The sequence below is a fragment of the Blautia sp. DFI.6.71 genome (assembly GCF_020593585.1).
Lineage (GTDB): Bacteria > Bacillota > Clostridia > Lachnospirales > Lachnospiraceae > Blautia_A > Blautia_A wexlerae.
Genome location: NZ_JAJDMJ010000006.1, coordinates 1 through 108,182, shown reverse-complemented (window position 1 = coordinate 108,182; position 108,182 = coordinate 1). Strand labels below are relative to the sequence as shown.

At 40.3% G+C, this 108,182-nt stretch carries 94 protein-coding genes, 3 tRNA genes and 1 riboswitch; of the genes, 27 read left to right on the top strand and 70 right to left on the bottom strand.

Translation table 11 applies throughout. The annotated features are described in order from the left end of the window. Window positions 1-64: 64 nt before the first annotated feature. Window positions 65-592, top strand: a complete 528-nt coding sequence (locus LJE12_RS04985; RefSeq protein ID WP_172730354.1) for a hypothetical protein — start codon at window positions 65-67, stop codon at window positions 590-592. A 341-nt stretch (window positions 593-933) separates the two neighbouring features. Here the strand turns inward: LJE12_RS04985 and LJE12_RS04980 are convergent, their stop codons facing one another. The 14 genes from LJE12_RS04980 to LJE12_RS04915 form a co-directional block, all read right to left on the bottom strand. Next, a complete protein-coding gene (locus LJE12_RS04980) occupies window positions 934-1,254 on the bottom strand; it encodes a SymE family type I addiction module toxin (RefSeq protein ID WP_025580718.1) in 321 nt (106 codons plus the stop codon). A 155-nt stretch (window positions 1,255-1,409) separates the two neighbouring features. After that, the gene (locus LJE12_RS04975) at window positions 1,410-1,631 is read right to left on the bottom strand and encodes a helix-turn-helix domain-containing protein (RefSeq protein WP_025580720.1); all 222 of its coding nucleotides are present in this window, start codon (window positions 1,629-1,631) and stop codon (window positions 1,410-1,412) included. Continuing rightward, entirely contained in the window at window positions 1,603-2,055 is a 453-nt protein-coding gene (locus tag LJE12_RS04970; RefSeq protein WP_025580721.1) for a sigma factor-like helix-turn-helix DNA-binding protein, read from the bottom strand. Before LJE12_RS04970 ends, LJE12_RS04975 begins: the two co-directional genes overlap by 29 nt. Window positions 2,056-2,226: 171 nt before the next feature. Further along, window positions 2,227-2,799, bottom strand: a complete 573-nt coding sequence (locus LJE12_RS04965) for an accessory gene regulator B family protein (RefSeq protein WP_025580722.1) — start codon at window positions 2,797-2,799, stop codon at window positions 2,227-2,229. Between the two features lie 43 nt (window positions 2,800-2,842). Then, window positions 2,843-3,880: a hypothetical protein gene (locus tag LJE12_RS04960; RefSeq protein WP_156331210.1), complete on the bottom strand. Its 1,038-nt coding sequence runs from the start codon at window positions 3,878-3,880 to the stop codon at window positions 2,843-2,845. 21 nt (window positions 3,881-3,901) lie between these two features. Continuing rightward, complete coding sequence (locus tag LJE12_RS04955) at window positions 3,902-4,282, bottom strand: hypothetical protein (protein ID WP_156331211.1); 381 nt, start codon at window positions 4,280-4,282, stop codon at window positions 3,902-3,904. A 43-nt stretch (window positions 4,283-4,325) separates the two neighbouring features. Beyond that, window positions 4,326-4,988, bottom strand: a complete 663-nt coding sequence (locus tag LJE12_RS04950; RefSeq protein ID WP_025580726.1) for an ABC transporter ATP-binding protein — start codon at window positions 4,986-4,988, stop codon at window positions 4,326-4,328. Window positions 4,989-5,003: 15 nt separating this feature from the next. Continuing rightward, on the bottom strand, window positions 5,004-5,864 hold the full coding sequence (locus LJE12_RS04945; RefSeq protein WP_173681700.1) for a hypothetical protein: 861 nt from the start codon (window positions 5,862-5,864) through the stop codon (window positions 5,004-5,006). Window positions 5,865-5,874: 10 nt separating this feature from the next. After that, window positions 5,875-6,642 (bottom strand): hypothetical protein, encoded by a 768-nt coding sequence (locus LJE12_RS04940; protein ID WP_025580729.1) that lies wholly within the window; start codon window positions 6,640-6,642, stop codon window positions 5,875-5,877. Continuing rightward, window positions 6,635-6,940 (bottom strand): hypothetical protein, encoded by a 306-nt coding sequence (locus LJE12_RS04935; protein ID WP_025580731.1) that lies wholly within the window; start codon window positions 6,938-6,940, stop codon window positions 6,635-6,637. Before LJE12_RS04935 ends, LJE12_RS04940 begins: the two co-directional genes overlap by 8 nt. Before the next feature lie 22 nt (window positions 6,941-6,962). Continuing rightward, window positions 6,963-8,069: a hypothetical protein gene (locus tag LJE12_RS04930; protein WP_025580732.1), complete on the bottom strand. Its 1,107-nt coding sequence runs from the start codon at window positions 8,067-8,069 to the stop codon at window positions 6,963-6,965. Between the two features lie 482 nt (window positions 8,070-8,551). After that, window positions 8,552-8,701 (bottom strand): cyclic lactone autoinducer peptide, encoded by a 150-nt coding sequence (locus LJE12_RS04925; protein ID WP_156331212.1) that lies wholly within the window; start codon window positions 8,699-8,701, stop codon window positions 8,552-8,554. 137 nt (window positions 8,702-8,838) lie between these two features. Beyond that, a complete protein-coding gene (locus LJE12_RS04920; RefSeq protein WP_055152150.1) occupies window positions 8,839-10,116 on the bottom strand; it encodes a sensor histidine kinase in 1,278 nt (425 codons plus the stop codon). Then, the gene (locus LJE12_RS04915) at window positions 10,097-10,864 is read right to left on the bottom strand and encodes a LytR/AlgR family response regulator transcription factor (protein ID WP_055152152.1); all 768 of its coding nucleotides are present in this window, start codon (window positions 10,862-10,864) and stop codon (window positions 10,097-10,099) included. The genes LJE12_RS04920 and LJE12_RS04915 overlap by 20 nt, the downstream gene beginning before the upstream one ends. 145 nt (window positions 10,865-11,009) lie before the next feature. Between LJE12_RS04915 and LJE12_RS04910 the strand changes: the two genes are divergently transcribed. The 6 genes from LJE12_RS04910 (at window position 11,010) to LJE12_RS04885 (ending at window position 14,603) form a co-directional block, all read left to right on the top strand. Continuing rightward, window positions 11,010-11,336, top strand: coding sequence for a helix-turn-helix transcriptional regulator (locus tag LJE12_RS04910; RefSeq protein WP_055152154.1), 327 nt, complete (start codon window positions 11,010-11,012; stop codon window positions 11,334-11,336). Between the two features lie 320 nt (window positions 11,337-11,656). Continuing rightward, entirely contained in the window at window positions 11,657-12,034 is a 378-nt protein-coding gene (locus LJE12_RS04905; RefSeq protein WP_055152157.1) for a plasmid mobilization protein, read from the top strand. After that, the gene (locus LJE12_RS20220) at window positions 12,021-12,680 is read left to right on the top strand and encodes a relaxase/mobilization nuclease domain-containing protein (protein ID WP_227221772.1); all 660 of its coding nucleotides are present in this window, start codon (window positions 12,021-12,023) and stop codon (window positions 12,678-12,680) included. The genes LJE12_RS04905 and LJE12_RS20220 overlap by 14 nt, the downstream gene beginning before the upstream one ends. An 8-nt stretch (window positions 12,681-12,688) precedes the next feature. Next, on the top strand, window positions 12,689-13,348 hold the full coding sequence (locus LJE12_RS20215; protein ID WP_227221773.1) for a hypothetical protein: 660 nt from the start codon (window positions 12,689-12,691) through the stop codon (window positions 13,346-13,348). A 135-nt stretch (window positions 13,349-13,483) separates the two neighbouring features. Beyond that, window positions 13,484-14,281 (top strand): Rpn family recombination-promoting nuclease/putative transposase, encoded by a 798-nt coding sequence (locus LJE12_RS04890; protein ID WP_161280830.1) that lies wholly within the window; start codon window positions 13,484-13,486, stop codon window positions 14,279-14,281. Window positions 14,282-14,384: 103 nt separating this feature from the next. Continuing rightward, on the top strand, window positions 14,385-14,603 hold the full coding sequence (locus LJE12_RS04885; protein WP_118338731.1) for a DUF6219 family protein: 219 nt from the start codon (window positions 14,385-14,387) through the stop codon (window positions 14,601-14,603). A 396-nt stretch (window positions 14,604-14,999) separates the two neighbouring features. Here the strand turns inward: LJE12_RS04885 and LJE12_RS04880 are convergent, their stop codons facing one another. From LJE12_RS04880 to LJE12_RS04860, 5 genes are all read right to left on the bottom strand, one after another. Beyond that, window positions 15,000-15,872 (bottom strand): ATP-binding cassette domain-containing protein, encoded by an 873-nt coding sequence (locus LJE12_RS04880; protein ID WP_118006048.1) that lies wholly within the window; start codon window positions 15,870-15,872, stop codon window positions 15,000-15,002. 3 nt (window positions 15,873-15,875) lie between these two features. Continuing rightward, complete coding sequence (locus tag LJE12_RS04875) at window positions 15,876-16,532, bottom strand: transporter (RefSeq protein WP_227226628.1); 657 nt, start codon at window positions 16,530-16,532, stop codon at window positions 15,876-15,878. Beyond that, on the bottom strand, window positions 16,529-17,599 hold the full coding sequence (locus LJE12_RS04870; RefSeq protein ID WP_227226629.1) for an ABC transporter permease subunit: 1,071 nt from the start codon (window positions 17,597-17,599) through the stop codon (window positions 16,529-16,531). The genes LJE12_RS04875 and LJE12_RS04870 overlap by 4 nt, the downstream gene beginning before the upstream one ends. 116 nt (window positions 17,600-17,715) lie before the next feature. Further along, window positions 17,716-18,894, bottom strand: coding sequence for a sensor histidine kinase (locus LJE12_RS04865; RefSeq protein WP_055157625.1), 1,179 nt, complete (start codon window positions 18,892-18,894; stop codon window positions 17,716-17,718). Continuing rightward, the gene (locus tag LJE12_RS04860; RefSeq protein WP_014080778.1) at window positions 18,882-19,556 is read right to left on the bottom strand and encodes a response regulator transcription factor; all 675 of its coding nucleotides are present in this window, start codon (window positions 19,554-19,556) and stop codon (window positions 18,882-18,884) included. The genes LJE12_RS04865 and LJE12_RS04860 overlap by 13 nt, the downstream gene beginning before the upstream one ends. A 220-nt stretch (window positions 19,557-19,776) precedes the next feature. Between LJE12_RS04860 and LJE12_RS04855 the strand changes: the two genes are divergently transcribed. The 6 genes from LJE12_RS04855 to mobQ all read left to right on the top strand — a co-directional run bounded on the left by LJE12_RS04855 (window position 19,777) and on the right by mobQ (window position 24,909). Beyond that, the gene (locus LJE12_RS04855) at window positions 19,777-20,694 is read left to right on the top strand and encodes a ParM/StbA family protein (RefSeq protein ID WP_227222927.1); all 918 of its coding nucleotides are present in this window, start codon (window positions 19,777-19,779) and stop codon (window positions 20,692-20,694) included. A 3-nt stretch (window positions 20,695-20,697) separates the two neighbouring features. Next, entirely contained in the window at window positions 20,698-21,081 is a 384-nt protein-coding gene (locus LJE12_RS04850; RefSeq protein ID WP_227222928.1) for an adenylate cyclase, read from the top strand. Between the two features lie 18 nt (window positions 21,082-21,099). Beyond that, window positions 21,100-21,816 carry a replication initiator protein A gene (locus LJE12_RS04845; RefSeq protein ID WP_227222929.1) on the top strand — a complete coding sequence of 239 codons (717 nt, stop codon included), beginning with the start codon at window positions 21,100-21,102 and terminating at the stop codon, window positions 21,814-21,816. Continuing rightward, window positions 21,813-22,670, top strand: coding sequence for an ATP-binding protein (locus LJE12_RS04840; RefSeq protein ID WP_227222930.1), 858 nt, complete (start codon window positions 21,813-21,815; stop codon window positions 22,668-22,670). The genes LJE12_RS04845 and LJE12_RS04840 overlap by 4 nt, the downstream gene beginning before the upstream one ends. Before the next feature lie 170 nt (window positions 22,671-22,840). After that, complete coding sequence (locus LJE12_RS04835) at window positions 22,841-23,062, top strand: DUF3847 domain-containing protein (protein ID WP_117767619.1); 222 nt, start codon at window positions 22,841-22,843, stop codon at window positions 23,060-23,062. Between the two features lie 137 nt (window positions 23,063-23,199). Continuing rightward, window positions 23,200-24,909, top strand: a complete 1,710-nt coding sequence (gene mobQ, locus LJE12_RS04830; protein ID WP_227222931.1) for a MobQ family relaxase — start codon at window positions 23,200-23,202, stop codon at window positions 24,907-24,909. Window positions 24,910-25,110: 201 nt separating this feature from the next. Here mobQ and LJE12_RS04825 read toward each other — a convergent pair whose 3' ends face one another. The 6 genes from LJE12_RS04825 to LJE12_RS04800 all read right to left on the bottom strand — a co-directional run bounded on the left by LJE12_RS04825 (window position 25,111) and on the right by LJE12_RS04800 (window position 34,060). Beyond that, a complete protein-coding gene (locus LJE12_RS04825) occupies window positions 25,111-29,058 on the bottom strand; it encodes a P-loop NTPase (protein WP_227222932.1) in 3,948 nt (1,315 codons plus the stop codon). Window positions 29,059-29,319: 261 nt separating this feature from the next. Beyond that, complete coding sequence (locus tag LJE12_RS04820) at window positions 29,320-29,691, bottom strand: TnpV protein (protein ID WP_118614728.1); 372 nt, start codon at window positions 29,689-29,691, stop codon at window positions 29,320-29,322. A 31-nt stretch (window positions 29,692-29,722) separates the two neighbouring features. Then, a complete protein-coding gene (gene rlmD / locus LJE12_RS04815) occupies window positions 29,723-31,360 on the bottom strand; it encodes a 23S rRNA (uracil(1939)-C(5))-methyltransferase RlmD (RefSeq protein WP_227226630.1) in 1,638 nt (545 codons plus the stop codon). A gap of 5 nt (window positions 31,361-31,365) precedes the next feature. Further along, window positions 31,366-32,313 (bottom strand): 3'-5' exoribonuclease YhaM family protein, encoded by a 948-nt coding sequence (locus LJE12_RS04810; RefSeq protein ID WP_227226631.1) that lies wholly within the window; start codon window positions 32,311-32,313, stop codon window positions 31,366-31,368. Window positions 32,314-32,397: 84 nt separating this feature from the next. Further along, a complete protein-coding gene (locus LJE12_RS04805) occupies window positions 32,398-33,663 on the bottom strand; it encodes a S1C family serine protease (protein ID WP_022380961.1) in 1,266 nt (421 codons plus the stop codon). A gap of 312 nt (window positions 33,664-33,975) precedes the next feature. Then, window positions 33,976-34,060, bottom strand: a tRNA-Leu gene (locus LJE12_RS04800). Between the two features lie 446 nt (window positions 34,061-34,506). Here LJE12_RS04800 and LJE12_RS04795 point away from each other — a divergent pair. From LJE12_RS04795 to LJE12_RS04785, 3 genes are read left to right on the top strand one after another with little or no spacing between them, the layout of a single operon-like run. Then, complete coding sequence (locus LJE12_RS04795) at window positions 34,507-36,888, top strand: endonuclease MutS2 (protein WP_227226632.1); 2,382 nt, start codon at window positions 34,507-34,509, stop codon at window positions 36,886-36,888. An 11-nt stretch (window positions 36,889-36,899) separates the two neighbouring features. Next, a complete protein-coding gene (locus tag LJE12_RS04790; RefSeq protein WP_227226633.1) occupies window positions 36,900-37,601 on the top strand; it encodes a response regulator transcription factor in 702 nt (233 codons plus the stop codon). Further along, window positions 37,598-39,010, top strand: coding sequence for a sensor histidine kinase (locus LJE12_RS04785; protein WP_227292104.1), 1,413 nt, complete (start codon window positions 37,598-37,600; stop codon window positions 39,008-39,010). Before LJE12_RS04790 ends, LJE12_RS04785 begins: the two co-directional genes overlap by 4 nt. 184 nt (window positions 39,011-39,194) lie before the next feature. On the opposite strand, the gene ade is transcribed toward LJE12_RS04785, so the two are convergent. The 9 genes from ade to glyA form a co-directional block, all read right to left on the bottom strand. After that, the gene (gene ade / locus LJE12_RS04780) at window positions 39,195-40,919 is read right to left on the bottom strand and encodes an adenine deaminase (RefSeq protein ID WP_227292103.1); all 1,725 of its coding nucleotides are present in this window, start codon (window positions 40,917-40,919) and stop codon (window positions 39,195-39,197) included. Window positions 40,920-41,198: 279 nt separating this feature from the next. Then, window positions 41,199-43,175, bottom strand: coding sequence for an oleate hydratase (locus LJE12_RS04775; protein WP_227292101.1), 1,977 nt, complete (start codon window positions 43,173-43,175; stop codon window positions 41,199-41,201). Window positions 43,176-43,462: 287 nt separating this feature from the next. Next, window positions 43,463-44,044: a TetR/AcrR family transcriptional regulator gene (locus LJE12_RS04770; RefSeq protein WP_227292099.1), complete on the bottom strand. Its 582-nt coding sequence runs from the start codon at window positions 44,042-44,044 to the stop codon at window positions 43,463-43,465. Between the two features lie 27 nt (window positions 44,045-44,071). After that, window positions 44,072-44,572, bottom strand: coding sequence for a tRNA (cytidine(34)-2'-O)-methyltransferase (locus LJE12_RS04765; RefSeq protein ID WP_008705660.1), 501 nt, complete (start codon window positions 44,570-44,572; stop codon window positions 44,072-44,074). A gap of 70 nt (window positions 44,573-44,642) precedes the next feature. Then, window positions 44,643-45,239 (bottom strand): AIR synthase-related protein, encoded by a 597-nt coding sequence (locus tag LJE12_RS04760; RefSeq protein ID WP_022380388.1) that lies wholly within the window; start codon window positions 45,237-45,239, stop codon window positions 44,643-44,645. 139 nt (window positions 45,240-45,378) lie between these two features. Beyond that, on the bottom strand, window positions 45,379-47,055 hold the full coding sequence (locus LJE12_RS04755; RefSeq protein WP_227292098.1) for a B12-binding domain-containing radical SAM protein: 1,677 nt from the start codon (window positions 47,053-47,055) through the stop codon (window positions 45,379-45,381). 6 nt (window positions 47,056-47,061) lie between these two features. Beyond that, entirely contained in the window at window positions 47,062-47,364 is a 303-nt protein-coding gene (gene trxA, locus LJE12_RS04750) for a thioredoxin (RefSeq protein ID WP_008705666.1), read from the bottom strand. Between the two features lie 111 nt (window positions 47,365-47,475). Then, complete coding sequence (locus LJE12_RS04745) at window positions 47,476-48,384, bottom strand: NAD(P)/FAD-dependent oxidoreductase (RefSeq protein WP_055057235.1); 909 nt, start codon at window positions 48,382-48,384, stop codon at window positions 47,476-47,478. Window positions 48,385-48,755: 371 nt separating this feature from the next. Next, a complete protein-coding gene (gene glyA, locus LJE12_RS04740) occupies window positions 48,756-49,994 on the bottom strand; it encodes a serine hydroxymethyltransferase (RefSeq protein ID WP_195277785.1) in 1,239 nt (412 codons plus the stop codon). A gap of 263 nt (window positions 49,995-50,257) precedes the next feature. On the opposite strand from glyA, the gene LJE12_RS04735 reads away from it, so the two are divergent. Then, a tRNA-Phe gene (locus LJE12_RS04735) sits at window positions 50,258-50,330 on the top strand. Window positions 50,331-50,608: 278 nt separating this feature from the next. Further along, window positions 50,609-51,892 carry an O-acetylhomoserine aminocarboxypropyltransferase/cysteine synthase family protein gene (locus tag LJE12_RS04730; protein WP_227292096.1) on the top strand — a complete coding sequence of 428 codons (1,284 nt, stop codon included), beginning with the start codon at window positions 50,609-50,611 and terminating at the stop codon, window positions 51,890-51,892. Between the two features lie 149 nt (window positions 51,893-52,041). On the opposite strand, the gene LJE12_RS04725 is transcribed toward LJE12_RS04730, so the two are convergent. Next, entirely contained in the window at window positions 52,042-53,181 is a 1,140-nt protein-coding gene (locus tag LJE12_RS04725) for a 3D domain-containing protein (protein ID WP_227292094.1), read from the bottom strand. A 170-nt stretch (window positions 53,182-53,351) separates the two neighbouring features. Here LJE12_RS04725 and LJE12_RS04720 point away from each other — a divergent pair, with 170 nt between their 5' ends. Together LJE12_RS04720 and LJE12_RS04715 are read left to right on the top strand one after the other, a co-directional pair. Next, a complete protein-coding gene (locus LJE12_RS04720) occupies window positions 53,352-53,585 on the top strand; it encodes a hypothetical protein (RefSeq protein ID WP_008705688.1) in 234 nt (77 codons plus the stop codon). Between the two features lie 170 nt (window positions 53,586-53,755). Further along, window positions 53,756-53,828 (top strand) — tRNA-Gly (locus LJE12_RS04715). Window positions 53,829-54,219: 391 nt separating this feature from the next. On the opposite strand, the gene LJE12_RS04710 is transcribed toward LJE12_RS04715, so the two are convergent. From LJE12_RS04710 to LJE12_RS04660, 11 genes are all read right to left on the bottom strand, one after another. Further along, window positions 54,220-55,404, bottom strand: coding sequence for a phosphoribosylaminoimidazolecarboxamide formyltransferase (locus tag LJE12_RS04710; protein WP_008705691.1), 1,185 nt, complete (start codon window positions 55,402-55,404; stop codon window positions 54,220-54,222). Between the two features lie 129 nt (window positions 55,405-55,533). Further along, window positions 55,534-56,247: an IMP cyclohydrolase gene (locus tag LJE12_RS04705; protein ID WP_008705693.1), complete on the bottom strand. Its 714-nt coding sequence runs from the start codon at window positions 56,245-56,247 to the stop codon at window positions 55,534-55,536. Window positions 56,248-56,318: 71 nt separating this feature from the next. Then, window positions 56,319-56,399, bottom strand: a riboswitch (ZMP/ZTP riboswitch). Window positions 56,400-56,490: 91 nt separating this feature from the next. Then, a complete protein-coding gene (locus LJE12_RS04700; protein ID WP_081026340.1) occupies window positions 56,491-57,195 on the bottom strand; it encodes a peptidoglycan recognition protein family protein in 705 nt (234 codons plus the stop codon). A 246-nt stretch (window positions 57,196-57,441) separates the two neighbouring features. Further along, window positions 57,442-58,899, bottom strand: a complete 1,458-nt coding sequence (gene guaB, locus LJE12_RS04695; protein ID WP_008705695.1) for an IMP dehydrogenase — start codon at window positions 58,897-58,899, stop codon at window positions 57,442-57,444. Window positions 58,900-59,008: 109 nt separating this feature from the next. Next, window positions 59,009-59,512 carry a DUF6106 family protein gene (locus LJE12_RS04690; RefSeq protein WP_022380754.1) on the bottom strand — a complete coding sequence of 168 codons (504 nt, stop codon included), beginning with the start codon at window positions 59,510-59,512 and terminating at the stop codon, window positions 59,009-59,011. A gap of 369 nt (window positions 59,513-59,881) precedes the next feature. Beyond that, entirely contained in the window at window positions 59,882-61,501 is a 1,620-nt protein-coding gene (gene groL, locus LJE12_RS04685; RefSeq protein WP_055053500.1) for a chaperonin GroEL, read from the bottom strand. Between the two features lie 149 nt (window positions 61,502-61,650). Beyond that, on the bottom strand, window positions 61,651-61,935 hold the full coding sequence (gene groES / locus LJE12_RS04680) for a co-chaperone GroES (protein WP_008705701.1): 285 nt from the start codon (window positions 61,933-61,935) through the stop codon (window positions 61,651-61,653). A gap of 555 nt (window positions 61,936-62,490) precedes the next feature. Then, window positions 62,491-63,276, bottom strand: a complete 786-nt coding sequence (codY, locus tag LJE12_RS04675; protein WP_008705703.1) for a GTP-sensing pleiotropic transcriptional regulator CodY — start codon at window positions 63,274-63,276, stop codon at window positions 62,491-62,493. Window positions 63,277-63,647: 371 nt separating this feature from the next. Continuing rightward, complete coding sequence (gene topA / locus LJE12_RS04670) at window positions 63,648-65,717, bottom strand: type I DNA topoisomerase (RefSeq protein ID WP_008705704.1); 2,070 nt, start codon at window positions 65,715-65,717, stop codon at window positions 63,648-63,650. 131 nt (window positions 65,718-65,848) lie between these two features. Further along, complete coding sequence (gene dprA, locus LJE12_RS04665) at window positions 65,849-66,766, bottom strand: DNA-processing protein DprA (RefSeq protein ID WP_062807261.1); 918 nt, start codon at window positions 66,764-66,766, stop codon at window positions 65,849-65,851. A gap of 20 nt (window positions 66,767-66,786) precedes the next feature. Further along, window positions 66,787-68,343 (bottom strand): YifB family Mg chelatase-like AAA ATPase, encoded by a 1,557-nt coding sequence (locus tag LJE12_RS04660; RefSeq protein WP_227292093.1) that lies wholly within the window; start codon window positions 68,341-68,343, stop codon window positions 66,787-66,789. Window positions 68,344-68,586: 243 nt separating this feature from the next. On the opposite strand from LJE12_RS04660, the gene LJE12_RS04655 reads away from it, so the two are divergent. Then, on the top strand, window positions 68,587-68,802 hold the full coding sequence (locus LJE12_RS04655; RefSeq protein WP_020993399.1) for a helix-turn-helix domain-containing protein: 216 nt from the start codon (window positions 68,587-68,589) through the stop codon (window positions 68,800-68,802). A 78-nt stretch (window positions 68,803-68,880) separates the two neighbouring features. Here LJE12_RS04655 and LJE12_RS04650 read toward each other — a convergent pair whose 3' ends face one another. From LJE12_RS04650 to LJE12_RS04620, 7 genes are all read right to left on the bottom strand, one after another. Then, window positions 68,881-69,483 carry a hypothetical protein gene (locus LJE12_RS04650; RefSeq protein WP_173699930.1) on the bottom strand — a complete coding sequence of 201 codons (603 nt, stop codon included), beginning with the start codon at window positions 69,481-69,483 and terminating at the stop codon, window positions 68,881-68,883. Window positions 69,484-69,536: 53 nt separating this feature from the next. Next, complete coding sequence (locus tag LJE12_RS04645) at window positions 69,537-70,952, bottom strand: amidophosphoribosyltransferase (protein ID WP_008705709.1); 1,416 nt, start codon at window positions 70,950-70,952, stop codon at window positions 69,537-69,539. 359 nt (window positions 70,953-71,311) lie between these two features. Continuing rightward, window positions 71,312-73,267: a fructose-1,6-bisphosphatase gene (locus tag LJE12_RS04640; RefSeq protein WP_227292092.1), complete on the bottom strand. Its 1,956-nt coding sequence runs from the start codon at window positions 73,265-73,267 to the stop codon at window positions 71,312-71,314. A 97-nt stretch (window positions 73,268-73,364) separates the two neighbouring features. Continuing rightward, window positions 73,365-77,855: a PolC-type DNA polymerase III gene (locus tag LJE12_RS04635; protein WP_227292091.1), complete on the bottom strand. Its 4,491-nt coding sequence runs from the start codon at window positions 77,853-77,855 to the stop codon at window positions 73,365-73,367. Window positions 77,856-77,901: 46 nt separating this feature from the next. Next, window positions 77,902-78,954, bottom strand: a complete 1,053-nt coding sequence (ispG, locus tag LJE12_RS04630; protein WP_227292090.1) for a flavodoxin-dependent (E)-4-hydroxy-3-methylbut-2-enyl-diphosphate synthase — start codon at window positions 78,952-78,954, stop codon at window positions 77,902-77,904. 85 nt (window positions 78,955-79,039) lie between these two features. Further along, the gene (locus tag LJE12_RS04625; protein ID WP_008705721.1) at window positions 79,040-80,179 is read right to left on the bottom strand and encodes a toxic anion resistance protein; all 1,140 of its coding nucleotides are present in this window, start codon (window positions 80,177-80,179) and stop codon (window positions 79,040-79,042) included. Between the two features lie 34 nt (window positions 80,180-80,213). Further along, window positions 80,214-81,512: a 5-bromo-4-chloroindolyl phosphate hydrolysis family protein gene (locus LJE12_RS04620; RefSeq protein WP_008705723.1), complete on the bottom strand. Its 1,299-nt coding sequence runs from the start codon at window positions 81,510-81,512 to the stop codon at window positions 80,214-80,216. Window positions 81,513-81,738: 226 nt separating this feature from the next. Between LJE12_RS04620 and LJE12_RS04615 the strand changes: the two genes are divergently transcribed. Then, entirely contained in the window at window positions 81,739-82,764 is a 1,026-nt protein-coding gene (locus LJE12_RS04615; protein ID WP_008705724.1) for a branched-chain amino acid aminotransferase, read from the top strand. A gap of 170 nt (window positions 82,765-82,934) precedes the next feature. Here LJE12_RS04615 and LJE12_RS04610 read toward each other — a convergent pair whose 3' ends face one another. From LJE12_RS04610 to LJE12_RS04575, 8 genes are all read right to left on the bottom strand, one after another. Further along, window positions 82,935-83,426, bottom strand: coding sequence for a dihydrofolate reductase (locus LJE12_RS04610; RefSeq protein WP_008705726.1), 492 nt, complete (start codon window positions 83,424-83,426; stop codon window positions 82,935-82,937). Window positions 83,427-83,530: 104 nt separating this feature from the next. Beyond that, the gene (gene thyA / locus LJE12_RS04605) at window positions 83,531-84,379 is read right to left on the bottom strand and encodes a thymidylate synthase (RefSeq protein ID WP_008705727.1); all 849 of its coding nucleotides are present in this window, start codon (window positions 84,377-84,379) and stop codon (window positions 83,531-83,533) included. Between the two features lie 51 nt (window positions 84,380-84,430). Then, window positions 84,431-85,396: a diacylglycerol/lipid kinase family protein gene (locus LJE12_RS04600; RefSeq protein WP_008705729.1), complete on the bottom strand. Its 966-nt coding sequence runs from the start codon at window positions 85,394-85,396 to the stop codon at window positions 84,431-84,433. Between the two features lie 1,209 nt (window positions 85,397-86,605). Then, window positions 86,606-87,841, bottom strand: a complete 1,236-nt coding sequence (locus LJE12_RS04595; protein ID WP_008705732.1) for an ABC transporter permease — start codon at window positions 87,839-87,841, stop codon at window positions 86,606-86,608. 8 nt (window positions 87,842-87,849) lie between these two features. Continuing rightward, complete coding sequence (locus LJE12_RS04590; RefSeq protein WP_008705734.1) at window positions 87,850-88,725, bottom strand: ABC transporter ATP-binding protein; 876 nt, start codon at window positions 88,723-88,725, stop codon at window positions 87,850-87,852. Further along, complete coding sequence (locus tag LJE12_RS04585) at window positions 88,697-89,467, bottom strand: hypothetical protein (RefSeq protein WP_008705736.1); 771 nt, start codon at window positions 89,465-89,467, stop codon at window positions 88,697-88,699. Before LJE12_RS04585 ends, LJE12_RS04590 begins: the two co-directional genes overlap by 29 nt. Beyond that, a complete protein-coding gene (locus LJE12_RS04580; protein WP_020993401.1) occupies window positions 89,457-89,975 on the bottom strand; it encodes an RNA polymerase sigma factor in 519 nt (172 codons plus the stop codon). Before LJE12_RS04580 ends, LJE12_RS04585 begins: the two co-directional genes overlap by 11 nt. A gap of 194 nt (window positions 89,976-90,169) precedes the next feature. After that, window positions 90,170-90,415 (bottom strand): SpoVG family protein, encoded by a 246-nt coding sequence (locus LJE12_RS04575; protein ID WP_227226638.1) that lies wholly within the window; start codon window positions 90,413-90,415, stop codon window positions 90,170-90,172. Window positions 90,416-90,739: 324 nt separating this feature from the next. On the opposite strand from LJE12_RS04575, the gene LJE12_RS04570 reads away from it, so the two are divergent. Together LJE12_RS04570 and LJE12_RS04565 are read left to right on the top strand one after the other, a co-directional pair. Continuing rightward, entirely contained in the window at window positions 90,740-92,410 is a 1,671-nt protein-coding gene (locus tag LJE12_RS04570; RefSeq protein ID WP_008705739.1) for a glycoside hydrolase family 13 protein, read from the top strand. Window positions 92,411-92,617: 207 nt separating this feature from the next. After that, the gene (locus LJE12_RS04565) at window positions 92,618-93,673 is read left to right on the top strand and encodes a LacI family DNA-binding transcriptional regulator (protein WP_008705740.1); all 1,056 of its coding nucleotides are present in this window, start codon (window positions 92,618-92,620) and stop codon (window positions 93,671-93,673) included. 164 nt (window positions 93,674-93,837) lie between these two features. Here LJE12_RS04565 and LJE12_RS04560 read toward each other — a convergent pair whose 3' ends face one another. The 7 genes from LJE12_RS04560 to LJE12_RS04530 form a co-directional block, all read right to left on the bottom strand. Next, entirely contained in the window at window positions 93,838-95,502 is a 1,665-nt protein-coding gene (locus LJE12_RS04560) for an alpha-glucosidase (RefSeq protein WP_008705741.1), read from the bottom strand. Between the two features lie 195 nt (window positions 95,503-95,697). Further along, on the bottom strand, window positions 95,698-96,633 hold the full coding sequence (locus tag LJE12_RS04555; RefSeq protein ID WP_008705743.1) for an AraC family transcriptional regulator: 936 nt from the start codon (window positions 96,631-96,633) through the stop codon (window positions 95,698-95,700). Between the two features lie 87 nt (window positions 96,634-96,720). Further along, window positions 96,721-97,842, bottom strand: a complete 1,122-nt coding sequence (locus LJE12_RS04550) for an ABC transporter substrate-binding protein (protein ID WP_147612015.1) — start codon at window positions 97,840-97,842, stop codon at window positions 96,721-96,723. Window positions 97,843-97,986: 144 nt separating this feature from the next. Next, entirely contained in the window at window positions 97,987-99,096 is a 1,110-nt protein-coding gene (locus tag LJE12_RS04545; RefSeq protein ID WP_008705745.1) for a glycoside hydrolase family 172 protein, read from the bottom strand. Window positions 99,097-99,131: 35 nt separating this feature from the next. Beyond that, window positions 99,132-99,989 carry a carbohydrate ABC transporter permease gene (locus LJE12_RS04540; protein WP_008705746.1) on the bottom strand — a complete coding sequence of 286 codons (858 nt, stop codon included), beginning with the start codon at window positions 99,987-99,989 and terminating at the stop codon, window positions 99,132-99,134. Window positions 99,990-100,002: 13 nt separating this feature from the next. Next, window positions 100,003-100,899, bottom strand: a complete 897-nt coding sequence (locus LJE12_RS04535; protein ID WP_008705747.1) for a carbohydrate ABC transporter permease — start codon at window positions 100,897-100,899, stop codon at window positions 100,003-100,005. Between the two features lie 105 nt (window positions 100,900-101,004). Further along, window positions 101,005-102,240, bottom strand: a complete 1,236-nt coding sequence (locus tag LJE12_RS04530) for an ABC transporter substrate-binding protein (protein ID WP_020993404.1) — start codon at window positions 102,238-102,240, stop codon at window positions 101,005-101,007. Between the two features lie 273 nt (window positions 102,241-102,513). On the opposite strand from LJE12_RS04530, the gene LJE12_RS04525 reads away from it, so the two are divergent. The 3 genes from LJE12_RS04525 (at window position 102,514) to LJE12_RS04515 (ending at window position 106,924) form a co-directional block, all read left to right on the top strand. Beyond that, the gene (locus tag LJE12_RS04525) at window positions 102,514-104,358 is read left to right on the top strand and encodes a sensor histidine kinase (protein ID WP_020993405.1); all 1,845 of its coding nucleotides are present in this window, start codon (window positions 102,514-102,516) and stop codon (window positions 104,356-104,358) included. Continuing rightward, window positions 104,333-105,937, top strand: coding sequence for an AraC family transcriptional regulator (locus LJE12_RS04520; RefSeq protein ID WP_020993406.1), 1,605 nt, complete (start codon window positions 104,333-104,335; stop codon window positions 105,935-105,937). The genes LJE12_RS04525 and LJE12_RS04520 overlap by 26 nt, the downstream gene beginning before the upstream one ends. A 180-nt stretch (window positions 105,938-106,117) precedes the next feature. Continuing rightward, a complete protein-coding gene (locus LJE12_RS04515) occupies window positions 106,118-106,924 on the top strand; it encodes a sirohydrochlorin cobaltochelatase (protein WP_008705751.1) in 807 nt (268 codons plus the stop codon). A gap of 176 nt (window positions 106,925-107,100) precedes the next feature. Here LJE12_RS04515 and LJE12_RS04510 read toward each other — a convergent pair whose 3' ends face one another. Both LJE12_RS04510 and LJE12_RS04505 read right to left on the bottom strand, forming a co-directional pair. Then, a complete protein-coding gene (locus tag LJE12_RS04510; RefSeq protein ID WP_025581246.1) occupies window positions 107,101-107,610 on the bottom strand; it encodes a VanZ family protein in 510 nt (169 codons plus the stop codon). Next, window positions 107,607-108,089 carry a hypothetical protein gene (locus tag LJE12_RS04505; protein WP_207736965.1) on the bottom strand — a complete coding sequence of 161 codons (483 nt, stop codon included), beginning with the start codon at window positions 108,087-108,089 and terminating at the stop codon, window positions 107,607-107,609. The genes LJE12_RS04510 and LJE12_RS04505 overlap by 4 nt, the downstream gene beginning before the upstream one ends. Window positions 108,090-108,182: the final 93 nt, after the last annotated feature.

Here is a 108,182-nt window from a genome sequence, read left to right as displayed (position 1 = left end):
ATTAAATTGGCCAGGTTGTATCCGGTTATAGTTTAGAAACTAACCGGATGCAGTAGTAGGCTTTATGGCAATTAGTGAAGGTTACTTTGCGTCATACATGCAGGAATTTTGGGACAAGCTTAACAAAGAACTTGAAGCCGGACGTGAGGGTCGCTGCGTCATCGTTAAGAATGCAGATGGTACGGACAAGCTCTGCCCTTACACCCGCAAGTGCAAGGGATGCCAAAATAAGGGACTGCTTGAACGTCGTAACACCCACCGTGTAGAAATCATTTCGTTAGATTATGAATATGAGGGAGACGGTTTTGATATCGAAGACACCAGCACTCCTTCTGTAGAAGACCAGGTTCTTGAAAAGATTGACCCAGAACCCACTGAGGACGAACTCAAACTTCAGATGTTGGCTCACTTCGATAAGACCAACCCTCGCTACGGACAGATTATCCGTCTCAGCTTAAGCGGAATGTCAATTGACGATATCTGCATTACCATCGGCCTTAAGTCAAGTCGTGGCAGACAGGAAATCAATAACGCACATGATGCCGTTTGTGATTACCTCAAGCTTCGTCATCACAAGAAAAACCGTAAGTAGTACCAAGAGAGCGGTAACACTATATCTGTGCTACCGCTCTCGTTTTTAATGTCTATGAACAGGTCTTCTGCCATTTAACTGAAATTGATCGTGCGATTTGATATCCTTTATTGCTTTTTTTAAGGTACCACACCATGAGTGGTTGTGATATGGATGAGAAGCTTTATGCTTATGAAAGACTATACACAATTCCCTATCAGGAAGTTCAACATTATGTATATACCAGACATGATGCGTATTGTTCGAAACAAGAGTAATATCATATTCATTCGCAACTATAACTGTAAAATACTTTCTATCAATTGATTCTATATCTTCTTTCTTGAACAATAAGTGCCTCCTTAATCTGTTACATCAACAGTTGCATATCCGGCACCCTGCTCCGCTACAAACTGAGCATGAAGTTTCGCCTTTTCTACCTCGAACTTTTTCTTTAATGATTCTATTTCTCTTTCCATAAAATCCGCTTCGGCTTCTGCAATAGCAGCTCTCTCCGCATCCGGTGTAATAACAAGCTTACCATTCTCACAAGTGATAGAAACATAATCTCCGATATCAAAACCTAACTTCTTAAGCCACTGCCCCTTCAACATGATTGTCGGCGTTGCCTTATAGTTATGCCCGCTCTGGCTGATAACCTTAATACTTCTTTTCTTTGCCATAATCGAAATCTCCTTTTCATAATTTGTCATTGATTGCTTGTAACTCTGTCTCTAATTCATTCAGCCCAATGGCACCACCTCCCTCCAGCGAAAAAAATAAGCTGCAAATGCTTTCGCATCAGCAGCTTATCGCTTAAGTTCGGTATATTATGAAGTTATTTCTTTTCCGCTTTTTCCTTATCCATGATGTCGTAATACTCGTCCATATCAAGGGAAAGCTTTATATGAGAGTCTGCTTTTCGGTTGCTCAAGAGGCAGATTGTCTCCACATGTTTCAGAATTTTATTTATCGCCTGAATGTCACCCTCCAATGCTCTTTCGATTACCCAAAACGGTATCAATTTTTTATTATTTACACTTTTTTCTTCCGTTTTCATCTGCATTTTCCTCCAGCATAATCTTTAGTATTTCAAGCGATCGTGTACGATGCTCATGTACCGTACTTCTGACAAGGTTCAGTTTTCTTGCTATATCCGCATCATTCATTTCCACAAAGTATGACAAAAGAATAATGTCCCTTTTTCTCTCTGTCAGTGCAGTTAATGCTTCTGCCAATAGAGCATTTTTTACCTCCACATCATAACCGCCTGCCCGAAAATAGCTTTTTTCCAATTCATATTCATCAAATATAGAAAGGCTCTCCATCTCTTGTTCGGATAATTCTGAAAACAAAGTTTCATGTTTTCTAAGATAGGCTAAATGTCTTTCATAATCCACTATTTCGCCCTTTAATGCCAATTTACATTTTCGATCAAACTGGTGCATTACCGTTTTTTCATCATAGGAAGAAGATTGCTCCATAGAGTTCACCTCCTCCCCGACCATGAGATATGAGCAAAGGTCTTTTTCCCTTTCACTCTTATCCCGTTTGAACAATGCGTTTTGTTCGAATCTGAAAGAAAATTTCTTAAAAATGACATAAAAAAACGTCCTCATAGGTCAAACCTACTGGACGTTTTTAATTTATATTTTTCACAAAACGAATACTCGCTTCCTGTACTTCCATTTTCCTGCCAATGCAGATATTCCTACTATCAAAACTGTGTATATAATTGAATCTCTTAAAACCATAATTCGCAGAGCTATACTTATTACAAGCAAGAAGCTGTACCCCAAAATTAATTGCCTCGATCTTTTTGCATAGAACCTACTATCGACTTTTGACAATGGATGTATCGGATTATCTACAGGAGAAAACAGAACAATTACACAAATGAAGCATAAATAAATAACAAACATACAATCCAACGAAATCACGTTGATTTTTCTTACTAGCATTGCAATATTCACGATTCCTACAGAAATCATACAGCATTTTATTTCTGTATCAGCATGATAACCGCCCGCATACGGGCGCAAAAAATATATTTCCAAAAAGACCAAGATACTAAAACAAAATTCGTGCCACAAAACACCTGATATTGCAATTGCAAAAAAATTTAATAGTATCCAAAAAAGCTGATTTAAACCATATTGAATAATTTCCTTTTCGTTCTGATTTTCACATATTTGGTTTGATATTTTCCTGCTCCACTCACCTATCATTCAATTTTCTCCTACAGAATCTCTCTCTTTAATCATATTAACCCTACATTAAATATATCTCTTTACCTGTTTCAGCATTAACCAGCATGACGTATTTTTGAGAATTATTATCATTTATCTCCAAATACCAGATTGGTTCTGCCGTATATTGCTGATCTTCATTTATGTATGCACGCTCATAAAATTTTGCCCGAGTCACTGTATAAGTAGATTCATCTAATAAGTTTTCATACTTTGTTTCTACCGTTGCTGCGATTTCGTCAAAACCTTTTAACGGTACATTTTCCCCATCTTCCTGGAAATCATAAAGACCATACACACGCAGGCTTTCTATCCCCCGTGTAGAACAAACAGCAACCACTGGACTGGACTCTGGCGTATCATATGCAAGCGCCTGTGCCATAACCGATAATTCAGGATACACAGGAATCCCACTTACTGTCTGCCTTGCATATACGATACATACATCATCCTCGTTTGTCCACTCAGGCTTTCGTTTACTCTCTTCCAGCAATCCTTCAGCAACATATTGGTTTTCAATTTCCCGAAGTATATCCGCGCTCAAAGAAGAAGTCTGAAAAACTAAATTTTCTACTGCATATCCGGCATTTTCAAGAGTTTCTTTTACTTTTTGTACAGCATCCTGATCGTTTACAATAGATTCTGTCGCAGAAGTAAACTTCTCCATATTCTCCGTATTAGTCACCCCTATTTGAGCATAATAAGCCGATTTTTCCGTTGATACTCCAAACTCCATTCCAATCCCTACATTTGTACCATCCGCTAAAACATAATAGTTTTCTTCCGGATATAGATCACTAGCAGGAGTATTATAATGCTCGAGAATTTCTTTTCCTTCTACAAAATTTGCATATGTCTTTTCACTATCCACAAAATGCACACTTTCCAAAATAAATTTGGGAATCTCTTTTCCGTTCCAATTCTCCGGAACTTCTAACTCACACTGAAACCTAACTTTACCGGATTCGGATTCCTTTTCATACGTCTGCGCATACGCATTTTGAGTCAGCATAATAAGCGATAACGCACATATACCTGAAATCATTATGTCTTTTCTCATTTTTCTGCTCTCACTTACAAATCACGGTGTATAACGTCCTTCTACATGTAAACTGCCTACACTTGCTGTACAATGCATAAAATATTCGTACCTGGGCAGCGCGTAGCTCGTATAGGAAGCACTTGCACTTGGAGTATTTTTTGAAATCGTTGCAGTATTAGATGTTGTTGTCGCATGCAGTCTACTGGATTTACAATATAATTTTCCTGAACTACTGAACTTAGTACCTGTCACATAAAACTTCTGCTCATCATCAGCTTTCACCGATCTTTTAGAAATAATATCACCCGGTATAGTAATGTTAAATGTAACTGTATCTGCAAATACCGGAACAGTGCTTCCTGTCAAACATAAACATGCTGCTACTCCACATAACCATTTTTTTCTGTTCATCTTCATCATAATCTTCTCCTTTTCTCTGCATTTTTGCTGCCATCTTTAACTTTTAATTTGTTTCATCTTTTACTTTACTGATCACACCTCCCTCCATCTCATATACCTCGTCGCAAAGAACCTCTATATCCTCCCGGTTATGGCTAGCCAGGATAATCAGTTTATTTTCTTCTTTCATTTTTAACAGAAGCTCCCTGATTTCTCTTACCCCGTTTTTGTCCAGACCATTCATAGGTTCATCCAAAATCAAAATTCCCGGATCTTCCATGATGGCCTGTGCAAGAGCAAGTCTCTGACGCATACCCAGTGAATATTTTCCAACCGGACGCTTCAATGCAGGATCCAAACCAACCTTTCTCAGAACAGAGCAGAGATAATCTTTATTCTTTTTGTTTCGCAAAGTATAAAGAAATTCCAGATTATGATAGCCACTCCAGGTCCGCAAAAAACCCGGATCCTCAATAATGATCCCCGCATCGGTCAGCATATCCTTATCTTTCCCCATCACTTTACCATTGACAGTTATCGTTCCCTCATCACAGGAAAGAAAACCGCAAATAGACTTAAACAAAACAGTCTTTCCAGAACCGTTGTGCCCTACAAGACCATAAATTTTGCCACTTTCACATAAAAGTGAAACATCCTTTAAAACTTTGTTATCTTTGAAGCTTTTACTTACATGAGATACTTCAATTACGTAATCCTGCCTGTCCATATATTTCACTCCTCGCTATATATCCTCATTTTCCCAGTTAAATTCTATTTTTTTTACCTTTATTAAAATAATGACCGTCATACACAAAATCCCTGCTATTAAAAATCCAAACATATAAGGTATAGATGGCAGCCAATAGTAACCATAATCCGGGGTTGCAATCCTTGCCAGTTCAGCCCATATCGTCGGGATAAAAAAGGCCAGTTTATGACGTATCATGGGATGTATATTCAGCACGGGAAATAGAGCGATTGCCAGGGCAAGACCACCTGCAACTGCAGCAATCTTATTCAAAAACAAACTTAGCAGGAACATCAGAACCCCAATAAATGTACAGATACAGGCACAAAGAAGAATCTCCAGCCCTATAAGCTGTAATGGCGAAAATTCAGAGAAAATCTCGTAATAAATAAACACAGAACTATCAAACTGCGTAAGAGCCCTTGTCGTTGCTGCCGTTCTCAGCAGCTTTCCCCATTCATTGCTCCATTCAATGTCCGTTAAAAGAGGAAGTATTGTGCAGATGACTGCCACAACAGTAAGAACAATGGAACGGATAAAAATCCCTCCTATTTGCCCTAATGCCCAACACTTTCTTCCTACACGGATTGCATGATACATATTCACATGCTGCATAAAAGGCACATCCGAGTTCGCATAAATTACTCCAAACCAAAACATAATCAGATAAGAAAAACTACACATCGCAAATGGAAATACGCACCAAGAGGACGGGTAGTCCACTGCAACTGAAAACTGTCGGATAGCCCCTACATATGACCGGCTGACTACAATCATCAATATTACAAAAACTGCCATTTTGCTATTGGCGATTTTCATCATGGAATTTTTCCAGGTATACTGTAATAACTTCATACTCCCACCTCTATAATCTGCTTTTTATTTTTTTGTATATTCCCCAGGTAAGCAGTGCCGAAAAACACAAGCTACAGCCAAAGACTGTAAGAAAGTACTGTATATCCGTCGAAAACCGATTCAAGGTCGGATATATCAGCATTACGCTGAACCAGCCCTTTCCACGATATTCCAATAATATTTGCTGTATTAAAATAGGTGTGATCAATATCAGCATTTTATTAGAAACAAACATAGACAGAAATGAAGCCGCCAATGACAAGGTCCCTGCAAACATCCCCATTTGCAATGCGGACAAAAAAACATAAGGCCAGTAGTGTTTTCCGACAATCAGGGAACCGTACATTCCTTCCATAAAAAAAGCATCCTGTAATCCCTCGGAAGTCCAGGGTATCTTTAACCGTATAGACGCAACAAACAGAAGGCTTCCCAAAACCATAGTGATCACAGACGCTCCATAGACAACCACTGCCTTGGATACCACATATTTCCATGTATTTCCTCTGTTGATGCTGTATCTGGCATATTTATACTCCAAATCCTCGCAAAACACCGTTGCATAAGAGAATGCGCAAAAAGCATAGGCAATCATAATCCCGGACATACTAACAGCGAAACCATATGTATCTAGCGCATTTCCATTTACCATTCCCTCAGTAAACGCATAATCTTCAAGGGAAAACCACATGGATACTGCAACACCCACAATGGCCAAATATATTGGGTAATTTTTTATCAGACGACGGATATCCGTTTTTAAATAATGTGCTCTATTCATCCGTTTCTCTCCTTTTGTAAACAGCTCTTTTTCCACAGAAAAAAATAAATACACAAATACCTGCAGCAAAGCCACTTACATTTATCAGGAATAACATCCTTTTTTTTCTTTGTTTCTCTTTCTTTTTAATCAGCTCTTTGCTTGTTTCGAGAATTGTATCCAATTTGTCATAAGGTATCTTCATGTCTCTGATTTTTTTATATATTTCTCTTTCCCACTCATTCGGGGCATTTTCTATACATTTATTAAGCCTTCTTCGTTCTTCTACAATCGAATAAGGAATTGTGGATCTATTCATAAAACATCCCTTTCGCTAATTTTTATTGCAAGAATATTTCCTTTCCTGTTTCCGCATTAATTAATGTTACAGATTTACTTATATTATTTTCGACTACTTCAAAATACCAGATAGGATCTGCCTTATATTTTTGTCCCTCATCCAGATATACCCTCTCATAGAATTTTGCTCTCGTCACTTCATACTCCGCATCGTTTAAAATATTCTCAAATTTTTCCTCAACCACAGCAGCAATATCCTCGAAAGGCTTCAGTAAAACTTGTTGTTCTCCCTTTTCAAATTCATAAACGCCGCCAATATCCAGAATTTCAATTCCCCGGGTAGAATATATCGCCTGGACAGGAGCATTATCCGGAGTATCGTATGCCATGCTTCTGGCAATACTCATCATTTCATGAAAAATAGGAATGTCTTCATATTTTTGATACCCATAAATAAAATACGCATCATCTTCCTGACTCCAGCTTTCCTTTCTTTTTTCTTCTGTTAAACGACCTTCCTGTAAATATTGTTCTTCCAAATTTTTCATTGTCTGAGAATTTAAGGGGTAACAAGCAAATATAAAGTCTTCTGAATGGTATCCCAATTCATCTATTATTTTTTGTAATTCTGTAATACATTCTTCGCCGCTTTTAAAGGAAACATCTGACTCTTCAAACACAACCTGATTATTTGAATTTCGCGCACCGATGGATGAATAATATTTGGAATTGCTGCTTCCGTAAGTAATGCCTTCATTTATATCAAGACATTCATCATTTGCAAATAGATAATAGTCTTCTGGTGCCCTCCCTTCATTTACCGGAATTTCCGATTTTTCAATTATTTCTTTTCCTTCACCGAATATAGTCCATGCTTTTTCCCTGTCACAGCTATATAGTCCCTTTACATCAACTGTGCTTATAGCTTGTCCTTTTATATTTTCCGGCACTTCCAACTCACAATTAAATTTTACCTTCCCCGAATCAGAGGTTTTTTCATACTTTTCCGGGAAACTATATTCTGCTTCTTCCATTGAGACTATTTCTTCCCCTGCTTTTTCTTTGACATCTACAGAACTCTTGTTACATCCAGCCAAAACCGAACATATACATAATGTCAGGCAAAACCATCTTATTTTTTTCAGCATATTTTTCTCCTTAAATTCAGCTAAGGGATACCGTATGTGTATCCCCTAACTGAACTTGTTATTTTAAATGTTATTCGTAAATATTACGGAGTATATCGTCCCTTCACTCGAAGATATGATACACTGGCAGATGTTGTCATGTAATACGTCTGCCCTGATGGTGCATTACTGTAATATAGTGCGCTACTCGACAAATAACTCGGAGAAATTGACGCTATCCTTGACTGTATTGCACTATTCGTACGATTAATAGACCTGCAATCCAATCTTCCCGTCTTATTAAACAAAGTTCCTGTTACATAAAACCTCTGTTCCGAATCAAATTTAGCAGCTCTCGGAGAAAGGATATCTCCTGGTACCGTGACGTCAAAATCAACTGTTTCAGCAAATACCGGAACTGTACTGCCTACCAAACATAAAGAAGCAACTAAACCACACAATGTTCTTTTAATCTTTTTGTTCAACATAATTTGAATCTCCTTTCATTTTGAATTCTTTAATTTTTTTACGGCCGTTGGGAGTTTAGGCTGGTATCCTAAGAAAGGACAGGTTGTATTGGCATCTCTTACAGCTATCCTCTTTGCTATGTACCCCAATACCTTGTTCCCATTTGTAGAAGTTCTCTTATCCATTGGCTTGCACCTCCCTTTGAAGTGATTGAATTGTAGCATATAATTATTGATTATTTATTCAATTGTCAAAATTCGCCCACGATTTTGTCAAAATTAGACTTTTCTTTCAAGTAAAAAAGAGACCCCTAACGAGTCTCTTAGTTTTTAATCCGCGACATATATAAAAGGACCTGAACACAGAATCTATTAGATGTATAATCTATTTTTATTTCTCCTCCATTGGCAATGACCACTTTTTTTACATTTTCTAATCCAATACCATGTATTGCAAGTTCTGGCTGAGTTGTCTGCAGTCCATTTCTCTTTTCAAGGATTTTTCCTGAATAGCTGTTTTCTATAAAGATTAATAACACCTCTTGTTTTATTTGCATTTTTATAGTTAGTAACTTTTCCTTCGATTTACTGGCCTCTCTTACTGCATTATCTACCAGATTCCCCAAAATCACGCAAATATTAAAATTATTAAAATATAGATCTTTCGGAATATTTATTTGAACATCTACTTGATTCAGCGTCTTGTTTGCTTTCTGCAGCATATAATTTAATACTCCGTCTATTTCCTGATTACCTGTAGTTGAATATTCTTTTGGATTTAGCATAAAATCCTTCATGCCGCTTAAATATTTTATCATGTCGTCATTATTATTTTTTTTAGCCATTGCAGACAACTCAATGATATGATGTTTTATATCATGCCTCAATGCTTTCGCCCGTTCTTCCGATTCTCTGGCTATATCTAATTGATAAGAATAAACTTCTAACATCTGTTTAAACACCTGCTCATTCATACGGGCAGAATAAAATTTAAGGAGTGAATGATACAGATAAAAAATGAGAATATTAATAAAAAGAAGTGCCAGTGCTGCAAAAATAACAATTTCTTTTATTTCATGCGCAACAATAATCAGATAATATATATATACAATACTGACAACAGGAACCATTAAAAGTGCAGCCATATTTAATGCCGGTAATGTAATTTCTTTTTCGGGTTCTGTTGTCCTCTGGATAATAATTGCAATAAATAATAAAGCAAAGCTGGTAATACATTCACATACCTGATTCACCGGCTGTCCCATCGTATATTTTGTTAAAGATAAAATGACAATGCTGTCAACCAATGCATTAATCACATATATAACAAATACAGCCAAACATTTCTTTGTTTTCTTTATGCGGTATGGAAAAAAAATCAAAAAAAGACTTGTAATGTTTGACAAAATATTCATAGCCGGAGAGGAAAATAGCAAGCTTATCGCACTTGTCCATGCCCAGCCTATAATATATAAAATAGAGACATGCTTCCATCTACTCTCTTCTTTTTGCACAAAAATACCAACAAAATACTTCAATGCGTAAAAACGTAATGCATTTGCCAGTAACGCTATAATATCATTAAATATTTTTAAACTCATCTGCAGCACTCTCCAAAATCTTTCTTCGTACATCTGCACGATTAATTTTACTTATATTTAGTACATCTCCATTCAGCATTTTTACCCACTCGTATGTAAATTCCTTTACATAATTTTTATTTACTAAATACGATTTATGTATTCTTAAAAAAACATTTTCTGGAATTCGTTTTTCAATCTCATTCAATTTTCCATAAAATGTTCTGATCTCTTTTTTCATTACAATATTAATTTTTCTTCCAGTACTTTGAAAATACAAAATATCTTTATACGAAATGCGATATGTACTATTTTGAGTTTGGAACTCAAATCCCACACTATTTTTTCCCGATATACGATAAATATTATCCAAAACATGATATATCTTCGCCGCTTCTATGGGCTTTACCAAAAAATCAAACGGGCGATTTTGAAAAAGCTGTAATGCATAATTTTCCTTTGAAGATATATATATCAAAAATATATTCTCTTCTTCAAGAACCTCTCTTATATATTTGCCTACCATAACTCCATCTTTCCCTGGCAATTCTATATCCAGAAAAAGAATGTTTATTTTCTCTCTTTTCAAATAATCCAACAAAGTATCTCCAGAATAAAAAACTTCTGTCACAAGTGAAACGCTCTTCTCTTTCGCATATTTCAGTATAATCTCTTCTAGCTCGGAACATGTGCTTTTTTCATCATCGCAAATTATAGTCTTCATGATTTTTCCCTCCGGGAAGTATAATACTCTCTCGGTATTACTCATGCAAGTCATCTCCTTTTAAATCTTCACTCAAAACCGTTTTTAGATATTTATAGTATATTTTTCATCAAAATAATTGTCAAATAGATATTTAAAATCGAATAAAATTATTTTAAAACACTTACAATATGTATAGGAGGTGTCATGAATGAATGAGGAAACTGATTTTTCAGCATTTATCAAAAATAGAATTACTGAATTACGTTGTCAAAAAGGAATCTCCGAATACACTTTGAGCTTAGCAATCGGTCGTTCGCAAGGATATATACAATCAATTAGTTCTGGCAGAATATTACCCTCTATGAATACTTTTTTAGATATTTGTAAGTACTTCGATATTACTCCTACTGAATTTTTTGATCCATCTTTTCAGAACCCTACTTTGTTACATTCTATTATTTCAGATATTAGTAAATTTTCTGAAGAAGATTTATTATTACTTTCATCCGTTTTAAAGCGAATAACAAGGAATTAAATTCTATTATCCAATAGGTGAACAAGAATTAACTTTATTTTAATCTTGCTCACCTATTTTTTCTGGTTTATATATATTTATAAGCAGCAATTTTTCAACACTATAGAGCAAGTGGTCAATAACCCTTTCCGGGCTATTGACCACTTGCAACTTGATGGGGATTTCGTTTCCCCATACCCTCGACCACAATCACAGATATGTGTATTGGTTTCCATTTACATGGTCACAGTGCGATAATTTTTCATTCCTTACTTTCCCAGCAGGCTGCGAAATTTGGATTTTCTTATGAAGCCACTACCACGTAAGAAAGGAAGTTATCAATGACAAGACCTAAGAAAGAGGAAACTCTTGCAAAAACTAAAGATGTGCATTTACGCATGAATGAAACTGAATATGATCTTCTTGCAGAAAGAGCCAAGGCTAACAGCATGACGGTTTCTGATTTTGTCCGAAGTGCCCTGGACAACCAGAAAGTCATCATCAAATACGAAATTACCGCAGATGTTCCCGAAATAAAAAAACTTATTAGCGAGTTTGGTAAAATTGGCAGCAACCTAAATCAGATTGTCCGATATTTTAATCAGGGTGGAATCCTCTCTTCTGAAATGAGAAATGAAATCCGAAAGTCTCTCCGGGATATTTATGAAATGAAATATGAAGTGATGAAAATGGCAGGTGATTTTCGTGGCAGTAATTAAACATATCGCAAACAAAAACTCTGACTATGGAGAATCGGAACGGTATCTTATCTTCCAGCACAACGAGTATACGCAAAAACCGATTCTTGATGAAGAAGGGCATATGATACTGAGAGAAGAATATTATCTGGACGGTCTGAACTGTGATCCATTCTCTTTTGCATCTGAATGTCAGGAACTGAACAGCTACTATCACAAGAACAAAAACTTCAATGAAATAAAATCCCATCACTATATCATCAGCTTCGACCCAAAAGACAGGGATGAATGTGGATTGACCGGTGAACGTGCCCAGCAACTCGGATTGACTTTTGCAAAGAAAAACTTTCCCGGTCATCAGGCTTTAGTCTGTACTCATACCGATGGTCATAACGAAAGTGGAAACATCCATGTACACATCGTAATCAACAGTCTCCGTAAATATGACATACCCCAGGAACCCTATATGGAATTTGACTGTGAAGCAAAAGCCGGATACAAACACCACCTAAGCACAGCATACCTTACCCATTTAAAACAGGAAGTTATGGATATGTGTAAAAAAAAGGACTACATCAGGTTGATCTGCTCACTCCTGCTGAAAGAAAAATCACAGAAAAAGAATATTGGGCACAACGCCGTGGACAGGAAAAGCTCGATGAACTGAATCAGAAAATGAAAGAAGATGGAATCACACCAAAGGAAACACGTTACCAGACAGAAAAACAATTTCTTCGTGACGCTATTGATGATGCTGCAAGCACCGCCCAATCACCAGAGGAATTTTCAAAAATCCTTGATGAAAAATATCACATCATCTTCAAGATCAGTCGAAACCGATACAGCTATCTTCACCCTGGCAGAAAAAAATATATCACTGAAAGGAATCTTGGAACCAGATACACAGAAGATTTTCTCTTGAAAGCATTTGAGGAAAACACGAAATCCCATAGAGAACAGAAAGAAGAAATTCTGGAACAGCAGTCTCCGAATACTTCCACAGATTTACCAACTGTTCCTTTCTCTGATACTTCTGCTATCTCTACACCATTCATTTTCATAAAATCAGATCTCCGGCTTGTCATAGATCTGCAAACCTGTATTAAAGCACAGCAAAGTGGAGCCTATGCTCAAAAAGTAAAGCTCACCAATTTGAAGCAGATGGCTCAGACTGTTGCCTACATACAGGAACATGGCTATGATTCTCTTGATGATTTCCATGTAGAACTCAATCAGGCATCAGACCAGACCAGTGCTCCCAGAAAATCTTTAAAAGATACTGAACAGCAACTTAAAGATGTGAATGAACAGATTGAAAAAGTAAAAGATTTATAGACTGTTATTTTTTATCGGCATTTGTCATTTCAAAATTCAGGTATTGAGGATTACTATTTGCCATGTTAAAATAATGATACAGGAATCCATGTTTACTATGTCCCATTCTAAAGGAAAGCAGGTGGTGTTTTTACAATGGATAATACAGAAGAAACATTAGATTTTGAGCAAAAACATAAAGAAGATCTACAACGCCTCAGGGGGTTCCGTCTTTTAGATGATGATTTTATGAGTAAAGTTTTTGAAGATAAGGCATGTGCGGAATTTCTACTTCAAATTATTTTGCAAAGACATGACCTTAAAGTACAATCTGTGCAGGGACAATACGATATAAAAAATTTACAGGGACGTTCTATTCGCTTGGATATATTAGCTGTTGATTCCAATAACCGCATTTATAATATAGAAATTCAAAGAAGTGATCGTGGTGCTGATGCAAAACGTGCAAGATACAATAGCAGTCTTATAGATGCCAATATAACTGAAGCTGGCGATAAATATGATGCTCTCACTGAAACCTATGTGATTTTTATTACCGAAAATGATGTATTAAAAGCCGGGCTTCCAATTTATCATGTTGACCGCATCATCCAGGAAACCGGTGAACCATTCGGTGATGAAGCTCATATTATTTATATAAATTCCCAAATCAAAGATGAAACAGAACTCGGAAAACTAATGCACGATTTTTCCTGTACCAATCCGAAAGACATGTATTATAAAATCCTTGCTGACAGAGTACGTTATTTTAAAGAAGATGAGGAAGGAGTTTTGACTATGTGCAGAGAAATGGAAAATATGCGAAAAGCTGAACGCATTGAAATTGCTAAACGTATGCTGGCCTCCGGTAAACTCACTTACGAAGATATTGCCGCTTTTACAGACCTGACCTTAGAAGAAATCGAAGCGCTGGCTGTACAAAAAACCGCATAACAAAAAGAGGAACCATCTCGCTATATACAGATGTGTTCCTCATTTCTTTATAAATAAAAGAAAAAAACTGAATCATAATAAAAAAACGCAGGAGAAATCTAAGATGAAAGCACATAAATATTGGTCACTTGGTGCATTGGCAGCAATGTTTGGAATCTTTTATACTGGCTATAAAAATATGAAATCCGCTCATAAGTATTTTGCTTGTAGCTCTCTGTTCTGCATGATCATAGCTATCTATTCTGGGCATGAAATGATTTCTGGTAAGTCTAAAAAAAGAAAGACTCTGTTTCCGATGGAGAATAGCAAGCCGAACCTGTGAAAAGGAGACTTCGACGGTCTTACAAATGCTATGAAAAGAAGTATTCTATGCTGTTTTTTCTTCTTTATTCTATTTTTCTTCCTCCAACTCCCGGAGGACTTCTTCGCCGTACTTATCAATCATCCGTACCAGAAAATCAATGCACCGCTCAAATTCAATATTCTGTTGCATAAGCTCCTCCCGTCATTGTTTTAATCTGAGCTTATTTTACAGAACCTACCGGAAAACCACATTGAATAGAAATTGATTTTAAATTGACACAATCAATTTAAAAATATCCGCATTTTCTTGATCAGGAGTTATATCCACAGATTGGATTTTCCATTGGAAAAACTCTATCCGGTCTTTTAACAAAACAAACATAATTTACGGCGGGCAACTTGCCCGCCGTTATATTCAACTATTCGTCAAATAAATATATGCATCTTCCAAAGTGATATCATTATCCGGGACACACTTCTCATTTGGCTTTCCTTTGCTTAATACTTTCATATGAATTCCATTTTCTACATACTGCTTAGATGATATAGAATAATTGGCTTCTAACAAACGGGCTTCTTCTGCATTTTGTACCGTACAATTCCAAACACAGCCCTTTGCATTTTCCAGCAACCCACTCACGCTTCCAGAATATAAAAAACTTCCTTTTTTCATAATGGCAAGCTGTGTACAGGTTGCTGCTAAATCTTCTACTACATGAGTGGAAAACAGTACAGTTCTATCCTTTGAAAAATCAACCAAAAGATTGCGGATCCTGATTCTTTCTTCCGGATCTAACCCAGTTGTTGGTTCATCAATAATCAAAAAATCCGGATTATTAAGGAGTGCCTGTATGAGTCCGACACGTCTCTTCATACCACCAGATAATTGCCGCATTTTTTTATTCTGATGCTCTGTAAGAGAAGTCTTTTCCAAATAATAGGTAATTCTTTGTTTGAGGTCATTTGTGGATACTCCTGATAGTCCACCCATATATACAAGGCATTCTTTCACCGTAAGATTCGGATATAAGTCGATTTCCTGTGGAAGATAACCAATCTTTTTCTGTATTTTTTCATAATTTCCCTCGTTATACAGAATTCCATCAAGCGAAACCAATCCTTCCGTTTGTTTTAAAACGGTTGTAAGAACCCTCATCAGCGTGGTTTTTCCCGCACCATTCTCTCCCAAAAGTCCGTAAATTCCCTTAGGTATTTCAAGAGATGCCTTATTTACTGCAACCACACCATTTTTAAATCTAACTGTTAAATCATTTATTCTAATACTCATAATCTATCCTCTTTTCTTTAAAGCCATTGGTAATACTGCAAATAAAAACAGCCCCGCTATAAAAGACACAAGCGTTCCATAAATCCAACTCTCGGACATTAATTGAGTAGGTTCACAAAAGCTGAAAGAAAACAATCCCAGATTTCCGAAAAATGAACTTCCCGCTTTTGATATAAGTCCAATGACAATTCCAAATAAACCTCCAATACCTGCCCACATATTTCGAAGCAATGTACACAAAATCACAGAGCATATACTCCAAAGCCAGATAGTTCCAAACATTGCAATGAAATATAAAAGAAATATCTGAATACCCGAAATGCCTTCGTTTACACTGCCCGGTTTTTGCCAGAAAAATAAAACATATCCAACACAGGAAAGTATTAATAAATATAATATTTGAACGCCCACTCTCTGCGATATTACTTTTAACTGCTTTTTTTGATCATACAAATGAAATACATCGGCACGCTTACTTTTTACTTCCATCAAATATGTGTCACTACAAAAAATAATTGTTAAAAACGCTATTGGCGACTGAATCGCTGAACCGATTTCTTCATAGTATATAATCGGATGAATAGCACACAATATCAGTATAAATGCACATGAATAAAAAATCTTATATAACGACAGGCAGTTTTTGAGTTCCGTTTTCAATAAACCCTCCTCCTTTTCCAGATTGTAACAGAAATACATACTAATATAACAGATGAGATCACAAGCATAATCTGATTTATATTTGACATTTTGGCTACATGTGTTTCAAAAAATCTGCCAGGGAATCGCACCATAATAGAGAACAGTCTCATATAATAAATATCATTCTTCATGGTCAGCATATTTGAATATATAATGTGTAAAAACAAGATTGGTGCTGCCGGAAGCGGATTTTTAAATATTACTGCTGTAATTGTATAGACACAACATATCATCAAAAGATTCGGAACAATATAGATCAGAGAATTCACGCAAAAATCAATTGGTGTTACTGGAAAGCCCGATTCTAAAGACGTTTTCAAACACAGCATAAAGAATATAACATTCAAAATCACTAATATTCCCAGCATACTAATGAATCCGCTTATTACTTTCCCACATATATATTGGATTGCCGTAACAGGCTTTGTATGTAATAATTCATAGGTACTTTTTCGTGTATCCTGAATAAATAAAAATGATAGCAAGACTGTTGCAAAAAAGGCCATATGCAATCCTGCAAAATCCGTAAATTTTTTTGCAAAGTACCAGGAAAAAGAATGTTCGGATAATTTCTGTTCGATATAATGATTGATTTCTTCTGCTGTCCCCTTATGAATTTCAAGGTCCTCATAAGCATATATTGCATTATAATAGCCATATTGGGATTCCAAAAACTCAGCAGCAGTCTTTACATCCATATTCTGAATTTCTTTCATTACATAATCTGCTTCCTGCCTGCTAAATCCAAAACCATTTTTGGAGGTGTCCATTAACGTCTCTTTGATCGTATCTTCCCACTCCCTTCTTCTTTCTTTATCATCAGATGTGGGAATGTACCCATCCATGACATCAGCATCTTCCAATGCTACGTCATTTTGTGTGATCTGTTCATTCTGTTTGATATAATGAATTTGCAAATACGATGACAGACATTGATACATACTGGCAACTATAATAATCAAGCCAATCCACAAAACAGGGTTCTTTAAATAATCAAGTATACTTCTTTTTATGATTGTTTTCATTGTATCTCTTCCTTTCTTTATTTCTTTAACAACATCATACAAATCAATTCTCAATAAATTCACAACAAAAAAGACTAAAACCACTTTATTTGTGATTTCAGCCTTATAAAGTATTTTTATTCAGCTTTGAAAAGAGCTTCTACATGAGCACCGCCTTGTCTGGCATTATATATTTTCAAATTTCCTCCATGCTTTTCACAGAAAATACGAGAAATATACATACCAAGACCAAAATGCTTTAAATCATCTTGTGGATTCTTATGATAAAATGGTTCTGTTACTTTTTCCTCAGTATCCACAAATCCTATTCCATCATCTTCAACAGAAATTATAAGAAAACCATCCTTTTTCTTTATCTGCAAAGCAATACTTTTTTGTGCATATCGAACCGCATTTTCCAGTAAGTTGTCTGTCACTTCCATGACAAGTTCTTCATCCACTTTCACAATGTTTTGTTCCTGCACTCTTTCTACCTTACATAATTTACTTTCCTTCTTGGACAGCATGGCAGCTTCTGCCTCAATCTTTTTTGTCAGTTCCGATAATTCTATCTCTGAGCATTGCAGTTCCCTCTGTTCTAAATGAGACATTTTTCTCATGTTTTCCGTGAAATGCTCTATACGGTCAATCTGATACATGCCTGTTTGTAAGATATCAATAACATCCTCTGTTTTTATACTCTCAGCAGAAACAAACTCTAAGAGCATTTCCTGATACCCACGCAATATGGAAAGTGGAGAACGTATATCATGTGCAATTGCATTCCGCAAAGCCTTCTCGTCATCAATCATTCGCCACATCTTTCTGTTGTTATCTGCTAAATCACTTCGCATCATTTCAAATTCTTTACACAAAGTTCCCATCTCATCTTTATTTTCATAGGACACATGAAAATCCAGTTCATTATCTGCAATCATTTGTGAGGCATCTTTTAGTTCCTGTAGAGGTGTCTTTAACTTATTTTTATAAAAAAAGAATACCGCAGCAACACTCCCAACAATCGAAAAAATCAGTACCGAATATGTTTCCATAAAGTCACACATTTCCGAAAGATGATAGTCCAAACGATTCATCTGCGATTGATTAGGTCTTGATATCTCAATCTCGTATTTCTTTCCATATTGCTGAAACACATCCGTATAATCTGCATAATCAATATATTTTTCCCATATTTTATTCTGCATATTTCTTGCAAAATGAACTGTAAATCCAGATAACAGAAATGCTGCCGTTAAGCTGATCACAAAATAAAGCAGAATTGTTTTTTTCAGTGACAAGTTTCTTATTTTTTCCATCGGTATCCAATCCCCCATACAGTTTCTATGTATTCTTTTTCTGAATAATCCGCTATTTTTTTCCTTATACGCCGTACTAATTCCGTTATCGTTCTACTGTCCCCTTCCGCATCATATCCACAGACTTGTGCATATATACGTTCTTTATCAAACACCTGCCCTGGATGCATGGATAAGAATTCAATAATCTGATATTCAATTTTTGTGAACTCCATCCTGTGTCCAGCTATAGCTACTATTTTTTCAGAATAATCAATCAGCATTTCATCCATGAAACGGTATTCCGTTTTTTGTTGATGCCTTTCTTCTCTCTTTATGTTTGTGACAATCCTTGCTTCCAACTCCCGAAGACTAAATGGTTTCGTAATATAATCATCCCCACCTGAAAGCAACCCATTAATTTTATCATCTTCGTCAACTCTTGCTGTCAGAAATAAAATTGGACATAACACTTTACTGCGTATCAGACGACATACTTCAATCCCATCCATGCGTGGCATATTGATATCCAACAAAATAATATCCGGTTTCATTTTTATTTTATTTAATGCTTCCATTCCATCTGTAGCCGTAATGGTTTCATATTGTTTCATATTAAAATAACTACAAAGCATTTTCACCAATTCTTTATCATCATCAACAACTAAAATCTTGTATTTCATCCAAACCACCTCCAGTATCCATATTATACGATAAAAAACAATGAAATCACAACAAGAGTACATGAAGAATGTACGCACAATATATCTTTTTTCTCAATTCCAGCTCAATTTCCACTCAATGTCTTTTACCTCCGATTTTCGTATGCTTATCTCACAGCAAAGCAGTACCACACCGGTATGACCTGCTGAATCAATCAATACGAAAACGGAGGTATTTTTTATGCGAGAACTCAAAAACACAAAAATCATCGCTGTAGATCATGGCTATGGCAATATGAAAACAGCAAACACCGTCACACCAACCGGAATCAAAGCCTATGAAACCGAACCAATCTTCACCGGGAATATTCTGGAATATAACGGCATTTACTACCGGATTGGCGAAGGACACAAAGAATTTATCCCGGATAAAGCTATGGACGAAGAATATTATCTTCTGACGCTAATGGCTATTGCAAGGGAACTGAATGTTTTTTCCATCCGTGAAGCAGATGTTCATCTGGCTGCCGGACTTCCTCTGACATGGATCAGAACTCAAAGAGAAGCTTTTCGTTCCTATCTGCTCCAGAATCCAGAAGTCCGTTACCTTTTTAACGGCAAAGAGTATCATCTCCACTTTGTGGGATGCAGCCTTTACCCACAGGGGTATCCGGCTATCGTAAACCAACTTGGAGATTTCAAGGGAACCAATCTCCTTGCAGATATCGGAAACGGAACCATGAACATTCTGTATATCAACAATAAGAAAGCGCAGGAGAGCCGATGCTGGACAGAAAAACTTGGTGTAAACCAATGCATGATTGCTGCAAAGAACGCTGTTCTGGACAAATTCGGAGTGAAAATTGAAGAATCCACAGTAGAACAGATTCTGCGGTTTGGAACAGCTGACATTTCAGCACCATATCTGGATTGTATCAGTTCTATTGCCAGACAGTATGTGGCAGAACTTTTTTCCACGCTCCGCAAATATGAATACAATCCTGACCTGATGCGCCTGTATGTGGTTGGCGGCGGTGGATGCCTGATCCGTAACTTCGGAACGTATGACAAATCACGAGTCACCATCATTGATGACATCTGCGCCACCGCTAAAGGTTACGAATCTCTGGCTTATATGAGCCTGAAAAGGAGGGGATAAACCATGCAGAACAATATCCGCAACACAAACCTGCGTTTTAATCTGGACAAAGAACAGCAGCGGAGAGCCTGGGAATATTTACAGACAATGGACAGGCAGGATTTTAAATCTTACAGTCAGGTAATCTCTCTTGCACTGGTAGATTATTTTGACCGCTACTACCGCACACGGGCTGATCCTTATCTGGAAACAAGAGAACGGGAAGAACTTTTTGTGAAACAGATTGTAGATGCAGTGGAAAACAGTCTGAAACAGGCATTGCCACTTTTTCTTTCCGGACTGACTGCAGGCATGGCGCAAAGGGAGCCCCAAATCAGGGTGTCCTTTCCAACACCTGAAAATTCACAGCCAGATAGTGATGTAGACTGGGATTTTCTTGGCGAATAACTGATTGGAGGTGAACACATGACGGACTTTCTGACAGCAGACACCAACCTGCCATCTTATATGATGTTTCCCCGTTTTCTTCTGGACATGGAAATAAACGAAACTGCCAAAATGCTTTATATTATCCTGCTCGACCGGGCAAGGCTTTCCCAGAAAAATGAGGGCTGGTCAGATATCGCTGGTCATGTGTTCATTTACTTTACAATTGAAGCACTGGCAGAAGTTCTCCACAAAAGCCAGATGACGGTTAAAACTGCTCTGGCAGTACTGGAAAAACAGGAGCTTATCTTCCGAAAACGGCAGGGACCCGGACAGCCCAATCGGATTTATGTAAAACTCCCAAAAGAAACCATCCACTATATAGACAGATTTCTTTCCCTAAGACAGACAGAAAACTATCCTATTGATAGACAGGATTCTTTCCCTGATACAGACAAAAAACTGTCTGGTAATAAGAAAGAGATAAAAAAGAACAATTTAGAAAAAAGAGGGAGTAAGGAGCCACTCTCACCCTATGGAAAATTTCAAAATGTTTTTCTGTCAGAAAAAGAATTTGAAGATATCCGGCAGACAATCCCTGACTGGAAGGATTATATTGAACGCTTATCCGGTTATATGGCTTCTACCGGAAAGCAATATCAGAACCATGCAGCTACCATCATCAGTTGGGCAAGACAGGATCATCCTGCTTCCTGGCAAAGAAATTACGAAAGTGAGGAATATGAAACACTATGACAAGATTTATAGAAAAAGCAACCGCTATAACACCAAACAGAGAGCTTCAGCCTGATGAATATTTTAACGAAACAGACCACCTGATCTACTGTTCCAAATGCAATACGCCAAGACAATGCCGGCATGAATTACAGGGAAAGGTTCTTATTCCTTCCATCCGCTGTAAATGCCAGCAGGAAATCTTTGAGCAGGAAGAAGCCCAGAGAAAACTTCATGAAAAACAAATGGAAATAAAGCATCTTAAAACCAGCGGCTTACAGGACAAAGCACTCTATGACTACACTTTTGCCAGGGATAACGGCATCAATCCTGAAATAAAACTGGCACACAATTATGTAAGCAACTGGGAAGAGATGAAAGCAAACGCTTCCGGACTTCTTATCTGGGGTGATGTCGGTACTGGAAAATCTTTTTTTGCAGGCTGCATTGCCAATGCCCTTCTGGAAAAAGGCGTTCCTGTACTGATGACCAACTTTTCCCGGATTCTGAATACCCTTACCGGAATGCATTTTGAAGACAGAAACCAGTTCATCAACAGCTTAAACCGCTACAGTCTTCTGATTATTGATGATCTCGGAATTGAGCGGAACTCTGACTTTGCACTGGAACAGGTATTCAATGTGATCGACAGTCGTTACCGCAGTAAAAAGCCCCTGATCATAACGACCAATCTCACTTTATCAGAGCTAAATAACGCCGCTGATATCGCACACAAACGAATTTATGACCGTATTCTGGAGAGATGTATTCCTGTCCGTATCAATAACCGGAATATCCGTCAGGACAATGCAACAGCTAATTTAAAACAGGCGAAAAAAATCCTGTTGAACAATCATGCTCCGAACCAGAATTGACTCGAAGAAGTATAACACAATGATTACTTTTCACTGACAGTGGTACTACTTTCTTTCCTCATTTATTACCAGAAATATGCCACTGTCAGTTATCTAAAACCATAGTACCAAACCAAAAGATTTTAAAACCAAAACTGCCCGGATACGGGCATAAAAAGGAGGTGCCAGATATGGCAGATAAAAGAATCATGACACCAGAAGAAAAAGCACTTTTACAGGCAAAACACCGCCAAGAAGAAGCTGAAGCAAGAAATCGCAAAAAAGAGCGTGATGCCAGAACACACAGATTAGTCCAGGAAGGAGCAATTTTAGAAAGTATTGTTCCCCATATTAAGGAAATGGATTTAGATTCCCTGAAACGGGAGCTGATGATCCGGCTACGGGGAATGTAAACGCACAAGTTCTACTCCCGAAGGGCGCACTTACTCACCACCTGATAAATCAGGCAGTGGTATCCCCTTCGGGGCTCGTGCGCTCTGCCGAGGGCTTTATCCGCTGTTGCAGGCAACATCGAAAGGAGGTGCCAGATATGGCAATTTATCATATTCAAGCCAAGGTCGTCAGCCGTGGTTCCGGTCGGTCTGCTGTTGCTGCTTCTGCTTATATGAGCTGTAGCCGGATGTACAATGATTATGATGGTATCCAGCATGACTATACCAGAAAGCATGGGTTAATCTATCAGGAAGTGATGCTTCCACCAATGGCTCCATCGGAATGGAATGACCGGGAACAACTCTGGAATGCTGTGGAAGAAACCGAAAAGACCAAAGACAGTCGACTGGCAAGAGAATTTGTTGTCGCACTCCCTGTTGAATTGGATAAAGACAGTAATATTTCTCTTCTTCAAGATTTTATTAAAAAGAATTTTGTAGATATGGGGATGTGTGCTGATTTTGCCATTCACGATACAGATAGTCACAATCCCCATGCACACATTCTTCTTACTGTCCGACCACTAAATGAAAATGGAACATGGCAGTATAAAACCGAAAAAGAATATCTCTGTATCAAAGATGGGGAAGAAAAAGGATTTACTGCTTCTGAATTTAAAACTGCTCAGAAACAGGGATGGGAAAAGCAATATCGCTATAAAATAGGAAAAAAGAAAGAATATCTGACTTCCTCTGTTGCACAGGAAAAAGGATATGAACGGATTGATAAACACCCCAAGAGTAGCCGATATGGCAGACAGAATCCTATTTCCGAACAATGGAACAGTGATGAACAACTTTTCATCTGGCGGGCAAACTGGGCAGATGCCGTAAATAAAATGCTTGCACGTAATCAGATAAATGCTACCATTGATCACCGCAGCTTTGCAGATCAGGGAATCACCGAACAGCCAACCATCCATGAAGGCTACATTGCCCAGAATATGGAAAAGAAAGGCATGATAGCAGACCGCTGTGAAATCAACCGTCAGATTCGTGCGGATAACAAAATGCTCCGAGAATTAAAAGCAAAAGTAGCAAAACTGGCTGAAGCTGTAGAAAAGTCTATTCCAATAATTGCAGAAACATTGGAAGCAATCCGCAATCATATGATCTTTACACAGTACCATTTACTTCACAATGAAATGCAAAAAGAAGTAATTCATGACTGGATGAATCATTTTAATCCCATACTGAATAAATATAATGCTGTTAAGAAGAAACTTAAAGCGAAAGTTGTGGAGCGAAAAGAACTGAATGTGCAAAAGGATAAAACCAGTATTCTGAATCCCATCCAGCATATAAAATTGAATCAGCAGCTTACAACCGTTACCGAAGAAATTGAAGAACTGAAATCAAGGAAAGAGCAGCTAATCTTCCAGGCACAATGCTCTACTGATAAAGATATGATAAATCTATCCAAGAAATATGACCAGATGAATAACAATCTTGATATTCTTGATTCTCAGGACATCTCCCTTAAAAAGCAGCTTAAAAAAGACGCCGCCGCTTTCCGAGAAGAAAAATTTCGTCCTGAACCAGAACAATACACAGAATTGCTGGATACCAGAATCCAGATACGTCCTGATTTTCGGGACAAGCTGATAGAACAACTCAAAGGTACGTTCGGTAAATATTATGACTATCACCGTCGTGATATTGCAGCCCATGAGGTGGATTATCTCAATGTGGAAGATCCTGATGTCTTCTCTCATCGTGCATGGGAACTTAAATATCAGAGAGAACAGAAAATGCGGCGAAATCAGCCTGCAAGAGCTAAGAAAAAGTCCTATGATATGGAATTGTAATCATCTAAAGTATTGTCCTGGCACCATAAATGGTGCCGAGACAATGAATAATATTCACACATTATTATTTTAATATTCCAACTATTTACTTTTATTTGAAATCTAAGTCATAGTCTAGCATTTTCAATGCCTATACTATCAACATTCTTTTTCTTCGATTAAATAGACACTGTCTGCTAAAACAATCAAGCTACAACGATTTTACTGTTCAATCTTTTTCTGTATGAAATGTTCAATAACATTATTGAACATAATGTCATCAAATTTTTCTCCTGAAAATACGTTATCACAAATTTCTATTAACCAATCGACATCTTTGACCGGAAGCTTGTTCTTCAATAAACAAAGCATTTCCGTAATGTTGAGCTGAATATCTTGCGTTTGAGCTGCAAGATAACACGCATCTTCTGGTTCCGTCAACAACTCCACAGATTTAGAATATATCCATAGTTCTTCTGCAATATATCCTATTGGAAGTTCATCGACATCGGTGACTTTTTTTTCAGGCAAATCATATTTTTCACTAAAGCAGTCAAGCATTTGTGCTGTCACATTCACAGGATATGGAGGCACCAGTTTATCAAGCAATGAATGATTTTCTGATTCGATTGCCTTCTTGACGTCAACGAGCATCCGTCGAGGGAACTGTAAAGCAGTAGAATCTATTTCTTTGGACTCGTTTGCAGATAATATGACTAGGTAATCAAAGGGAGCATCAGCAAATGCGATACAGCCCAGAAGCCATTCGGTTAAATTGCTTTCCGATGCCATATCAAAATTACCAACTATGATGGGATAATAGCTCAACATGTCAATGGTGTAAATCTGATCAGGAAAATGAATCGAATACTTTGATTCTAATTCCGACAATCCGTCTTCTACTATCTTTCTCTCATCCCGACAATGCCCGTCATACCAATTGCTAATTTGATATTTATTAAAATACTTATTTGGCGAATGTGTCTGGTAGTAGCTACAGCACATTATTAGTCGCTCTATGTTTTGTGTTTCCATAACACAAAGAGTCAACTGTCTTTCCTGAAAGCTAAAATCAATTGCAATTTCTGCAAAGTAATTCTGCATTGTCACAAGAGCACTTTGAGCTATTGTGAGGTTAACCATAGCCAATCTTTGTTTTTGTTCATTCTTAATGAGGAACCCTGCAAACTGATTCATAAAGTTTTGTATGCTTTGAAAGTATTTACTCTTTATTTTTCCTAACCTCTCGGGCACTGTAGCTTTTTCTTCAAAAGGACGATCTTCTTTAGGATATCGCTTTTCACCAGTAGTAATTAGGGCAAATTCTTCACGAAGTTGATCTACCTCCCCGGCCAAACTCCCTAATGGTTTTCCGCCAAGGAGTTTGTAAATACAGGCACAGCACTTATCTGCAAGCAAACATATATGTTCTCTCACATCAAACCAGTAATTTAACCATTCTGTCGCGGTATCAAATTCGTAATTGCTCATAATGGTCTTGTTCCATAGCGACGTAAGATTCTGATGGAACATGATTACAATATTTTTAATGGGCATTTCTTTATGTGCATCGTCGGGAACAGGATAAGCCGAGAGCAAATCAACTGTCGGCTTGAGAGCATCCGCGCAATACAAATCAAAAATAGGCAAGGCTTTACAAAGGAATTTCAGCCTTGAGACGCTCTGCTCATTTCCCGTTTTAATATTGTGCAATCGAAGGATATATTCAATGTGAATCGCTTTTTTTTCGGAATCAATAAATACCCTATGTGATCTAGTCCACTGCTTAAGGTACGTAAGAATACTCTTAAGATTTCGTTCCACAAATTCCATATATTTCTCTCTGTTCCCGCAGTAGGAGAGATACATCAGCGTAGAAACGCACTCCAGCATCAATTTTTCTGGCTTGCTCCAAAGATCGTCCAGAGAAAATCCGGCCGATACATTCCACTCTGGATTGATGTTATAGATCCACTCAGAAATGGAGGTATAGGACGTGATGTCCTTTATTCCGTCAAAACGAAAGGTGCGCATTTTCCTATATAAACAATCGCAGAAAATATAGACATACGTTTCCTGCAAACAGCAGGTGGGAATACGCTCCCGTAATCGGCAAAGATATTCTATATTCTTATTATCCGGAAATGTTTCCCGCATTTTGTCCAGCGTATCCATCGACACACCGAAATCCTCGAATACAGCAAAGGGGCACATTTCGGTCGATAGAAGAAAAAGACCGCCGTGGGCATCTGCATCGTCAAACGCAGCCCGGTTAGAAAGGAAATACTGCATCACACTCCCTGAAAAAAGCCCCTGTATTGCAGAAGTATAGTTTGAAAGGTCTTTTTCATCCCATAGACTCTCGACCGCATCGCGGAAAAACGTTTCTTTGTTCAGGGTAAACTCCGGCAGATGAGAAAACAGTATCGATAGGTCCGCTTTGTCCGCCATTTTCATAACTGAAATGGCGGTATTGTCAATTGGCAGGAATTCATGCAGCCTCTTAACAACGTGCTTTGACCGAATGGGATGTAGCCCCTCAATATACCCACTCTCTTCATTTACATGCACAAGGAACTCCGATTCCATACCTTTTAAAAGCTCCCCAAAATCCGAGCCAGAGTCTTCTGATTGACTCGCAGAAAGTTTGATAGCAGAAAGCCTGACTCCGCAAAGATCTGCAAAACATACTTTGCGTAAGATTTCACATTTTGCTTTGCCAGAAGATGATTGTCCTATTTCGGATATTTGTGAGGCTATTCTTTCTGATAACATCTCACCATGAGTAAGCAAGTAGACATACTCTATAAGTAGTTGCCTTTCTGCAATCTTATTCCATGCTCTTTGCCAGCTTGTTATGCTTGGGTGAAGTTGCTTAGCCTCTCTGAATAGATTGAATATCTCTATTGCTTCCTTTTCTTCTAAAACCGGCTTAATTACTTTCAAAGACTGGATATTGCTCAAGTCACCACTATAATTATACCAATCCATCTCTCGCGATGTGATGAGCAACTTATAATGACAATGCAATTCGGATTGTAAGAGCTGAACAAGATAATTCCATTTGCTGAGATGGTTATCCAGATTGTCAATTAAGATAAGAATCTTTTCACCAAGCTGAATTCTTGCTTTGAAATATTGGACAATATTCCCAATTTCTTTTATCTCATCACACCATAGTAACTGATATGGTATATATTCATTTTGGAGAATATAAGCTGCCCGCAAAGCCAGCGTGGTTTTTCCTTGCCCACTAGAAGCTTTAATTACAGTAACCATGTTTTCGCAAATAGAATTAATAACATCTTTTTCTAAACTCGGTCGTTTGATTGGAAACCCACTTACTATATCTGCTGGTGTTGCTTTTTTCCCTTCGTAAAAACTACACCCTTCATCAATGCTAGGCTTAGAGTAGTCCAGTTTACGAATCCAACTATGAGCTGGATTTTGAGGACCCTTACTGATATCTATTTTGACAGATTGGATTTTGGAATCTAATTCTGCTTTTGTCACATAGGCCCGCTGCTCCATTTTTTCAAAGCAAAGAATTTTTATGCTATTTGCAAATAATGAAACATTGTCTGTGTTAATCTCATAAATTCTAATTAAGGTTTTTTCAATTTCAGTAGCAAGTATAGATTTTTCAATCTTCTCAAATGACAGATGTGAAATAAATTTATCGAAATCATAAACAGACCAATTCCAAGAAGGATTGTTTTTCTTGATATTTGAAATCACGCCAGCCCAATGGGTGCGTGATTTTTCGTCTAACTTAGATGCAAATATCTTACTTAGATGGCCTTTTGCAACAGGGAAATCGTAAACAAGCTTAAAAAATCTATTTTGATCCAGCAAATATGCTTCAAGAAAATTTTTGAGCACATCAGTTAAAAAGCTGGCATCCTGTTTGTTGACAGAATATTTCAACTGTATATGAGTAATATCATTACTACCATTTTTCTGCATGATACAATCAATATCTTCAATCCCCTCAAGCTGGAAAAAATTGCTTGGATTTGATGACGAAAGAATTAAATAACACGAATACAAAAATTGATATGAATACCCCCTGAGTGCAATTTGTCCGCCATCCCTAGAAATACTTAATTCCTGAATATTTGCTTTTGGAGCTGTAATCTTTTTGTTTTTCTTCTTTGTGCTTTTTCCCATATTTTTCCTTTCGTTCTCTTATTACATCTACACGTGCTCTAATCTGTACTTATCAAATTTTCCAATTCAGAATATCGAACGATTCTATTTCTATTAGGAAGTTTAATGGCATTCATCAATTCCATTTCCTTGTAATGAATAAAACATTTTAGATACTATAATAAAAAAATCCCGTTGCTTTAATAATACCATCTTCTTAACCCATTTTCTATATAATCTCTTCCAAACAGCGAAAAGCTCCCGAAGGAGCTTTCCATTACCTTAAATATACACTAATTCTTTTAACACAATCTCTTCCGCTGCATTACGGATGTTATTTACAGCTCCAACCCACGCCATTTGGTCACGAGCTTTTAACTCATCTGTAATGCCCTGTTTATCCATCATCTGGCTTACCAGAGTCTCCATTCTATCCTGCGCCTCATCATCCACCATATTCAGATGTGACGTCAGCCTGTCTTCCAACATATACAATGAATACTTTGCCGGACGATGCTCTTTCAGATACGTTTTCCGCATCATTCCATATTTCCCATAATGCGGTTTTTCATCTGTACTAACAAGATTCGGATAGTAAATTCCGTCTGCGCCAAGTGTGTAGGTTCCACCCATTTTTTCAAATGTGCTTTTCATGTGTTATTCCTCCTTGAAATCAGCGATGTCCTTAGATCATCGCAAAATATTTCAGGGCAGCCTTGATAGCTTCTTCCTTCTCTTTCGGGCATTGTGGAACTCTTGCATTTTCTGATTTTGGAAGATTATAGTTTTCTCCCACTTCAATTCCACATTTGCGTTTTACCTGAGAAATATATAAATTTGAAACCTTCAAGCCAAATTCTTTCAGCACATAATCTTTGATTTCCTGATAGGTTGCTTTCAACTCGGCACTGGTAGCATCCAGCTCGTCCAGGTCTAAGTCGATCTCTATCGTGTCATCTGGTTTTTGTTGGGACAAAAGAACAACCGTCTCCACATGAACCGTCATCCCAAATTGATCAACCGGGCATACCTTTCTAAGCTCATATCCTCTCTCACACAGATACTTCAGATCCCTTGCCAGCGTCGCACTGTCACAGCTGACATACACAATTCTCTCCGGGTTCATCTCGACCATGGTCTCTAGCAGAGTTTCATCACAGCCTTTTCTTGGCGGGTCTACGACGATAACATCTGCATAAACACCATTTTTCTTATACTCTCTTGGCAGCACTTCTTCTGCCTTACCCACAAAGAACTCTGTATTCTCCAGGCCATTAAGTTTCGCATTTTCTTTCGCATTCTCTATAGCTGCAGGAACAATTTCCACACCGCGGACAAATTTTGCTTTCTGTGCCAGGAACAGGGAAATGGTTCCGATCCCACAGTAGAGATCCCATACTGTTTCCTGACCGTGAAGATCTGCGTATTCCAGTGCCTTTGCATAAAGCTTCTGGGTCTGCATAGGATTTACCTGATAGAAAGACAGAGGAGAAATCTGATAGGAAATATCTCCGATCCTGTCTGTGATATATTCCTGACCCCAGAGCAGACGGATTTCCTCACCAAGGATTACATTGCTATGTTTCTTATTTACATTGATGGTGATGCTTGTCATTCCCGGAATCTCACACAGAGATTTTACAAGCTGCTCCTCTTTCGGAATCTTATTTCCGTTCAGGATCAGACAGACCATCACTTCTTTTGTGAAGTATCCGTAACGGATCAGGACATGGCGCACCAGCCCTTTGCCTGTTGCTTCATTATATGGTTCAATCCCGTATTTCTCCATATGTGCGATTACACGGTCCAGAACTTCTTTATTCTCAGCTACACCAAGTGCACAGTCACGGTTTTCGATAATATTGTGGGTTCTTCCCGCATAGAAACCTGTAACGATTTTTCCCTCTTTATTTCTGCCTACAGGAAACTGTGCCTTATTTCTGTAATGAAAAAGTTCATCCATGCCAATGATCGGCTCCATGGGGATATCTGTAAAGCCACCGATACGTTCCAGATGTCCCTTCACCTTATTTGTCTTAAATACAAGCTGTTGGTCATAGGAAAGTGCCTGAAGCTGACATCCGCCACACTGGCGGGCAAATTCGCACTTGGGCTCAACTCTGTACGGAGATGGCTTCAGCACCTCCATAAGACGGCCGTAACCATAATTTTTCTTTGCCTTGATAATTTTGGCTGTTACTGTATCTCCGATTACTGCGTCCTTGACAAAAACGGTGAAGCCATCGGCTTTTCCGATACCTTCACCGTCAATTCCGCAATCTTCTATCTCTAACGTAACAAGATCGTTCTTACGAAATTCCATAAAGATTACACCTCATCTGTTCTTCTTAAGTTGGATTCAAACAATTTATTATATCCAAGCCATTCTTTTTTGCTCTTGTTTGCTGCAAAAATCTCTGTGATGGTTTCCATTCTTGCATCTGTATTATCTGCAAGATTGAGGGCTACGGCCTCCACCAGTGCAGGTTTCTTCGGGGAACCATATTCAAGCTCTCCGTGATGTGACAGAATACAGTGGATCAGTTCATTCTTAAGCACCTCCGGGAATTCCGGTATCTGGTGTGCAAGATCATTGATCATCTGCGCTCCCATATAAATATGTCCCAGAAGCTGGCCTTCATCTGTATAATCATTTAACGGAAATGCAGATAATTCTTTTGTCTTTCCGATATCATGAAGAAGTGATGCTGTAATCAGTAAATCCCTGTTGATGACCGGGTATGCCTTTGACATATAATCGCAGAGTCTGGTCACTCCCAGAGTATGCTCCATCAGACCGCCGATAAATCCGTGATGTACTGTCTTCGCTGCAGAATGTCCTTCAAACGCTTTCACAAAAGCTTCATCTTCCACAAATAATTTCTTCAGAAGTGCAGACAGATAAGTATTCTCCACACTGTCAATAAATGCTCCCAGCTGGCTGTACATATCATCTGTGCTGTTCTCACTTACAGGAAGATAATCTGCCGGGTCATATTCATCTTCGGCTGCTTTGCGCACACGCTTGATATTCAGCTGCATAGCCCCTGCAAAGCTGGTCACATCTCCCACAACATCTATATAATCTAAGGCATCGAAATCATCAATTCCCAGAGAATTCGGATCCCAGATCTTTCCATCCATGATTCCGGTTTTATCCTGGAGGATAATATTCTCATAGGGTTTTCCATTCTTCGTTACCGCAGACTGTTTCTGCTTGCACAGATAAATCCCATTAATTCTGTCTCCCTCATGTAACTCATTTAAAAAACGCATAAAGCCTGCCTCTCTATCCTTTATTTTTAGTATTATAACAATTCCACAAGAAAGAATCCTGCTTGTAGGATTCTCCGCCTGTCACTATCTCTCTCCAACTGTTACCTTATAATCTTTCTCCGCATACTCACCATCGGAATTTTTGCGAAGAACCGTTATGGTAAGATTTTCTCCCTGCTTTTTTGTCTGAAGATATGTATAGTAAGACTGCATACTCTCTGTGGGAGTTCCATCAATCTTACTTATAATATCTCCACACTGTATCCCTGCCTTCATCGCAGGAGATTCTTCTTGTGTACGCTCCACGTAAAGTCCCTGATCAATTCCCAGTTTTCTACATTGTGCCTGAGTTATCTCTGTTCCATAAATACCTGTATATCTGATTGTCTCTTTGTTAGCCAGATGTTCTACCAACGGAAGAATCTGCGAAATGGAAACTGCATGAATATTATCTCCGTCATTTTCATTCTTCTTCAGTATCATACCTGCCACATTTCCGTCAGAATCAAGCAGCACACCACTTCCATCTTCATTCCCCTGCACATCTGTAGCCAACACATTATACTCCGTATCCGCTACCGATAGTTTTTCAGAAACAGAAGTGATCATTCCATAAACCACCGCATCACTGTCACCGGCAGGACTTCCGATAGCAATTACTATATCGCTCTGTCCCAGTTTCTTTGTGTCTGTCAGATCAGATACCACGATACCTTCTCTTGTACTGTCATTGAGAAGATTTTTTCTCACAGTTGCAACTGCAAATCCGGAATCTGCATCTCCCCTGCATATCTCTCCCTGCACTGTCGAACCATCTGCAAAAGTCACCTGCAGTTCCTGCAGATTTTCCAGTTCTTCCTCATAGGTCAGGATATAAAATTGCGTCTCTGTTTCAAGAAAGACAAGACCTTCCGTATCTTCCTGCTGAAAATAAGAATTATTCAGCAAATCCTCATCCTTTGAAATTCCTCTCACGTTTACAAGAGATTTTCGGGATTTTTGGGAAACCTTCAGCACTTCCCTATACATCTCCTGACGCATTGCCAGAAGACTCTTCTCCTCTTGTTCAGAAACTGAAGCGACAGATTCCCTCTCTGTTGCCTGTTCTTCAGATATCGTCTCCGCTACATCCGATCCTGTCAGTTCGATTTTCTGCTGTGTATTCTCTTCTCTGTCCGCCATAACCGGAAACACACTGGCAAAGGTTACGGCTGCGCAGCCTCCAAACAAAACGCCACATCCTGCTATCATAAGCAGCCTGCGCAACAGACTGCCATTCTCTTTTGGCTGTTTTTTTACCGTTTCTTTTATAAACTGATATTCCTGTGTGTCCATTTTGTTTTTTTTCATACCTGATTCTCCTGCCGCACTCCATTCAGGATAACTGCCCAGTGTCATACAAAACAGCAATCTGCCAAACAGTTACCATTCAGGTTCAATATCGCTTGTATTCAAACAAATTATATCGTAACAATCTACACATTATTTTAACAAAAAGATATGAATTTTTTATGAATATACTATAAGTAATTTCCCACAGTACAAAAAAGAAGCTCCTACTGAAACACTTATCGTATCAGCGAAACACTGTAGCTCAGGTTATTATGATGACACAAAAAAACGGTTTAAATGCACATATAATAGCATTCAAACCGTTTCTTATGCGGAAGATGGGACTTGAACCCACACGAGCGCAATGCTCACAAGATCCTTAGTCTTGCTCGTCTGCCAGTTCCGACACTTCCGCATATCGCATTTCTGTTATAAGTTTTACTTATTGTTGCGACAATTGGTACTATACCAAAAACTATATAAACTGTCAATAGCTTTTTTGAATTTTTTTATTTTTTTTGTAAAAACTATCATTTTTATGTATTTCTATCCTTTTTGCTTTCCATAGATTCCAAAATCATATATAATAGGAAAAGTATTTGTAACTGCTTATTTCACAGTAACTTAGCCAAAATTCATTCCAGATTGCCTGCGGCAATGGAATTTTGGCTTGTATGTCTCGGGATTTTGGCATATTCATGCCAAAACACCTCGCGGGATAGTGGTGTATGAACAGTAACCACAGTTACAATTATTTTTTTAGAATTGCTATAATCCCGGAGTACATTTCCATAACAAAAAATGCTATAATATCAGGGACAGCAAATTATAAAGATATCTATCAGGAGATTTAAACAGACAATGAATCAGAAAGCATATAAAGCACTTGAATATTATAAAATCATCAATATGCTGACAGACAAGGCTTCCTCTTCCATGGGAAAAGAAATCTGCCGGAAGCTGGAGCCATCCACAGATATTGATGAAATCCGACATATGCAGACTCAGACCAGAGATGCACTTACCCGTCTTTTCCAGAAAGGAAATATTTCCTTTGGCAGCGTCAAAGATGTGCGTGGTTCTCTGAAACGTCTGGAAATCGGAAGTTCTCTGGGAATTGGTGAACTTCTTGCCATCTGCAGCCTTCTTGAGAACACCAATCGTGTCAAAGCTTATTCCAGAAGTGAGCGCGGTGATTCTCTCCCGGACTCTCTGGACGGGATGTTCGAGGCACTGGAACCACTGACTCCTCTTACAACAGAGATCCGCAGATGCATCCTCTCAGAAGATGAGATCAGTGATGATGCAAGCAGCAACCTCCGCCAGATTCGAAGAAACATGAAGATTACCGGAGACAGGATCCATACACAGCTCTCCTCTCTTGTAAACGGAAGTGCCCGCAATTATCTGCAGGATTCCGTTATTACCATGAGAAACGGACGCTACTGCATTCCGGTCAAGGCAGAATACAAAGGACAGGTTCCGGGTATGGTACACGATCAGTCCTCCACAGGTTCTACTTTATTTATCGAACCTATGGCAATCGTAAAACTAAATAATGACATTCGCGAGCTGGAACTGGAAGAACAAAAAGAGATTGAAGTGATCCTTTCCACCCTGAGCCAGCAAACTGCAGAACAGACCGACTCTATCCGCGCAGATCTTAATATCATGGTACAGCTTGACGTCATTTTTGCCAGAGCATCCCTTGCCATGGATATGAATGCAACAGAACCAATCTTCAATGATGAAGGACGCATCCGTCTGAAACAGGCACGCCACCCTCTCATTGATAAGAAGAAAGCTGTTCCCATTGATATCCGTCTCGGCGATGATTTCGATTTGCTTGTTATCACCGGTCCGAACACCGGTGGTAAAACTGTATCTTTAAAGACTGTCGGACTTCTCACTCTCATGGGCCAGTCCGGTCTTCATATTCCCACACTGGACCGCTCAGAGCTTGCACTGTTTGAAGAAGTTTATGCAGATATCGGTGATGAACAGAGTATTGAACAGTCATTAAGTACATTCTCCTCACATATGACCAACGTGGTTTCTTTCCTAAAAAAGGCCAACCGTCACTCTCTTGTCCTTTTCGATGAGTTTGGTGCAGGTACAGATCCGACAGAGGGTGCTGCCCTTGCCATTGCGATCCTTTCCCATCTTCATGAACAGGGAATCCGCACTATGGCAACCACCCATTACAGTGAGCTGAAGGTATATGCACTCTCCACCTCAGGTGTAGAAAATGCCTGCTGCGAATTTGACGTGGAAACGCTCCGCCCGACCTACCGCCTGCTGATCGGTGTTCCCGGGAAAAGTAATGCATTCGCCATTTCTTCCAAACTTGGACTTCCGGACTATATCATCGATAAGGCCAAAGAACAGATCAGTGAACAGGATGAATCTTTTGAAGATGTTCTCAGTTCCCTGGAAAGCAGCCGTATAACTATTGAAAATGAACGCCGCGAGATCGAACAGTATAAACAGGAAATTGCCTCTCTGAAATCCGAAATGGAATCCAAGCAGGAGAAGTTGAACGAGCAGCGAGACCGCATCATCCGTCAGGCCAATGAGGAAGCTCATGCAGTTCTCCGCGAAGCCAAGGAATATGCAGACCAGACTATGAAGATGTTCCACAAATTCCAGAAAGACCATGTGGATCTCTCTGCTGTGGAAAAAGAACGCCAGAATCTGCGCAAACATATGAATAAAGCAGAGAAAGGCATGACTCAGAAAACTGCTGCAAAGAAACCGAAGAAGGAACTCACAGCCAAAGATATCTCCCTCGGAGATGCAGTTAAGGTTCTCAGCATGAATCTGAAAGGTACTGTCAGCAGCCGTCCAGACAACAAAGGTTTCCTCTTCGTTCAGATGGGTATCATCCGTTCCAAGGTTCACATCTCTGATCTGGAACTGATCGATGAAGCAGAGATCACCACACCAACCATGCAGCGTACAGGTGCAGGTAAAATCCGCATGTCAAAAGCAGCCCATGTATCCACAGAAATCAACCTGCTTGGCAAAACGGTAGATGAAGCAGTTGCAGAGCTTGACAAATATCTGGATGATGCTTATATCGCTCATCTGAAATCTGTCCGTATTGTTCATGGTAAAGGAACCGGTGCTCTAAGAAAAGGTGTACACAATTATCTGAAGCGCCAGAAGCATGTGGAATCCTTCCGCCTTGGAGAATTCGGCGAAGGAGATGCAGGTGTTACTATTGTAGAATTTAAGAAATAGGAGGGACCGCCATGGTTTCCAAACAGAAAATCCTTATTGTTGATGATGATAACAATATCGCAGAGCTTATTGCCCTGTATCTTACCAAAGAATGCTTCGAGACAAAAATCGTAAATGACGGAGAAGAAGCGTTAAGGGAATTTGCCTCCTTCCACCCGGATCTGATCATTCTGGATCTGATGCTTCCGGGAATTGACGGTTATCAGGTATGTCGTGAAATCCGACATACCTCTGATGTTCCCATCATTATGCTTTCCGCAAAAGGCGAAACCTTTGACAAGGTTCTCGGACTTGAACTGGGTGCAGATGACTATATGATCAAACCCTTTGATTCCAAGGAACTGGTTGCCCGTGTACGTGCTGTCCTGCGCCGTTTCCAGGTTAAGCAGCCATCGCCTTCTTCCAGTGAAAAATGTGTTACTTACCCGGATCTGACCGTTAATCTGACAAACTATTCAGTCACATACATGGGTCGTCAGATTGATATGCCGCCAAAGGAACTGGAACTTCTCTATTTCCTTGCAGCATCACCAAACCAGGTATTTACCCGCGAGCAGCTTCTGGATCATATCTGGGGTTACGAATACATCGGTGATACCCGTACTGTAGACGTTCATATCAAACGTCTTCGTGAAAAGATCAAAGACAATCCTCACTGGTCCATTGCCACCGTATGGGGAATCGGATACAAATTTGAGGTAAAAAATCCATGAAACAGCATCATCTTTCCACAAAATTCCTGAGATTTTATATTCTCATCGGGATTTTGGGATTTTTCCTCATAACCCTCGGCGGTTCTTATATGGTGGAAAAGCATCTGGAACACTCTTTAAGTGCCGCACTTTATACAGAAGCGCACAATATCGCATCTAACGAAGCAGTTAAAAGCAATATCTCTTCCAGTACAGTAGGTACTCTTCAGGAACACTTATGTGCAATTTCCGATTTTCAGGATGCTGTATTGTGGATCATCAACAGTAATGGTGAAATCATTGTAAGTACACAGAAAAATATTGACGTTCGGGATCCAATCCCACTGGAAGAATTCGATGCTTCCAAATGGGGAAGCAACTATTATCAGATTGGAAAGTTTTATGGTTTCTTTAAAACAGATCATTTGAGTGTTATTGCCCCGATCACCTCTGATATGGAAACCAAAGGTTACGTGGCAATCCATTATTCGATGACAAACCTTTATCAGAGCCGAAGCAGTATTCTTTTTATCATGCAGGTAATCTTTCTCCTGTGCTATGCAGCCACCAGTCTTCTGCTCTGGGCTTACAGCCACTACATACGTAAGCCCCTGGCCAGGATCATGAAAGGTGCCAGTGAATATGCAGGAGGTAATCTTGCATATAAAATAGACGTTACTTCTGATGATGAAATGGGATATCTTGCCAAAACCCTGAATTATATGTCCGATGAACTGAACAAAAACGGAGAATATCAGCGTAAATTCATTGCAAATGTCTCTCATGATTTCCGTTCTCCCCTTACCTCCATCAAGGGATATGTCAATGCCATACTGGACGGTACCATCCCCTATGAGATGCAGGAACGGTATCTGAAGATCATCGCTTTTGAATCTGAACGTCTTGAAAAACTCACCCGCAGTCTTCTGACTCTGAATGAACTGGATATGAAAAAACGGATGATGCACATTCAGCGTTTTGATATCAATGATACCATCAAAAACACAGCAGCTACATTTGAAGGCATCTGCACCAGCCGCCAGATTCGTCTGGAGCTGCTTCTCTCCGGACATGAACTTTATGTCAGAGCTGATATGGAACAGATTCAGCAGGTTCTTTACAACCTTCTTGATAATGCCATTAAATTCAGCAATGATAATTCCTCTGTTCAAATTGAAACAACTGTAAAAAGCGGTAAGGTCTTCGTTTCTGTAAAAGATTATGGAACCGGCATTCCCAAAGAAAGCCTGGGCAAAATCTGGGATCGTTTCTACAAAATTGATGCATCCCGCGGAAAAGACCGTAAAGGCACCGGACTTGGACTCTCTATAGTCAAAGAAATCATCAATGCACATAACCAGAATATTGATGTGATCAGTACAGAAGGTGTGGGAACCGAATTTATCTTTACTCTGGAGAAAACGAAATAAATTTCTTTCACTTGAAAAATATTGTCTTAAATATACCTGTAACAACCCTCTTACCTGGAGCGTGTCTGAGAGGACTGCTATAAAAAATACCGTAACAAAAGTATATATCATTTACTTTTATTACGGTATTTTTATATTCTATGGCAATCCTCGTAAATAATGCATTTAAGACATTTCACCCACCTTAACTAAACGGTGTTCTCAGCATTCTGTCTTCATTTACGAGATAGATTCCTCTCGGTGTGATCCTGATTTCAGGAATCACAGGAAGTGCCATAAATGACAGGGTAATAAACGGATCAAATCCTTCTTTCACTCCCATCTCATGGGCCTTCGGAATCATTTTTGCAAGTGCTTCGTTTACACTCTCGTAGCCGGCATCGCTCATCAGTCCCATGACAGGAAGTGGTAAGGTTCCATAAATCTCTCCATTGCATACCAGAGTATAACCACCTTGCGTCCGCATCATTTCTTTTACAGCAATAGCCATATCACGATCATTATCTCCTACTACAATAATATTGTGGGAATCATGGGAAACACTGGAAGCAATAGCTCCGCCGTGGATTCCATAGCCTTTTACAATGCCCACTCCCATCTTGCCCGTATTCTTATGACGCTCGATCACTGCAATCTTCTGATATTCTCCGTCCGGAGCAAAATATTTCTCACCATCCGATTCTATCCATGGAACCTCTTCCAGAACATCCCTTGTCACAATCTGTTTCTCAAGCATCTGAATCACTCTTGCCTTTGTTCCCGGATGTTTCAGTTTCAGACGTTCCTCACTGAAACCTGATACATGAACTGTATTTTTCAGATATGGAGGACATGGTTTCAATTCTGCTTTCTCATCTTTAATGATCTTCTTACCACAATGATATACATCTACAACATTCAGATCTGCCACATTATCCAGAATGACAAAATCTGCCTGTCTTCCGGGTGCGATCATTCCAAGTCTGTATAAACCATAGCATCTTGCAGGCTGAATCGTTGCCATCTGCAGTGCTTTCTCAACAGGAAGTCCAAGCTGTACAGCCCGCTTCACATTATAATTGATATGCCCCTCTTTACGGATTTCTTCGATATGCTTATCATCCGTACAGAAGCAGAAACCTGACGTATCTGTATGGTGTTCCACAATCCCCTTCACAATAGCATCCAGATTTCTTGCTGCACTTCCCTCACGTATCAATACCTGCATTCCATTTCTTGCCTCAGCCATTGCATACTCATAATCCACACACTCATGATCTGTATCAATTCCGCCAAGTACATATGCTGCCAGATCTCCAGGTGTCAGAAACGGTGCATGGCCATCCTTCACTCTGTCCTGAAACAACTGAAGCTTTTCATGCATGGCAACACTTCCGTTAATCACAGAAGGCGCATCCATCACTTCACCCAGTCCCAGAATCCTCGGATGTTCCAGATATCCCTTCATCTTTCCTGCTGTAAGAATACACCCGTTATCATCCACATGAGTCGCCGGAACACAGGAAGGCATCATCACATATACATTCGCCGGTGCATCTTCTGTCTGATCCAGGATATAATCAATTCCATCCGTACCGGATACATTTGCAGACTCATGAGGATCTACAATAAATGTTGTAGTTCCACACTGTGCAGCCTGCCGGACCAGCTCACCCGGCGTCACCAGAGTAGATTCCAGATGCAGATGACTGTCGATAAATCCCGGACAGATTACTTTTCCTTCCAGATCAATCTCTGTCTCTCCTTCATATGTACCGACTCCGATCACAATTCCATCTGCAACAGCCACATCACCATCAATAAATTCTCCCGTACCAGAGCTGAACACACGCCCATTTTTAAACACCAACTCAGCCTTCTCAATACCTCTTGCCATCTGCGAATACCTGCGATACATCTCAAGTTCCATAAAAAAACCTCCTTTCGCTCCCTTGAAAGCCCTCCTGCACCACACATTCATTATTACAGTAAAGCTTCCAATATATTATCATATTTACTTGTTTTTTTCAGACTTTTTATTGTTCCAATCATTTTTTTCTATATATTTCATTATATATTATCATCTGTCTTTTTAATTTGCAACCTGTTTTTTCTTTACCAAAGCAACTTTCCATCAACTTTTAACGGCTTTACAAAAAGGCTGCCGGATATCTCCTGCAGCCTTTTCATATCACTTACATCTCTATATTTACATCATATAATCTTTGATCACATCATGATCTCTGAGTACTTTCTCGACCACAGTTCCCTTAACAGCTTTCAAAAGCGGTTTCTTCAGCATATCCAGTGGTCCCGGAAGTTCGATCTCCAGTGGAGATTTTCCATCCATCAGCTTCACACTGCTATCCAGTAATTCTCTGATATCATAAACACTGCCCCATACTTCCGGCACACCTCTGTCAACACCAAGAAGTCCATATACAGCCTCCATAGCAGTTCTTACGGAATATTCAGTAGTAAATACAGTATCTCTTGGTGTATCGGCAAACTGTCCGAGGAATGCGAAGTTTACACAGCCATCCGGAATAACATCAGGTCTGTCACCCTTTGTTCTCGGCATAAAGAATGCTGTAATATAAGGCATCATGGTCGGTACACAAACTGCACTGTTCTCAGCCATGTCTTCAATCTGGTCAACCGGAACGCCAATATGATAGAGCCACTCTTCTGTGATTTCCTTACCTGTACACTCTTTCATAGGCTTCTTAACGTAATCACCCGGTACATCTGTAAACAGACCATATACCCATACACAGACCTTATCTTTATCCTGATCCTTGAACTGTCCCTGTCTGTTGATCGTCCAGCTTAATAACCAGCTGGAATCCTGACAGCTTACAATACCGCCTGTAACAACCTTGCCTGTTCTCGGATCACGTTTGCAGATATCTGTAATATAAGGAATGATCTTATCATCCAGAGTAGTCACTGTTGCTGACTCCCAATTTGTCTTAGCAATATCAGAACAGAATTTCTCAGGATGTCCGAAGGACGGATCCTGTTTTGCGATATTTTTCCAGAGACTCCAGCATCCACTTGTACGAACTTCTGCATCTCCGTTCGGTGCATGATTCTGATCGCCATAGATGGTTCCCTCTGTACAGCTTCCGTTTGTCACAAATACAAAGTCGTTTTCTGTAAGAACAATTCCCTTTTCTACGCCATTCACCTTACACTCGATTGCTTTTGCAATCTTCTTATTGCCTTCAAACTCAAAGAGTACATTTGTAACCTCAGTATTGAACTGGAACTCAACACCTGCTGCCTCCAGATATTTCTGCATTGGCAGGATCAGAGATTCATACTGATTATATTTTGTGAATTTCAGGGCACTGAAATCCGGAAGTCCGGAAATGTGATGGATAAATCTCTGGAAGTACAGTTTCATTTCCAGTGCACTGTGCCAGTTCTCAAATGCGAACATGGTTCTCCAGTATAACCAGAATGTGGAATCAAATACTTCATCGTCAAATACATCTTCAATTGTCTTGTCATAAAGATCTTCATCCTTTGTCATGAACAGCTTCATGATCTCCATGCAGCCCTTCTGGCTCAGATTGAATTTACCGTCTGTATGAGCATCCTTGCCTCTCTCTTTTGTTGCACGACAGAGAGAATAGTTGGGGTCTTCCTTATTCAGCCAGTAATATTCATCAAGTACAGATATACCAGGTGTTTCAATGGATGGAATACTTCTGAAAAGATCCCATAAGCACTCGAAATGGTTTTCCATCTCACGTCCCCCACGCATCACATATCCGCGGCTCGGATCAAAGATACCGTCACATGCTCCGCCTGCAATATCCATTGCTTCCAAAATGTGGATATTCTTTCCGGGCATCTGTCCGTCACGTACAAGGAAACAGGCTGCTGCAAGAGAAGCCAGTCCGCTTCCTACGATATAAGCATGTTTATCATCTACGCCTTCCGGCTTTCTTGGACGTGCAAATGCTTCATAGTTACCGTTTGTATAATAAATTCCCTTACTGTTTTTCTCATATTTTCCACGTTCTGTATTGCGATATTCACTTGTATTATGAAGTGCGTCATAATCTTCTTTTTTCTTTGTCTCAGCTGTTTTATACTTCTTTCCTGCTGCCACTGCTGCCACGCCTGCTCCAACTGCCAATGCGGATACAAGTCCTAAACCTTTATTTTTACTCATAATACACATCCACCTTTCTTCAATTCTTCTTTAGAAGTTCTTTCAGCCCTGTGATTTTAAATGCTTTTCGTTCTCTCTGCTTTACCCATTTCCCGGCAAGACATCTTCATGACTTTTACATTCTTATCTGTATATTTCCCATATCATAAGCATTTCATCCGTCTGAATTATCTGTTTGTTGCTATGGCTGTATATTAACAGTAAAAATATGATTCTACAATTTACAAAAGCCGCCGAATGATAAGTTTTTTATCACTCTGCGGCTTTTGTAAAGAATTTTTACATGATTATATTTCTGTATTTTTTTCCATAATATTCTGCTGAAAGTTATGAATGGATGTAGTCACTGTATCGTGAAGCGTCAGATCCATCATTCTTACCAGATCTTCAATATTTTCTTTCATTCCTTCCCTGATCCACTCAAGCATGATTCCCACAAAACCATATTTATAGAAGTCTGCAATAAATTTCTTATCCTCTTCTGTGATATTCAGACCCTTGCTTTTTTCTTCCACCACACCCACAATCAGATCATAGGTTAATTTAAAAAGATAATTTTCTATCCGCTCCCTGTCCACATTTCTGTAAACATTCATAATAAACGGTTTGTTTTCCAGCACTGCCTCAAATATCTGGGTCAGCCCTTCTGTCCAGGACTCAGAAGTCTTTTTGCCCTGAAGGGCTTTTGTCCCATCTTCCACACAGGACCATTCAACCAGATCATAAATATCCTTGAAATGATAATAAAAAGCCATGCGGCTTATTCCACAGTCTGTGGTAATATCTGTTATCGTGATCTTGTCCAGAGGTTTCTTCAGAAGAAGCCGTTTCAGGGATTCTTCCAGAGCTGCTTTTGTGGTATTTGGCATATAACTCCTCCAGTCTGCTTACTGTGATTATTTCCAGTCGTAGTTTCTCAGGTGTCCTTCCAGATTCATGTGGTCAAAATTATTCTGGCGCAGTGCCTCGTACAGAACAATTGCTACGGAATTGCTCAAGTTCAGAGAACGGATATCTCCGATCATAGGGATTCTTACACAGGTTTCCTGATTATTGACCAGAATGTCCTCCGGGATTCCTGCACTCTCTTTTCCAAACATAATGTAGCAGTCTTCTTCATAATGAACATCAGTATAAGTCTGAGGTGCTTTTGTTGTTGCATAGTAAATTTTTGCCCCGGGATTCTTCTCCAGAAAGTCCTCAAAATCCAGATATGTAGTTACATCCAGATCTTTCCAGTAATCCATTCCTGCTCTCTTTAAGGCTTTCTCACTTAAGGAAAATCCCAGAGGCTCGATAAGATGGAGTCTGGTTCCTGTTGCCACACAGGTACGGCCGATATTTCCTGTGTTTGCAGGAATCTCCGGCTCATGAAGTACAATATTTAATTTTGCCATTTTGTTTTTATTCCTCTTGTTATTAATCGTCTGTCTTTTCTTAGAAAATTGTCTCTTAAGTTTCCTGCAGTTACTCTTTGAGAAGTTGCTGCAGTTCATCCTCTGCCGGACGTTCCAGATATCGGGCACTGCCGCCACTGTAGAGAAGCCGGTCATTGCCACTGTTTGTCTGACCGATGACCTCTGCCATAAATCCCTCATTGCGAAGTCTCTGTACCAGTGCTTCACCTCCGCGGATTCCAATCAATACTGCTCCATCTGCCTGAAGCTTATATGGATTCAGATCAAAAATCTCGCACACTTCTATGGTCTCCTGACGAATCGGTACCTTACGGAAGTCTGCTTCCAGTCCTACTTCTGAAGCTTCTGCCATCTTCCAGAGCGCACTTAAAAAACCGCCCTCGCCCATAGCATATAATGCGCTGGCATCTGCCTCCTGCGCAATTTTCCAGACAATACTGCCGGCTCCATAAGCATCCCAAAGTGAAACGCAATTCTGAATAAAACCGGCAGAGAATCTCTCTGCCAGTTTGTCCTTTTTATTTTTTGCTATTACAGAGGTTCCTTTCAAAGCCACCGGGCATGCCACTACCAGTTCATCTCCCGGTTTCAGGCATCCGGTTATTTCTGCCCTCAGAGCCTCCATTGCCGCCTGTCCCAGTCTCATTCTTTTCCTCCGAAAATTTATTATACGATCAGAGACAGAACTGTCGGCACTACCATTGCCAGTACCAGAATGATTGCAATAATTGCTGTAATCACTTTACGGTTCTTTGGATTAAACATTCCCATTTCTCTTCACCTCTTTAATCTCTGTTCAGGTTCTCAAACACATCTTTCGTCACATCTGTCACATGAGCGTTGTTAGTCAGCGGATCACGGTCTGCATAGTTAAACAGCAGCACTGTTCCATCTGCAAATACTTCCACATGTGCATTCTTTGCCACTTTTTCCCGTTTTCTGAAGTCCCATACCTGTCTCTCAAAAGGCTTCTGATCTCTGGCAAAGCCAGGACGGCTTTTCAGGTTTTCTCTCAGATAGAGATCATATACCATCTGGTCTTTTACCTGATCCATGGAAATCTCCGGCACATCCTCCAGAAATTCCAGCAGGATCTCATATCTTCGCATTCTTGTATGAGAAACATCACCATAGCCCTTTTCCATGTAAAAGCTACCCAGTCTCTCATAAATCGAGAAAGCATCCTGGAAAAATTTTTCCAGATATTCAAGTGTATTCTGGAATTGTCCACTATTATAATACACTTCCACCATATTTTCCACAGTTTTCAGCTTCAAAACATGGTCATAATCCAGCCACTTCGTGGAAAGTACCTCATAAGGCTCCTGTGTTTTGTATACAATACCATATTCCCTGCACATCTCCATCATATGGGAACCCTTTAACACCTTCAAAAAGCCCAGCTGAAGCTGCTGTGGTTTCAGTGCATAAACATCATTAAAGGAATGCCGGAAGCTGTCGTAATCTTCATAGGGAAGTCCTGCAATCAGGTCCAGATGCTGATGGATATTTCCAAAGCTATGGATTCTGTCAACAATTCCTTTCAATTTTTCAAAATCCATAGTTCTGTGAATTGCCTTAATCGTGTCCGAATTTGTTGACTGTACTCCGATCTCCAGCTGAATCAGACCCGGGCGCATGGTGGACATTTCCTGCAGTTCCTCTTCTCTTAACAGATCTGCTGAAATCTCAAAATGGAAGTTTGTCACACCATTATCGTGTTCATTAATATACTTCCAGATTGCCATTGCATGGTCATGTTTACAGTTAAAGGTACGGTCTACAAACTTTACCTGCGGAACCTTATTGTCTATAAAAAACTGCAGCTCTTTCTTTACTGTCTCTGTATCTCTGAAACGCAGTTTCTTATCAATGGAAGAAAGACAGTAACTGCAGGAGAAAGGACATCCTCTGCTGCTTTCATAATAAATGATCCTGTTCTTAAACTCAGACAGATCTTTGTAAATGAACGGAATACTGCTTAAGTCCATGATCTGGCGCCATCCATTATGTATGATCTGATCTCCGTCTCTGTAACAGATTCCTGTCATATTTTTCAGATCCTGCGGATTTTTTTCCACATAATATCCGGCAAGTTCTTTAAATGTTTCTTCACCTTCCCCGACCATAACACCTTTAAATTCTGAGTTTTCTGTCAGGAATTTCTCCGCATCATAAGAAACTTCCGGACCGCCGGCCCAGAAGTCGGCGCCCGGAAGAATCTTTATCAGATCTGCCATCAGTTCTTTTACAAAAGAAAGGTTCCAGATATAACAGGACACGCATACCACATCAGGATGCTCCAGGTAAATATCACGCATGATATCATCTTTCTGCTGGTTGATGGTATATTCCTTTAATACAATATGATCTGCGTAATCAGATGCATATGCCTGCAGATCATAAACAGCAAGATTAGAATGAATATATTTTGCATTGCATGCCACTAATAAAATCTTCATAAATCTTTAGCCTTCCAGTGCACTCTTCAGCTCTTCTTTGGAAGTAAGACCTACGAAGCGTTTCACTTCCGCACCGTCTTTAAACAGGATCAGTGTCGGAATGCTGACTACACGAAACTGCTGCGCAAGTGCCATATTCTGATCTACGTCTACTTTTCCTACTGCGTATCCCTCTTCTGCCAGTTCTTCTACAACCGGACCCTGACGCATACATGGTCCACACCATGTTGCCCAGAAATCTATAAGAACCGGTTTCTCAGATTTTAATACTTCTGTTTCAAAATTTGCTGTTGTAATCTCTTTTGCCATGATTTATATCTCCTTTGCTTATTCTTTATAAAAATTTGCAATGTAAGTTCTCTGGTTTTATAATATCAACACTATAACCCTGTTAAATTTTCAGTTTTTATTTTAGATTTTTTATTTTAAAGATCTTACATACTTCCCTGCATTAATACCTGCCTGTGCTCCCTCATACACAGCTTTCGCCACCTGAAGAAGCCCGCCTGTACAGTCACCTGCCGCATAGAGTCCCGGGATGGTTGTTTCCATATTTTCGTTAACTTTAATGTTGCCTTTTTCCGTAAGTTCAGCTCCCATCTGGCGGGCAATCTCAGTACTGCCTGCAGTTCCCATTGCAATAAATACACCCTCTGCAGGACAGAAATCATTTGCCTGCTGACCTGCTTCTGCCTTTATTTCCTCTGCCTGCACATCGGGTTCAAGACGGATTCCGGATACCAGATCATCGCCCTCTACAGACTGGATCTTCATTGTGTTTACACTGATATTTTCTTCAGGTGTAAATTCCGGTTCTTCACCGTTTGTATAAATGGTTACTGTAGAAGCAGTATTAGACAATTCCTTTGCTTCATGCATGGCGAAATCACCGTTTCCAAGAACTGCTACATCCTTGCCTCTGTAAAAGAAAGCATCGCAGATTGCACAGTAGCTGACACCTTTTCCCTCAAATTCTTTAACACCCGGGATCTTCGGTGCAGCGCGCTTACTTCCTGTTGCAAGAATCAGACTCTGAGTCTCGAATTCACCTTCTGTAGTTTTTACCACAAAAGTATCAAACCCGCCGACTCCCAGAACCTGTGCATCCAATATTCGTACGCCCAGTGCTTTCGCCTGAGCGATTCCTGTATCATATAATTCCTGACCGGACAGCGGATGTTCCAGTCCGTAATAGTTTTCTATTTTCTCTGCTTTTTCCAAAGCACCGATCCCATTATTGATCACCAGGGGATCCAGATTTCCACGAACTGCATAAAGCGCAGCGGAAATTCCTGCAGGTCCGGCACCTATGATTATCACTTTTTCCAAATTCTGTCACCTGCTCTCTGTGATTGTTCTCAATACACTGTGATAGATACTGAATACAGCAATTAATTACTACGATCTATTCCAATAAATCATCAACTGTCATTAACCTGTTCTGCTTTTTCAGTATAATCATCAGCTATTGTTACTATACTACGTTTTCTAAAAAAAATCCATGATTTTATTTGGATAATTTTGGTATAATTTGGTCAAAGTTCCCACCCACTGCTTATTGCTTTTTGCAACCTCCGCAGGGGACTTACTTAATTCGGTTAAATAAATTTCGCGCTTCAGCGACATAATAAATAAAAGCGAAGTGCTGTTCACTCATGAACCATGCATTTCGCTTTTATACATTATTTTGTATGATTTATTTATCCAACCAGAGGATATTTGTCTGTAAGTTCTTTGACGATTGCCTTTGCCTTTTCCTGGCTGCCTTCTTCTTTTAAGGTCATAGCAATTGCTTCTGCAATCTTGTCCATATCTTCCGGTTTCATGCCTCGTGAAGTAACTGCTGCTGTTCCGAGACGTACACCGCTTGTAACAAATGGAGACTGGGGATCATTTGGAATTGCATTCTTATTGCAGGTAATGTTTACGTCATCAAGAAGATTCTCCATTTGCTTGCCTGTAACGCCCAGACTTCTGAGGTCTACAAGCATCAGATGATTGTCTGTACCACCGGAAACGATATCAATTCCTCGTTTCTGAAGCCCTTTGCAAAGTGCCTGCGCATTCTCAACGATCATCTTTGCATAATCCTTAAATTCCGGCTGAAGCGCTTCTTTGAAACATACTGCCTTGGCAGCGATCACGTGCATCAGAGGACCACCCTGGATTCCCGGAAATACTGCTTTATTAAAGTTAAATTTCTTTGCATTCTCTGCGCTGCTTAAGATCAGGCCGCCTCTTGGTCCACGCAGAGTTTTGTGTGTGGTTGTAGTCACAACGTCTGCATAAGGAATCGGGCTTGGATGCTGTCCACCTGCTACCAGACCGGCGATATGCGCCATATCCACCATCAGATAAGCCCCAACTTCATCTGCAATCTCACGGAATTTCTTAAAATCAATAACTCTGGCATAGGCACTTGCACCTGCTACGATCAGCTTTGGTTTATTCTCAATTGCAATTCTTCTGACTTCTTCATAATCGATCACGCCGTCATCATTTACTCCATAATATACCGGCTTGAAGTAGGTTCCGGACATATTTGCAGCACTTCCATGTGTCAGATGTCCGCCGTGATCCAGATTCATACCCATTACAGTATCTCCCGGCTGCAGCATTGCAAAAAAGACTGCCATGTTTGCCTGTGCTCCGGAGTGCGGCTGTACATTTGCATATTCACATCCGAATAATTCTTTCGCACGTTCGATTGCAAGAGCTTCCACCTCATCCACGCAGGAACATCCGCCGTAAAATCTCTTCCCCGGATATCCTTCCGCATATTTATTAGTAAGAGGGCTTCCCATTGCTGCCATAACTGCTTTACTTACCCAGTTCTCTGAAGCGATCAGCTCAATATGGGAATTCTGGCGTGCAAGCTCCGCCTCGATCAGATCTGCGATATCCTTGTCTGTCTTTGCTACGTCGTCGATTGAATACATCTTCGTGCTCCTCCTTTGTTATACGCTCAGTAATTATTCCGATTATAACCAATTCTATCCATCATGTCAATCACCAAAAGACATTTGTCCGCGCATCAAAAATATTTTATAGAATAGATCAGCATACTTATCCGCAGTCATTTGGGGCAATAGAAAATTTTTCATAATTTTATTTTTTCGCAAAAATCGTAAAAATTGCTTGCATTCAAACAATCAATATGCTATTATAGGGCCTGTGATACACAACAGTTCACAGACCAAATGCCCAGATAGCTCAGTTGGTAGAGCAGAGGACTGAAAATCCTCGTGTCGCTGGTTCGATTCCGGCTCTGGGCATTTTTTATTTTTTATTATCTTTTTTCTTTTTTGCTCATGGCTGGTTAGAAAAAGCCTGAGCATTTTTTATTGTCTTTTTTATTGTCTTATCCTGTTTTTGGCGGTATAATTTTCTTACTGCTATTATGAAATATTGTATCAATATATCATATTAATACAATATTTTACCAGAGTATGTTTGAAAAATCATTCCTGCAAAGTAAGATGTACATCTTGCAGAAAACCTTTTCCAAACACACTCCGGGAGCAACTTACGCATAAAGAAAGGAATAAAACTCATGAGTGACTTAAAATTAGAGACTAAATGCCTCCATTCCGGTTACACTCCATCAAAGGGTGAACCTTGTGCACTCCCAATCTGTCAGAGTACAACATATAAATACGATACTACTGATGAGATGGGACAGCTTTTTGATCTGAAAGCAGAGGGTTATTTTTATACCCGTCTGCAGAACCCGACAAATGATGCTGTAGCAGCAAAAATTGCAGATTTAGAGGGCGGTGTTGCCGCAATTCTTACTTCTTCCGGACAGGCAGCCAACTTTTATGCGGTATTCAATATCTGCGAAGCTGGTGACCATGTTGTAGCAGCATCCACAATTTACGGAGGAACCTTTAATCTCCTGGCTGTTACCTTCAAGAAACTGGGGATTGACTGCACCTTCGTTGACACAGATGCAAGCCCTGAAGAAATCGCTGCTGCATTCCGTCCGAATACAAAGGTACTCTTCGCCGAAACCATCGCAAACCCGGCTCTGGTAATTCTGGATATTGAAAAATTCGCAAAGGTTGCTCACGAACATGAAGTTCCGCTTATTGTAGACAACACCTTCGCTACACCTGTAAACTGCCGTCCTTTTGAATGGGGAGCTGATATCGTTACCCATTCCACAACCAAATATATGGACGGACATGCTGTGCAGGTTGGCGGAGCTATCGTTGACAGCGGCAACTTTGACTGGGATGCCTGTGGACATAAATATCATGGTCTGACTGAACCGGACGAATCTTATCACGGTGTTATTTATACTAAACAGTTTGGAAAGAAGGCTTATATTACAAAGGCAACCTCTCAGCTGATGCGTGACCTTGGCTCCATCCCGTCTCCTACAAACTGTTTCCTGTTAAACCTTGGACTGGAAACTCTTCCTCTGCGTGTAGAACGCCACTGCTATAATGCACAAAGAATTGCAGAATTTCTGAATGCCCATGAGAAAGTATCTCACGTAAACTATGCCGGACTTCCTGATGACAAATACTATGCACTTGCTCAGAAATACATGAACGAAGGCAGAACCTGCGGTGTTATCTCCTTTGAACTGACAGGTGGTCGAGAAGCTGCAGTCCGCTTTATGGACAGCTTAAAGCTTGCCACCATCGCAACGCACGTAGCAGCATCCAAAACCATGATCCTGCATCCTGCAAGCCATACTCACCGCCAGATGAACGATGAACAGCTTGCAGAAGCCGGCGTATCACCGGGAATGATCCGTCTCTCCGTTGGTATTGAAAATGTTGAAGACATCATTGCTGACATCGAACAGGCATTAAAAAACGCATAAAAGATAATTTCAAAAAATCCGAAAGAACTTCTGAAATGATCACAGCTATAACAGATCATTTCCAGATTCTTCCGGATTTTTATTTTCAGGTCAAACGGATATTCGCAATCCGCTTTGCTACTTGATTCGGTTAAATTCTTTCTTATTTTCTACTTTAACAAATAAACATCTGTATAATATACCCCTTTGTCCTCCCCTTCCTGATGGGTAGCAACATAAATATCGATACAATTATGTTTAATCGCACCACCGCAATCCTCTGCAACATAAACCTGTCCATTGATCACAACCTTAGATCCATATGGAATCTGTGTAGGATCCACCGCAATCGTACGGTTTGTCGTAGCAGTCACCCCTGTAGAAGTAATACCATTTGCCCAAGGGCCACAACAAATACTGCAGGAACAATAATGAGTAATCTTAAAAGTTCCCAGCGGAATCAGTGACGCATCTGAAGACACAGCTACCGGAGTCCCCACCTGCACTCCATCTACAGCCTCCCCTTTTGAAGCAGTTACGCCATCCACAGCCTCTGCAAAAACACCTTTGCCTTCACTTTTATGAATTGTTCCTGCTTCTTCACCGTCTACTTTAGCGACCTTTGACTCCTCTGTTTTCTCCTCTGCTGCTGTATTCTCCAGAACACTGGTAGGAATATATCCAATGCCTCTTTTTCCATTCTCTTTTTTATAGTAAATCTGACTCCAGATGCCATTTACTGTAGCCAGGCGCTTCACTTCATCCTCCTGAATGACCTCACCTACTACCTGTCCATCCTTCTTTCCCGGATAATCCAGAATATCACTGTCCTTCAGTGCTGTAAAAGTTCCCTTTGCCTGAGCAACCTGATCACTGTCATTGATATGTTTTGTGGGCACATAGCCACTGATCTTTTCCGTACCCTTTTTGCTCTTTTTCTCATAAGTCACTTTACTCCAGCCATTATCACATACGGCCACTCTCTCTACACCGGTACCAAGATACACTCTTACAAGCTTCTTTCCGTTTTTCCCCGGCATAGAGCGTATATAAGTTGCCTTTGCAGAAACAGAAACCTTATCCGACTTGGCAACTGCCGTTACCTTCTCTCCACTTCCATCATCAATCTCAAATGTCTGCGGTATCTTATTATCCTCCTTATAAGCATTAATTGTCCCCTCATAATCCAGAATATCCGCAGAAACTGTTGTTGGTAAAGTAAGCATACTGCAAACTAATAATACTAAAATTTTTTTCTTCATAAACTGAGCCTCAACTCCTTTATCGTCTCTCTCCGTCTGTCCTATCATAGCACACCCCCTCCCAATTTGCAATTTTCCACCCCATCCTTCACGGAATCTTCATAAACTATATTGCTTCTATTATTTCTATATGCTATAGTAAAATTATCAGAATTCTATTCTGCCTTACGAAAGATAAGATAAAATATAAATATTTTTTCGTAAAGGAGTGTGATTTTATGACTGCTGTTAAAGAACGTATTATAGGTGCTGTATCAATTATGAGTGATAAAGATGCTAATATCTTCTGGCATATTATTCAAAAACATTTTAAACTGCCTGATACATTCGCAGATATAGAAAAAGTTGAACCCGATGAAACAGATTTAATAATGTTAAAGGAAATCGAAAACAACCCTGACTGTCACGAATTCATTTCTCAGGAAGAATTAATGAAAGAACTTAATATGTAAGTATTGTTCCCTGAAAAGTGCCAATTTCAGCACTTTTCAGGGAGTCATAATTTTTCAATAAAACCATCATAAAAAATTTCAAAATAAATAAAAAAACATTTGACAAACTCCACTGCATATAGTATCATATATTTTGTCGCTGAGGTAATCACTCAACTGACATCATAAATGCGATAGTGGCGTAGTTGGTAACGCGCGACCTTGCCAAGGTCGAGACCGCGGGTTCGAGCCCCGTCTATCGCTCTTAAAGCATCAGCTAAGGCTGATGCTTTTTTCATCCCCTTCTATTAACTTTCCATAACTATAGCAATTCCATATCTGCGAATAACATCTATAGCCAATATCCTTGATTAACATCCCTGAGTCAAGCGTATATTCGCAATCCGCTTCGCTACGCGGCTCTACACCAGCGCAGGACATTATATGTTTTTGCCCGCATTTGCAGGAGTCTTAGAAAAAGTTAGCGCCAGGAAATCTGCGTTATGTAAAAAAATTTCACTGTCTGAGCCGCATTTGCGGCGAGTTTGAAATTTTTTTACATGTTTTTAGCAGATTTCCTGGCGCTTAGTTTTTCTTAGGCTCCGAAACCGCGGACAAAAACATATAATGTCCTGCGCGTCCCCATACCAGCACCTTAGTGATGGAACAATCTGATACCAGTAAAACTCATCACCATTCCATATTTATTGCAAGTCTCGATCACAGCATCATCACGCACAGATCCACCCGGCTGCGCAATATACTTCACACCACTCTTATGCGCACGCTCAATATTATCACTGAATGGGAAGAATGCATCAGATCCCAGTGTAACATCCGTCATCTGATCCAGCCATGCACGTTTCTCTTCTTTTGTAAATACTTCCGGTTTCTCTGTGAAAGTTTTCTCCCACATACCATCAGCAAGTACATCCATATATTCATCCCCGATATAAACATCAATGGCATTGTCACGTTCCGCACGTGAAATTGTATCTTTAAATGGCAGATTCAGCACTTTCGGGCACTGGCGAAGGAACCAGTTGTCTGCCTTCTGTCCTGCAAGTCTTGTACAATGTACACGTGACTGCTGTCCTGCACCAACACCGATAGCCTGTCCATCTTTTACGAAGCATACAGAGTTGGACTGTGTATATTTCAGGATGATCAGAGAAATCTTCATATCACGTTTTGCTTCCTCTGTAAGCTCTTTATTCTCTGTCACAATATTGGAAAGCATTGCATCATCGATCTCAAGCTCCTGACGGCCCTGCTCAAAAGTTACACCAAATACTTCTTTGTGTTCCAGCGGAGCCGGTACAAAGTTCTCATCGATCTGGATCACATTGTAGTTTCCTTTTTTCTTCTGCTTCAGGATCTCCAGTGCTTCCTCTGTGTATCCAGGTGCAATAACACCGTCAGATACCTCTCTCTTGATCAGAAGTGCTGTATCTTTATCACACACATCAGAAAGAGAAATAAAATCACCAAAAGAGGACATTCTGTCAGCACCGCGAGCTCTTGCATAAGCGCATGCTAATGGTGAAAAATTCTTCCAGTCCATATCATTTACCCAGTAGATCTTTGCCAGAGTCTCTGTAAGAGGAAGTCCTACAGCAGCACCGGCAGGAGATACATGTTTAAAAGATGTAGCTGCAGGAAGTCCTGTTGCTTTCTTCAGATTGGATACCAGCTGCCAGCCATTAAAAGCATCCAGGAAATTGATATATCCCGGTCTTCCGGAAAGGATCTTTACCGGAAGCTCAGATCCGTCTGCCATATAAATTTTTGCAGGTTTCTGATTCGGGTTACAGCCATATTTTAATTCGAATTCTTTCATTATATAAATCCTCCGTATGAACCAAATAAGTATTTTAAAATTAATTCCTGTAAATAATTTCTTACTGCGAAAGCATCGTCTTATGTTCACAATAATCTATGAGCACTATCTGTACTCAGTAAGTGACTATTATTTATTCTTATTAATGATCTTGCTTTCGTACTTACCTGTCTCAATATCAATATATCTTACAAACAGAGATACTTTGTTATCTTCGTTCAGGCTGTTCCAGAGAAGTTCTGCAAACTCATCCATATCATCCGGAATTGCTACCAATTTCGGTTCGCCTTCAAAGCTTGGAAGTGGATTTCCGTCACATTTATAAGTATGGATGAAATGTCCCTCTCCTGCAATGGCATTCTCATATGCAAATGTGTATCTGTTACATGCATCCGGATTTCCGTTGTTGCTCTTGAGAATTGACATTGCATAGTTGAATTTTCCGTTCTCTACGTGCATAACACCGGAGATACGAGGTGTATAGTTCGGACCGTCCGGCTCGAATTCTCTGCTTCTTAAGGACTGCTCAAAAGTAAGCTGATGATCCATTCCCTCATAAATGGTATCTGTCTGATCTCCGTTAGTTACGATTGTTTTGTTTCCCAGTACACGTACAGGTGCATAGATGATCAGACTCGGATCTGTAAGTTTGGACGGATCAAATGCCTGGGTACGGATTCCCTCACCATCCTCTACAAATACTCTGTTTCTGCTGTTCTCGCTTCTGCCCATGATGAAATAAGCTGTCACTGCTTTCTTACCGTCTGCGGAACGTCCAATCACAATTCCTCTGCCAGGATAGGAATTCTCTTTCAGTTCTTTTTCCAGTGATAACATTTCCATAATTTTTCTCCTTTTCGTTAAAAATAAGGTTAAAAAAAGCCTGGGAAACCTATTTATTCATTGAATAATTTCCAGGCTGCCCAGGCGGTCGGCTCATATACTCGCTGCACTCCCTGTAGGTAATCCTACTTCCGCCAGTCATGCAGGCACTGTTGTGAAAAAAAATCACACATTGTTATTATAGTACAATACTTCTTTGTGGATTTCAAGGCAAATTTTTTTGTACTGTGCTGAATTTTCGTTTTACTGAACATCCTGCAAACCATAATCAACATCAATCTGCGCCGCAATATCCGATTTCATCTGTATCCATGCATCCGGATTCTCCACATAATATTTCGGACAGTTTTTTCCGGTAACATCATAATGCCGGATCACATTCTCTGATGTAAGTCCAAACCGCACGCACAACCACGCAGAAAGCTTCACTGCCGAATCATAAGTTGCCTCATTGAATTTCCCCGTCTCATCCGGATGACAGCACTCGATGGACAAAGTATCTACATTACGTGAGTTCGTCGCATAGGACATCTCTGACGTAGGAATACACTGCACCACTTCCCCATCCAGCCCCACTACAAAATGACTGCTCACCTTTGTGTCATGAGTAGTCGCCAGATTCTCGAAGTAGTTCCTGTTTGCAATGGCTGTTGCCCCCGGATTTGCAGTATAATGAATGGCAATATACTGTACACTCTCAATGGGAATCTGCGGTCTGGAATATTCATTCGGCGTCAGCAGTTCCACATCTATGTACGGCGCCCCTTCTTTTTGCCATTGTTCCGGTCCGCCTGAAGAATCCGTATTGTCTGTTCCTGACTGTTCCCCATCAGAAACCATCGTGTCAGAATTATGTAAAAAGTCCCCAATACTCCATCCATTTTCACTGGCCCGATTTATTATGATCCACCCACTCAGAACTATGATCACGAGCAGCATGAGGCTCATAAGAATTCTCTGATTTCTCTGCCTTACTCTGCTGCTCTTTCGTCTTTTCGACCTGCTGTTTTTCTTTTTTACTGCAGTTTTCCCTGTTCTGGTATCTGTTTTTTTCTTTTTGTTTATATGCTTTTGCATTTTTACCTTCTCTTACGGGATTTTACTCCCTGCAAAAAATACCCCGGCCGGCATGCCTGGAAATCTTATTTCTTTCCATCAGCAGCCAGCCGGGGCATATATTACACCTGAAATTTATTATTTGTCATCTACGCTATAGTTCGGAGCTTCTTTTGTGATATGAATATCATGTGGATGAGATTCCTTAAGAGATGCAGCAGAAATCTTGATGAATCTGCCTGTTTCTTTAAGCTTCTCAATAGTTTCTGCTCCACAATATCCCATACCGGAACGAAGACCGCCCATGAGCTGGAATACAGTATCCTCAACATGTCCTTTGTAAGCAACACGTCCTTCTACGCCTTCCGGAACAAGTTTCTTCGCATTCTCCTGGAAGTAACGGTCTTTACTTCCGTTCTCCATAGCTGCGATAGATCCCATACCGCGGTATACTTTATATTTTCTGCCCTGATACAGTTCGAATGTTCCCGGGCTCTCGTCGCATCCTGCAAACATGCTTCCCATCATGCAGACATTCGCACCGGCTGCGATTGCCTTTGTGACATCTCCGGAATACTTGATACCACCGTCTGCAATGATCGGGATTCCATATTCTTTTGCAGCTTCGTAGCAGTCCATAACAGCAGTGATCTGCGGAACACCGATACCTGCAACAACTCGTGTGGTACAGATAGATCCAGGTCCGATACCAACCTTAACTGCATCTACACCGGCCTCGATCAGAGCCTTTGTCGCAGCACCTGTTGCTACGTTACCTGCGATTACCTGCAGTTCCGGATATGCTGCCTTGATCTCGCGTACAGCCTTCAGAATGTTCTCTGAATGTCCATGTGCAGAATCAATTACGATCACGTCTACAGATGCCTTTACAAGTGCATCAACACGTGCAAGTACATTAGCAGTGATTCCTACCGCAGCACCGCAGAGAAGACGTCCCTGCTCATCCTTTGCAGCCAGAGGATATTTGATCTGTTTCTCAATATCTTTAATAGTAATTAAGCCTTTTAAGTTAAAGTCATCATCTACAATGGGTAATTTCTCTTTACGTGATTTTGCCAGAATCTTCTTGGCATCTTCCAGTGTAATTCCCTCTTTGGCTGTAATCAGTCCCTCAGAAGTCATGCACTCTTTGATCTTCTTGCTGAAATCTGTCTCAAACTTCAGATCACGATTGGTAATGATTCCGACCAGTTTTCTGCCCTCTGTGATCGGCACACCGGAGATACGGAACTTTGCCATTAACTCATCTGCGTCCTTAAGTGTATGTTCAGGAGATAAATAGAAAGGATCTGTGATAACACCGTTCTCAGAACGTTTTACCTTGTCTACCTCTTCTGCCTGCGCTTCAATGGACATATTCTTATGAATAATACCAATACCACCCTGTCTCGCCATAGCGATCGCCATGCGATGCTCGGTTACTGTATCCATTCCTGCACTCATCATAGGAATGTTCAGTTTAACCTTCTTTGTTAAGTAAGTTGTGACATCTACCTGATTCGGAATTACCTTTGAATATGCCGGAACTAACAGCACGTCATCAAAAGTAATGCCTTCACCAATGATAGTACCCATTGCATTTCCTCCCTTGCGTATATGAAATTAAATTACTATTGTAATGTAAAAAGGAACCAGCAACTGGTCCTTTTATTTTCAACAAGTGTAACAAAAATCAGATTCTATGTCAATCCAAAAAAACTTTGCTCGGTGCTGAATTTTTCATAGCCTGTGCAAGTGCCTCATCCGGTTCCAGGATGATCTTGCATAAATTTCCGTCCAGTCTTGTGATAACACCAAAGCGTTTATGCTCCGGATTTCCTGATGAAAAGTCCAGTACTTTCATGTTCTGGTTTCCGTTGTAATAGTCCATTCTGTGGGAATCCAGCGGTGCTGCCAGATCTGCTTCTGATAATTTGAAGCTCTTTACTTTCTTTCTTTTTGTCTTTGACATGATCATGTCGATGTCAAAATCGCCATTGATAAACAGATATTCATATTCTACATCTGTTTTCGGGATTACAAAATAGCATGCAATTCCAAGCGCTACGGCAATGATCAGTGCCAGCGGTGTGATGATAAGTCCGGCAAATACTGCCAGCACTGTCAAAACGATCAGACCGTATTTGAGCAGGCTGTCTTTAGCCGTCTTATCTTTCTTTACCAGTAATTCTGAATACAAGTCGCCCATTGTTTCGTCTCCTTTTCATTTGTTCAGCTGTTGAAAGCAGCTTTTTTTGCACAGCATATTTAACAATTATATTTTATTCATCATGCTGTTTTTCTGCATTATATCACAAAACGGAACCATCGTCTATGACGACGGTTCCGTTTCACATATTTCCGCCTGCGCTGTTTTTATCTATAGCAATCCTCGTAAATAATGCATTTAAGACAATTCAGCAGAGTGCGAAAGACAAGGAAGATATCTGCAGGCGTGCTGACGCACGGCAAAGATATCTGACGCAGGATTTCACACTCTGATGGGCTGGATTAAGATGCATTATTTCAGAGAATTGCTATAAGCATACTACGGTATAATTTTATCGTTTATTAAAAATTACATCATTCCCATTCCAGGATTAGCAGCCGGTGCAGGTGTGTCTTCTTTGATAATTGCAACAGCAGATTCTGTTGTCAGTAATGTAGACGCAACGCTTGTAGCATTCTGAAGAGCACTTCTTGTAACCTTTGCAGGATCAAGGATACCTTCGCTTACCATATCTACATATCTTTCGTTCAAAGCATCAAAGCCGATTCCCGGTTCGGATTCTCTTACTTTGTTGATGATTACGGAACCTTCAAGTCCTGCATTTGCAGAAATGCGGAACAGAGGAGCTTCCAGAGCTTTCAGGATGATATTTGCACCTGTCTTCTCGTCACCTTCCAGAGTTGTTGCAAGTTTTGCAACTTCTTTGGATGCGTGGATGTAAGCAGATCCACCACCTGCGATGATACCTTCTTCTACTGCTGCTCTTGTAGCTGCAAGAGCATCTTCCAGACGAAGCTTCGCTTCTTTCATTTCTGTCTCAGTGGAAGCACCAACACGGATAACAGCTACGCCGCCAGCCAGTTTTGCAAGTCTTTCCTGTAATTTTTCTTTATCAAATTCAGATTTTGTTTCTTCAATCTGTCCACGGATCTGAGCAACACGGTTTGCGATTGCATCTTTGTCACCCATACCGTCAACGATAACTGTGTTCTCTTTTGCAACTTTAACAGATTTTGCACGTCCTAACTGCTCCATAGTTGCGTCTTTCAGTTCCAGACCAACTTCTTCGGAGATTACCTGACCACCTGTAAGGATTGCGATATCCTGAAGCATTTCTTTTCTTCTGTCACCATATCCCGGAGCTTTGACAGCTACTACCTGGAAGGTTCCTCTTAATTTGTTTACGATCAGAGTTGTAAGAGCTTCGCCCTCTACATCTTCAGCAATGATAAGAAGTTTCGCACCAACTTTTACGATCTGCTCCAGTAATGGAAGGATTTCCTGGATGTTGCTGATCTTCTTGTCTGTGATCAGGATGTATGGATCTTCCAGATTTGCTTCCATTTTTTCCATATCTGTTGACATATATGCGGATACATATCCACGATCGAACTGCATACCTTCTACAAGGTCAAGTTCTGTGTGCATTGTCTTGGATTCTTCTACTGTGATAACACCGTCTTTGGAAACTTTTTCCATAGCATCTGCTACTAACTGTCCAACAGTCTCATCGCTTGCGGAAATAGATGCAACGTTTGCAATCTGTTTCTTGCCGCTGATTGTCTGGCTCATGTTCTTGATTGCTTCTACAGCTACATCTGTAGCTTTCTTCATACCTTTTCTGAGGATGATCGGGTTAGCGCCTGCTGCCAGATTTCTCATTCCTTCGTGAACCATAGCCTGTGCAAGAACAGTAGCTGTTGTTGTACCATCACCTGCTACATCGTTTGTTTTGGAAGCCACTTCTTTGATCAGCTGTGCGCCCATGTTTTCAAATCCGTCTTCCAGTTCGATTTCTTTTGCGATTGTAACACCGTCGTTTGTGATAAGCGGAGCTCCGTATGGTTTGTCAAGAACTACGTTTCTTCCTTTCGGTCCTAATGTTACTCTTACTGTATCAGCTAATTTATTTACACCAGCTTCAAGAGCTGCTCTGGCTTCTGCGCCGAATTTAATTTCTTTTGCCATGATAATATGACCTCCTGATTCAAATTCTGATTTCTATGAATTCTTTCTGATACCTGTCCGATATCTCATGTTACATCCTGTAAATATTATCTTACCTGCAAACATTATCTTATAAGTATCTTCATTTATGTTTTCTATTTTGATATTGCTTATTTAACAATTGCAAGAATATCATTCTGTTTTACAATGATATATTCTGTGCCATCCATTTTTACTTCTGTTCCTGAATATTTGGAGTAGATAACTTTATCACCTACAGCTACTTCCATTTTTACTTCTTTGCCGTCAACAACTCCGCCAGGTCCTACAGCTACAACTTCTGCCTGCTGTGGTTTCTCCTGTGCCTGTCCCGGAAGAACGATACCGGATTTTGTTGTTTCTTCTGCTTCAACCTGTTTTAATACAACTCTGTCACCTAAAGGTACTAATGTCATGATCTATATCCTCCTTTATTCTCCAACTAAAGCTTTCCTGTTACCGTACTCTTTCCATTATTGCAAAATATCCGGTAACTGTTTCGGCACTCTGTCTAATCCTGCCGATTTTTGCTAGCACTCATTTACTTCGAGTGCTAATCACTGTCCTTATATTATTGAAAATGAGTCGATTTCGCAAGTGCTTTTATCATTATAAAATAATATATATTCTCTTTTTTACTTATATATACTCTTCTTTTCTTTTGTTTTCTTAATTTACAAATAATTTTGTCATAACTAGTACATCGAAAATTAAGTTTCTGCTATATTGACGCAGGATGATTGCTTCAGCTGCAAGGCGGAGGAATGAGGCGTAGCGGTGGCTACGGCGATTGACGACAACGCCGCAGATGAAAAATCAGACAAGTCAATATAGCAGTTACTTAATATTCGCTGTACTAGTCCGGAGGGCTTTATTATGTTATAAGCATATTACGGAATAATTTTCTATAACATAACAAAAAGACCGTCCACCATACAGCAGACAGCCTTCTTGTATTCATTATTTACGGATCAGGATTTCTTATTTCTCTGAGCTTTAATCTCTTCCAGTTCATCAAAGATGACTTCATTCAGCACTTTAATGTAGGTTCCCTTCATACCGGATGATCTGGATTCGATCACACCGGCACTTTCAAACTTCCTCAAAGCGTTTACGATAACAGATCTGGTGATTCCCACGCGGTCTGCGATCTTACTTGCAACCAGGATTCCCTCATCTCCGTCAAGTTCATCAAAGATATGGATGATTGCCTCCAGTTCGGAGAAAGATAAAGTATTAAACGCAGATTTCACTACCTGCTGCTTTCTGTCCTCCTCAGCATTCTCTTCATGGACCGCTCTCATCATCTCCAGCCCTACAACGGTTGTTCCATATTCACTGACAATAATATCTTCAATGTCATATGGTTTCTCATAACGATACATAAATACAGTACCCAGTCGTTCCCCTGCAATATCTATCGGATTAATGATTCCCTGATAACTGCTTGATACATGTTCAAATCCCAGTGTCTGAAGATTTACATTCTCTTTTGTTGACAGGACACCCAGAAATCTCTCGTTTAACAGGGAATCTACATATCCGCCAACCTTGTCCTCGATCAGTTCAGTGATCTCCTCTACTCCCGGGCATAAACTGACACCCAGAACCTTTCCTTTTTTACTGAGAACCAGAATGTTGGAACTCAGTGTCTCCATCAGAACCTGACAGATGTCATTAAATACCACTTTGCTGGAACTGCTGTTATGCAGAAGTTTATTAATTTTTCTTGTTCTATCCAGCAGCTGAACACTCATATTGTCCTCCTTTCACCCTGTACATATCCGAAATCTTTCTGTCATTATTTCATAAATGAGCAGTCACTTTCTTTTGCTCGCAAGGAAGATTCAGACACACATGGTTATTAACATTACTGATACTTTGATTTTACACGTTTTAAAGTCAAATTACAAGACAAATTTTACTATTTTTTTATTTATTTTTGCTTTTCTGAAAATAGATTCCTTTTATAATATTATTCAATAAATATCATCATCAAAAATTCAAAGGATTGAAGACAAAAAGTCAGAAAGTCACTGACTGTAAGACAAAAAACGGAACTGTTGCATTAATGAAATTCATTTTCAACTGCTGCAACAGTCCCATTTATAACATTTACAATCCGTTATTATTCTTTCTCGTCCTTTGCCTCTACATATCCACATGTCTCCTGGCTACAGACAAGCTTATTCCCCTTTTCCACCATATAGCTTCCACATTTCGGACATTTCTTTGCTGATGGTTTCTGCCAGGACATGAAATCACAATCCGGATTATCCTCACATCCGTAGTACTTACGTCCTTTTTTGGTTTTCTTAAGCACAATCTCTTTTCCACATTTCGGACATGCCACCCCGATCTTCTCAAAATATGGTTTGGTATTTTTGCATTCCGGAAATCCCGGACATGCAAGGAATCGTCCATGAGGACCATATTTAATCACCATATGTCTGCCACAGTTTTCGCAGATCACATCTGTCACTTCATCCTGAATATCAACCTTTTCAAGTTCTTCCTCTGCAGCATCTACATCCTTCTTCAGATCCGGATAGAAGTTGCTTACTACTGTCTTCCACTTTACAGTTCCTGCTGCCACACAGTCCAGAAGCCCTTCCATAGTCGCAGTGAAGTTTACATCTACAATACTCGGGAAAGCCTGTTTCATAATATTATTGACAACTTCCCCCAACTCTGTAACATACAGGTTCTTCTGTTCTTTTGCAACATAACGGCGGCTGATGATCGTTGTGATCGTCGGCGCATAGGTACTTGGACGTCCAATCCCCAGTTCTTCCATAGTCTTGACCAGAGATGCCTCTGTATAATGTGCAGGCGGCTGCGTGAAATGCTGTTCTGGTTTCAGTTCCTTAAGACTAAGCTTCATTCCTCTTTCAAGACTCTGATTCAGAACATTTCCTTTTTTCTGGTCCTCTTCATCTGTGTATACAGACATAAATCCGTCAAATATGATCTTGGAGGCAGAGACTGTAAAAATATACTGGTCTGCACCAATCTTTACAGATGTTGTTTCGTATTTTGCAGGAGCCATTCTGCTGGCCGCAAAACGTCTCCAGATAAGCTGATACAGTCTGAACTGATCTCTTGAAAGAGATTCCTTCAGTACAGCCGGTGTACGGCTGATGTCTGTAGGACGGATCGCTTCGTGAGCATCCTGGATCTTCTGTCCCTTTTTCACAGCTTTCTCAGACTTTGAAACATAATCCTCTCCGTACTGAGCAGTGATATATTCTCTTGCAGCAGCATCTGCTTCCTCTGAGATTCGGGTGGAATCTGTACGCAGATAAGAGATCACACCTACCGTTCCATTTCCTTTGATATCAATTCCTTCATACAGCTGCTGTGCCAGACGCATTGTCTTCTGTGTGGAAAAGTTTAAGGTCTTGGCTGCTTCCTGCTGTAAGGTACTTGTAGTAAAGGGAAGCGGTGCATTCTTGATCCTCTCGCCTTTCTTTACTTCATTGATCTCATATTCTTTATCTTTCAGAGAGGCCAGAAGTTTATCCATTTCCTCTTTGCTGTGGATATCCATCTTTTTATCTGTTCCATAAAACTTCGCCTGCAACGGTTTCTTCTCACCCTTCACCTGAAAATCTCCCTCCAGGCTCCAGTATTCTTCCGGAATAAACGCATTGATCTCATCTTCTCTGTCACAGATGATACGAAGCGCAACAGACTGTACGCGCCCCGCACTTAAGCCTCTCTTGACTTTTGCCCAGAGAAGCGGGCTGATGGTATAACCTACCATACGGTCAAGCATACGTCTTGCCTGCTGTGCATCTACCAGATCCATATCCAGGTCTCTGGCCTGTTTGATTGATGATTTTACTGCTGTCTTGGTAATCTCGTTAAAGGTAATCCTGTGCATCTTCTTCGGATCTTCTTTTAATGCCTGCATCAGATGCCAGGAAATTGCCTCTCCCTCGCGGTCAGGGTCAGTTGCAAGATAAATCTTATCTGCTTTCTTTGCAGCCTTGCGAAGCTTTGCAAGCAGTTCTCCCTTTCCTCTGATCGTTATATATTTGGGTTCAAAATCATGCTCAACATCAATTCCGAACTGACTCTTCGGGAAATCACGGACATGTCCGTTAGAAGCTTCCACATCGTAATTCGCACCGAGAAATTTCTTTATTGTTTTCACTTTTGCAGGTGATTCTACTATCACCAGATATTTCGCCATGCTACCTCTCCTAGTCGTAATCTGTTATTCTTCACAGTGTCCCTGAACGGGCACATTGCCTGACAGCGATATTGTTACATATAAAAATCGCCCTGCGCCGCAGAAACGTGAAGCACAATAATCATAAATCGTCAACTGTCTTTTACATAATAATGTCTCCCGCTCTCTCTTATGAGCCCCCGCAGTGTCAGTTCCACAAGACAGTTGCTTACCTGTGCCGGGGAAAAGCCTGTTTTTCTCACAATGTAGTCGGGATTTTTTGGTCGTAAATCGAGACAACTATACACCATATTCAAATCTCTTGCAAGTCCCAAGTTGTTTTTTTCACCGTTTTGTGTTACTTTTTCCATCGAAATTCCAAGTTCTTCCAGCATAATTTCCGGACAGTATGCAATCCCTGCGCCGTCGTAGATCAGCTTATGGCAGCCTCTGCTGAGTTCATCTGTCACTGCCCCCGGAATCGCATAGACCATCTTTCCCTGTTCCAGTGCAAATCCCGCAGTAATCAGCGAACCGCTGTTTTCTTTTGCTTCCACTACCAGAACCGCGTCTGACAAAGCACTGATGATCCGGTTTCGCGCCGGGAAATGCCAGGAAACAGGTCCTGAACCCAGTGGACATTCACTGATGATCCCACCATTTTCCCATAAGATCCTCTCATAGAGTTTTCTGTTAGATTTCGGATAGCATACATCAACACCACTTCCAAGCACCGCAAATGTAGGCATCTTTCCTTCCAGTGCGCCTTTATGTCCTTCTGAATCAATGCCAAGTGCCATACCGCTGATAATCTGGACTCCAGCTACACTTAACGCTTTCGCATACCGGAATGCCTGCATCCTTCCATAAGGACTGCACATTCTGGCACCGATCACTGCCACCGTTCTTCTCTTAGGATCAGGAAGTCTGCCTTTTACATAAAGCTTTGCCGGCATGGAGGAATACTGCTTCATTATCTGAGGATATTCCGGATCTGATTTCTCAATACATCGTATCTGACCTGTACTGTATTCTTCTGTATGATTATTTTTCACATCAGTTCTTTCCATATAAAATACCTCACTGACCTTTATTTTATGACAGAATCTTTGTCAAATGCCCTGTACGAAAGTGCTTCTCCGATATGATGACCGGCAATCATTTCTTCCCCTTCCATATCCGCAATTGTTCTGGCTACCTTCAGGATCCTGTGATAGGATCTGGCACTGAATGCGATTTTTTCAAAGGCTCTTGCCAGAAGTCGTGATGCGCTGTCTGTAAGAGGGCAGAATTTATCGATCAGACTGCTCTTCAGCTGCCCGTTAAAATTTATTTTCTCATCTTTATACCGTTCTTCCTGAATCTTCTGTACTTTTTCCACTCTTTTTCTGATAGCAGCGGAATTTTCTCCCTTTCTTCCACAGTGAAGCTGTGAAAAAGAAACCGGCGGTACCTCAGTGCTGATATCAATTCTGTCCAGAAGGGGGCGACTGATTTTTCCCATATAATGTGTGATCTCACCTGCTGTACAGGTGCATCTGTTTAAATCCGGATAATAACCGCAGGGACAGGGATTCATCGCTGCACATAACATAAAATCCGCCGGAAAGTTGTAAGTTCCGCTTGCTCTGGCTATCTGGATCACTTTATCCTCCATGGGCTGTCGCAGAAGTTCCAGACTTGCTCTGGAAAATTCCGGCATTTCATCCAGAAAGAGTACACCTTTATGCGCAAGAGTGATTTCGCCGGGTCTGGGATTACGCCCGCCTCCTGCAATTGCCTGCGGAGTACTTGTATGATGAGGGCTGCGAAATGGTCGCTCATCAATCAGAGGATGTTCTCTTGAAAGAAGTCCTGCAATACTGTAAATTCTGGTAAGCTCCAGCTTTTCTTCAAAGCCAAGCCCAGGCATGATCGTCGGCAGTCTTCTGGCAAGCATGGTTTTACCCGTTCCCGGAGGTCCGATAAGGAGAAGATTGTGAAATCCGCTTACTGCAATTTCCGCCGCTCTTTTTGCCCCTTCCTGTCCTTCAATGTCTGAAAAATCCATTCCCATATCTGTATTTATAATAGAAGGAATTTCTTCCTGTATTTCCCTCCTCAGATAGGGTTCCGGATTCTTAAGACACTCGACCAGTTCCCGTAAATTTTTTACTCCTGCTACCGGCACATCCCTGATTAGTCTTCCTTCTTTCAGATTCTCATAGGGAACTACGCAAAAACGACTGCCCAAACTTCTTGCACACAACACAATCGGCAGGATTCCGGATATCCCATGGATTTCTCCGTCCAGACCGATCTCCCCTGCCATCATAACTCTGCTGACAACCTGAGGGCTGATCATCTCAAAAGCAGCCAACACTGCTGCTGCCACCGGTACATCAAAACCGGCTCCCTCTTTCTTCATGTCTGCAGGAGCAAAATTGACGGTAATTCTCTTTGGTGGAAACTGATAACCATTATTCTTGAGTGCTGTGCGTACCCGTTCCTGCGCTTCCTTTACCTGCGCAGAAGGAAATCCTACCATGATAAAGGAAGGAAGTCCGTTACTTACATCAGCTTCTACCTGCACAGGGCATACTTCCACCCCAAAAATTGCAGCTGATAATACACTTGCAAACAAATATAAACTCCTTTCTTCCGGCATAAATCTCCCCCGATATTTATGCTCGCCAAACAGCGGACGACTGAATAGTTACATCACTTAACTTGTATTGGAAATTATTTCAGAAATCAGATTAGAAAAAAGATTATTTTTATAATAGACCATTTTGCTCTGTTTTGCAACCGTTCATTTTGTTCTGTTTTATACTTTTTTCAGTACATAATCTGCGAAGGCTTTTCACAGATCATGTTTGGGAGTACACTACAAAACAGAGAGGTGAACTATATGAAATTTCAGCGTATTCAGGATTTACGTACAGATGCTGACATGTCACAGAAACAGCTCAGCGAAATTCTTCACATCAGCCAGCGTTCCTACTCTCACTATGAGACAGGTTCACGCAATATCCCGGTTGAAATGCTTATCAGACTGGCAAATTATTACGATATAAGTGTTGATTATCTGGTAGGACGCACTGATAAAAAAGAGATGAATAAATAAGTAAAATCACTTTTTTAAATATAAAAGGATTCCTGTAACTGTTTATGTTACTGAATCCTTTTATATTCTTCGTATCTTTTATTCTTTTATCATAACAGTATCCACAGAAGGATGGACTTTTGCACCCTCCGCTTTTGTTTTTGTCTTAATATTCACATAAAGACGACCATTATCAAAGGTAAGATAACCCTTTGCTACATTTCCCAGCGAGTCTGTAAACGAGAATCTGGTTGCGTTTCCTGCTACGGATTTCTTTACTTTTGCCTTACAGGAAGCTGTCTTTTTCTTATTTGTCTGCCAATAAGTGAATGTGATCGATTTCTGGCTGAGTTTTTTAATTTTGATCTTAACCCTGCCATTCTCACTGCGCCAGGTTCCCAGATAGTCCTCCGGGTTAAAAACATATGCCCTTTCCAGTACAGGTGTTGGTGTTACCGTAGGAATCGGCGTTGGGGTAGGTGTGGGTGTAGCTGCAGGTGTCGGTGTTACAGTGGGAACTCTTTCCAGTGCCGCGATCGCTTCTGCTTTTCTCTGTTCTCTGTCCACGTTCTTTCTGTGTTGGAGCAGCAGAGTATCTGCCAGCATAAGCAGGATAAACAGGATAATTACAATTATCAGAAGTTTTATAAGTCTTTTTTTCTTTTTATTCCGTTTCTGTTTCCCATTGTTTGTTATCGACAAATCTGCATCTCCTCTTCTGTTTCTTGTTCGTTACTATCCGACAGTCAGACTCCTTATTCTTTTCCATCCCAGCAATAGGTACAGAGTTTACATGGTGAAATTCCAATGGAAGCTTTCAGATCATCAAGTCTGTGGAATTTCAGTGATGTGAAATTCAGCTCCTTACGGATTTCTTCCAGCATTTCTTTATAATTTGTTGAATTTGGATCTGCATAGTCTGCCAGGACTTTATCACTGACATTCTCTCCCTCGCGTTTGGCGATCACACGTCTTGTGATCAGATCCATCTCCGATTTAGAACGTGAGAAATTCAGATATTTGCATCCATAAAGCAAAGGCGGACACGCAGGACGGATATGTACTTCCTTTGCACCATTTCTGTAAAGAAATTCCGTTGTTTCTCTTAGCTGTGTTCCACGTACAATAGAATCATCAATCATCAGAAGGCTCTTATCCTTGATCAGACGATGTACAGGAATCAGCTTCATTCTTGCGATAAGATTTCTCTGGCTCTGCTGTGTAGGCATAAATGATCTTGGCCAGGTTGGTGTATATTTGATAAACGGACGGGCAAAAGGCACACCGGACTGGTTCGCATATCCAATCGCATGGGCAATACCGGAATCCGGAACACCGGCTACAATATCGGGATTTACTTCTCCCCTGTCTCTCCTGGCCAGCATATCACCGCAATGATAACGCATTTCTTCTACATTCACACCCTCGTATGCCGAAGTAGGATATCCGTAATATACCCAGAGGAAAGAACAGATTCGCATCTCTTCCCCTGGTTTCTGCAGGGTTTCCACACCGTCCGGAGTCACTGCAACAATTTCTCCGGGGCCCAGTTCTTTCAGGTCTTCATATCCAAGATTCAGGTATGCAAAGCTTTCAAAAGATACACAACAGGCATCTTCTTTCTTTCCCACGATCAGTGGAGTCCTTCCCAGACGGTCACGTGCTGCCAGAATCCCCTTTGGTGTCAGGATCAGCATGGTCATGGAACCTTCTATCACTTCCTGCGCATAACGGATTCCCTCAATCATGTTGTCTTTCTGATTGATCAGTGCAGCTACCATTTCTGTGGGATTTACGCTTCCTCCACTCATTTCCAGAAAATGAGTGCATCCGTTTTTAAAACAGTTGGCAATCAGTTCATCCATGTTATTGATCTTTCCAACTGTGGTAATTGCAAAGTTGCCAAGATGAGAGCGCACCAGAAGTGGCTGAGGTTCATTATCTGAAATACATCCGATTCCCAGATTTCCCTCCATCTCACCAATGTCACCATCAAATTTGGTCCTGAACGGCGCATTTTCAATGTTATGAATCACGCGGTCAAAACCACGTTTCTTATCATACACTGCCATTCCGCCTCTGCGTGTTCCCAGATGGGAATGATAATCAATTCCGAAGAAAAGGTCCAGAATGCAACTGGACTTTGATGCTACTCCAAAAATTCCACCCATTATCGTATTCTCCTTTTGTTCATCATCTTCAGGCAACTTTTATCATAATCCTCTTCGATAATCCATTTAAAAAGATTACTATAGCCCGTTTCATAACGTTTTCCTTCACTATAACAGTTCTTATCCTGCCAAATTGCTGTAAAAACAGTTATATCACACAACACTCCCATTATATAGAATGAAAATTTAGAAGTAAAGAGTTTTAATCTTATTTCGTTACTGTTCACTCCGTTCACAGTAACGTAGCCAAAATTCATTCCAGATTGCCTGCGGCAATGGAATTTTGGCTTGTATGTCTCGGGATTTTGGCATATTCATGCCAAAACACCTCGCGGGATAGTGGTATGTGAACAGTAACCTTATTTCTTTTCCTTGATGATACCTGTTCTGTATGCATCCAGCAGCTGGATCAATTCCTGTATTCTCTCTTTCAGCGCATGACCTGTATCTGTATCACCCACAAGCTGGCGTCTGGACATGTAGCTGACTGCCACGCGGTTCGATACAATATCAGTCTCTCTTGCCACAGCATCTGCTTTGGACGTAAACGGTTCATGAGCAGTAAGATTCAGTCCATAGGAATTATAGATCAGCGTATATCCGGCAATTCCCGTTACTTTCTGATATGGCTTGGAAAAACCACCGTCAATCACGATAACCTTTCCATCACATTTTACAGGACTTTCTCCTTCACTCTGGTGTACCGGAACATGGCCATTGATGATATGCCCTTTTTCCGGATCCAGACCAAATTCACGAAGCATATTATCTACCACTTCTTCATTCTCCCAGAGGCGGTAATAAGCATTCTTCTTCTCTTCATGTGTAGAAGGATCCTCTATGAAATATCTTTCAAAAGTACTCATCTTGCTCTTGCCAAACAATGGTGAATTCGGAGCTGCCCAGATATACCACATAATATCTCTGCCCTTCTTCTGTTCTTCTTTTCCTACAGAATAGAATGCTCTGCGCACATAGGTTTCCAGTACATCGTACAGTTCTTTTCCCTTGTAGCTTTTTCCATAAATCTGTACTTCCCGGAATGTTCCGTCTTCATTCAGAGGAATGCTTCCATGAAACAGAAGATTTCCGTTATATACTGTATAAAGCCCGCCTTTGTCAAGTAGGAGACGGATGTGGTTTTGCAGTTTTTCACAGTTTCTGAATGCAGAGGACAGTTTGTCCATAACTTCTTTTTCTCCGGCTGTAAGTTCGTATGGATGTTTCCAGTCAATAGTCGGAAAATTATTGTCGCGAAGCGGATATTCTTTTCCGTCAGGCAGTGTGATCGTCCCTTTTTCCGGATTGATCCGATGAAGAAGTGCTCTGTCTTCCATCTGGAATTCTTTATGTCTGCGCACCAGTTTACCTTCTAATTTAAACTGGATCACAGCAATAGCCTTGTGCATTTTTTTGCCCAGTTCTTCCTCAAGAACATTATAATTGAAAGCACCTTTCATAGCAAAAATCTCGCAGGAATCATCCTTATACGCCTCCATCACAAAGGTCGCCAGAGGAAGCATATTGATTCCGTATCCATCCTCAAGAATATCCAGATTTCCGTAACGGATACTGTTTCTTACCACTGTTGCAATACAGGCTTTCTGTCCTGCTGCCGCACCCATCCAGACAACATCATGGTTTCCCCACTGAATATCCAGGGAGTGATACTGCATCAGGCGATCCATAATGAAATGTGGAGCAGGACCTCTGTCATAAATATCCCCCAGAATATGTAAATGATCCACGACCAGACGCTGGATCAGTTCTGCAAGCGCAATGATAAAATTCTCCGCACTGCCAATCTCAATGATCGTATTTACAATGGAATCATAATATGCCTCTTTGTCGAGAACCTCCGCTTTCTCTGTGATCAGTTCTTCGATCACATAGGCATAATCTGCTGGAAGAGCTTTTCGTACTTTGGATCTGGTATATTTGGAGGCTGTTGTCTTACAGATTTCAATAAGACGGTAGAGAGTGATCTTATACCAGTTTTCCATATCTTCTTCTGTATCTTTGACAAGATCCATCTTCTCTTTCGGATAATAGATCAGAGTTGCCAGAGAACGCTTATCATTGTTACTTAATGTATGTCCAAACACATCATCAATCTTCTTCCTCACTGCACCGGAACCATTTCTGAGCACATGTGAAAACGCCTGATACTCCCCATGAAGGTCTGACATAAAGTGTTCCGTTCCCTTCGGCAGATTCAGGATTGACTGAAGATTGATAATCTCCGTAGATGCCTTTCCGATTGTAGGATAAATTTCTGCAAGTCTCTGTAAATATCTAAGTTCGTCTTTCTTCATATCCATCTCCTGTTATCATATATTATGATGTCAGGGCATTTTATGTTGCTGTCTACACCATGCCCTGCAACACACTTTGCGGTCACAGAATTTATGCTCATCCTGTAAAGTCAAATAATGACATCTGGTTCGACTGCGGGATATCTCCGAATAATTTCAGATCATCCATCAGATCAATAACCGTTTTGCTGACCTTTGTTCTGTCGCGGAAGTCGTCTTTTGACAAGAATTTTCCCTGTTTTGCAGCATCAACCACTGCATCTGCCGCCTTATCTCCCAGTCCGTCAATAGTTGCAAGTGACGGCATCAGTTTCCCATCCACGATCTGAAATCTCTGTGCCTTGGCAGTATAAAGATCAATCGGTACAAATTCAAATCCACGTGCGTACATTTCCTGTACAATACGCATATCCTTCAGGGTATCCAGTTCTTTTTTAGATGCTGAATCACCTTTTTTGCGAATTTCTGCCATATAATACTCCAGGCGTTCCTTTCCCATACACATCAGCTCATAGGAGAACGCTGTGGCGCGGATACTGAAATATGCCGCATAGTATGCCAGTGGCTGAAACACCTTATACCACGCAATTCTGTATGCCATCATAACGTATGCTGCTGCGTGGGCCTTCGGGAACATATACTTGATCAGCTTACAGGACCAGATATACCAATCCGGAACTCCATGCTCTTTCATGGTCTCGATCCACTCATCACGAAGACCTTTTCCCTTACGGACACTCTCCATGATCGTAAACGCAAGGCCACTTTCCACTCCTTTTCCGATAAGATAGATCATAATATCGTCTCGGGTACAGATAGCTGTGGAAATGGTTGCCTTACCCTCCTGGATCAACACCTGGGCATTACCCAGCCATACATCCGTACCATGAGAAAGCCCTGCAATACGGATCAGGTCAGAGAAGTATTTCGGCTTGGTGTCAATAAGCATCTGCATGGCGAAATCTGTACCAAATTCCGGGATTCCCAGACATCCGAGCTTACATCCGCCAATATCTTCCGGTTCAATTTTCAAAGCCTTTGTACTTGCAAACAATGACATGACATCCCTCTGATCCAAGGGGACATCCCTGGCACTGATTCCCGTTAAATCCTCCAGCATTCGGATCATAGTGGGATCATCGTGTCCAAGTATATCAAGCTTCAGCAGGTTTCCGTCAATAGAATGGTAATCAAAATGTGTAGTGATAATGTCACTGTTCACATCATTCGCAGGGTGCTGGACAGGAGTAAATTTCTCAATCTCCTCACCTACAGGAAGTACGATAATGCCTCCCGGATGCTGTCCTGTTGTACGCCGCACGCCTGTACATCCCTGTACGATGCGGTTGATCTCACAGTAACGTTTATGCACACCACGCTCTTCAAAATAATTCTTCACATAACCAAATGCAGTTTTCTCCGCAAGCGTACCGATAGTCCCTGCCTTGAATGTCTGCCCCTTACCAAAAATAACCTCTGTATATCTGTGTGCATTAGCCTGATACTCTCCTGAAAAGTTAAGGTCAATATCCGGTTCCTTATCTCCCTTGAATCCAAGGAATGTCTCAAAAGGAATGTCAAACCCTTCCTTTTTCATCCTGGTTCCACATTTCGGACAGATCTTATCCGGCATATCACATCCCGCCATACCTGCATACTGCTTTACTTCCGGTGAATCAAAATCACTGTATTTGCAGTCCGGATTAGGACAGAGATAATGCGGCGGCAGAGGATTTACCTCTGTGATACCGGACATGGTAGCTGCCAGAGAAGATCCTACAGAACCTCGCGAACCTACCAGATAACCATCTTCATTTGACTTCCATACAAGCTTCTGTGCAATGATATACATTACGGCATACCCATTGGAAATGATTGAATTCAGTTCCCTGTCAAGCCTGCTTTCCACAATCTCCGGCAATGGATCTCCATACATTTCATGCGCTTTTGTAAAACAGATATTCTTCAGATCCTGGTCGGAATTCTCAATGACCGGCGGGAATTTGTCCGGATGAATAGGTGATATCTTCTCAATCATATCTGCGATCTTATTTGTATTTGTAATGACAACTTCTTCTGCTTTCTCGCTTCCCAGATAGGCAAATTCTTCCAGCATTTCCTCTGTGGTACGTAAATACAACGGTGCCTGCTCATCTGCATCTGAGAATCCGTTTCCGGCCATAATGATCCTTCTGTAAATCTCATCCTGTGGATCCATGAAATGCACATCACAGGTTGCAACTACCGGTTTCTTAAACTGCTCTCCAAGCTTAACGATCTTCCTGTTTATCTCCTTCAGGTCTTCTTCGGAACTGATCATATCATGCTTATCATCTGCTATCATAAATCTGTTATTTCCAACAGGCTGGATCTCCAGATAATCATAGAAATTTACCAGTCTGGCTATCTCAGTATCCGGTGCATTTCTCAGAATTGCCTGATACAGTTCCCCTGCTTCACAGGCACTTCCCACCAGAAGTCCGTCTCTGTACTGCTCCAGCACACTTTTGGGAACACGTGGACGTCTGTGATAATACTTCAGGTGCGACTGACTCACTAATTTATACAGATTAATGCGCCCTGTCTCATTTCTGGCAAAAATGATCACATGGTAGGTCGGCAGTTTCCTGATAGTATTTACAGAAACAGCTCCCTGCTCATTCAGCATATCCACATCCCGGATATCACGCTCTTCCAGCATCTTTACAAACTTCACAAAAATCTCTGCAGTACATGCGGCATCATCTACTGCCCGGTGATGATTTTCCAGTGAAACCCCAACTGCTTTTGCTACCGTATCCAGCTTAAATCTGTTCAATGCAGGAAGCAGGAAACGGGCCATACCGACCGTATCTACATAAGTAAAATCATGTGCGATTCCCAGTCTGTCACAGTTTTTCATAATAAATCCCATATCAAAGTCCGCATTGTGTGCAACCATAACCGCATCCTTGCTGAATTCAAGGAATTTCGGAAGCACTTCTTCGATAGTCGGGGCATCCATGACCATACTGTCATTGATACTGGTCAGCTGTTCAATGCGAAAAGGAATCGGTACCTTTGGATTTACAAATGTGGAAAAACGGTCCGTAATCTCACCATTTTCTACCAGTACGGCGCCAATCTCTATGATCTGACAGGTCAGCGAAGAAAAACCTGTTGTCTCAATGTCAAAGACCACGAATCTGCCGTTCAGCTTCTGACCTTTTCCATTGGTCACCATACCTTTTAAATCATCTACCAGATAGCCTTCCATTCCATAAAGAACTTTAAAATCAGAATCTTTCGGCACACATCCGCCCCAGGCATCGAAACAGTGATTGGCCTCCGGAAACGCCTGTACAACCCCATGGTCTGTAATCGCAATAGCAGGATGTCCCCACTCATAAGCACGTTTCACCAGAGATTTGGCATCCGTAACCCCATCCATATCACTCATCTTTGTATGACAGTGAAGCTCTACTCTTTTCTGTGGGCTGGTATCTACTCTGGCAGTTGTAAAATTGGCAATTTTCTTAATTCCGGCTATGGAAGCAATCGTCAGTTCGCTGTCAAAACGGTCTACGGTTGTCACTCCGCGAAACTTCAGAAAAGCTCCCTTCTTTACATATTCTGTCACTTCCGGCACCTGTTCATTGCGCAGAAACATCTTCACAACAATACTGTCCGTAAAGTCTGTGATCGGGAAGATAAGAATGGTTTTTTCGTTACGGATTTCTCTGGCTTCAACCTCCATAACCTGTCCGCGGACGATCACCTCACCCATCTCACCGGTAATCGTCTCAAGTGCAACAGGCTCTCCTTCGAAATCTCTTCCATAGATAACATCCGGATTGCTGTCCCTTCTGAATCCACCCCGGAAATCTCCCTTCCTGTTGTCTTTGCGGTCTGCAAATGCAGCTTTTTTGTCCTTCTTTTCCTGCTGTCCCTTATCAGTCTTTTTCTCTGCTTTCTTCTCTGCTGTTCCTGCTTCTTCAGACTGAGCCGGCTCTTCATTCTTACTGTTTAATTTCGCATGACGGATTACATTTTCCACTTCCTGAGCGATCTGCACTGCTGCATTCTTACGGTACTTACTTTCCTGCGTCTCCCTGAACTCAAGTTCCACCTTTAAGTCCATTCCACATCTTTCGCAGAAAACCTTCTGCAGATATTCGATCAGGATCCCGCTCTTTTCTCTGGCTATTACAGAATCAGGAAGGATCATATGAAGATCATTTTCTCCGGGAAAAGAAATCTGCGCCTGTCTGAACATATTGTATTCCAGCATATTGTAGCTGCGCAGTTCCAGTTCCATGCTGGATCTGTAAGTTTCCAGAAAGTTCTGAGGATTGTACTGACCGGAAAGGCGGAATTTCTCAATAACTGTAACTGTTACATTCAGTCCTGCAAAAATCTGTCTCTCTATCTGTTCTTCCAGTTCAAAGATATGCTTCTTATGAATCCAGCGTTCACTTTTTATATACACCCATATATGAGTTCTGGAAGGATTGCAGGACACTCTGGTCACAAAAACCATGTCCAGCAGTTCTTCCAGTTCTTTCTTCACTTTTAAGCTGGGAAATACGTCAAAAAAGTCTTTTTCCAAAATAAAATCTCCTCGTTGATCTGACAGGAAGTCTTCGTTCCAAATGTTACTTCCAGTTCAGAAGTTCTTCCCGCAACGTATCCAAAAGCTGATCTTCCGGAACTTTCTTTATGATCTCACCATGTTTGATCAGAAGTCCCACACCAACTCCGCCTGCAATTCCGATATCTGCCTCTTTTGCTTCTCCGGGTCCGTTTACCACACAACCCATAACTGCTACTTTAATATCAAGCGGGATATCCTGCACCATGGTTTCTACCTTATTTGCAAGACCGATCAGATCGATCTGTGTACGTCCGCAGGTTGGACATGATACAACTTCTATGCCACCTTTGCGAAGCCCCAGGGTTTTCAGGATACGTTTTGCTGATTTAATCTCTTCTAAAGGCGCTCCTGTAAGAGAGACACGAATGGTATCACCGATTCCCTGATTCAGGATGATCCCCAGTCCGATAGCAGATTTAATGTTTCCGGAATAAAGAGTTCCGGCTTCTGTGATTCCTACATGAAGTGGATAATTCGTCTTCTCCGCGATCAGTTCATGAGCCTTTGCACACATAAGGACATCCGAAGATTTGATGCTGATCACCAGATTGTCATATCCCAGGTCTTTGATGATATGAACTTTATCCAGCGCACTCTCCACCAGCCCCTCTGCAGTGACTCCATGATATTTCTCCACAAGTTCTTTCTCAAGAGAACCGCTGTTTACACCAACACGAATGGGTATTCCTCGCTCCTTTGCCACATCAACCACTGCTTTGATTCGCTCTGTACTGCCGATATTTCCGGGATTGATCCGGATCTTATCTGCACCGTTTTCCATGGCTGCAATAGCAAGACGATAATCAAAATGGATATCTGCCACAAGTGGTATATGGATCTGTTTTTTGATTTCCTTCAGTGCTTTTGCAGCTTCCATAGTCGGTACTGCGCAACGGATAATATCACAGCCAGCCTGCTCCAGTGCCAGGATCTGAGCTACTGTCTGTTCTACATCTTCAGTTTTTGTATTTGTCATGGACTGGATTAAAACCGGGTTGCCGCCGCCAATCTTTCTGTCTCCGATCTGAATCACTTTTGTATGATCTCTGTACATAATTTTCCTCTTCTCTCATTTGGTATCAAACGGATATTCACAATCCGCTTTACAGTTTGATTAATTTATGTGTACTGCTGAACAGTTATCTGATTTCCAGAAGTTTTCTCTTCAGTTCTTCTTCCATGCGATGCATTTCCATCTCTGCTGCCTGTCTCTTCTGACGGCCTTCCATCTGGATCCGCATCACATCATCCAGAGTCTGGATCAAATCTGCATTTGTCTTCTGGAGTGTTTCAAGGTCAACTATTCCACGCTCTGATTCTTTCGCTGTCTCAACCGTTGCCATATGAAGTGTCTCTGCATTCTTTCTGAGAAGTTCATTGGTAATATCTGTTACCTGTCTCTGTGCCTGTGCCGCTTCTGCAGAGTGAGCAATTCCCAGAGCAAGCACCATCTGACTTTTCCATAATGGAATTGTGTTTACGATCGTTGTCTGTATTTTCTCAACCATTACCGTATCATTATTCTGGATCAGCCGGATCTGAGGCGCTGTCTGCATGGCAATCGTACGGGTAAGTTCCAGATCATGCAGTTTCTTTTCAAATCTGCTACATTTCTCATCCAGGTCTCTGGCTGCCTGCGCGTCTTCGGGAAGCCCGCTCAGAGCTGCCTTATTTTTCATTTCTGCAAGCTTTCCGTTTCTGGTTTCTTCCAGTTTCTTTTTTCCGGCAAGGATATACATGGTAAGTTCTTTAAAATAATTCAGGTTCTGTTCATACATCTTGTCCAGCATAGCAGAATCTTTCATAAGGCGCACCTGATGTTGCTGAAGAGAATCTGTGATTTTCTCCACATTGGCTTGTGCTTTGTCATATTTGTTTTTCAGATTTTCAATCTTAGAAGTCTGCTTTCTGAAAAATCCAAAGAATTTTCCCTCCTCCTGTACATCGAAATCTTTCAGTTCTCCCACAACATTACTGATCAGTTCTCCAATCTCACCCAGATCCTGTGTCTTTACATTCTCAAGAGCTGTATCAGAAAAGTCCGCCATTTTTTTCTGGGTTCCTGCACCATACTGAAGAATCTGATTAGTATTCTCAATATCAATCTTTGCAGCAAAATCATTTACCATTTTCTGTTCTTCCGGTGTCAGTACAGGCACTTCTTCCTTCTGTAGCTGCTTTTGGGGGATCACTTCTTCTTTCTTTTCAAGCTCTCCAAGATCCGGCTCCAGTGTTAATGATGGCGTTTCCATTTCAAAATCTTTAAATTCGTTTCCCATGTCCTCTGCCGCTCCTTTTTATCCTTTTTTATTTTCAGTTCTTTTTCATTTTTGCAAAGTCATCATCTGTCAGACCTTCCTGTGCAAGCAGCGTATGAAGCACTGAAATATCACTTGAAACATCCCACGCAGTATCCTGAAAGACAGAATCCAGAAGTTTTTCAAATGCCTGATTCAGTGTATCCAGCGTATCCTCTATCTCCTTTTTTGATGCCTGGATATTCTCTCCCTGCACAGGCTGCTGATCCATTTCTTCATATGCATCCAGCAGCTTTACTGTCATGGGCAGATAATAATTCATCAGTTTCTTCAGATCCGGAATAATCTCCGGATGCTTCTGCGCCCGTTCAAAAATCTTCTCCACAATCAGTTCCATTCTGGATATTTTTGCAGAAATCTCCTCTCCCGGAATCGCATCGTTGCTCCTGTGGATCTTATCCAGAAATTCATTTCCTTTATTCAGCACTTCCTGTACTTCGAGCGGTGTGTTCTTTCTGTTTCTCTCCTGTTCAGCCTGATGTTTTTCTTCTTCCTGTTTCTTCTGCTCAAGTGCCTTCTGCGTCTGCGTATATTGCAGATAAGTCTCATTACTGGTGATCAGACAGGTTTCCTGTTCATCAATATGTCCCTGACGGAACCATCTGTCATCAATCATCTTTTTAATATCTTTTTTAACGAATTTCACCGGCTTATTTACTGCTGCAGATAATTGTTCAAAATTACAGTATGTGTGATTTCCCAGTGTGTCAATATACTTCTGAAAACGTTCCAGTTTACCCAGTTTTTTAATGCCGCCTGCGAGAAGTCCCACTCCTGTCAAAGCTCCGACTGCCATAAAACAGGTTCCACCGGTCACAAGGGAACTCATATGCCCCACCGCTCCAAAGATGCTGAGGACCAGAGTTCCCAGTCCCATTCCACTGGCAAGGATTCCACCTGAAACAGCAATCATCATACCTTTCATTCTTCCCCCGGTGTTCCTTTCATAAAGAGTCAGCATCTTCTCTTTTGCTTTCTCCTTCTCAATTCTCTGACGTTCCTGCTCCTGTTCACGTTCCCGCCTGCGCTTTTCTTCAAATTCTTTTGTTTTATTGCGGTATACCCCGGAATCACCGGACTGACTGTTTACGGTTCCAAATACATTATTCAGACCATTTTTGATTGCCTCGCTTCCGGAATCTACAGCAGAATTTACTGCGCTGTTAACAGTCTGTCCCACCGTCTGCTTAATATCCTCGGTCATCTGGCGGTAATCTTTAGTAGAAACTGCTGTGTCTATGATCTTTTTTATTTTGTCTCCAAGTTCTCCTAATTCATCAAAATTCTCGCTCATATTTTCCTCCATTTTCTATTCCATATTATAGCGAAATCCTCTATAAAAAACAAGACTGGCGGATTTTTTGTTACTGTATGTGAACAGTAACGATTTTTCAATTTTTCATTAAAATTGGAAATTTCCCATTGAACTTAGCAGACAAAAGTTTTACAATGGTAAAGAGATAAACAGTAATCACACTTGTAAATACTGTAAATATGTGTGAACGGAGGAAAGATTCATTATGGAAAAAAAGAATATCGACTGGAGCAGCTTAGGCTTCGGTTACGTACAGACCGATTATCGTTATGTATCTAAATTCAAAGACGGCGCATGGGATGCCGGAGAACTGACAACAGATCCTAATGTAACACTGAACGAATGTGCAGGTGTTTTCCAGTATGCGCAGACAGTTTTCGAAGGAATGAAGGCTTACACTACAGAAGACGGACATATCGTTACTTTCCGTCCTGACTTAAATGCAGAACGTATGGCAAACTCAGCAAAGAGACTTGAGATGCCTGTATTCCCGGAAGACCGTTTTGTTGATGCAATTGTTCAGACTGTAAAAGCTAACGCAGCATATGTTCCGCCATACGGTTCAGGCGCAACTTTATATGTTCGTCCATATATGATGGGTACTAACCCGGTTATCGGTGTAAAACCTGCTGATGAGTATATGTTCCGTGTATTCACTACACCTGTAGGACCATACTTCAAAGGCGGTGCTAAACCAATTACAATCCGCGTCAGTGATTTCGACCGCGCTGCACCTCATGGAACAGGCCATATCAAAGCAGGTCTTAACTATGCAATGAGCTTACATGCAATCGTAGATGCTCACAAGAACGGATTCGATGAGAACATGTATCTTGATGCAGCTACACGTACCAAGGTAGAAGAAACAGGCGGTGCTAACTTCATCTTCGTTACAAAAGACGGCAAAGTTGTCACACCGAAGTCCAACAGTATCCTTCCTTCTATCACACGTCGTTCCTTAATCTATGTTGCCAAGGAATACCTGGGATTAGAAGCTGAGGAAAGAGAAATATACTTCGATGAAGTGAAAGATTTCGCTGAATGTGGTCTCTGCGGTACTGCTGCAGTTATCTCTCCTGTCGGAAAGATTGTTGACCATGGTAAAGAAATCTGTTTCCCAAGCGGAATGGAGAAAATGGGTCCGGTTATCCAGAAACTCTATGACACATTAACAGGTATCCAGATGGGACGTATCCAGGCTCCGGAAGGATGGCTGAAAGTTATTGAATAAATAACACCTGACTGCAGACAGTTAACGATTTTCAATATCAGAAGAATTGTTGCTGTTCATACACCACTATACAAAAATATCCCTCAGAATCAGTTTAAACACATTCTGAGGGATATTTTTTCTTTTATATCACTGGTTTTTCCGGCTTTTCCAGCTCTGCTTTGTTCCTTCTATTTCTTTCTCTCATACTTCACAAACTGATACTCCAGATCAAAGTATGTCTGCTCATCGCTCTCTCCCGTAATTTCCCATTCATCATCTTCATCCAGATTTGGGAAATGACTGTCTGCTTCATATGCAAAGTCAATCTTTGTCACATGAGCTACATCACAGTACGGAAGCATCTGCGCATAAATGCTGTCACCACCTATACAGTAAACATCTTCTGCCGGATATTTCTTTATCTCTTCCAGTGCTTCTTCAATACTGTGTACTATGATCGCACCCTTTACCTCATATTCTTTATTGGATGTGATCACAATATTGATCCTGTTTTTAAGCGGAAGTCCGTTTGGAAAACTTTCCAGAGTTTTTCTTCCCATCACTACTACTTTTCCACTTGTTTCCTCACGAAACATCTTCATATCTGCCGGAATACTTACCAGAAGCTGGTTGTTCTTGCCGATTCCCCAGTTTTTATCTGCTGCTACGATAACATTCATTTGAATTTTCCTCTCTTGATTTTATATTGTCAATTTAAGTCAGGCGAACAAAATCATCCGCATTCGCTACTTGCTCATAACCAGATAATTGCTCCACAGTTTGGTTAAACGGCAATTGGAATATTCTTAATCTGCGGCCATGTCTCATAATTCTCCACGATCAGGTCATCTGTTGTAAACTGATAGAAATCCTTCACTTCCGGATTCAGTTTCACAACAGGTGCAGGATATGGTTTTCTCTGGATCAGTTCCTTTATCAGCGGGATATGACGGTCATAGATATGGCAGTCTGCCACTACATGAAGCAATTCCCCTGCTTCCATATCACATACCTGAGCCACCATCATAAGCAGAAGTGCATACTGACATACATTCCAGTTATTCGCCGCAAGGATATCCTGGGAACGTTGATTGAGGATTGCATTCAGAGTCAGCTTATCGTTCCCCGGTGTCTGTGTCACATTAAATGTCATGGAATATGCACAGGGATACAGATTCATCTCATGGAGATCCTGATGCACATAAATATTAGTCATAATTCTTCGGCTGAACGGATTATTTTTCAGATCATAGATCACTCTGTCTACCTGATCCATCATTCCTTCTTTGTACTGATGTTTCACGCCAAGCTGATACCCATATGCCTTACCGATAGAACCACTCTCATCTGCCCAGCTGTCCCAGATATGGCTGTGAAGATCATGGATATTGTTGGATTTCTTCTGCCAGATCCAGAGGATCTCATCCATGGCACTCTTTAACGCTGTACGTCTGAGTGTCATAGCCGGAAATTCCTTTCTCAGATCATATCTGTTTACCACTCCGAATTTCTTGATCGTATATGCCGGAGTTCCATCCTCCCACACAGGGCGGACTTTTTCTCCTTCCGTACTTGTCCCGTTTTCCAGGATATCCTGACACATTTTTATAAATACATCATCTGCGTAACTCATTTTTCTTTACACTCCTGTTTTTCTGTTTTTTATATTGTTTCAGGTCTTACTTTAATCCCCTTTCTGCTCATGCAGCAGCCACAGTTTCTTCTCCAGACACCGAAATTCCACTCTCGTCACATCTGCACAGTACTCTCCGTCTGCATGGAGCACCATTGGCTTATCCAGAATCAGGCGAAATCCTTTTTCATTTCTGATAATAAAACCATTAATATGCTCCTGCTTTGCAGCAACCAGAAACGGAAGCAGGAAAAAAGTCTGCCATTTGGCGATTCCGGATGCACTGCCAAGCGAGAGCAGACCGTCCTGCACCGATGCATGAGGTGCCATAGGAACCCCTCCGCCTTCTGCCGGCAGATTCATAGCTGCCGCAAAGATCATCTTCGGAAGAATATAGCCTCCATGTTCTGTCACCACCTTTGCATTAGCTGTCTCCATGGTAAAAAGAGACTGCACCGTCAATGCAAGATATGTAAGCTTACCCAGATGGAAACGATTTAAAACCTGTTTCAGTCTGGAATGAAGTGCTTTTTTACACACAAGTGCATCCAGTCCCAGGCCGGAACTGATTCCAAAAATCCGCGGCTTCTCACAGCCTTCCCAGCTTACCTGCCCCAGATCTATCCTGTAAAGTGCTTCACCTCTCTGATCCTTTCTGATACAGGCACAGATTTCCCTCAGGCTCTCCTTCGGTGTTTTCGGCAGTTTCAGATTTCTGCCAAAATCATTCCCTGAACCAGTGGGTATCACGCCAAAACGTACCTTATCAAAGTCAGTAATACCATTCAGGACTTCATTGATCGTACCGTCTCCCCCAACCACCAGCAGATAGACAGGCTCTTCACCCTTCACCCGGGAAATCTGCTCAGCCAGTTTCGCGGCATGCCCTTCATATCTGGTCATATGGGCTTCATATTTTATTTTGTATCCCCGAAGCAGACACTGTGTCTCATTCCATACCCTGTGCGCCCGCCCTGTACCCGCTCCATTATTTACAATAATCTGTATCCTTCTCATTCTTCCTCACTCATATATTATATTTTCTGCCGTTTCTTCTATCTCGTTATAAATGCCAATACCTATACTATACAATATTTATCCATCACATACAAGACTTCGAAACTTCGAAAATCCTCTTTCACCGTCTGTCCAGTTGCTGTTCACACATCACTATCCTTAGACATTGTTCCGCATAATAGAACATTTTTCACCATCCTCATCTTCATATTCATCATCTTCCTCACCAGGACTGTAAAGAGGATAGATTTCATGAAGATACTCTTCTTCCAGATCAGACTGAAACCATTCCTGTCTGTTTTTGATTTTATTGATGTTTTCGGTGAAGCAGAAAAGAAATTCGCCCTTTTCAACATCATAATATTTACTTTCCCTAAGCGAGATGTAAGTCCGATTTTTTCCATATTTAACTTATAGGCTGTAATATACAGGTATCTTACAGGCTTTTTGTCGGAGTCTTCATATCTGGCAATAAAAGTTGCTTGTGTGGATATGATGTTCCTGGCATCAGCATTTATCAGAAAGACCACTGGACCGGTATTCCTGGATCAGATTCAGCCATTCTTTATCTGTACGTCTTGGATTGGATTTCTTTTAGGCATAAAAATTCAACTTCTGTTTTTTATTTGGAGTGGGATCAGCACAGGTACCAGAAGAACTGAAGTGAAATGGTCCTAAGTGCAAAAAACTGGAAAAGTTATAGAGATACTGTCTCACCTTCATAGCAGGTGGTTTATTTTTTTCCAAAGCTCCGTTTTTCGGAACAGCGAAAAACTCCACAATGGCAAACAGGGCTTTGCCCTAACAAATAGGAGAAAGGCTACTTTCACCCAATGATGAAAGCAGCCTTTCTCCCGTATTATTCATACAAATTTACGCGCTTGCTCTGTCTGCATTACTTGCTGTAGAAGCATTAGAGCCATGATTCCAAGGCAAGCAGTTGCAACCGCAGTTGCTGCAGTTATCACTGTCGCCTAACGCACTGGAAAATGCGATACCATTACGGCACATACACGCTCTAGTAAGTATAGAAATTACTATCATCAATAAAATATATTTACGGTCAATTTTCCAAATATATTTTATGCAGTATATAGTGTTATTTATCATACGACTTTTTTCTTTTCTCAATCCCTCACATCCTTATATCACTGTGTCTAGGGAATATTCCCTAGACACAGTGGAGAGGCCTCTCCACTGAAACCTTTGCTATTTATTTACTTGATGTTTCCGGAAAATAATATATCCCAAAACTGAACAGAGTACTGCTACTATTGCATTTACCAAAATTGCCATAACCGGCCAACTCAACACAATATTTCCTATACTATATGCCGTATACGACTGAAAGGAAAAATCTGCTATTTTAGGTGGTAGTAAAGATAGTACATGGCTCCACACATATCCCCCCGTATCCAGTGATAAAAATGTTGGGATTATAATCAACAGAAATGCGACAATAATAACCGCATAAGTGTTTTTCAATAAAGCAGACATAAAAAGTGTTATTCCCATAATTCCTAATGTAAAGAAATATCCCAATAATAATGTTATTCCTACCGCTTCTCCCATTGTAAGATTATATCCGACAGACATAGCTGGATACTTTAATTGAATAGGTAAATCTGCACCTTGTGTTCCTAAAAAAATCATATAGATACTTGAATAGATCAATGTTATTCCCCAGTAAACACCTGTTGCATATAACCATCCAGAAATAATCTTTGCCAAAATCAACTTACTTCTTCCATATTTCATGCATAAAATTAATGAATCACATTTAGACTGATATTCACCAGCAAATATTGGTGCAATTCCTATACAAATCAGCATCATAATTAACACAGGCCATGTTAATGTATCTAAAATCATACTCCATCCCTTGTGATAACCATATTGATATTCCTGCAAATTTCCTATCTTTTCTTTCCAGTAATCGGCTTCACCAGATGTCAATCGTCCTTGTTCTTTTTGCAAATTTATATATGCAATGTCTCTTTTTATTTGTGCTTTCCGAAAATCTTTCCCAACATTTTCTTCCAAAACTTCTTTTATACTACTACCGCTTCCCGGTTCTCTATATACATTAGTAACTAAACTCAATAACTCTCTGTTCGGAAGATAAAACGTTCTATATACTTCTTCTGACAAGTAATGATATGTTTCGCTTTCTGAATTTGTACCAGGATCTGAAATGTATTTTAAATACCGTCCTACTATATCATTAACGTTTTCCTGTGTTAATTCTATTTTCTTCTGCGTATTCTTCATCACTTCTACAGCACTCATTCCCGAAAAATTTTCACCTTTTTCATTTGTCGCACTTATTTGCATAATACTGGCCCAAACACAAAACACTAAAAACAATCCACAACCAATTATAACTAGTTGAGCTAATCTACTTTTCCATATTTTTTTCCATTCATATTTAATCATCTCACTCATTAGATTTACTACCCTTCTTGTAACTCATCAGAAAAAAGCTTCAAATACAAATCCTCCAAAGTTGGTTCTACAATTATCGCACCCTCTATTGGGGATGACGTAGAAATAACTCTTGCTTCTATAACTTCTTTCATTACATGCGAATTAGCAATACAATGTGTTCTTTCAAAATTACTCCATTGATTATTAGGCACTCTACACGACCATACCTCATTTTTTACCTCTTTCAACAATTCGTCGGCTGGACCTTGTAAAATAAATTTTCCCTTTTTCATGATCAATACTTGATCTGAAATATATTCTATATCTGACACAATATGTGTAGATATAATAATAATTTTGTCCTTTGACATTTCCGCAATAATATTTCTAAAATAAGCACGTTCTTTAGGATCCAGTCCTGCTGTCGGTTCATCTAAAATCAATATTTTAGGATCATTCAATAGTGCTTGCGCAATACCAAGCCGTCTTTTCATTCCTCCTGAAAAAGTCCTAATTTTTCTACCTGCATCTTTTTCTAAATTCACAAGTTTTAATAATTCTTTTGTTTTTCTTTTTGCGAATCTAGGAGGTAATCCTTTAATTGAAGCAATGTATAACATAAAATCATTAGCGGTGAAACCTGGTGTATACCCAAATTCTTGTGGCAAATAACCCAACATATCTCTAAATCGTTCCCCCATCTGTATATTATTTTCACCGTTAATTTTCACTTCACCTGCAGTCGGCTCAATAATTCCACAAATCATTTGCATTAGGGTTGTTTTTCCTGCACCGTTGGCTCCTAAAAAGCCATAAACGCCTTCTCTAAGTTCTGTATCAATACTTTCAACAGCAATTCTATTTTTGAATTGCTTAGATAAATGTTCCATTACTAATCTCATTCAAATTCCCTCCTGCTTTTTTTAATAACTGTTTTATTTCCACTCCAATACCGCTAACTGCAATTAGTCCAAACACTAACCAAATGGCAAAATAACATGTTGCAAATAAGTCCACTCCCGATATTTTCAATATAATAATACTACTACTTAAACATATTCCCCACGTCGTTGAATATAGTAGAATGTTTTCTTCATGACATTTATTTAAAATGTACATACAGCCAAAACACATTATTTCATAAGGAACTATTCCGTATAAAATAATCTGCCATATTACCGTTTTCTTTACAAGCGATAGTATTATAGTACTACAAATCAGAAAAAGCAGGTCAAAAATGCCGAAAACGATTAAACGGATCATTAAAACTTTACTAAATGAATGTTTTGTAGCCATTTGTATTTCAAACATTCCAGGTTGAAATACATTACATATTTCTTTAGCATTAAACAAACATAAAATAGGACCTGTTATTGCTATTAACGTCCACACCCAGTTATTACTGTAAACATCCTTTGCTAAAATCAAATATAATATAAAAATTGAAAAAACCGCCTTTAAACTCCATACTTTTTTACTAATAAACCCCAGCTGGTTCAAAAAAAATTCAGTATTTGTCATTCTTTGATTTCCTGAAAACAAATCTATTTTTTTTGCTTCAACAATAACTTTTTCCAATTTATATTCATCATATTGTGGTATATGTAATTGTTGCAATTTTTTCTTCAACGCTTTATCGCTCATATCCTATATCTCCTAATCTGTTTTTTAATATTTTTTCTATCTTTTTAATTTTATACCCCACAGTTGAAGGCGGAATATTTACAATTTGAGCAATATCTTTTACTTTAAAATTCTGATAATATCGCAATATAATCAATTCCTTATCTAATGGATCTAACATCTGTATTTCTCGCCATATATCTATCTGTAATGGAATATTATCTAATGCTCCATCGCAAGAAGCTTCCACTTCTGGTTCCTCTGTTATTTCGTATTTTTTTCGCTGAAAATCTCTTATTGTATTTTTTGCCACTACATATAAATAATTTTTTAATTTCCCATATTCACGATAACTATCAAGGCTTTTTAAAAATTTCAAAAAAACCTCTTGAGTAATATCCTCTGCTATTTCCCTATTCCCAAGATGAAAAAAACAATATTTGTATATATCAGAATAATATCTCCGTATCAAATCTTCTACTTTTTCTTCATTCAAAAATAAATTTTGAATTTTTTTATTTTCAAACACAAATTTTCTCCTAAAATGCATCAACCATTTATCTCTATATAATGTATAACGATTATCTTAAACAAAAAAACAAAGTTTATTGATATTTTTTATATTTTATCTTATGATTTTTCTAAAAAAATTCTTATTATAGCAGTCCCAGATCTACCATCACCCATAATGGCACTCTCCCTTTATTTTAAACAATATCCCTGTTATCTTCCGGTTCTCTGCTGTTGTTTCCGATCACGGGTATAATTCAGCTTTTTCTGATACTCATCCATGACAGCCCTCTCCCAGTCTTCTTTAAATGCTGCATTGATAGAATGGGCAATGTTTTTCAGACAGAAAACATCCTCCAGCGTGATCGTGCAGAATCCCCTTAAATTGTTCGGTTTATCATTCTTTTCCATTGGCAAATTGTTTAAGTTAATGACATTGATTCTCTCCGTTCTCAGCAACACTCCTCGCGGCATGTCTTACAGGATTGGCAATCGGATATTCGCGATTGAAGCATGGGATTTACTTACAGCAATTCTATAATTTTGTCAAAAGGTCAAAATAATGCACAAATTCGTCAAAATATCGAAAGTATTTTCTCTATAAAGTATTTATTATATATTTATACAATACAACTATACACAAATTCTAAATTATCAGGGGCAAAAGATATTTACAGCAATCCTTGTAAATAACGCATATTGAGAGGATTGCTATAGTCAGCTCACATAATTCTTATTCAAATCAAACGTACTAAAATATAATATTATCAGGAGGTCTTTACAATGGAAAAAAGATGGTGGAAAGAAAGCGTCGTATATCAGATCTATCCTCGCAGCTTCTGCGACAGCAACGGAGACGGAATCGGTGATCTTAACGGTATCACCGGCAAACTTGACTATTTAAAAGAGCTTGGAATTGACGTAATCTGGCTCTCTCCGGTTTACAAATCACCAAATGATGACAACGGATATGATATCAGTGATTATCAGGCGATCATGGACGAATTCGGAACCATGGAAGACTTCGACCGTATGCTTGCCACAGCTCACGAAAAAGGCATCAAAATCATGATGGACCTGGTTGTAAACCATACCTCTGATGAACACAAATGGTTCATCGAGAGCCGCAAATCCACAGACAATCCTTACAGAGATTACTACATCTGGCGTCCTGCAAAAGAAGACGGAAGCCTTCCGAACAACTGGGGTTCCTGCTTCTCCGGTCCTGCATGGGAATACGACAAGACAACAGATATGTATTTCCTGCACCTGTTCTCCAAAAAACAGCCTGATCTGAACTGGGACAATCCTGCTGTACGTCAGGATGTTTTCGATATGATGAACTGGTGGCTGAAAAAGGGCGTTGACGGATTCCGTATGGATGTTATCAGCCTTATCTCCAAAGAGCCGGGGCTTCCTGACAAAGAACCTGGAATTAACGGCTATGCAACCTTCAATGTATCCGCAAACGGTCCTCATGTACATGAATACCTTCAGGAAATGCGTCAGAAAGCACTGAATAATGCTGACACGATCACTGTAGGCGAATGCTCAGGTGTTACTCTGGAAGAGGCAAAGAAATATGCAAGAAGCGATGAAAAAGAGCTGAACATGGTATTCCAGTTTGAGCATATGGATGTTGACAGTGATGAAAAAGCCGGCAAATGGACAACCAGAAAGATGGATCTGCGCAACCTGAAAAAAATCCTTACACGCTGGCAGAAAGGTCTTCAGGATATTGCATGGAACAGTCTCTACTGGGAAAATCATGACCAGCCAAGAAGCGTTTCCCGTTTCGGCAATGACAGTGACGAATACAGAGAAATCTCTGCAAAAATGCTTGCAACATGTATCCATATGATGCAGGGTACACCTTATGTATATCAGGGTGAGGAACTGGGTATGACAAACTGCCCGTTTAACACTCTTGACAACTTCCGCGACCTTGAAAGTATCAATGCTTTCCACGAATTAACCGAACAGGGTAAGATGACCGAAGAGGACATGATGGCAGCAATCGGTTATAAGGGACGTGACAATGCAAGAACCCCTATGCAGTGGGACGACAGTGCTTACGCAGGTTTCTCCACAGCTAACCCCTGGATTATGGTAAACCCGAACTACACTAAGATCAATGCCAAAGATCAGATTAACCGCGAAGATTCCGTATTCAAATATTATCAGAAACTGATCAAGCTCCGCCATGAAAGTGAACTGATCGTATACGGTACCTATGATCTGATCCTTGATGATGACAAGGATATCTACGCTTATATCCGTACACTTGGCGATGAAAAACTGATCGTATACTGCAATTTCAGCGAGAATACACGTGAAGTAGAGCTTCCTGAAGAATTTACAAACGGAAAAGTTCTTATCTCCAATTACATTGATGCAAAAGTAAACCATAAAATCACTCTCAGACCTTACGAAGCAATCGTAATCCAGAAATAATATTCCGTGCAGGGCTGTTGTCAGATATTTTTTGACGACAGCCTTATATTTTGCATTTTTTAATTATTATCGTTCTCTCCCAAACAACTTATGAGCAACAGTTACAATTTTCTTTTATTTTATTCAAACTTTTTTGTGCAACACTTGCATTTTCATATCCCAATGTGATAATATATTTATATATTTTTGTATTGAGGTGAATCTCACATGATAACAATTAAAGAAATGGCAGAGATGCTTGGAATCAGTACCACCACAGTATCAAATGTCATTAATGGAAAAACCAGCGAAGTTTCTCAGAAAACTGCTGAGAAAGTTCAGAAACTTCTGGACGAATATGATTACGTCCCAAATATGAATGCAAAAAATCTCGCACAGAACCATTCCAGACTCATCGGAATTGTATTAAAAAGGCGAAAGGATAAATACGAGAATATCTTCACAGATCCATTTCACGGCGAACTGCTGGGAGCTCTGGAATCTGCTATTCGTGAGCAGGGGTATTATATGATGATCTATATTTCTGAAGATATTGAAGAAATTGTGCGCAATATAGTAGGCTGGAACACTGAAGGACTGATTCTCATCGGTATGCTCCACGACGATTATCTCAAAATCAGAAGTAAGTACAAAAAACCTGCTGTCCTTATCGACAGTTACACTCCAAAGAATATTGCCAGATACGTTAATATCGGTCTTGACGATGAAGAGGGCGGATACCTGATGACAAAGTATCTTCTTGACTGCGGTCACAGAAAAATCGCATTTCTTGCCGACAATATGGAAGGTGTAGACTATATCCGATACACCGGGCATCAACGGGCACTTCAGGAATACGGACTGGATATTGATCTGGATAATCTGATCGTGATCCGCCCTTCCAAATATGAACGCCAGGGAAGTATGGAGGAGATTTATGCAGTCGCACACAAGTTCACTGCCTTTATGTGTTGTTCCGATTATTACGCAGTTACCCTGATGAAATATCTTAAAGCCAAAGGGATCCGCTTTCCGGAAGATCTCTCCATCACCGGATTTGATGATAATCTGTATGCGCAGCTTGCTTGTCCTTCACTCACCACTATTCATCAGGATATCTTTTCGCGCGGAACCATTGCCGCAGAATATCTGTTCAAAATGATTGATGGCTGGAATCCAAAAACAACGAATCTTTCTCTTCCGGTCAGACTTGTAGTACGCGACAGCGTAAAGATTCTGAATCCCCCTGAAGATGATTCCTCCGATGACGGTTCAGCTTTATAAGGCACTCAGGGATATCTGTCGCGGGATTTCACGCTCCGATGAGCCGGGAGCAATATGCATTATTTACGAGGATTGCTATGAGAAGATTGCTATAATTCATAGATACAAAAAGAACGAAAATCCAGGTACATATCATACCTGGATTTCCGTTCTTTTTTCTTCTGCTACATCTCAATAACAAGGAACTGATAACCCTGCAGTTCAATCTTATTTCCATCCATAGCTACATTGTCATAGTTATTGATCAGAACCTTCCTGCACTCTCCTGCAAGTTCAATGGTCTGTGGCTCTTTCTGGTAATTACCAACTACAAGAAGAGTCTTATCCCCTTTACGATAGTATGCCATCAGATTATGTACATCTTCCCATACAGGTTCCAGTTCTCCGTAAACAACAGTCTCTTTGTATTCCGGATTCTTACGCAGTGCGATAAGTTTCTTATAGAAACTTCTCACAGATTCCGGATCATTCATCTGGCTCTCTGCATTGATCTTTGTATAATTCGCATTGACCTTCAGCCATGGTTTACCTGTCGTAAATCCTGCATTCTCACCATCTGTCCACTGCATCGGTGTTCTGGCATTATCGCGGCTGAATCTGGAAACAGCTTTCAGTGCTTCCTCAGGTGTACATCCTGCTTCCAAAGCTACCTTATACTCATCCAGACTGGAAATATCATCTACCTGATCAATAGATTCAAACTTCACATTCTCCATACCAAGTTCCTGTCCCTGATAGATAAAAGGAAGTCCGCGAAGCATAAAGTTCAGACCGCCAAGCATCTTCTTACTTGCGTCACAGCAGTCACCTTCCGGGATATATCTGCTGACACCACGAGGCTCATCATGATTTTCAATAATATTGGAAACAAATCCGATATCACCAATTTTTCTCTGTGTTGTAAAGCAACATTTCTTGTAGGCATCCGGAGTAATCTGTTTGCAGTCATACCATCCCTTGTCAGATGCCCCCCAGATAGTCTCTTCGAAGTCAAACATACTGGAGAAATATCCATTATCGCCGATGAAATCCGGAATCTCTTCATCCTTCTCATCGAAAACTTCACCGACAGAGAATGCATCGTATTTCTTAAATGTACGGTCTCTCATCTCGCCAAGGAAGTCGCCGATTCCCTTCGCTTCTTTCAGCATCTTCCTGATACTGCAAAGACCGTCTTCACGATCCGGCTCATAGTCATGCATCGGAAGTGCTTTCTTGATATTGATAATCGCATCAATACGGAATCCACCAAGACCTTTATCCAGCCACCAGTTGATATTCTTATAAACTTCTTCCCTTACTTCCGGGTTCTCCCAGTTCAGATCGGGCTGTTTCTTATGGAAAACATGCAGATACTGTTTATTTGTTCCTGGAAGATCTTCCCATACAGGTCCGCCGAAATAAGAACGCCAGTTAGTTGGAAGTTCTCCTTCTTTCTTGTCACGCAGATAGAAGAAATTACCATATTTACCATCCGGATCCTCACATGCTTTTTTAAACCATTCATGTTCATCAGAACAATGGTTTACAACAAGATCCATCAGAATGTACATATCTCTCTTCTTAGCCTCAGCAATCAGTTCATCCATATCTGCCATGGTTCCGAAGCGAGGATCAATATCATAATAATCTGAAATATCATATCCCTGATCAGCTAACGGAGAGCGGTAGCAGGGGGAAAGCCAGATAATATCAACTCCCAGATCTTTCAGATAGTCAAGCTTCTCAATAACACCTCTCAGATCTCCAATTCCATCTCCATTGGTATCATAAAAACTCTTCGGGTAAATCTGATAAGCAACCTTTTCATTCCACCATTTCTTTACCATTGTAAAAATCCTCCTGTGTTTTTTATTAACCGGCGCTATTGTCTGCTTTGTCCCCGGTATTATACCTCTTACCTTTAGCGCCTAAGGTCTCTTTTTCATTTACGGCAATTATATCAGAATCCAAGGCTTCTGTCTTATCTTTTTTTGATAAAAAAATACAAAATTTTGACTTTTTTATATTACCGATATTCTTATTTACTGTGTTTCTTTTAATGAATGTCTGCGGTACTGCAACGGCGTTGTTGACGTATATTTTCTGAACTCTCTCAGAAAATTTCCCAGATTATTATATCCACATTCCAGACAGATTTCCGTAACTGTAAGATCAGACTCCTTCAGATAATGAATGGCCCTTTTTATCCTGTACTCATTCACATATTCCATAGGCGAACGCCCGATCACCTTCTTGAAAAATCTGCAGAAATACTGCTCATTCATCCCGATCAGTCCTGCAAGGTCACGTATATAGATTTTCTCTTTGTAATTCTCCTGTATGTAAGTCAGTGTTGTCTTGATCGTCTCAATTCTGTGGTCATGATTCTTCTCCGTTACCTCAAACAGATTATTCGCAGACAGAACTGCCAGAATCCGAAGCAGCGCTGATTTGATAAACAACTGTCGGGTGATATCATCCGTAACCGCCTCGCCGTCATAATAATTCTCCCGAAAAGAATCTCCTCCAAATACATTACGGATTTCTTCATAAGATTTTCTTACCGGTTCAAATGCCGGTTCATTCTTTCGCAGACATCTCGGAAACTGGATACTGCCATTTTGTACCGGCTGGATCAGATTCGTCTGAATCTGATCCAAAGCATATGCAGAGTTTAGCATATCCATATGAAAAACCACCGCATTTTCCACACAGCCGCCGTTTTTTTCAACAGAAATACTGTGAAGTTCCCCGGGATTAATAAAATAAAAACATTCCTCTGAAATGTTGAAACGTTCCATATTTACTTCCAGACAGAACTCTCCACCCGAAAAATAAAGCAGTTCTACTTCTTCATGCCAGTGGTGTTTCACCATATTCCCTTTTATCCTTGTTCCTGTCTGGTAAAATGCACAGGGAAAGTCCTGCGTACCATGGACACGTATTTCCTTTAAAGTTGATGGTTGTTGATTCTGCATGAAGCTGCCTCCTGTTGTCATTGTTATTGTTATTATAAATCCGGCATCAAAAATCCGCAACTAAAAAGGACATCCGAAGATGCCTTTTTAATAGTAAGTATTTATACAATTTTGTGCCTGCTCAAAGAAACTGTCCTCTTCACATTGCCCAAGAACATATCCCTGAAACAGTTTTCCCATATCTGAGACAGCACCCATGGAATTTTTACATAACGGACGTGCATTCAATGTATATTCCCGGAGATATTTCCGTATCATATCTATTCCTTCCAGATCAATATCCTCATTTTCGATCACATCCACTCTGGCAGGATAACTTTTCATTATTTTTGCATATTCAGTACTGCCTTCATAACCGGCTGCATACTGAAGAAATCTGACAGCTGCATCTTTATTTTCTGAAGCATTGTTCAAAACATACTGCCAGGTTGCAATATTAGTGGCTTTTTTCTTATGAAGCACGGGAAGCGGTGCCATATGTATTTTATTTTTCCCATATACATCAGCATCAAGAAATGTACCCAGAGCACTCGTATACATAAAAACACATCCATATTTTCCCCTGATAAATTTCTCTTCCATCTGCTCATACTGATCTACAAACTGTGCAGGCGATGTATTTTTCTCATCCAGCATACTTTTCATATATCTGGCTGCATCTTTGGTTTTCGGATCAGTCCAGTCGAAATAATCGCCACCCCAGAAATTCACAAATTGCGAAAGACTGTTATAAACATGTGTATTTTCCCATGCATCTCCATAAGCGTACTGATCCGGATTTTTCAAACTCTTCTGCAGAATATCAAAATCACCGGTATTCTTTATCTCATCGAGTCCTGCCTGTTTCAGCAACTCCTGATTTACCCAGAACATCATAATATCCATCTGAAAAGGGACAGAATATATATGTCCATTCTCTTCACAAATGCTTTCCAGATACTTCTGCGGAAAGCTGTCTCTTACTTCTTCTGTCATAACGTTTTTTTCCAGTGGTTCCAGATATCCCTTATGCTTAAACTCAGAAATCATCTCATCATTCACGGAAATCAAATCAATATTTTTGTCCCCCGAAGCCAGGATCGTGGATATTTTTGCCTGCCGATTATCCGCATTGGACGGACATTTTTCCACAGTGATTTCCATATCAAGTTTTTTTTCTGTTTCCTCGATAAAATCCTGAAATCTTTTATTATCTGCATCAATATGCATGATTGTCAGCTTTTGTTTGTCTTCGTGAAACGACGATGAGGGGAGCTTAGATAAGCTCCCCGTATCTCCACATCCTGTAATAAGCAAACATACTGCAGTTATGAAAATTACAACACTTTTTTTCAAGCATTTCACCTCTGTTTTTTATCTTGGCCATCTGTCCTCTTTTGACATCAATGGTGCAAACGGTGCATGTGGGTGTGTCTGATACCAGTAAGCCACGCTTGCCACATCATCCTGACGTTCAAATAATCCTCTGTAACCTACTCCAATCTGCTGAATGGTCACACGCAGATCCTCATCAAAACAAATCGGATCCTGAATATGCCAGCGATAGAAACCTCTCATCGGCGGACAGTCATCATTATGATAGAAATTATGGATCAGCTCATCATGAGCAGAATAGTATGGGTAGCCCAGATATGGTGTATTATAATTTTGTTCCACAGTCTTTCCGTCCACCTGCTTTGCAAAACTCCAGGAACCTCCAAAATAATCTTCTGTTCCGGTTCCGCAGATTGTGGGATATTCATCATCACCGTCAATATAGAATTTCATTTCACCTTCGCCCCACCAGTAACGTTCCAGTGTGGTAAGTGCAATATAAGTTCCTACATAATGACCTTTTCCTTTTACTCCGTCAAGGATTGTATAATCTTTCTGCTTCTCTGTCAGTCGCTCTCGCCTCCACTGTGCATGGAAATAAGTAATATCATCCGGAAGCTCATCATACAGACAGTAATCTACCTGATAGAAAAATGCCGGAATTTTATTTGCATGCTGATTTTCCAGAGTAATTTTTGCTTTTTTCTTAAACGGCATCGGGAAGTAACAGTTAAATCCTCTGCTTGGCACCACTGCCATTGGGACAGAATTTACAATACACTCTCTTCCAAAACCACAGCAAAAGAAATCTCCGAGAGGACTTTCCACAGATGGTGTTTCCTCATCATCCCAGTACATACGGATGACCAGATCTCTCAATACAAAACAATCTGCATCGGTTGTCTTATTATCCACTGTGATCCAGATATGATTGATCTCACCAGGACCTTCCATCTCTGCAAGAGTTACAGTTGCACCTGGCTCAATATCATTCAGGCAGGGACTTCCTTTTCTGGACGGTCCCAGATGGCTCGCTGCCATTCCACCTTTACCTTTTTCTCCATGTGGATTCTCTGCATTGATTGCACGGCTTCTTCCATGTTTTGCCAGAGCAATTCCACCAAGTCCACCTTTAAATGACTGATACATAATGTTTTCCTCCAATATTCTTAGCATTCAGATAATCAGGCTTTTACTCCTCCTGCCATTATACCATCCATGATCTGTTTTTCAAAGACTGCAACAAAAATAATAATCGGTAAAAGAATAATCCATCCCATTGCACTTACCAGATCCCACGGAACTCCATACATGTTGTCACGCAGTGGAAGCTGTACAATGGAAACGGAAAGAACCTGAATACCATTTGAATAAAACAACGGTGTGAAGAAGTTATTCAGGCAGGTAATAAAGTTGATAATACATACAGTTGCGATTGCAGGTTTCATAAGAGGCAATACGATTGTAAAAAGTCTCTGTGAAAAAGTTGCACCGTCAATCGCTGCTGCCTCTTCCAGTGAAATAGGGATTTCCCCCACAAAGTTTCTCAGAATCAGAACCGTAAATGGGATAACAGTACTGATATAAAGCAAAATCAGTCCGGGATATGTATCATATAATTTTACTTTCTGCATGAACTCATATAATGGTCTTGCTGTAACAACTTCAGGAATTAACATAGTTGCAATAATAAATGCAAAAGCAATATTGATTCCTTTTGTAGTGAAACGTGAGAATCCGTATGCAGCCATTGCACAGAGTACAGTACTGATAACCAGTGTAAGACCTACGATCAATACTGTATTTCCCACTTTTGATAAAAGTCCTACGTTCTCGATCAGAAACTTATAGCTTTCCAGTGTCGGATGATCCGGCAGATAATCAATCGGTGTTTTGAATAATTCTCCGGAAGGTGTAATAGAGGAAATAAAAATCCAGTATACCGGAAACAGGATAATAAATGAGACAATTGCAAACAGTACCCATCTTCCACCTGCCATTACACCATGATATATGTTATATTTTCTTGAATCTTTTTTCATGGTATTTCCTCCTTTAGTTATCAATCTTGTTCATAACACGTATATTCAGCCAGCTGAATACTGCCATTACAACAAACAGTAACATTGCCAGTGCAGATGCATAACCGACATTCAGATTTGTAAACGCCTCTGTCGTGATTCTGTATGCGATCAGTGCCGTATCTTCTCCAGGACCACCTGAAGTCATAGAATATACAATATCAAAGGTTGTCAGTCTCCATAAAGTAAATGGAATAGATAAAGTCAGTACATTTTTCAGTATCAACGGTAATGTAATTCTGAAGAAACACTGGATTCCATTTGCACCGTCTACTTTTGCGGCTTCATAGATATCACCCGAAATAAACTGCAGACCGGATAATACAAGAATCGCAAAGAACGGAAGATCTTTCCACAGATCCACGGCAATTACAGCAGCTCTTGCAGATCCTGTATTGATCAGCCAGCTATTCTGGTATCCATGGACAAACAATCTGATAAAGTCATTGATCAGACCATAATCATTATTAAATGCCCATTTTGCAGCCATACCTACAACAACTGCCGGCATTGCCCAGGGAATCAGTACAATCGTACGAAGAAAACGACGTCCCTTAAATTTCATATTTAATATCAGAGCAAGACCTACGCCTAATATTACATGGAATATCATTGATACTACTACAAAAATCACTGTAAAACGTATAGATGTAAGCACTTTGGGATCTGAAAAAATTTTCAGGTAATTCTGAATTCCACAGAATTCATTAATTCCGGACAGAATTTTAATATCAAAAAAACTATTTCTAACTGTCATTAAAATCGGATACAAAGTCGTAAATCCACGAATAATAACCACAGGTAACACCAACAGCCACGGAATCCATTTCATTGATTTTTTACTGATTGTCACAGGTACTCCCTCCTTCATATCTTTAAGCACAGGTATAAAGCAGATTTTTCTGCTTTATACCTTCATTTATTATGTCAGTTTTTATGTGTCAGTATTTCAAAAGACTTTAAACGAATACCGTTTTTACTGATATGTATCAACGACTTCCTGTGCTTTTTTACAGAACTCATCTACTGTGATCTCATCTTTCATGCAGGACTGGAAGATAGTTCCCATATCACTGATGAACTCCATTGTCTGTGCTACCAGCGGACGTCCCTGTACGTTGCACTCTTCTGCATACTGGCTGTACATTTCTTTTGCAGGATCAGTATCCGGAACAACTTTTTCTGCAACATCCTTTCTTGCAGGATATCTGTCAAATGCTTTATAGGATGCTTCCATTCCACCTTCATCTGCCATATACTGCAGGAATTTAATGGCTGCATCTTTGTTTTTGGATGCACTGTTCAGCACATAGTTCCAGGAATCTGTAAAGATTGCTCGCTCTCCATTGCCGCTGAAATCAGGTACCATTGCCATGTGGATCTTGTCAGCTCCCAGCATATCTGCCTTTGCATAATCCGTACCTAAGCCCCACATAAACCAGCATCCGTATTTGCCATCATTGATTTTTGGATTCATCTGATCATATTTATCTGCGATCTGATCAACAGGTGTTTCTTTGTTGGCAACCAGATCATGAAGGAACTGAATTGCTTCTTTATTTTCTTCTTTTGTCCAGTCGAAGTAGTCACCGCCAAACATATTTACAAACTGTGCAATTTCATTAGATGCATATGTCTTTTCCCAGGAACCGCCGTATCCGAAACGTCCATCTTTTGAAACTGCTTCCATGTATTTCATGAAATCTTCTTTTGTATCAATGGATTCGATTCCCACCTCATCCATAATTTCCTGATTTACCCAAAATGCAAGATATCCTGTATATCCCGGAACTCCTACAATATTTCCATCCTTATCTGTGATCATATCCTGAATATACCCCTGCGCAAACTGATCAATGATATCATCTGTCATAACCGTGTCATTCAGACCTTCCAGCCATCCGGAATTCTTGAATGCAGCACTCATTTCATCGTTGATTTCGACAATGTCTACGGAAGAATCTCCTGTAGAAAGAATCGTTGTAATCTTCTGCTGACGTGTGTCTGTATCTGTCGGAGCTGCAATAACATTGATATTTAAACCCGTTGCCTCCTCTACATTTGCAAGCCAGTCATCAAAATCCGGGTCAGTAGTGTTAACGCTGTATAAAGTAAGATCATATTTCTCCTCTGCTGATACACTTACAACATTCCCCATCATTCCTGCCACCATTGTTGCAGCTAAAACTGCACTTAACACTTTTTTCCTCATATTCTCTCCTTTTCCGAACAGTTCTCTCGCATCAACTGTTCTGTGTTATTTGGTAATTAAAGAATAACAAAAACACTCTTTTTACTAAATACAATTTCTTTTGATTGATTTATATTATTTTTCGTTCTATTGTTTTTTTCATTCTGATTTTTTATAATACAGATAGCAGATGAACACTGTGTTGCATCTTTACAGAATTGCTGTATAATATGGCAATCTTCAAAAAGATACCTGATAAAATCAAACCTATTCATATAAGGAGTATTATGTGTAATGAAACTCAACTTGAAAAAAATAAATTATCATAAATGGATTCCTTCCAGATTTTCCTCATTTCAGGCAAAACTCCTGATTGCCTTTCTGGTTGCAACCCTGCTTCCTCTGACACTTGTTGCACTGGTCAGTTACCATGTTTCCTATAATCTTGCCAGAGACCGAATCACAAACTCTGCATTGATGTCTGATGAACAGCTTATTTTTCAGCTTAACAGCCGTCTGAACCAGACCGAAAACGTTGCTGACACCATCCAGTATCAGATGTACGCTTTTGAACACTCTTCCCCAGATCAGGTTGGCACCATGCAGGCATTAACATCCATGAGAAGCAATATTTCATTATATAAATCTACATTTGATTTCTTTCATATATATGTTTTTTTAAAACCGGAACAAACCGGAGCTGATGAGGGTATATATTTCTTTTCCACAGATAAACTTTTCAATTATGGAATCAGCGAATCTGAATTACATTCCATAGGTTCTTCTTCCCTGTGGCTGTTAAAGAAAAATACCACCTTACCCAGAGTTATATCTGCTTCCAAAAGAAGCGCAAATACACTGCTGTGTTTTCGTGCTCTTCAGGACAAATCCAGCAATGTTCTCGAATATGCTTATTGTATTGCACTTGACTGCGATGAATTTTCCCGGTATCTTCAGACTTCTGCTTCTGATACCGCAATTTCCAGTTACATTCTGACACCACAGGGACAAATTGCAGCTCACAGTGATTCTTCCCGTAATCAGACCTGGATTTCAGATTCAATAAAACAGATGTTTCTGGAAAATACCAATTCCTTCTTTAAAGACAATGACATCTACTATAACTGCCGCACTCTGGATAACGGTTGGCTGCATATTACGGAAATCCCGGAAAACTATATCAAAAGCAATACACAGGTACTGATCAAAACACTGTTGATCACTGTAATTATTTCTCTGCCGCTGACTATTTTTATTGTAATCCTTTTTTCCAGGAAACTGACAAGCAGAATTGCCGCACTGTCCTATGCCATGGAATCCTTTCATCTTGGACATGATCCGGAGCACCTTTCCATCATCACACTCCCGCATCCGGCCGATGCTTCCAATTATGATGAAATAGACAATCTGGGGATTACCTTTGAAGATATGCAGCACACAATTGCCCAGAATCTGAAATCAATTGTCAGTCTCTCCATTAATGAAGAACGACTGAAATATCAGTTATTACAGTCACAGATCAATCCACATTTTCTCTACAATATCCTTGGAACCATCCGAACCTGCCAGGCACTTGGCAAATTGGATATTGCAGATCAGATGCTGACAAATCTGACTGCCTTTTACCGACTGACGCTGAGAAAATCAAAAGAACTGATACCGATCAAAGACGAACTGGAAATTGCCCGCCTGTATCTGGAAATGGAGAAACTCTGCCATAAAGATAATCTTAACTGGGAGATCAATGCCGAAGACGGAATAGAAAATTTCACGATCTGCAAATTTACATTACAGCCATTCCTGGAGAATTCTATCCTGCACGGTCTTTCAGCCGATACACCTGAAGTTTTTATTTCCATTCAAGTGCTCTACGGTGATGATACCGTAGTGATATCCATTGAAGACAATGGAGCCGGAATGTCTCCGGAGACACTGGAACAGCTCCGATATGCCATAGACAACAAAGTCATAAATTACGAAAAACATTTTGGAATTTCAAATGTAAGCGCCCGCATTTCCAATCCTTTGTACGGTAACGGCTCTGTGCGTATTGACAGCCATCCCGGAAACGGTACCTATGTCACAATTGAATTTCAGCAAATGGAGGATACAGATGAGGAAAATAATGATTGTAGATGACAATTATCTGTCAGCAGAAGGAATTGAAAAGAACATAGACTGGGAAGTTCTGAACGCAGAAATCGTACATATCTGCTACAACGGAACCTCTGCGATAGACGCTATGAAAAAAGAACCTGTAGATCTGATCATCTCAGATATTGAAATGCCGGATCTGGACGGAATTTCAATGAGCAGGCAAGCACTGGATATTAATCCAATGGTAAAAATCATACTGATCAGTGCCTATGATAAATTTGAATATGCAAGACGCGCTCTGCTTCTTGGTGCATTGGATTATATTGAAAAACCTCTGGATTACGCATACCTGATCCAGAAAGTAAAAAATGCTTTTGCCTTGATGGAACGTGAGCAGAAAAATCTGCAGTTGCTTAAACAGAGCAGACCTTTACTTATCGAAAAATTTTTCCGTGATATCACTCACCGTTCCAGGCAGGAGGCTTCCTATCGTCTCAAACCTTATCTGAACTACCTGAACCTCAAATTGGATTATGATTTTTATAACGTAGTGATTCTTGAACTGGAAAATGCACAGTCTCTCAAGGATTCCTATGGCATTGAGAAATTTCAGATGGAACTGCTGAATCTCCGTGATCTGATCACAGAACAAACCTCAGAATTAAATTATATTTATCCTCTGCAGGATATTGATGGTTATCTGTGTGTGATCGGACAAAGCGGCTGCCAGTCCGGAAATTTTCGCCAGCTTACCTATAAAATCATTTCTGCACTTGTAGATAACTGCAATTCACAGGGACTGGTTCTGAATGCCGGAATCGGTGCCATTGTACAGGATCTGTGGGATCTGAACCGTTCTTATGAAAGTGCAGTTCATGCACTGGATTATCGTTTCTTTTTCCCACACCAGAACGTATTTGACGGACGTGAGGCTCTTGGACATGACTTATCTGCCACTGATTTCTCCGATTCCAGAGAGGAGGAATTAATCCGCCTTCTGTGTAAAAAGGATGTTTCTGCAATTGACTCCTGGTTTCAGGATTTCTCCAGATGGCTTACTGAGAACTTCCGCACCAAAAGTTTCACATTTATCCAGATCTACTCTCTGCTTGGAAGGATTCTGAAGTTTTTCTATGAACTAAACCTGGATACCCATGATCTGGAAGCAAAGATCCTGTATGTATACAATCATCTGGAAGAATTTCATACCACAGAAGAACTATGCGGCTGGCTCAACGAACTCTGCCGCCTTCTCTGCCGGAAACTGGATTCTTCTCTGAATGATTATCACCAGAAATTATGCGAATCTGTAACTTCATATATTGACGAAAACTATGCCAGCAATACTCTGTGCCTGAACGATATCGCCAGCGAAGCCAATGTCAGCCCGGCTTATCTGAGTGCCCTCTTTAAAAAGAAACAGGGCGTGAGTATTAGTGACTATATCACTACTCAGCGAATCAACGCCGCCTGCCGTTATCTTACAGCCACAAACATGACTCTGAAGGAAATCAGTATGAAATGCGGTTACGCCAATCAATATTATTTCAGCACAAGCTTCAAGAAAAAAATGAATGTCACTCCATCTGCATACAGAGATACTCAGACGTCAAAATCTTAGCTTTTACTTGTGTTTCCCTATAACTCCCTGTATAATAAAGAACAATGTCTATTATCATGACATCTTTTTTATATGAGTGCGCAGTCAATTACCTTTTACCGCCACTACATCTGTTTTGCGGAAAACCTGTCAGTGGCAGTTGTGGTAAATGCCAATATACTTATTATAAGGAGATTTAAAATGGGGGTAACTGAAAAAACAGCAATTCTTGTTATCAGCTTCGGTACAAGTTATGAAGAAACACGAAAAAAAACAATTGAACAGATTGAATCTGACCTGCATCATGCATTTCCGGAATATCCGTTATACTGCGCATGGACAAGTCCCCGTATCCGCGCCAAACTCCGGAAGCGGGACGGGATCCACATTATGGATATTGATGAGGCAATGACCCAGCTGAAAGCGGACGGAATTCGAAATGTCGTTGTACAGCCAACCTATGTGATCACCGGATTTGAGAGTGATGCTATGAAAGAAAAGGTTCTTGCACATAAAAAGGATTTCGATTCTGTCATTATCTGTGATTCTCTGATGGTTACAAAACAGGACAAAGAAGAGGTCTGTCAGGCTATGGCACAGGAATATCACCCTGATTCTGATGAAATTCTCTTATTTATGGGACATGGAACAGAGCATGTTGCCAATGAACTTTATCCTGAGATGGACGAACTGTTTAAGCATTTCGGCTATTCCAATATGCATATGGGAACGGTTGAAGGGGATTTCTCCATTGAAAGCTTTCTGGATAAATTAAAAAATCTGCATCCGGCTCATGTTCATCTGGCACCTTTTATGATCGTCGCAGGTGATCATGCTACCAATGATATGTCCGGAGAGGACGATGATTCCTGGAAAAGTATTCTGGAAAAAGAGGGATATTCTGTCAAATGTACTCTGAAAGGTCTTGGCGAGATCCAGGCGGTCAGAGATATTTTTATCCGCCATACCAGAGCCGGACTGGACAGACTTTCAGAAATCCAGGCTTAAACACAGCAGGAAATCGAAAGTATATTCAAACCAAAAAGTTAGTGTTCACAACAACACGCTTCGCGGGATATTACCAGTGAACAATAACGTCAAAAGGAGCATACCACATTAAGTTCTTATTAATGTGGCAGCTCCTTTTGTCTTTCCTTTTTTGAATATGTATTTTTCCTGATTATTTAATGACTTCTTTTTTTCTTCTTTTTATTAGGATTATTCAGTACAGACCAGCAGAATGCCTGAACAAGAAGTATTCCGATAAACGCCCCTATACTGTCGATTCCCACATCCTTTACCGCAGGTGTACGGGCATCCACAAAAGACTGATGATACTCATCCAGCCCTGCAAATCCCACACAGACAATTCCCGCAAGAAGCATCAGCCAGATTCCTCTCACACCATAGACATATAAAGGAAAAGAAATAGCGATAGCCAGCAGAAAATACTCTGTCATATGTGCCGCTTTTCTCACATAGTAGTGAATTCCATCTGCCTTATAGGCAATCTCTTCACTGCTCAGATTCTCTGACAAAAGCTCGCTCTTCGTTTCTATGATCTCATAACTTATTTTATAGCTCAGATTACCTGAAACTTCACCCGGCTGGGCTGAAAATGAAAAGATGATATACATCATCAGCAGTGCCGGTAAAAAAGACAACGGTTTCAGCAATGTGATCAATATTTTCATTCTTTCTCGTTTTCCCCGTCTTCCTCTTCGTCTTCCAGATTCTTAACCATATTAGCCCTTTCAGCAATGCTCATTGATCTGTTCTGCCCGGATGCATCCTCTTTCTTCAGTTCTCCGCCTGCGGCAGCTTCCATTGCCGCATTCTTCGCTGCTTTTGCTTTCCTGATCTTCTCTTCTGAGAGCATATTTTTAATGCCGAAAAACAGCAGACCAGCACCAATAGCTGCAAATGCAATTCCGGCAAGCATAAATCCCATACTTGTTCCTTCTTCGCCTGTCACATATCCCTTACAGAGACTGTAACTTGTATACAACAGATACACTCCCGCCAGACTCCAGAGTATAAATCTTCCATTGGAGACTTTCTGTTCTTCTGTATCCGGCTCTTCTTCCCCGCTCTTTGCAATTTTCTGCGTATCTTCCTGCTGAATCTCTGCCGGGCTTTGTTCCAGCAGTTCTTCGTTTTCGTTTTTCTCCATAAAAACCTCCTCATATTTATAACTTTTATAACTGGTGAACCTCACATGACTGAAGTCACGTGCTTCCAGACGCTTTAGGCGTCAGACTGAATA

Coding starts and splice junctions, on each gene's coding strand:
- LJE12_RS04985 (WP_172730354.1), top strand. CDS start 65: ATGGCAATTAGTGAAGGTTACTTTGCGTCATACATGCAGGAATTTTGG.
- LJE12_RS04980 (WP_025580718.1), bottom strand. CDS start 1,254: ATGGCAAAGAAAAGAAGTATTAAGGTTATCAGCCAGAGCGGGCATAAC.
- LJE12_RS04975 (WP_025580720.1), bottom strand. CDS start 1,631: ATGAAAACGGAAGAAAAAAGTGTAAATAATAAAAAATTGATACCGTTT.
- LJE12_RS04970 (WP_025580721.1), bottom strand. CDS start 2,055: ATGGAGCAATCTTCTTCCTATGATGAAAAAACGGTAATGCACCAGTTT.
- LJE12_RS04965 (WP_025580722.1), bottom strand. CDS start 2,799: ATGATAGGTGAGTGGAGCAGGAAAATATCAAACCAAATATGTGAAAAT.
- LJE12_RS04960 (WP_156331210.1), bottom strand. CDS start 3,880: ATGAGAAAAGACATAATGATTTCAGGTATATGTGCGTTATCGCTTATT.
- LJE12_RS04955 (WP_156331211.1), bottom strand. CDS start 4,282: ATGATGAAGATGAACAGAAAAAAATGGTTATGTGGAGTAGCAGCATGT.
- LJE12_RS04950 (WP_025580726.1), bottom strand. CDS start 4,988: ATGGACAGGCAGGATTACGTAATTGAAGTATCTCATGTAAGTAAAAGC.
- LJE12_RS04945 (WP_173681700.1), bottom strand. CDS start 5,864: ATGAAGTTATTACAGTATACCTGGAAAAATTCCATGATGAAAATCGCC.
- LJE12_RS04940 (WP_025580729.1), bottom strand. CDS start 6,642: ATGAATAGAGCACATTATTTAAAAACGGATATCCGTCGTCTGATAAAA.
- LJE12_RS04935 (WP_025580731.1), bottom strand. CDS start 6,940: ATGAATAGATCCACAATTCCTTATTCGATTGTAGAAGAACGAAGAAGG.
- LJE12_RS04930 (WP_025580732.1), bottom strand. CDS start 8,069: ATGCTGAAAAAAATAAGATGGTTTTGCCTGACATTATGTATATGTTCG.
- LJE12_RS04925 (WP_156331212.1), bottom strand. CDS start 8,701: ATGGATAAGAGAACTTCTACAAATGGGAACAAGGTATTGGGGTACATA.
- LJE12_RS04920 (WP_055152150.1), bottom strand. CDS start 10,116: ATGAGTTTAAAAATATTTAATGATATTATAGCGTTACTGGCAAATGCA.
- LJE12_RS04915 (WP_055152152.1), bottom strand. CDS start 10,864: ATGAGTAATACCGAGAGAGTATTATACTTCCCGGAGGGAAAAATCATG.
- LJE12_RS04910 (WP_055152154.1), top strand. CDS start 11,010: ATGAATGAGGAAACTGATTTTTCAGCATTTATCAAAAATAGAATTACT.
- LJE12_RS04905 (WP_055152157.1), top strand. CDS start 11,657: ATGACAAGACCTAAGAAAGAGGAAACTCTTGCAAAAACTAAAGATGTG.
- LJE12_RS20215 (WP_227221773.1), top strand. CDS start 12,689: ATGAAAGAAGATGGAATCACACCAAAGGAAACACGTTACCAGACAGAA.
- LJE12_RS04890 (WP_161280830.1), top strand. CDS start 13,484: ATGGATAATACAGAAGAAACATTAGATTTTGAGCAAAAACATAAAGAA.
- LJE12_RS04885 (WP_118338731.1), top strand. CDS start 14,385: ATGAAAGCACATAAATATTGGTCACTTGGTGCATTGGCAGCAATGTTT.
- LJE12_RS04880 (WP_118006048.1), bottom strand. CDS start 15,872: ATGAGTATTAGAATAAATGATTTAACAGTTAGATTTAAAAATGGTGTG.
- LJE12_RS04870 (WP_227226629.1), bottom strand. CDS start 17,599: ATGAAAACAATCATAAAAAGAAGTATACTTGATTATTTAAAGAACCCT.
- LJE12_RS04865 (WP_055157625.1), bottom strand. CDS start 18,894: ATGGAAAAAATAAGAAACTTGTCACTGAAAAAAACAATTCTGCTTTAT.
- LJE12_RS04860 (WP_014080778.1), bottom strand. CDS start 19,556: ATGAAATACAAGATTTTAGTTGTTGATGATGATAAAGAATTGGTGAAA.
- LJE12_RS04855 (WP_227222927.1), top strand. CDS start 19,777: ATGCGAGAACTCAAAAACACAAAAATCATCGCTGTAGATCATGGCTAT.
- LJE12_RS04850 (WP_227222928.1), top strand. CDS start 20,698: ATGCAGAACAATATCCGCAACACAAACCTGCGTTTTAATCTGGACAAA.
- LJE12_RS04845 (WP_227222929.1), top strand. CDS start 21,100: ATGACGGACTTTCTGACAGCAGACACCAACCTGCCATCTTATATGATG.
- LJE12_RS04840 (WP_227222930.1), top strand. CDS start 21,813: ATGACAAGATTTATAGAAAAAGCAACCGCTATAACACCAAACAGAGAG.
- LJE12_RS04835 (WP_117767619.1), top strand. CDS start 22,841: ATGGCAGATAAAAGAATCATGACACCAGAAGAAAAAGCACTTTTACAG.
- mobQ (WP_227222931.1), top strand. CDS start 23,200: ATGGCAATTTATCATATTCAAGCCAAGGTCGTCAGCCGTGGTTCCGGT.
- LJE12_RS04825 (WP_227222932.1), bottom strand. CDS start 29,058: ATGGGAAAAAGCACAAAGAAGAAAAACAAAAAGATTACAGCTCCAAAA.
- LJE12_RS04820 (WP_118614728.1), bottom strand. CDS start 29,691: ATGAAAAGCACATTTGAAAAAATGGGTGGAACCTACACACTTGGCGCA.
- rlmD (WP_227226630.1), bottom strand. CDS start 31,360: ATGGAATTTCGTAAGAACGATCTTGTTACGTTAGAGATAGAAGATTGC.
- LJE12_RS04810 (WP_227226631.1), bottom strand. CDS start 32,313: ATGCGTTTTTTAAATGAGTTACATGAGGGAGACAGAATTAATGGGATT.
- LJE12_RS04805 (WP_022380961.1), bottom strand. CDS start 33,663: ATGAAAAAAAACAAAATGGACACACAGGAATATCAGTTTATAAAAGAA.
- LJE12_RS04795 (WP_227226632.1), top strand. CDS start 34,507: ATGAATCAGAAAGCATATAAAGCACTTGAATATTATAAAATCATCAAT.
- LJE12_RS04790 (WP_227226633.1), top strand. CDS start 36,900: ATGGTTTCCAAACAGAAAATCCTTATTGTTGATGATGATAACAATATC.
- LJE12_RS04785 (WP_227292104.1), top strand. CDS start 37,598: ATGAAACAGCATCATCTTTCCACAAAATTCCTGAGATTTTATATTCTC.
- ade (WP_227292103.1), bottom strand. CDS start 40,919: ATGGAACTTGAGATGTATCGCAGGTATTCGCAGATGGCAAGAGGTATT.
- LJE12_RS04775 (WP_227292101.1), bottom strand. CDS start 43,175: ATGAGTAAAAATAAAGGTTTAGGACTTGTATCCGCATTGGCAGTTGGA.
- LJE12_RS04770 (WP_227292099.1), bottom strand. CDS start 44,044: ATGCCAAATACCACAAAAGCAGCTCTGGAAGAATCCCTGAAACGGCTT.
- LJE12_RS04765 (WP_008705660.1), bottom strand. CDS start 44,572: ATGGCAAAATTAAATATTGTACTTCATGAGCCGGAGATTCCTGCAAAC.
- LJE12_RS04760 (WP_022380388.1), bottom strand. CDS start 45,239: ATGAGACTGGGACAGGCGGCAATGGAGGCTCTGAGGGCAGAAATAACC.
- LJE12_RS04755 (WP_227292098.1), bottom strand. CDS start 47,055: ATGAAGATTTTATTAGTGGCATGCAATGCAAAATATATTCATTCTAAT.
- trxA (WP_008705666.1), bottom strand. CDS start 47,364: ATGGCAAAAGAGATTACAACAGCAAATTTTGAAACAGAAGTATTAAAA.
- glyA (WP_195277785.1), bottom strand. CDS start 49,994: ATGTATTCAATCGACGACGTAGCAAAGACAGACAAGGATATCGCAGAT.
- LJE12_RS04730 (WP_227292096.1), top strand. CDS start 50,609: ATGAGTGACTTAAAATTAGAGACTAAATGCCTCCATTCCGGTTACACT.
- LJE12_RS04725 (WP_227292094.1), bottom strand. CDS start 53,181: ATGATAGGACAGACGGAGAGAGACGATAAAGGAGTTGAGGCTCAGTTT.
- LJE12_RS04720 (WP_008705688.1), top strand. CDS start 53,352: ATGACTGCTGTTAAAGAACGTATTATAGGTGCTGTATCAATTATGAGT.
- LJE12_RS04710 (WP_008705691.1), bottom strand. CDS start 55,404: ATGAAAGAATTCGAATTAAAATATGGCTGTAACCCGAATCAGAAACCT.
- LJE12_RS04705 (WP_008705693.1), bottom strand. CDS start 56,247: ATGGAAATGTTATCACTGGAAAAAGAACTGAAAGAGAATTCCTATCCT.
- LJE12_RS04700 (WP_081026340.1), bottom strand. CDS start 57,195: ATGAGCCTCATGCTGCTCGTGATCATAGTTCTGAGTGGGTGGATCATA.
- guaB (WP_008705695.1), bottom strand. CDS start 58,899: ATGGGTACTATCATTGGTGAAGGCATTACTTTTGATGACGTGCTGTTA.
- LJE12_RS04690 (WP_022380754.1), bottom strand. CDS start 59,512: ATGGGCGACTTGTATTCAGAATTACTGGTAAAGAAAGATAAGACGGCT.
- groL (WP_055053500.1), bottom strand. CDS start 61,501: ATGGCAAAAGAAATTAAATTCGGCGCAGAAGCCAGAGCAGCTCTTGAA.
- groES (WP_008705701.1), bottom strand. CDS start 61,935: ATGACATTAGTACCTTTAGGTGACAGAGTTGTATTAAAACAGGTTGAA.
- codY (WP_008705703.1), bottom strand. CDS start 63,276: ATGAGTGTTCAGCTGCTGGATAGAACAAGAAAAATTAATAAACTTCTG.
- topA (WP_008705704.1), bottom strand. CDS start 65,717: ATGGCGAAATATCTGGTGATAGTAGAATCACCTGCAAAAGTGAAAACA.
- dprA (WP_062807261.1), bottom strand. CDS start 66,766: ATGGAAAGAACTGATGTGAAAAATAATCATACAGAAGAATACAGTACA.
- LJE12_RS04660 (WP_227292093.1), bottom strand. CDS start 68,343: ATGCCGGAAGAAAGGAGTTTATATTTGTTTGCAAGTGTATTATCAGCT.
- LJE12_RS04655 (WP_020993399.1), top strand. CDS start 68,587: ATGAAATTTCAGCGTATTCAGGATTTACGTACAGATGCTGACATGTCA.
- LJE12_RS04645 (WP_008705709.1), bottom strand. CDS start 70,952: ATGGGTGGAATTTTTGGAGTAGCATCAAAGTCCAGTTGCATTCTGGAC.
- LJE12_RS04640 (WP_227292092.1), bottom strand. CDS start 73,267: ATGAAGAAAGACGAACTTAGATATTTACAGAGACTTGCAGAAATTTAT.
- ispG (WP_227292090.1), bottom strand. CDS start 78,954: ATGTACAGAGATCATACAAAAGTGATTCAGATCGGAGACAGAAAGATT.
- LJE12_RS04625 (WP_008705721.1), bottom strand. CDS start 80,179: ATGGGAAACGAATTTAAAGATTTTGAAATGGAAACGCCATCATTAACA.
- LJE12_RS04620 (WP_008705723.1), bottom strand. CDS start 81,512: ATGAGCGAGAATTTTGATGAATTAGGAGAACTTGGAGACAAAATAAAA.
- LJE12_RS04615 (WP_008705724.1), top strand. CDS start 81,739: ATGGAAAAAAAGAATATCGACTGGAGCAGCTTAGGCTTCGGTTACGTA.
- LJE12_RS04610 (WP_008705726.1), bottom strand. CDS start 83,426: ATGAATGTTATCGTAGCAGCAGATAAAAACTGGGGAATCGGCAAGAAC.
- thyA (WP_008705727.1), bottom strand. CDS start 84,379: ATGAGTTACGCAGATGATGTATTTATAAAAATGTGTCAGGATATCCTG.
- LJE12_RS04600 (WP_008705729.1), bottom strand. CDS start 85,396: ATGAGAAGGATACAGATTATTGTAAATAATGGAGCGGGTACAGGGCGG.
- LJE12_RS04595 (WP_008705732.1), bottom strand. CDS start 87,841: ATGAGTGAGATGATTAAATATGAATGGAAAAAAATATGGAAAAGTAGA.
- LJE12_RS04590 (WP_008705734.1), bottom strand. CDS start 88,725: ATGAGATTAGTAATGGAACATTTATCTAAGCAATTCAAAAATAGAATT.
- LJE12_RS04585 (WP_008705736.1), bottom strand. CDS start 89,467: ATGAGCGATAAAGCGTTGAAGAAAAAATTGCAACAATTACATATACCA.
- LJE12_RS04570 (WP_008705739.1), top strand. CDS start 90,740: ATGGAAAAAAGATGGTGGAAAGAAAGCGTCGTATATCAGATCTATCCT.
- LJE12_RS04565 (WP_008705740.1), top strand. CDS start 92,618: ATGATAACAATTAAAGAAATGGCAGAGATGCTTGGAATCAGTACCACC.
- LJE12_RS04560 (WP_008705741.1), bottom strand. CDS start 95,502: ATGGTAAAGAAATGGTGGAATGAAAAGGTTGCTTATCAGATTTACCCG.
- LJE12_RS04555 (WP_008705743.1), bottom strand. CDS start 96,633: ATGCAGAATCAACAACCATCAACTTTAAAGGAAATACGTGTCCATGGT.
- LJE12_RS04550 (WP_147612015.1), bottom strand. CDS start 97,842: ATGCATATTGATGCAGATAATAAAAGATTTCAGGATTTTATCGAGGAA.
- LJE12_RS04545 (WP_008705745.1), bottom strand. CDS start 99,096: ATGTATCAGTCATTTAAAGGTGGACTTGGTGGAATTGCTCTGGCAAAA.
- LJE12_RS04540 (WP_008705746.1), bottom strand. CDS start 99,989: ATGAAAAAAGATTCAAGAAAATATAACATATATCATGGTGTAATGGCA.
- LJE12_RS04535 (WP_008705747.1), bottom strand. CDS start 100,899: ATGAAGGAGGGAGTACCTGTGACAATCAGTAAAAAATCAATGAAATGG.
- LJE12_RS04530 (WP_020993404.1), bottom strand. CDS start 102,240: ATGAGGAAAAAAGTGTTAAGTGCAGTTTTAGCTGCAACAATGGTGGCA.
- LJE12_RS04525 (WP_020993405.1), top strand. CDS start 102,514: ATGAAACTCAACTTGAAAAAAATAAATTATCATAAATGGATTCCTTCC.
- LJE12_RS04520 (WP_020993406.1), top strand. CDS start 104,333: ATGAGGAAAATAATGATTGTAGATGACAATTATCTGTCAGCAGAAGGA.
- LJE12_RS04515 (WP_008705751.1), top strand. CDS start 106,118: ATGGGGGTAACTGAAAAAACAGCAATTCTTGTTATCAGCTTCGGTACA.
- LJE12_RS04510 (WP_025581246.1), bottom strand. CDS start 107,610: ATGAAAATATTGATCACATTGCTGAAACCGTTGTCTTTTTTACCGGCA.
- LJE12_RS04505 (WP_207736965.1), bottom strand. CDS start 108,089: ATGGAGAAAAACGAAAACGAAGAACTGCTGGAACAAAGCCCGGCAGAG.